This is a genomic window from Marivirga sp. (assembly GCF_051117495.1).
GTDB lineage: Bacteria > Bacteroidota > Bacteroidia > Cytophagales > Cyclobacteriaceae > Marivirga.
The window spans coordinates 115,343-230,685 of record NZ_JBNPEF010000004.1; the positions used below are offsets into that span (position 1 = coordinate 115,343).

Genomic DNA, 115,343 nt, shown 5'->3' on the forward strand with positions numbered 1-115,343 from the left:
AAGGAGTGAATCACCATATTGAATGCATAAAATCAATCATAAATTATATCCCTGAAAATCAAAAGGTAATTTATGTAAGCGCTACTTCTGTTTATCCAAAAGTTGATCAACCGATAGATGAAGATCATCAACTGGATTATCAATCAGACAGGGCTAAAGCACTTATTCAGGCTGAAGACTTATTATTTAAAAACTTTAAAGAAAAATTGACTATTGTTCGTTTTGGCGGGCTTTTGGGCTATGACAGGATTCCAGGGAAATATTATGCAAACAAAAAATTGGCTCAACATCAACAAAAGGTAAATTACATTCACAGAGATGATGCAGTTGGTTTATTAACGGCAATATTAAAGCAAAATAAATGGGGATTCATTCTAAACGGAGTTGCCCCCAATCATCCTAGCAAAAAAGAAGTCTTCCACCAGAATGCCAAAGATTTTAACTTCCCTTACCCTATTTTTGAAAACGCAACTCAAGTTCTTACCAATAGAATTATTAAAAGTAGCAAAATTGAACATATTTTAGATTATTCATTCATTTACCCTGACCCAATACATTTTTTTTATACTAATTGAAGAAATGCCTTTTTAAAGATTTTAATATTTACTATCATTCGGAAGTTTTACAAAATTATGTGTACGCTAACATATTTACCGCTTTCTGAAGATCAATATATTTTGACCACCAACCGAGATGAAAGTCCGGACAGAGGTCTTTCACTTTTTCCATCATACCATCATGTGGAAGGAAAGAATATTGTATTCCCTAAAGACCCAAAAGCTGGTGGTACTTGGGTTGCTACTTCTGACAACGGAATAAGCGTGTGTTTGCTCAATGGCGCCAATAAACCGCATGAGTTCAAGCCTCCTTACAGAATGAGCAGAGGTTTGGTGGTGATGGAAGCAATTGAATGTATAAAACCTGATGAATTCTTTAAAAATTACGATTTTACTGATATAGAGCCATTTACAATGGTTGTCCTTTTTCATGATCCGCAATTAAGGATACTTGAATTCAAATGGGATGGTGAAAATACTTTTTTAGAAGAAAAAGATCCTAAAAGCCCTCATTTATGGGCATCGGCTCAGCTTTACACTAAAGAGGCTATAGAGAATAGAAATAAATGGTTTCAGAAATGGTTGAGAGAAAATAAAGATTTTTCCATTGAGGCGATCAGGGAATTTCACAGTAATGCCGGAAATGGGGACTTGCAAAACGATATGATAATGGATCGAGGTATAGTGAAAACGGTAAGCATTACCAGTATTTGTTCACTAAAAGGCATAATCAATATGGTAAATCATAATTTATTAGAAAACCACATCCAAGAAATTAGTTTGTCTCAGCATGTGAACCAGGAATTCTCACACCACATATTGTGATTTTTCATTTTACATCCAAGCCTTTTCTTCTGAAAACCATAAATTTAATCAAATAATAGTAACATTCATCTTCTTAAATTAGTTAAGAAATGATATGTTAGGATACAGGTTTACAAAATATTTAGCCCACAAAGATTTATCCGATACCACCTTTGACCAATTGTTCAATGTATTCAATGAACTATTGATTATAACAGGAGGAGATGTTAGCGAAGCACTCAATTGGTTAACCAATATTGATAAGCAATACAACATCACGGACGGAAATTATGGAATGGGCGATTTTATAGAAGATTTAAAAAATAAGGGATTTATTTCAGACAAAACCCCGGACGGCTCATTTGAAATTACTGCCAAAACTGAACAAAATATTAGAAAAAGTGCGCTAGAAGAAATCTTCGGTAAACTCAAAAAATCAGGAAAGGGAGAACACAAAACGAATTTTACAGGATTGGGTGAAGAACCCGGCACCGATAAAAGAAATTATGAATTTGGTGATTTACTCCACCAAATCTCCATGACTGATTCTTTACGTAATGCTCAAATCAACCATGGTCTAGGAGATTTCATGCTAACGGAAGATGATTTGGAAGTAGTAGAAAGCGAATACAAAACGCAAACTTCTACAGTCTTGATGATTGATATTTCCCACTCCATGATCTTATACGGTGAAGACAGAATAACACCAGCCAAAAAAGTGGCCATGGCCTTAGCTGAACTCATCACCAAAAAATATAAAAAAGACACACTGGACATTATTGTTTTTGGCAATGATGCATGGCAAATTCAAATTAAGGATTTGCCATACCTTCAAGTAGGGCCATATCACACCAATACCATAGCGGGATTGGAGCTAGCAATGGATTTATTGAGGAGAAGAAAAAATAAAAACAAACAGATTTTCATGATTACAGATGGGAAACCAACCTGCATGAAGCAAGGCATCAAATATTATAAAAACAGTTTTGGGCTTGATCCGAAAATATTAAACAAAACACTCAATTTAGGAGCTCAGTGCAGAAGATTGGGTATTCCGATTACCACATTTATGATTGCCTCTGATCCTTATTTACAAGAATTTGTAAAGGAATTCACAACCGTGAACAATGGAAATGCTTATTACAGCAGTTTACAGGGTCTCGGCAATTTAGTTTTTGAAGATTATAAAAGAAATAGAAAAAAAAGATACTGAAATAACCTTATGAGCTACGAAAAACTCACTACTCAAGATAAATTAAAAATTACTACACTTAAGGAATTAATGGAAAGTGGTTATCAACCAAAACCCGTTAAGGAAGAACTTAGACAAAATCTCATCAAAAAAATGAGAGCTGGAGAAAATGTTTTCGAAGGCATTTGGGGTTATGAAGATACCGTTATCCCTGATATACAAAGAGCTATCCTTTCCCGCCATAACATTAATTTGTTAGGACTTAGAGGGCAAGCCAAAACACGTATTGCCAGAATGATGACTTTGCTACTGGATGAATACATTCCGGTTTTAAGAGGATCCGAACTGAACGATGACCCAATGCAACCACTTTCCAGGCAGGCTCAAGACATTTTGAAAGAAAAAGGCAATGATGCTCCGGTGGTGTGGATGCACAGAGATGAACGCTATACTGAGAAGTTAGCCACTCCAGATGTATCGGTAGCTGATTTGATAGGAGATGTTGATCCAATTAAGGCCGCAACACTCAAACTTCCTTATTCTGATGAAAGGGTCATTCATTATGGATTGATTCCTAGGTCGCACAGAGGTATTTTTGTGATAAACGAGCTACCTGACTTACAAGCTAGAATTCAGGTTGCACTATTTAATATTTTACAAGAAGGCGACATTCAAATTAGAGGATTTAAATTAAGACTGCCGCTTGATCTTCAATTTGTTTTTACGGCCAATCCAGAAGATTATACTAATAGAGGAAGTATCATAACTCCTTTAAAAGATAGAATTGATGCACAGATAATAACCCATTATCCTGAATCCATTGAAATTGGCAGAAAGATTACAACACAAGAAGCCGCTATAAAGAATGAACAAAACGAGGCTGTTGAACTGAACGATTTATCTAAAAATCTCATTGAGCAAATTGCTGTAGAGGCAAGAAACAGTGAATATATAGATGAAAAAAGCGGAGTTTCAGCAAGATTAACTATCTCAGCTTATGAAAGCTTGATTAGTGCTGCGGAGCGAAGGTCATTGATTAATAATGAGAAAAAAGTTTATGTGCGGATGTCTGATTTCACTGGGGTTGTACCTGCCATAACAGGGAAAGTAGAGTTGGTATATGAGGGGGAGCAAGAAGGGCCTGGTATAGTAGCACAGACTTTAGTTGGAAAAGCCATAAGATCACAATTTGATCATTATTTCCCTAATCCTGAAGAGTTACGAAAAGATAGGGAAAAGAAAAATCCATATAGACCTATTAGCAAGTGGTTTAATGACGGAAAAAAAATAGACCTTTTTCATGATGACCAAGAGAAGGATTATCATAAAAAATTGGATAGCATCCCAGGTTTAAGAGATTTAGTGAAGAGCCACCACAAAAAATTAAGTGAAAAAGAAACTTACTTTATGATGGAATTTGCCTTACATGGAATGGCAGAATATAGTTTGCTTAGCAAACATGCATTGGCCAAAGGCCATAGTTTTAAAGACCTGTTAAGCAGTATGTTAAATTTTGAAGATTCATCTGAAAATGATGATGATTTTAATATATAATATTATATTTACCAATGAACCATTGAATTTGAATATAGTTGAAGATAACTGACAACCTTATAGGGGAGATTGAGGAATTACTTGCTGAGGCACATGCCATTTCAAGTGAAAGCTTACCAAATGCTATAAGTTTAACAGAAAAGGCTCTTTTCAAATCTCAAAAAATAAAAAATAAAAATGCAGTGCATGCTGATGCACTCAATCAGTTATCTATTCTCCAAAGGAAAAATAAGGAATTTGCTACTGCTAAATCCTTAGCTGAAAGGGCACAATCCATAGCCAATAAAATAAATTATGACAGAGGAAAAGGGGATTCCTGTTATAATTTAGGAACTATTTATAAAGAGCAAGGGAAATACAGTGAAGCTTTGCCACATTTATCAGATGCAGTACATTATTACGCAAAAATTAAGGATTATCGATTCCATGCCAAATCATTGTGCCTATTGGGAAATCTCTATGAAGAATTTCATGATTTTAAAAATGCATATTTAGCTTATGAGGAAGCTTTTGCAGAAGCAGAAGAGCATAAAAACAATAATTTAATAAGTGATATATATTTGAGCCTTGCAGGTATTAATCTGAAATCTGAGAAAATACCTAAAGCTTCTCATTTGATAGAAAAATGTATTAGCCTTAAAGAAGAACTTCACCAGAAAGAAAAGTTGGCAAGAGCATATTATTTGGCAGGGAAAATTAAAGTCAAAGCTGGTAAATTTAAAAAAGCCGAAGAAAATTTTGAAAAAGCTTTATCTCTTTTCACCAAATACAACCTACAGGTTGGAATGGTGGAGAGTATGGAGAAACTAGGCAGGGTTTATTTTCAGGAAGGAAAAATAAAAGAAGCCATAGATATTTTAGAGGAGGCTGCTCAAATTGCAGAAAAGGGTAATTTCAATCAAAGTTTATTTAAATGTCATCAATTGCTCTTTCAATGTTTTAAACCAGTGAATACCTCCAAAGCATTGTATCATTTGGAAGAATATGTGAAATTAAGGGAGGAAGAGAACAGTAAGTATATCCAAAATCTTGTGGATGGTTATGAGGTGATTTCACAAATGGAGGATATAGAAAAGGATGCTGAAATGGAACAAGAAAAAGCGTCCATCATAGAAAAGAAAAATACCGAACTAGATTCATTTTTCTATAGGGTTTCACATGATTTGAAGGGCCCTATTGCCTCACTGCTTGGTTTGAGTGATTTGGTGGATAAAGATATTAAAGATCCTGAAGCAAGGCATTTTTTTAAAATGTATGATCATCAAATCAGGCGATTGAACATGATCGTAATGGAATTAATCAATATCACTGAATTGAATTACAGAGATATTAAATTAACACCTATCAATTTTTACGAAATCGTAGATAATTGTATTTCAGCCTATGCCTATTTACCTAATTATAATAAAATAAACTTCACAATTGATATTGAAAGTAATCTTTACTTCAAGTCCGAGTGGTATATTGTCAACACCATTCTTCAGAACTTAATTGAAAACAGCATAAAATATGTAGATGAAGAAAAAGAAAACCCTGTAGTAGAGATAAAGATTTTCAAGAAAAAAGAGAAAATCCATATAAAAGTAAGCGATAATGGTGAAGGAATAGAAGAAGAACATCAAGTAAAAATATTTGATATGTTCTACAGGGCAAGTGAGAACGGAAGTGGAACCGGCTTAGGCCTATTCATCATGAAAAGAGCTATTGAAAGGCTTAAAGGAGAGGTTACCGTAAATAGCGAAATAAAAATAGGCACTACATTCGAAGTTAAAATCCCTATAGCTCAAGAGGAGGTGAAATAATTTCATCTTTCATAATAAGATAAGAGTATCTATATTTTAAATTATACATGCTTTCCTGTTCATTAAATTGTCCGCTACTGTCCTATCCATTTCAAATCTAATAAATTTAAATAGACACATATTTTACTCAGAAATCATTTTAATAAAAGTGTTTGGATAAACCCTTTTTCTTTTTGTCTGAATCTCCTAACTTGTTCCATCAATTATGGGGTGCCTCAAAATAACGGGCTGAGAACATACCCTGGACCTGATCCTGATAATGCAGGCGTAGGAAATAAGATATAGCAAATGGATATTTTAAATGAATTGTATGTAGGCCTTCTCAATATGGGTTGGCTGGAAGGACTTGGTGTATTTTTTGGAATATTATACATCTATTTTGCCGCTAAAGAAATGATCTGGTGCTGGTATGCTAGTTTGGTGAGTGTCAGCATTTATTTAGTCATCTGCTATCAAGTCCAGCTTTATGCGGAAATGGGACTGAATTTCTACTATTTAGGTACTACCATATACGGTTGGTGGCACTGGCGAAATCCCAATAGAAAAGAAAAAGAATTACCTATCTCGAAAATGAAACTGAAAGAGCATGGCTTATTTATCATTTCAGGCATCCTATTCACTTTTGGACTTGGTTACTTTTTAGTAGAAAACACAGATGCTCAACTCCCCTATTTAGACTCATTCACTACAGTATTTAGTGTATTGACCACTTTATTAGTGACTAGAAAAGTACTAGAAAACTGGCTGTATTGGATTGTGATTGATGCAGTGGCCGTTTATATTTATTTTCAAAGGGAATTATTCCTAACCTCGCTATTAATGGCTGCTTATGTAATCATAGCTGCTGTAGGATATTACAATTGGCGTAAACTATACTATACCAAATACGCATGAAGAAAATTGCCATCATAGGGCCTGAAAGTACTGGGAAAAGCACTTTATCTAAATCATTGGCTGCACATTTTAACGAACCATTCGTACCTGAATATGGAAGAAAATATTTAGAAGAAAATGGGCCTGATTATAATCAATCCGATCTATTGGCCATTAGCAAAGGTATGGTGATTTTGGAAGATAAAATGAGTAGTATAGCTAAAAAACTATTGTTTTGTGATACTGATTTAATTATGATGAAGGTATGGTATGAAGTTAAGTATGGGGAATGCCATTCTTGGGTTTTAAATCAGCTTAGATCCCATCCTTATGATTTCTACTTGCTATGTACCCCAGATTTACCATGGGAAGCAGACCCACTTAGGGAAAACCCCAATATGAGAAAGGATTTGTTTGAGCGCTACCACAAGGAATTGGTAGATTCGGATTTGGATTATGCTGTAATTTCTGGAACAAAAAACAGATTGGAAAAGGCAATTGAGGCTGTTGAGAAAATAAAATAAGGAGGGCTTTTCTTCTTCCCTCCTCATTAAATAAAGTAATCCCACTTTATCAAGTTTAAAATAGGATAAAAACCTGTCAGGTTTCTACTAGGTATTAATTGTCAAGAACAATTCTATTTTAGTTCTATAATTTCTTAAAACCTGACAGGTTTAGCATAATTCTTAATATGACCAAGCAGAGATCATCTTACCTTTTAATTAATTTCTGTTGAGCTCTAAAATGCTTGGTTTCAACGGTAATAAAATACACCCCTGAACTAATTTCATTTAATGGTATTTGAAGTTTACTTTCTCTTTGGAAGTCATGTAAGCCGTTATAAACCGTTTTTCCTCTCAAATCAGTTACCACTACACTACTCAAGCCTAAATATTCGTCTCCTGTATATTTCAGGTTCAGATCATTGCGGATTGGATTTGGATAAGCCCTAAATCCAACTGCCATCAAGCCTTTCTTATTTGAAGTCAGCGTAATTCCCTCTGATTGAATGGTGCAAAACTCAGTGGATACCTCAACAGAATAAACACCTGTCCTATCAATCGATATTGTTTGTGAAGTGGCTCCATTTATAGGCTCACCATTAAATAACCATTGGTTTCCATTCTCATAATTAGAACTTAGACCATTTTCGGTAAGCGTAACCACAGCAGGTTCCAAGTTTTCAATATAGACGATAGCTGTATCGGATTCTATACTATCTCCGTCAGTCTTTAATACAATTGAATAATAATCTGAAAGTAGATTATCAGGCAAAGCAAAACTGAAGAAATTATTATCTAAATTTATGGTATCCAATTCAAGCGATTGTTCATTACCAGAACCATCCATAAGCAAAGCATAATAATTAAATGAACTGCTAGGCTTGCCAAATGCATTTTCAAAGCTTATATCCAACAATTGATTGGTACAAGATTGAATGGTATCTTGGTTTAACGCAATTTCTGCTTTTACATAGATTTCATTGGAAGTGTATTCGCAGTTCGCTGAAAACTTTGTAGCGTAGTATTTACCTTCCTGGCTAATATCCAAGACAGAATCAAATTGTTGTTCAATAATTGCATCATTCCTGAACCAACTCAAGTTTTCAGAAGAGTTAGCAACTAATTGATTTTCATTTCTTGATATTTCCATTTCAGAAACAGAAACTATATTAAGAGAATCCACATAAGTGTTGAAATCTGACCCTAATTCAGGAATTAAGGAAAAATAATACTTTCCTGAATCCAATTCATCAGGAAGTTGTACTATCAAATAACCATTCTCCGAAGATATAACATCCAACGCCAAGCTATCTCTCATATCTGGGTTGTTTGAATAAACCGGGATAGGAAAGTTTTCACCTTGATTTACACCTAAATAACTATAGTCTATTTTAAATACTGCTCCTTGGCATAATTGATCGCCTTCCAAATTTTGATCTGGTAAAGCAAAATTATCAATTTTAAAGCTTCCATCTCTTGTAGAAAAGCTACCGGTTAAAGCATTTTCGTTAACAGTTCTACCAGTATTGTTTTCCCTGAAATTATATATAGCGTAGTAATATTTAGTAGATTCTTTTAATTGATTCAACTCATAAACCATTTCATGATATTGGTTTGCAAAATAAATTCTACTACCATCCTGTAAAGAATCTAATTGATCAAACAAAATTTCATGGTTTGGTCGATCTAAGTTTTTTATACTATCATTTACTAAACTTAGATCAACATTCTTCCCTTCATTAATTAAGATTAAAGCACCAGTGCCAGTAGAATCTTCAACAGTGAATTTAACGGTGGTTGCTTGTTTAGAAACAATACTGAAATTAATTGGGACAGATACAGGTGATCCGGGCAAAGTTGTAAAATAATTTCTACTAATATCCGACCACAAATAATTAGGGTCTTCCGAATCTGAAAAGTTAAATGTCAATACATGAACATAATATCTTGATTCCGGGTCCAAACCTTCAACAGTAAAACTAGAATCTTGACCTGCATACATAATATATTTGTTAGGTGTTCTTGTTCCTAAAATATCACCTTCCCCAAACTTCTCACTTTCATTTAATTTAAGTCCATCTACAAATGTTGTATTGTCATAAGAGTATCCTTCTTTAGACATAAAAACCAAAGTATTTGAACCATCCCCCCTTGTCCAAGAAATGTCTGCTGTAGTTTTAGTTGTATTAGAAATCACAATATTCTTGGCTTGCTGGGTAGGTTCATTGGCAAGTACACCCTCTGATTCATATACTAAAAATTCTGTAGATCTATCATAAATATACCCTCCAAAACTTCCATCAGGCTTTTTCAATTCTACTGTTAAAGCTCCTTCATCATTCGAAGCAGTAATAGAGTTGATAGTTATTGACTCAAGCAATTCATAATCCCTTAGATTTTCTGAAAAAATAAGAGGAGCAGTATTATCAGAACCATCATATACATTTATATCTAATGGCGAGTTTAAGCGTGATCCTGGTCTGACAGTAATATTCGCTTTTTTAGAAGGGGCAGTAGGAAGAAGAGTGATACTGTTTTCGTTCCACGGATAAGAAGACCCAGAACCATTTTCAGTATATAATACATTTTTTGTAACTTTTTCTTCTCTATTCACCGAATTCATCAAGATATCACCTTCATCTAAAGTAGAAAATTCGAAAATTTTCGGGATTGAGTAAAACAAACTATCTTCTCTTTCATAATAATCATAAATTTTTAATTCATAATCAGTAGATGGCTGAAGTCCTTTTACGTCAAATCTTTCAGTGCTTCCAACAAATACACCTTGTTCCTTCTTTAAATTTTCATAAAAGGTATTTGAAACAGTAGGAATATTTTTGACAGCTGGTGTAATAGTTGAATCCCCAGAAGTTTGAATGGTAACATAGTAATTCTGAAATCTAGGTTTGTTTTTACTGATTAATAACAATGACTCTTTAAGTACTTTTCTACCAAAAAGATCACCATTTCCTTCAAATTCAGGGACTGAATCCAAAGAAAAATTCCATCCCTTTACATTATCTAATTTAATAGAATTATTAGCCAAATAAAAGGCATTTCCAATTGTATGGTTATTACTTATAATAGCGTTTTCAAGAATTAAACTGTCCTTATCCGTTTTAATATATGATTTTGATGTCTCAGAATTAATAGTAAATGAAGTTGTAGGATATTGAAAGTGAGAAACATTTAATGTATCAGAGTTTGAAAATTTCATAGAGTTCCCCTTCAATATTAATGAATCTACATGAAGCGATGAAGAAATCCAAAATATATCGCTGGCCTCATTGGTGATGATTTTATCAAAATGTAAATCACTATTAATAGTTCTCACGTCATAAAAAGTAGGGAGGCTATCAACTTTAGTATTATTTATGAAAATTTGATTAACTGCTAATTCATCATCTTTCAAAGCGAAAATAACATGTGAATTAGATACATCAAAAGCAGAAGTCTTTGGAATGCCTTGTATTATAGTTTTATTACCACTATTTGCTCTAAATTTAATATTACCAACAGTTCTATTCACTGGTATTTTCACATAATTGGTATCAGCAAGTTGAATGAAGTTATAACTACCTGCTATTATTTTTGAATATTCATTACTATATATGCTACTACCAATGTTTAACTTTAGTGTAGTATAGTTTTCATTTATTAATGTTAAGTTTTCATTTACACCACCCAAATCTAGATTATAGACAGAAGCTTCACTATTTCTAAAGTAAATATAAGTATATTCTTCGTCTCCATAAATAAAAGAGTTCTCATCTATGATAACATTTGAGCTTGCATCCGGAATTGCATGATGTAATTCAGTACCCCCTGAACTTGTTACCCAATTTTCCTCATCTTCCCAAAAACCTGTTTTATTAATATAATAAAAATCTTTTACAGGCCCTGTCTGAAAACTATCTGTAACCTTATCCAATTCACTGTAGTTCACTGTTTTTTCATTTAAATTTACAGGATATACAGCTATTAGATAATCTGTGTTTGGCTTCAAAACATTTACCGTAATGCTATCAAGAGGTCTAATTAACACTATTTTCCCATCTATCACTCCTTGAAACTCTCTTCCAAAACGGATATCTTCTAAATCATCAGGGATCTTCCCTTCCTCGAAAGGCACATCTGCATTGTCTGAATCTGAAATTACTACAAGGCCATATTGACCCTCAGCATCCAGTTTAACCTCCGTAGCTGAAATATCAAATACCTCAAATGAATTGAACGAATAAGTTGGAGTACTAGGTGTAACCGCAAATTCATAGTCCTTTTTGGGGATCAAATAATCATAAAGGCCATCTAACTCGTTATACTCGACAACATTAAAATAATATATTTGGTCTTTTGATAAACCTGAAATCGTTACAGAATTTCCATCGCCATTATAACCTAAATAAGAGAATGGTGAATTTGAGAAACGATATCTTGGTAAATCGCTGTAAGTTCCTCCCTCAACAAGTGGGAATTCGTAGCTTTTCAAAAGGTCATTATCAAGATTATTGGCATAATTACCAGTGTTTATGAGTACAAGTCTTCTTTTTCCATTGCCGCTAGTCCAATTTAATGTGATTTCATCTTCACCTGTTATTTCAAATTGTACATTTGAAGCATCCAAATTCGGCTTAATGGTTTTTGTCTTAAATATAGTAGAAATACCGTCACCATACACCAGATCGCTTGAAGATCCATTGTATTCAAAAATTCGAACATGGTAGGTAGTACCTGGTTCTAATTCAGAGACCGAAAAATTATTTTCAGTTCCATTATAGACAGCATAATTATCCCTAGTTACCTCCTTTTTCAATTCCCGATCAGCTAAATAATTCAGACCATCAATTGGAGACAGTAGATTTCGATCATCACTAGAAAAAATAACCAATACTTTTTCACCGTCTCCCCTGTCCCAATTCACATCAGCAGATTGATATGAAATATTACTTATTTGAATATTTCTACCTGTCACTGATGGCTTTACTCCTTCACCAAACTGAAAAATACTAGCTCTAAAGCCTATTTTGTCTTGGACATTCGATTGACCTTCCTCACTTTTTACGAATTCAATGGTAATTGCACCAGTCTCATTTGTAGCTTCCAAAATTTCCTGATTATAAAATAACCCGGTTCTGTTATTTGTATAGTCTCTTAAAACTGGAGCATTCGTATCTGTTCCATCATAAATGATAAGCTTATCTACATTAAGTAAATAATTATATTCCATAATTAATTTAAGACTAGACTCACTTTCTGCTGGAATATAAGTTTCAACCAATGAAAAACTGTTTTCCAAATTACCAGAAAAACCACTTTGATCATATAAAGTCTTCTGAGAAGAAATAGTATTCTGACCATCACCAAGTCTAATACTCTCTTGTTGAAGAGTTGAAGTATTTACGATCTCTGTAAAAGTATTTAAACCATATCTAACTCCGCTTACATTTTCACGATACAAAACGGCAGCAAAATGATATTTTGTATCAGAATCAAGATTATTAACTTGAATTGCTGCATCAAATTTACTCTTGGATAAAGCAAAGACTCCAGGTAAAACCTCATCTCCTAGTTTAAAATCTTCATCAGCGTTTATACTGAAGTCATCTACCAAAACAGTGCTTAACTCATCTTCATTGATAGGGTTTTCACTCGCAAGCAATAAAACATTTAAAATATCTTTCTCTTCTACAGAAGGTAAATACAAATTAACCCCAGAGAGGGTCAAATCATTTACATTTCTCTGAATTACAGGTAACCTATCTGGATATATTCGATAGTTTGAAAAGTGATCACTGGGCGGTTGGTATGTATTTGAAATTTGACTAATATAATGGCCCGAAGAATAATTAATGCTTCCCGCTGCTTGATTATATTCAATGATCCTGATTTCGTATGTACTATTTGCTGTTAAACCGGTCAAAGTTAGTTGATCTATATCGCCATTACCGATTACAAAAACCCCAGGATAAACCTCCTCTCCACTACCAAAATTATTATTAGCAGTATATTCTATATCATCTTCAATGTTGTAAAAGAAATTCGTTTGTTCTTCAAATGCCAAAATCAATCTCCCTGAGCCATTTCCAGGCTCAAAAGTGAAGCTGATTTGATTATCTTGCACATCTGTTGTAGATAAATTACTAGGAATGAGACTTGGTTCTGTTAACAAAATTTCTACATCGGCCTGCCAACCATCTGAACTAAAATCAGAAGTCTCAAAATCCTCACTTTCGAATTTCACAGTTAAAGACTCTCCTGATGAGGTAACACTGAATGGTAATGTATGGCTAGAACCTGAAAAAGATTCCAATAGAGTAGCAGTGGTATCTGTTCCGTCAAATATCCGTAGTTTTTCGTAGGACCGTACTTCCAATTCATTGAATGTCAATTTTACTGATTTACCAGCTTCTGCAGAATTTAATGTTAAAACCTGAGATCTGTTTGGGAAATAATAACCAGCCCCACCATCATCGTAAAAACTATCTCCCGAATTAACCTCTACACTTCCATTTTCCATGTATATATTCCCACTCTCCAATGTGGTGGCAATCTTTGAAAAGCTCGTTGAAGTACTTTGGTATTTTATACTGGAATTATCAGAAGTAGAATTTACTTCCATACGAGTTATATAATATTCGGTATTAGGTTGAAGCCCTTCTATTTTTACCTGATTCTCTTTCCCCTGATAAACCACATAAGTGTCTGTACCTACTAAGTCTCCAGCTCCGAAAGTGGTATTAGCAGTATATTCGGTATCATCTGCGACTGTTACGTCTGGGAAATCTCCCGCTCGCATGAATACAATTCTTTCCATTCCATCACCTGCAGTCAAGCCTAAATAAACACTGTCACTAAATACTTTTGAATAATAAAACTGACCGCTCCCTGTTGGTGTAGGGACTGAATTTGTTTCCCAACCTTGGGAATCGTCTAAAATTAAGGAGTTTTCTAAACTAAAAGTGGCCGAACCTGTATAATCTACATCTGAAATATTCACATAGGTCCCATTTATATTTATTCCTGAACCAGTTAAAAAGGCTGTGGTTCCTTCGGTTGAAGAAATAAAATAAGCCAAGTCAGTTTCTGTACCATTTGCATCAATCGAAGAGGTTACCGTTTGAGTGCTTCCAGCATCTAGTTTAAGCTCTACACCTGCATTTATCTGTATAGTGGAAAAGGTATTATCACCAGTAACATAGACATCGTCAAAAAATTCAGGTTCAGAAGCAATTAAATTATCATACTGTTTTGACCCTCCGTGAAACTCATCATTGACGTTAATGGTGGAGTTGGTACTAATTACAGAAATGTCAGCATTATCATTTACGTCCCATCTTTCCACATTAATTGTGGCATCTGAAATATTTAAGGTTCTTGTAGAAGAATAAAGCGCATAAAAATACGTGAAATTGAAAGTATTGGCTCCGTAGTTTACTGTACCAGAATTATGATAAAACACATTGGCACCAAGTCCTGAATTCATATTCAATTCAGCGCTTCCATCAAGGGTAATGCTTACTGCATCAGGATTACTATTGAAGTTATTCTGAGCTACAAACACAGACTCCGCTTCATCAAAGTTGAAATATATGGCGGCATTCAGTGCAAGACCTACTTGATTTGATATGTATAATGAGCCGTAAATATTCCAGTTACCCGTACCAACAAAGTCAATAGCAAAGCCTAAATTATCTGCTGTAAGATCATGAAAGGAAATATTTTGATTAAAATTTACTTGCTGGTCATTAGCCGAAAATGAATTAGCATCAAAAAATAGATCATCATTTTCACTGGGCAGATTTGAATGCAGCGTTGATCCGCCACTAGTTGTTGCCCAATGATTTAAATCATTGACATCACCACTACCTCCTATCCAATAGTAGTCTGCGGCATTAACATTAAATGTAAATAAAATCAAAAATAAAGATAATAGGGATTTGAGGGGAGTGTAAAATTTTTCCATAAAGAATTTAAAGTAATTGAGAAATATTTTATCAGGAACAGATTTTTCCAAACTCCAAAACTAATGTATTCATAATCAGCAGCAAACTTCTTTAATACAAATGTTTGCAGAAACATTGTAAATCAATAAAATACTTAAAATAGTGATATAGAATTTGCAATCCCCATTTATCACCCCTATACTTGCAACATCAATTAGGGGTGCCTTAATATAACGGGCTGAGAATATACCCTGAACCTGATCTCGGTAATGCGAGCGTAGGAATTTTGAATATAAATCAAGAAATAAATATAAATTTAAAATAGGATTCAGGAACAAAAGTTCTGCATAATCCATTATGAAGACAAAGCGTTTCAACGCTGGGGTGCCTTAATACAACGGGCTGAGATCATACCCAATGAACCTGATGCCGATAATGCGGTCGCAGGGATTTTGGTTAAGGAAAATGAAGGAGGTACTTACCCCGCCTCCACAAGTTTCACTAACAAACAATTTAAACAATGTTACAATTTACAAAAAAGTGGTTATTAACTGCTTTAGCTGTGGTCATGAGTATGCAATTAATGGCACAAAGCAGCATTACCGGGAAAGTGATTTCTCAGGAAGACAATTCACCCTTAGTAGGTGCCAGTGTGGTCATAGAATCCATTCAAAAAGGAAGCGCTACTGATATTGATGGAAATTATCGTATCAATAAAGTCAAAGCAGGAGAATATGAGATTAAGGTTTCCTATATAGGCTATAAACAGGCGTCCAAGAAAGTGACGGTGCAAAGCAGTGATATTACGCTTAATTTTGAGCTTGAAAAAGATGTGCAATTAACCGATGAAGTAATGGTTTCTGCTACTAGGGCAGATGAAAAAACACCCACTACCTTTACAAACATTAAAAAAGCCGAACTTAACAGGCAAAACTTAGCACAAGATATGCCTATGCTACTAAATTACACGCCTTCTATGGTAACCACCTCCGATGCAGGCGCTGGAGTTGGTTATACTGGAATGCGAATTAGAGGTAGCGATGGAACAAGAATCAATGTAACTGTAAATGGGATTCCAATCAATGATTCAGAATCACACGGTACTTTTTGGGTTAATATGCCCGATTTAGCAAGTTCTGTGGATAATATCCAAATCCAAAGAGGTGTTGGAACTTCCACAAATGGGGCGGCCGCATTTGGAGCTTCGGTTAATATGCAAACTTCCACACCTTCGCAAGATGCATTCGGGGAAGTCAATAACTCCTATGGCTCTTTCAATACCAGAAGACATAATGTGATTTTCAATTCAGGAATTACGAATAGTGGTTGGTCATTTGAAGGTAGATTATCCTCAATTCATTCAGATGGTTATATCGACAGGGCGAGCTCTGATATGCAATCTTATTTTCTATCAGGAGCTTATTATGGTGACAAAACTATCGTGAAAGCCTTGGCTTTTGGCGGAAAAGAAAAAACTTATCAAAGCTGGTGGGGAACCCCAGAGGCGAGATTGGAAAATGATGTGGAAGGAATGCAGGAAGTCATCATCAATAATGGCTATACCGATGAGCAAGCTGAAAATCTTTTGAATTCAGGCAGAACATTTAACTACTATTTATATGATAATGAGACTGATAATTATCAGCAAGATCATTATCAATTACATCTTTCTCATCAATTCACTGAAAATTTGCAAGCTAATGCCGCTCTCCACTATACTTATGGAAGAGGCTATTATGAGCAATATAGAAATGAGGATGATTTTGCTGATTATCAATTAGATAATGTAGTCATTGGAGATAGTACAATTACTTCTACTGATTTGATTAGAAGAAGATGGTTAGACAATCATTTTTATGGTTTCACTTATAGCTTGAATTATCAGAAAGACAAATGGGATGTTACACTAGGTGGAGCCTATAATGAATATGATGGAGACCATTTTGGAGAAATCATATGGGCACAATTTGCTGGAGACTCTGAAATAAGAGATCGATATTACGATAATTACGGAAGAAAGTACGATTTTAATACTTACTTAAAAGCGGATTATCAATTGAATGAAAAGCTTAATCTTTTTGCAGATATGCAAGTAAGAAACATCAATTATCAAACAAAGGGTATTGATGCTGATCTGACCCAAATCAATACTGGTGGAGACTATACCTTTTTCAACCCTAAAGGAGGGTTAACCTACTTATTGGCAGATAACAGTCAAATCTATGCTTCCGTTGCAGTAGCCAACAGAGAGCCGGTTAGAAATGATTTTGTGGATGCTCCACAAGGTCAAACACCAAAACATGAAAATTTAATTGATTATGAGATCGGATATAAAAAGCAAGCTAGAAATTACAGCGCTGAAGCCATAGTTTATTATATGGATTATAATAATCAATTGGTGTTGACAGGGGAGCTCAATGATGTGGGTTCAAGTATCAGAACCAATGTAGATAAAAGTTATAGAACTGGAATTGAATTAATTGGAGCTTACCAATTGAATTCGAAATGGTCAATTGGTGGAAATGCTACTTTTAGCCAAAATAAAATAGCCAATTTCACGGAGGTAATTTATGATTATGGAGAAGCCTTTGATGAGTTTAATGTTATTGAAAATGAATATAGCAATACTGATATATCATTCTCGCCCAACATTATAGCAGCAGGAGAAATTAAATATCAACCTATTACAGGATTACAATTTTCTCTTTTAAATAAATATGTGGGTAAACAATATCTGGATAATACTTCCAATGATAATAGAGCAATAGACCCATATTTTGTAAGTGATTTTGTAGGAAGCTATCAATTTAGTTTACCGTTCTTGAAAACAGCTGAAATTAAATTAATGGTCAATAATGTTTTTAATGAGCTGTACTCATCTAATGGTTATACCTTTGGCTACAATGCTGGAACTTATGAGGTAAGAGAAAATTATTTATATCCTCAGGCAGGCACTAACTACTTGTTAGGCTTGAATTTGAAATTTTAGAAAGTATTGAAGTTAAAAAGTTAAATTACTTCATTAAGACCTGTCAGGTTTACTTAAATTATTAATTATGGTTTCCAGTAGGTGTGTCACCGACCGGGGTAGAATCCATGGTTGGTGGAGCACCAACCATAAAAACATAAATTAAAAATCTGACAGGTCTTTTATAATTTTTTTTTCACTCTGGAAATTCTATTTATGATCAATAAAACATTCATTCCTTTTTATGACATCAAAAAATATCCTCATGAAGTTTTGGTAGTAGATGCCCACCATCCTCAGGGGTTTGATTTATCGCATTGGAGAGGAGCTCCAGTTCCCAACAATTGTCATGCAGATACCAGCACAGAAATTGTATTAAAGGCAATTCAGAATCAACTTCCGGAGTTGAATAAAAAATATGTGACCAACAATCATTATGATATAGATGGATTTTTGGGTAATTGGGCTATTTTCAATCCAAAAAAAGCATTAGAACATTATAATTTATTGACTGAAATGGCTCAAATTGGGGATTTCAGAGAGATTAATTTCAAATATTCGGACTGGGAAAAAGCATTAAAAATAGTTTGTTGGTTGAATGAGGAAGAAGCTGAGCTATTTTATCCACCTTTTGGTGCTCCTGAAATAGCGGAAAAAGAAATGGAGGCTTGTGTACCGAAATACATTCACTTTTTGGATGCTTTCAGCAATGTAGTGGATTTACCTATTGAGGATGTCCCTGAAACAGAGGAATTCAAATTAGTATTGAAGCATCTTGAAAAAATTGATGGGCAAGAAACCATCAATGATATCAGAATGCACATAGTAGAAGCCCAAGAACCATTACATTACTATGCACTATACAGCAAAAGCCAATCTGCAGATATCGTGATGAGTATATATCCGGAAAATCGATATGAAATGGAATTTAAATACACTACTTGGATCAATACCACAAGAAAGCATTTTCCAAGAATCAGTATGGAAAAACTATGCGATCAATTAAATGAAATCGAGAAAAGCGGTAAAAAATGGGAAGCCGAGCATTTTACTGATACCGCTCCAATCCTTCGTTTGAAAGGAGCAAAACTTAATAAAAAAGAGCGGTACTTAAGCCCTTGTTTTCGACCTATCTATTCTTCAAGTATAGCTCCAGAAGAATTTCAGAATATTTGCATTAATTATTTTAGAGCGCATTATAAAACGCTTTCAAAAGGAGAAACTTTAGATTGGAAAGAGGTTAGGAAGTTGAATGAGGAGATTTTCGCTTAAACTATAATAAACCTTCTAAGTTTTGAAAACTTGGAAGGTTTAAAATGATGTTTCTAGCAAATAAAATTACTCCTTGTCCTCCTCTTTCTTTTCTTCGCTTTTAGCCGTCAAAACATCAGGAGCCTCTTTCAATAAAGTATTGTACCAGCTCACCAATTTTTTCACATCAGAAGGATAAACCTGATTTTCATCATAATTAGGCAAGATGTGCTTTAAAAAAGCCATGATCTCTTCTTTTGAGGATTTTGCATCAATTCCTAAATCATCTCCAAACTCCTCATGCATGGTATTGAAAATCTTTTGCAAAGGAACATTTCCTTCGGCATCGGTAGTATAAATGGATATTTCATCCAGAATGGAGACTCTATCATGAGCATGAGCTACCAGCTTTTGCTTCTTTTCATCCAATGACTCCAAAATTACGCCTGTTCTAGATGGTTTTACAACCTTAAACAAACCGCCTTTCCCAGTTACTGATGCTATATCTTTTAAATCCATGTTTTCTTATTTCTAAAATTGATGGACGAATTTACTGCAAACATTTTCGTTTTCACAAAATTAAGGTGTAGTTTTTTAGGTAAATTTGATTTACTCCTAAAAGAATTGCTTAATGAATTTTACTTCTGCCTATAACTAAAAAAAGCAGCCCCTTTCGAAGCTGCCTTTACACCTGTTTATTATGACTTGGAGGTTTAAAACTTTAATCTACGTTATCGTGCAAGAACTTATTATTGCCCAATATCTGATTATCATCGTTCAAATTAAACCTTGAGACATTTTGCTCTGAAGAATGCGGCACATCTCTTAATTTTACCTGCTTACGTTTATAAGCTGGCACCTCCATTTGCTTATAAGCTTCTGGAGTATTGGTATGGCCGCCATTTAAATTCTTCAATTTTTCAATTCTTTCTTTTGACCGTTGTCTCAACATTTCCTGCCGTTGAGCTTCTTTCTTTTCAATATCATCTTGACTTTCCGATTTATCTACAATCTCATAATCATTGGATAAACTTTCCGTGAAGTCATCGGCATAATTATTTTCCTCTTCTTCATATTGAGGTTCCTCATTCTTCTTAGAAGGAAAACCAAATGAATAGCCTCTTTCCTCATCTGCTTGCGGTCGTGATTCTTGTGTATTTCGCTTTTCAAAAGTGAACGTACTTGGTTCATTTTTAGGCGCAGGCTTAGGCTGTTCTTCTTCCTTCTCATTGCCAAAAAGTGTAATTTGTTTATTAGAATCCAAATCATAAACCTTTCTGGCTTCCTTGTGTGGAATCGCATTTTCTTTATAACCACTTTGGTCAAATCCAGTAGCAATTACCGTTACGGATAAGCTCTCACCTAATGATTCATCCATACCATGACCGAAAATCACTTCAGCCTCATCACCTGCTCTCTCCTGTATGTAATCTGTAATTTCAGTTAACTCATCCATCTGTAATTCAGCTTTTTCACCTGAAATAATGGACAATAATATTTTTTGCGCTCCTAAAATATCAGTATTGTTCAATAGCGGAGAAGACAATGCTTCTTCGGCCGCTCTTAAAGCCCTTCCATCCCCATCGGTTTTGGCAGAACCCATAACTGCGGCACCGGCATTTTTCATCACCGTTTTCACATCTTCAAAATCCACGTTAACCTGTCCCGGAACCGTGATGATTTCTGCTATACCCTTGGCACCGGTTGTCAATACATTATCCGCTTTTGCAAATGCATTTCCTATGGTCAGGTTACCATGGATTTCCCGCAACTTATCATTGAGGATTACCAAAACAGTATCACAATTCTCCTTAAGTTGACGAATACCTTCCTCTGCCTGTCGAACTTTTTTCTTTCCTTCAAAACTGAAAGGGGAAGTCACAATCCCAACAGTGAGGATATCCATTTCTTTGGCAATACGGGCAATTACCGGAGCGGCACCAGTACCGGTTCCTCCTCCCATACCTGCTGTTACAAACACCATCTTGGTATCATTACCCAACAAATCACGGATTTCTTCTTTGCTTTCCAGTGCAGCATCTTTTCCTTTTTCAGGATTAGCACCTGCACCTAATCCGCTCGTTAGATTGGTTCCGATTTGCAGCTTATTAGGCACAGGACTTGATTTAAGCGCTTGAGAATCTGTATTACAGACCACAAACTCAACATCCCTGATGCCTTGGTTAAACATGTGATTAACAGCATTACTGCCACCCCCACCAACACCTATCACCTTGATGATAGATTTATGGTGTTTTGGAATTTCGAATTTATAAGCTCCTTCCGTCATAATATCCGTGTTTTAAGTTCTTTCAGTATTATAGTGATATTAAATTATAATTACACAATCTTATGCAATTGCCGTTTAGGCTCTATTTAATAATCATCTTTGTCATCAAAATCATCTATCAAAAAACTCTTGGTTTTATTGATAATCTTTGAAAAGAAGTCTCCTTCTCTTTTCGCACCCTTCTGCTTATGGTTGATAAACATATTTTGATTATTCAACTTAGCTTCCAAGTACCTGTTTTCTCGCTCGTCAATTGAGCGATAACCTGCCAATACTAATCCTACAGATGTGGCATACATCGGGCTTTTCACAGCCTCTATTTTTGTTCTTCCTAAATGTTCGTTTGGATATCCTATTCTGGCATCCATTCCGGTTAAATATTCAACTAGCTGTCTGGCGCTGTGCATTTGAGAACCACCACCGGTGATCACAATTCCTCCTGCCAAACGACCCTCATAACCAGATGCTAATATTTCAGCATGCACCAAATCAATGATTTCTTCCATTCTGGCCTCCACAATATGGGCCAAGTTTTTAATGGAAATTTCTTTAGGTGCTCTATTTCTTAAACCCGGAATAGAAACAATCTCATTCTCACTGGCTTCAGTGGAAATCGCCCTACCGAATTTTGTTTTCAATAATTCTGCTTGCTGTTGCATGACCATACAGCCTTCCTTAATATCAGAAGTAATGATATTTCCGCCAAAAGGAATTACTCCAGTATGACGTATAATATTTTCGTGGAATATAGCAATATCGGTAGTACCACCCCCAATATCCACCAAGCAAACACCGGCTTCTTTTTCATCATCTGATAATACTGCCAAACTGGAAGCCAGTGGTTCCAATATCATATTTTCAATATCCAAGCCTGCTCTTTTTACACATTTTTGAATATTGTTGATAGAATTAATATCAGCAGTGATGACATGAAAATCTGCTTCCAATCGAATACCCGTCATTCCCACAGGATCCTTAATCCCATCATCATAATCCACCGTATAAACTTGTGGCATTACATGAATGATTTGATTACCTGCAGGAATTACCATTCGGTGCATATCGTTGGTTAAGCGATTTACATCCTCCACCGTAATTTCTTCATCTCTATCTTCACGAGTAATACTTCCTCTTTGGATAGAACTTCTGATATGGTGACCCGCAATGCCGACATTCACCACTTTTATGTCGATACCGGAATTATCTTCGGCTTCCTCAACCGCCTTTTTGATAGCCAAAATGGTTTTTTCAATATTGATGACTTTGCCTTTCACTACGCCATCAGATACGGCTTTACCCATACCCAAAACATCAAGCTTACCATAGTCATTTTTATGGCCCACTATCACACATATTTTGGTGGTTCCTATGTCTAATCCGACTACTATTTTATCATTTTGCATGTCCATGTATCAACTAAGGTTATTCTATTCACAAATGATTTGTTCTTTAAACTGTAAATTTACACGATCGTATCGATTCCACCCTCTGTCAGGCAGTATCTTATCGTAAAATATTTTAAGTTTCGACAATTTATCAGAATAATTATATACCGTCCCAAATTCGATCAACTGTTTGGTTACTTGAGGGTATATATTAATTATTCCTCTATCATCTACTTCCAACTGCGCAAATTGCGCACTCCAAAATTTATCTTGCTCTATAAACTTTATAAAATGAAATAAGTCTTTTCCTGCATCGTCCTTCATCATATCTTCTTCCAAATAAGGCTTGAAGAAATCACCGGATAAAACCATCACTCTGGCAGTAAAGCGTTCCGATACTGGTAAAATTTTGCCTTGGTCACTAATATAATGATCAGCTCCATTCGGATTAAAAATTCTTGCTATTGGCCTAGCCTGCACGGCATCTACCATCATATTGCCGGCTAAATCCCTATATACTTCTGCTGTTTGGATGAACTTATGAGCATTCACTCTTTCTTCCAAATCTTTTAATTTGAAATTTTCATAAGGAAGATTCATGACCATTTCATTGCCATTATTAGTCAATAAGCTATTGATATCAGCCTCATTAATGAAGAAATTTCCTTGTTGGTTTTTTATATTGATAATGATTTTCTTGCAAAGCACCTCATCCTGCTTTTTACTCACAAAGCCGATACTTACCACAAATACCAATAATGGTAAAATAAATTTTAAGACGATATTTAAACTCTTTTTAAGCTGCATTTTGCTTGTTAAACATATTTTTTAAAGGTTCCACTAATCGGTCTATATCTCCGGCTCCCATTGTAATGAACACTTCCAAAGGTCGATTACTCAAATATTCTATAATAGACTCCTTTTCAACTTTATATTTTTCATCTGCTTGGATGGAATCTAATAAAACATCACTGCTAACCCCCTCAATCGGTAACTCCCTAGCAGGATAGATATCCAACAACATTACTTCATCAGCCAAGCTTAAACTTTGAGAAAATTCCACTGCAAAATCCCTAGTTCTAGAATATAAATGAGGCTGAAACAATACGCTTACTTTCTTTCCAGGATATAATGCCCTCACAGAAGTCAACATTGCTTTTATTTCACTAGGATGGTGTGCGTAATCATCTATAAATACGAAGTCAGGTCTTTGAATTACATATTCAAATCTCCTTTTTACGCCTCTATATGTTTTGATTCCTTCTAAAATCTCTTTCTCACTTAATCCTAGTTGATTTGCAATGGCAATGGCCACTACGGCATTTTCTACATTATGGAAACCAGGAACAGACAATTGAAAACCCTTTATAACTTTATTATCTAGCGTAACATCAAAAACAAACTTAGCCTCTTTCACTTGTACATTTAATGCTCTAATATCACCAGCATTCAAACCATAAGAACTGGGCTTTGCTTTAATCTTTTTTGAAGTGAGTTCTTCCCATAATCCATCTTTAATATAGATTTGACCAGCAGGATTTACATTTTCCAGAAAAAGAGAAAATGATTTTTTTAATTCATCCAGTTTTCCATAAATATCCAGATGGTCTGCATCGGTTGAGGTTATCACCGCAATATTGGGTTTTAAAGTTAAAAATGAACGGTCAAATTCATCTGCTTCCACCACAATGATGGCTTTTTTATAGTTACCTTGATTCATGACCATATTGGTACTATAATTGGTGGTAATTCCACCTAAGAACCCTGCTATATCTTTTTTTCCACTTTTCAATAGATGTGCTACCATGGAACTTGTAGTAGTTTTACCATGAGTTCCTGCCACAGCCACAGTAAACATACCCTCAGTAAGTTTACCCAAGACCTCAGATCTTTTATATAGCTTAATTTCTTTTTCTTTCAGATAATTAAAACCTTTATGATCTTTAGGGATTGCAGGGGTATAAACCACCAAAACACCTTTATTATTTTCAAATACAAACTCAGGCATTTTCTCAATTTCATCCTCAAAATGAATTGAAATCCCTTCATTTTCAAGCTTTGTGGTCAGGTCGGTTGATGTTTTGTCATAGCCATAAACCTGCACACCATTATGGTGAAACCAACGAGCCAAAGCACTCATGCCGATGCCTCCAATTCCTATGAAATATGCGCTATGTATATTTTTTATCTTCATTCAATCATTTTAAAAATAATCGATACTATTTCTTCTGTGGCTTTAGGTTTAGCCATTTTTTTTATGTTTTCAGATAGCTCCTTTTGCTTATCCATATCTTTTAATAATTCAAAAGCCTGAGGCAACAAATCTTTTACTGCCTGAGCATCTGTTACCATTAATGCTGCATTTTCTTTGACCAATGCCTGTGCATTCTTGGTTTGATGATCTTCTGCAACATTGGGTGAAGGCACAAAAATCACCGGTTTACCCACCACTTGTAATTCCGAAACAGATAATGCTCCAGCTCTTGTAATGATAATATCGGCAGCAGCATAAGCTTCATCCATATTTTTGATGAACTCCAATACTTTCAATTGCTTTTTATTAGCATTTTCAGCTCGAGTCTGCATTTCATTATGGTAAAGCCTTCCAGTTTGCCAAAGCATCTGAAAATCTTCCTTTGCTAACAAATCCAAATTCTGCGCTATGCTCTCATTTATGGTTCTGGCTCCTAAACTTCCACCTAGAACCAAGATGATCTTTTTATCTGCATCTAAATCAAAGCTTTTTAGTGCTGTTGATCTAGCTGGCAAATCCAATAAGTTTTTCCTAACCGGGTTCCCGGTTAAATTCAATTTTGAAGAAGGAAAATATTTATCCATTCCTTCATAAGCAACGCAAATCTGCTTTACTTTCTTTTTAAGCCATTTGTTTGTTAAACCAGCATAAGAATTCTGTTCTTGCAAGAGACAAGGAATTCCCAAATTGGAGGCCGCTCTTAATGTGGGTCCACTTGCATAACCGCCCACGCCAATGACCGCATCCGGCTTAAAATTCTTCACTATCTTTTTAGCTTGCTTTAAGCTATTCAAAAGCTTAAAAGGGAAGCTCAAGTTCTTCAATGTCAAACTTCTTTGAATGCCCGCTATTGGTAATCCAAAAATCTTATAGCCTGCTTCTGGTACTTTTTGCATTTCCATTTTACCTTCTGCACCCACAAAAAGTATCTCTGCATTGACCATTTGCTTTTTAATTTCATCCGCAATAGCCAAAGCAGGGAAAATATGACCTCCAGTGCCTCCTCCACTTAAAATAAATCGATATGGTTTTTGCATATCCATTTAGGCTGCTTCTTTTTTAGGTAAATTAGAAAATTGCTTTTTACTTAATGCGTCTGGTGTTTCTTCTATTTCTCCTCTGCTGACACTCAAAATTATGCCCATAGCTATTCCCGTAAATAATAAAGAGGTTCCCCCCATACTTAACAGTGGAAGTGGCAAACCTGTAATCGGTCCAAGCCCAACGGCAACTGCCATATTGACCATGGCCTGAACGACTATGGCAAAACTCAGTCCTGCCGAGAGCAGTCCTCCATAGGCTCTGCCACTAGCGGCCGCTGCTTTCATTCCTCTATACAACAAAGTGAGATATAGCAAAATCACTATTCCCGCACCTATCATTCCATATTCCTCCACCACAATGGCGAAGATAAAATCTGAAAATGCTTCTGGTAAAAAATTTCGCTGACTGCTATTTCCAGGTCCTTTTCCGGTCACTCCGCCTGTGGCGACTGCTATATAAGACTGTTGCGCTTGAAAAGGAATATTTTCTTTACTGATAAAATTTTCAATCCTACTAATGGCAGTTTCGCCCCTTTGCCCCACTACCATAGCTATGCTGACCGCGAAAACACCTACAAAAGCTAACATCGCTAAATATTTTACTGGAATTCTTCCAATGAATAAAAGCAACATGCAGGTTAAGAATAAAAGTATAGCGGTAGATAAATTCGTCATCGCAATTAATCCACAAATTAGGCCACACCATAAAAGCATTGGAATCAATGACTTTTTAAAATCATGGATATTCTGCTGTCTTTTGGACAACATACCAGCCAAATTGATAATCAAGGCCAATTTTGCTAAATCCGATGGCTGAAATGACTGATTGATAAACGGAATAGTAATCCATCTTGAAGCGCTGTTTAGGTTCACCCCAAATTGCCATGCATAAATCAAGAGTGGAACTGAAAGCCAAAGTGCCAAACGCGATAATTTGGAAAAATATCTGTAATCCACTTTGTGAGCCACCCACATAGCAAAGAAACTTAGTAAAACTAAAAAGCTGTGGCGTAATAAATAGTATTCAGTATTGCCTCCGTATTTGAAATAAGCAATAGTTCCCGTTGCACTATAAACCACTAAAATACTGAGCATACCCAAAGCAAAAACCACCGACCAAATCACGGGGTCTCCTTTTAGGTGCTTGTCAGTCCAAGCTTTTATGTTTTGAATACTTAGCATGACTGCGATAATTTTTTCAATTCTATTTCTCTTTCCAATAATTGGAATGCCAAGCGAAATTGATTCCCTCGGTCTTCATAATTTTTAAATAAATCGAAGCTGGCACAAGCAGGGGAAAGCAAGACTACTTCTCTATCTTTAGATAATTTATAGCCCATTTCTACTGCTTCTTGCATTGATTGTGTTTCCTCGATTACTGCGCATCTGCTTTTAAAATGCTCCTTAATTTTCTCATTATCTTTTCCCAAACAAATAATGGCTTTTACATTGGTACTGACCACATCCAATTGACTGTAATCATTCCCTTTATCCACTCCCCCAACTATCCAAATAATAGGTCTTGTAAATGCATCCAATGCATAATAGACCGCATCCACATTTGTGGCTTTAGAATCATTTATGAATTCAATCCCGTGAATATTACCTACTGATTCCAGTCGGTGTTGAATGCTTTTGAATTTCGGAAGACTTTCCGCGATTTTTTCATTCTTAATTCTTGCGATTTTGGATGTTAAAATAGAGGCCATGGCGTTTGTCTGGTTATGTTTTCCTTTTATGGTCAGTAATTCTTGAGAAAAAGTATGTCGTTGCTCATTTAAATTGATAATGATACCCGATGGATTTGCATAAGCTCCTTCATAAGGTAAATCCTCAAATTTTATGGCTAATGTCTTTGAAGAAATCTGATGCTTTTCAAGATACTGACTAATCAAATCATCTTCTGTATATAAAATAGCAAAATCTTCTTTATTCTGATTTTTGAATAAAGAGAACTTTGATGCCACATAATTTTCAACTTTATAATCGTACCTGTCCAGATGGTCTGGCGTAATATTCAAGAGCACACCAATATGGGGTTTGAAATCAATAAAACCGTCAATTTGGAAACTACTACACTCCAGCACCCACCAGTCGAAATCTTGATCCACTAACTGTCCAGCCATGCTTTTACCAATATTACCACCCAGTCCCACCGATAAACCTGCTTCTTTAAAAAGATGGTAAGTCATCATGGTAGTAGTGGATTTGCCATTAGTTCCAGTTATGGCAATGATTTTTCCTTTAGTATATCCAAAAGCAAATTCCAATTCATCAATAACAGGGATATTTTTAGCAATGGCTTTTTGCACAATATCCACCTTTGGTGCAATGCCAGGACTCTTGATTATTTTATCAGCATTTAATATTAAATCTTCTGTGTGTTTTCCTTCCTCAAAAGGAATCTCGGCTTGATTTAATTTTTCTTTATTTTCATTTATTATACTTCCAAAATCAGACACAAAAACATCATATCCCTTTGCTTTTGCTAGCAAAGCAGCACCGGTTCCGCTTTCTCCTGCTCCCAATATGATGATTCTTTTATTCACTGTTTAATTTAAGTATTTCTCTATTTCTACTCTTTTATCTATCTATTTCAATTCTATCTATTTCAATTCTATCTATTTCAATTCTATCTAACTCCGGTCTGACCTTCGGTACTGACCTAATCTTGATTCTTGACTCTTGATTCTCTTTTATCTAAGTTTCAATGTTGCTACTGAAATAATGGCCAATAAAATGCCCATAATCCAGAAGCGGTTTACAATTTTAGATTCATGAATTCCTTTCTTTTGATAGTGATGATGCAAGGGAGACATTAAAAACACCCTTTTGCCTTCCCCATACTTCTTTTTAGTATATTTAAAATAGCTCACCTGAATAATCACGGATAGATTCTCAATCAGGAAAATCCCACATAAAACAGGAATCAATAATTCTTTTCTGACCACTAATGCCAATACTGCAATAATCCCTCCTATTGAAAGACTTCCGGTATCTCCCATAAAAACCTGAGCCGGATGGGTGTTATACCATAAGAATCCAACGCAGGCACCCACGAATGCGGCACAGAATATTACAATCTCCCCGCTATTTGGGATAAACATAATATTGAGATATTGTGAGAAAATGGCATTACCGGATACATAAGCAAAAATGGCTAATGCCAATCCAATGATGGCGGAAGTTCCAGCAGCAAGGCCGTCTATTCCATCCGTGATATTAGCTCCATTGCTAACAGCCGTCACTATAAAAATCACCCACAATACATAAATGATAACTGTATATCCATCAGGTAGAAAAGGTAGAATACTGCTATAATCAAATTCGTTATCCTTAAAAAATGGAATGGTAGTCACCATTGATTTAACATCTTCAAAGGATTTCTCGGAAACCATTTCAACACCCTCTGAAACACTAACTGGTGAAGCAAACTCCCTAATCGTAACATCAGGATGATAGAATAAAGTAAGCCCAACTATAAGACCTAAACCTATTTGCCCAAAAACTTTAAACTTCCCTTGAAGTCCTTCTTTATTCTTTTTGAATACTTTAATATAATCATCCACAAAACCAATTAAACCCATCCAAACCGTGGAAACTAGTAATAAGATGATATAAATATTATCAATTTTAGAGAAAAGCAACACTGGAATTACTATCGCCAAAATAATCATAATACCACCCATGGTAGGGGTTCCAGACTTCTCAATTTGACCATCCAATCCTAAATCACGAACAGTTTCTCCCACCTGTTTCCTTCGTAATTTATTAATCAGTTGCTTACCAAAAGTGATGGTAATTAGCAATGAGAAAAGCGTGGCCATTCCTGCTCTGAAAGAGATATACTGAAACACCCCTGCCCCAAGCAAGTCCATTTTTTTATTTAAGAAGTCGAATAAATAATATAACACCTTTCTCTATTTTTATTTATTATGTATTAAACTCAACATTTCATGTACTATTTCCTTATCATCAAAGTGGCTTCTTTCGCCTTTCACTTCTTGATAAGTCTCATGACCTTTACCAGCCACTAATATGATATCTCCTTTTTGTGCAAAACTGCAAGCCAATTTTATCGCTTCTTTTCGGTCAGGTAGATTCGTCACCTTTCTTACTTGAGAAACCGGCACCCCTTTTTGCATATCCGCAATAATGGCTTCAGGTTCTTCATATCTCGGATTATCAGAAGTCAAAATCACTCTGTCACTAAATCTACAAGCAATTTCGGCCATAAGAGGCCTTTTTGCAGTATCCCTATTTCCTCCACAGCCGACAACTGTCAGCACCTGCTCGTTTCCAGTTCGAATATTATCAATGGTTTGCAACACATTTTCTAATGCATCCGGAGTATGCGCATAATCCACTACAGCAGTAATTCCTGCATTATTCGGTACTTGCTCAAATCGTCCGTTCTTCAATTCGATTTGGGATAAGTTCATTAAAACCTCTTCACTTTCCTCATCCAAAAGATGAGCTGTGGCATAGGCTGCCAGAAGATTATAGGCATTGAAATACCCAATTTGCCTGAACCAAACATCCTTTTGTTCAATATTGAGTTCCAAGCCTTGAAGCGAATTACTTAGGACTTTGGCTTTATAAGTCGCCATCATTTTCAAGGAATAAGTATGTTTGGAGGCTTTGCAGTTTTGTAACATCACCATTCCTCTTTTATCATCCACATTCACCAAAGCAAATGCATCGGAAGGCAAATCATCAAATAATTTCTTTTTGGCTTTTATGTAATTATCAAATGTTTTATGATAGTCTAAATGCTCATGTGAAATATTGGTAAAAACAGCCCCTGCTAATTTCAAACCCGCCATTCTTTCTTGCTCAATAGCATGACTGCTTGCTTCCATGAAAACCACATTACAGCCCGATTCTACCATTTTCTTCAATAATGAGTTCAACTGTAAAGCATCTGGAGTAGTATGAGTAGCTGGAATTACTGCATTATTAATCTGATTTTGAACAGTGGAAATCATACCAGTATGATAGCCTAAGTTCATAAAAAGCTGATGCAATAAACTCACGGTTGTGGTTTTACCATTTGTGCCGGTGACTGCAACCAATTTCAGTTTTTCGGAAGGATGGCCAAAATAATTATCCGCCATAATGCCCAAGGCTTTAGCTGAATTATCCGTTTGCACATAGGTTACTTCCGGATGAATTTCGGTAGGTATATCTTCACATACCACTGCGACTGCTCCTTGCTCAACAGCCTTGGACATGAATTCATGACCATCCACTTGCGTTCCTTTGATGGCAATAAATACATCTCCGGCTCCCACAATCCTGGAATCGAACTGAAGTGCATCAATAGCAATGTCAGTGGCACCTGAAATGCTGATTAATTTAACTTTATATAATATGTCTTTTAAATTTGCCACTAACCTACTTCTAATTTAATTGTACTTCCTTTCAGTGCCCTTGAACCAGGATATTGCGATTGTTGGGAAACTCTTCCTGACTTACCTTTTACTTCCACTTTCAAGCCTGTATTTTCTAATAGATACAAGGCATCTCTTAATGTCATCCCTCTTACATCTGGAACCAGACCTTGCTGATGCTGATTATTCGGTTGCCACTTAATTGAATTATTGTGAATGGAAGCCCTCACCCACTCTATTTCTTGTCCATCTGTATGGTTTGAAACCCCTAAATAATTCAGCATGGCTGATAAATCTTGTTTATTTCCCGCTTGTACCACAGGAAAAATGCCTGTTTCAGGTTTTTCAGCCAACTCATACTCATCATGCATATTCAAATCCAATGCAAAGATTTTATCCGCTATTTCTTTAAATACAGGTGCCGCCACATCCGACCCATATTGCTGATATCCTTTCGGATTATCCATTACTACTATAGCCGAATACTTTGGATTGTCGGCTGGAAAATAACCTGCAAAAGAGGTGTAATATTGTCGAACATAACGGCCATCTTTCAAACTTTGCGCAGTACCGGTTTTACCAGCAATTTTATACTCTGCATTATTAATATTAGATGCTGTACCATTTTCCACAACACCTTCCAGCATGATTTTTAATTTGTCTAAGGTTTCTTTAGAGCAAATTTGATTACTTATTACACTTGTTTTGAAGGTATTAATTTCTTTATCTGTCTTTTTGATTGACTTCACCAAAAGTGGGCGAATCATTTTACCCTCATTTGCCACTGCATTAAAAAGCGTCAAAGTATGTAAAGGAGTCAACTCCAATCCATAGCCATAGGCCATCCAAGGCAAAGTAATACCACTCCATTGTTTGATAGGTGGAATATTTGGTTTGCCCTCCCCTATCATCTGAAAGCCCAAAGGCTGGGTTACTCCCATTGTTTTTAGGTAATCCAAAAAGCGTTGTGGATTCTCTCGGAAAGTTTCATCTATTAATTTGGCGATGGCAATGTTAGAGGATTTCTCAAAGGCATCTTGAATCGAGATGGTTCCATATCCACCCGGCTTATGATCTCTTACCTTATCTTTATAGAATTTAAATTCACCATCTCCCGTATCAATGGAATCAGAAAGCTGAATATTTCTCTCTTCCAAAAGCGCCATATATGAAGCCAATTTGAAGGTAGAACCCGGTTCTCTTAATCCATGACTTCCCACTGCATAGTTATAAACTTCGCCATATTTTCCATTTGAAAGTTTCTTCAAATTGGAGATAGCCTTAATTTCACCAGTTTTGACTTCCATAACGACCACGCAGCCCATATCAGCATCATGCTTGATTAGGTGACGTAGTAGAGCAGACTCTGAAACATCCTGTAAATTAATATCGATTGTGGTTTGGATATCAAATCCGTCCTTAGGTCTAATTTCAGAGCCATCATTTACAGGCCTCCAGCTACTTCCAGAAATCTTTTGAAATAATGCTTTACCATTAGTTCCTGCTAAATATTTATTAAAGCTGTATTCAAGTCCAGCACCGTAATCATTCTCATTCAAAAATCCGATAGTTCTAAACGCCAAATTAGAGAATGGCCTAAATCTCTTGTCCGTTTTAGTGAAAATCACTCCACCACCTAATCTTCCTTCACGGAAAATAGGCCATGTTTCCATTTCCTTTTTCTTTTGGTAACCGATTAAATCACTGGAAAGAAAAATATATTGTTTTCCTTTTTGTCTGGCTGAAGTGATTTTCTGTTTATAATAAGTGGAGTTACGGCCAAAGCTTTTTGACAACATCAAACTCAGGGAATCGATATTTTCCCTAAACAGTTGTTCATCTGCAATAGTCGGATCAAAAGCCACTTTATAAAAAGGCAAAGAAGTAGCCAACAAGCTTCCATTGTCAGAATAAATATTCCCACGGGTAGCTTTCACTTCCTGATAGCTCATATTGATTTCCTCAGCCATTTTTTGCCATTTATCTCCCTCCATCCATTGGATATGGAAAATCTGGTACATAATGGCTCCCGCAAAAATGACAATAGCCAAAAATGCCAATCGAACTCTGAGCAATATGGACTTCTTAATATTCACCTTTTTCTACAACTATTTTAAATGGTGGTTTTTCCGATTCCTTTAATCCTAATTTTTTTACTTTTTTCGCCACTTCCGATTGCTTGGAAGCAAACATATATTCTGATTTTAAAGTGGTATAATCCGCTCTTAAATCCTCCACTTCTTGATGAAGCTTGTCGATTTTTCGAGTAGTCTTATCCGCATAATGACTGTTACCAATGTAGAAAATACCAATCGCCACTAAGAATAAAACATAAGGCAGATAATGCACGGGCAATCCCCCTTCGCCATTGTTCCCTCCCAGCTTTTTGTCCAGCTTGGAAAATATGCTACCCGAAGCTGAATCTTTCGCTTGGTTTTTATCCTTCTTTTTAAATGTATTCTCACTCATAACCTTTCAGCTATTCTTAATTTTGCACTTCTGGCTCTATTATTACTTGTCAATTCATCTTCTTCTGCAGTAATAGGCTTTCTATTGATGGCTTTAAAAGGTTTCAATACGTTTCCGTAGAAATCCTTTTCTTCTACACCATCTAATTTCCCTTTATTGATAAAATTTTTCACTAATCTATCTTCCAGACTGTGATAGCTCATGACTACCAATCGACCACCCGGCTTGATTACTTCTTCCATTTGCAATAAAGCCTCTTCCAAAGCTTTCAGTTCTTCATTCACTTCAATTCTAAGAGCCTGAAAAACTTGAGCATAATATTTATTTTCTCTTCCACGCTTGGCGAATTTTTGTAATATCTCTTTCAATTCGCCAATTGTATTGATAGGAGCATTTGCTCGAGCAGAAACTATAGCCGAGGCTAAAGTCTTGGCATTTCGAACTTCACCATAAAGCCCGAAAATTTTGTGTAAATCTGATTCACTATATTCGTTTACTACTTCCTTAGCACTAACTGGAGCGTGTTGATCCATTCTCATATCCAATTCCGCATCAAAACGAGTAGAGAAACCTCGCTCTGCTTTATTGAACTGATGAGAAGAAACCCCTAAATCAGCTAAAACCCCATCAACTTGCTTGATGCGGTATAATTTCAAATATTTTTTAACGAAACGGAAATTCGCCTGAACAAACTCAAAACCCGGATGCTCAATTTCTTCAGCATTTGCTTCCGCATCTTGGTCCTGGTCAAAGCCCAATAATTTTCCGTCTGTAAGTTTTTCCAAAATAGCCTTTGAGTGTCCTCCTCCCCCAAAAGTTAAATCGACATAGATGCCATTGGGCTTAATAGCCAATCCATCCAGACATTGCTGTAACATAACCGGTTCGTGATATTCGCTCATAGGGATTAAGATTCAAAAAGGTGTTTCTCAGCTAAATCAGAAAATTCTTTCTGGTCTTTAATGAGGTAATCATCATATTTTGATGCATCCCATATTTCAACTCGATTCCCCATCCCCACAACTATCGACTCCCTTTCCAATCCGGCAAAGGCCATCATATTTTTAGGAATCAAAATTCTTCCGGCACTGTCGAGTTCCACGATTGCATTGCCCCTGAAGAAATTGCGCTGTAGATTTCTGTATTCTGCATTAAATTCGTTCAAGCCGGCAATCTTTGAAAAAATCTTTTTGTATTCGAGCATCGGGTATAGCACCAAACAAGGCTCGAAACCTCTGCGCACTACAATTTCATCACCGCTACCCTCGGGTAGAGCATTTTTGATCTTGGCAGGCAAGACCATACGCCCTTTGGCGTCTAGCTTACAGTCATATTCACCGGTGAAGAATGCCATGCTTACAGTTTACACAATTTCTTATATGCAAAGCTAAAACAATATGCGACATTTCATACCACTTTCCCCCACTTTTTTACACTTTTCTTCAAAAGATTACATTTTGGGCATCAAAAAGACAAGGAAAACAGGATCATATTTAATGCAAAAGGTGATTCTGGCATTTTAAAATTCTTATGAATTAAAAACATAAAAAATGCTCAAAACGCTCATAACCAACTGTTTAGGGCTATACGACAAAACAATACACAGATTTACAAGTACCTGATAATCAGAATAAAAAAGAAAATAAATTTATAATCTACAGTGTAATATTTTAGAGTTAGCTTTTGGTCGCATATGCAATACTAAAAGGCTCATCAATTAAATTAAAGCCAATATTTCAGCTCTATCTTGATCATATTCAGGTGGTGGGGCAAGGTGGGAGAATTTTCCCATAAAGGATAAATGGCTTGCAAAATTTCTTAATCCGAAGTTCATTTCGGCTGACTTCAAAACCATTTTTTCAGCATCGTTTCCTTGCAAAGCTTCGGAAACAGACTGCAATTTTCCTGCTGGAATTTGAGCTGTTTTCAATTTTTTAGTAAGTATTTCGTATTGAAACAATCTTGCTTTTTCCAATAATATTTGATTTAAAGTTTTTCTATTCTCCACTCGTAAAGTATTGGTTTTAAACCTATCATCTTCAGAAGTTTCAGGCATTTCCAAAACTTCACATAGCTTTTGAAATTGCGAATTTGTTCCTACTGCTAAAAGGATTTCTTTTTGATCAGCAGTTTTCAAAACTGATCCATAGGGTGAAATATTAGGATGCTCTGCTCCCATTTTTTGCGGATTATGTCTAGCTATCAAGTAATTGGTGGCTTGATTAGCCAGCGAGGAAATAGCGGCTTCAAATAAAGAAACCGATACTTTTGATCCTTCATTAGTTTTGAGCAAATGGATATAAGCCAATAAAACAGCTTCTTTCAGATGATGTGCTGCCAGAACATCCACCAAAGCAACTGGCATTTTCAGTGAATTTCCACCTGGCTCCCCATTCATATTCATGAATCCACTTTCCGCTTGAATGATGGCGTCATAACCAACCCTTTCATCTTCATCACCATAGCCTGTGATTTGACCATAAATGATCTTAGAATTAATGGACTTAAGGGACTGATAATCAACTTTCAGTTTCTCGGCATCACCTGCTTTATAGCTGGCGATCACGATATCGGATTTGGCAATTAATTTATATAAAACGGATAAATCTCCTTGTTCTCCAATATCTAAAGCAATTGATTTTTTACCGCTATTGGCAGCTGAGAAATAGGCAGAAATTGAGCTGTTAGAATCTTCACTTTTAAGTTTCCATGAACGAGTAACATCACCTTTGGTCTTGGGGTTTTCTATTTTGATTACTTCAGCGCCTAACTCTGCAAAAAATTGACCTACAGAAGGGCCTGCGAGGACGTTTGCTAATTCGATTACTCTTAGATTTTCGAAGATTGGGGGCATTTTGAGTAAAATTCAGTCTTACTAAATGTAAAATACATTATTTATTTCTAAATAAACACAATTATTCTGTAGTATAATTAACTGGGAAGTTTTCTGCTTATTCTTTTTGCTTGAACAAAAAGAATCAAAAATTCAAGACAAAACAAAGCTTCATCGCTTCGCCCAACGCTGGCCCGCTGTTTTGTCCTCCTGCCCGCACTCTTCGAGCAAATATTGTAGGTTTAGTTAAAAGTTGATTACCACAAAAGTTTCAGTACAAATTAATTTCCCTATTTTAATTGAATCTCACACAAGCTAAAATATCATCCTTGCTAATATGAGGATACATTTCAATAATTTCATCAAAGGAATATCCACCTGCAATCTTTTTCAAGATTAATTCTACAGTAATGCGAGTTCCTTTCACAACTGGCTTCCCTAGCATAACTTTGGGGTTAGACGTAATCTTATCTTGATAATTCATGTGTATATAATTGTTTTATAATGCCACATGGAATTCGCTATAAATATTCATCTGGCGATTGTTATAAATTCGCTCTCGAATATTTATGCTCATTTCATGTGTATATGTTTATTTTTTATTATCACATGGAATTCAATAAATTTTACTTATCCTCTGTTGATATGTTGAGGATTCTAAAATTTACATCATTTCATAGTACTTTTTCCTTAAAGTTCACGTTTTTTTCCTTCTTTGAAAAATAACATTTATCCAGTAAACTAAATTCATTTACAAAGCTTTAAACCTCAGTCAATTTCCACTTCCCTCTTTTAAACCAGATAATTGAAATCACAGCTAAAAGTGAAAAGGCAAAAACTATCCCTAGGTAAACCCCATCTGAGCCTAAGCCCAAATTATTGGCCATAAAATAAGCCAATGGAATTTGGAAAAGCCAAAAGCAAACAAAATTGATAATGGTAGGGGTTTTGGTGTCTCCAGCACCATTGAAAGCATGGCTCAACACCATTCCATAGGCAAAGAAAATGTAGCCGAAACAAATATAGCGCACAGCCTTAATGGCTTCTTTTTTTACAGCCTCCACATCTGTGAAAATCCCCACTATTTCATTTGAAAAAACATAGAAAATCAATGAGACTGTAAAAAGAAAAATCACATTATAGCGTGCTGCCAACCAAACTGATTTTTCGGCCCTTTCTGGTAATTTTGCTCCCAAATTTTGTCCTACTAGTGTTGCTCCTGCATTGCTAATTCCAAAGGATGGCAGAATGGTGAAAATGATGATTCTCAGCGCTATAGTGTATCCCGCTAAAACTTCACTACCAAAATTGGAAATAATCCTAACTAGAAATATCCAGCTTGCTGATTCAATTAAAAATTGTCCTACTCCACCAGAGGCAATTTTTATAATTCTTCCTATTACTGAAAAATCAGGCTTTATATGCTGAAATGAAACACTGATTACTCCTGTGCCTTTCAATAAATGATATAATTGGTATAAAACTCCTATGCTTCTGCCAATAGCTGTTGCCACTGCTGCACCCGTTACGCCCATAGCTGGGATTGGCCCCCAACCAAAAATAAAGATCGGGTCCAATATCATGTTGAGAATATTGCTTAACCATAATGCACGCTTGGCGATAGCCGCATTTCCTGCCCCGCGAAAAATACCATTAATTAAGAAAAGTAACATAATGGTACCATTACTGGCAAATAGTATCTTAGTGTACCATCTACCTTCTTTGATTAAGTCCTCTTCACCGCCCATTAGGCGTAGAACATCTTCACCATAAATAAAACCGGCAACACTTAAAGCCAATGAAACTGCTAAGGTTAAAATAATCGATTGGACAGCAGTATGAGAAGCTTCTTTTTTCTTTTTCTCCCCTATTCTTCTGGCGACCATAGCCGTGGCTGCCATACTGAGACCTATGCCCAAGGAGTAAACTATTGTGATTACAGACTCCGTTAAACCTACCGTAGCCACAGCATTTGTGCTGACTTGCGCCACAAAAAACACATCTACTACTGCAAATAAAGATTCCATTACCATCTCCAAAACCATGGGAATGGACAAAAGAATGATGGCCCGACTAATTTTTATATTGGTCAGATCTTCATTAGTGCCTTTAATGGCATACTGAATAAATAGGATATATTTTCTGATTCTTTGGAACATCAATTGTAATTGACGTCTGCAATATTAAGTTAATTTTTTGATGTTTCGAGAACATTATGTGTAACTGTAAGTTTTTCAAATAAAAATTTATGGAAAAGCACCTAAACAGTACTTCAAATAAAAAAGGCCAACTTACTATTGAAAGAAGGGAGTTTCTCAAAAAAGCAGGTGGTTTTGCGATAATGGGATTATTTGGTACTTCATTTTTCACTTCTTGCAGTGATGATACAGAAGACCCTATCAATGTTGATGCAAACTCCGAGGGCATTAATATTGATGGGGATACGATTACAATTGATTTAAATTTAATTGAAGAACTTAATTCATCAGGAGGCTGGTTGCTCATAACCCAAGCACAAACTTTAGTGGTCAATGATGGCGAAATAAAGGCATTAACTTCAGTTTGTACCCATAGCAATTGCGATAGAAATTGGTCATTAAATAATGGAAACTTCCGATGTTCTTGTCATGGATCAGTATTTACAACGGATGGTGAGGTAGTAACAGGCCCAGCTACTCGTCCTTTAACTCAGTTTGATGTGGCCCTTGATAATGATATTATTACCATCACAAAGTAGAGAACATCATTTTTATATTAAATAGAAAACCTGAGAACACCGGTTTGAAAAAGAGAAAATATTTTTAAGTAAAAGAATTAATGCATGAAATTGATCTATTCTTTTTCCCTTCTCAAAATTAAGTTAGTATTTTTATAACGTCTTTTTAATTTTAATAACGCTTGTGAGAAATTCCAATTTGAAATCAGTTCTTGCGGTTTTATTTCTTTTCTTGTTTGCTACTTGTCAAGACAAGACTATTTTATCAGAGAAAGAATCTGAACTTTACACCATAAAAAAATTTGGAATAGATGATTTCCAAAATGAGAAAACACTAAGTGGTAAGAAATTAAATATACCGCAATTGCTTTATCCAGATTTGGTATTAGCATTAGAAGATTATTTAGTGATATCAGAAACCGAAGATGATACGCTTTTTCACATAATTAATAAGTCTAATTATAAGCATATAAGAAAAACAGGTAAATCAGGGATAGCTCCAAACGAATTAAAAAGTGCATCCTCTTTATTTAAAACTGTTAGGAAAAACCAATTTTGGGGATATTCCTTATCTGGTAAAACCTTAGCGAAATACAATGCTATAGATACATTTGCTAATTCAATAGAAGTAATAAAACCCAAAAATGATGAAATGTATCTGGCAAGTACTCTGGTTCCAAGTGCAAAAAATTCATTTTTATCAACTCGCAATAATGGAGATGAAAAGTTTGTTGAGTTTAGATTTGATGGACAAATCCTGAACATCTTCGGTAATTGGCAAGACATGCTTAATATGAAGGATGTACCCTCGAATGTAATTTCTTCTTTACTACAAGGGAAGTTAGTCGTAAACGATGCAAAAACGCATTTCGCCTTTGCCTGTTTAGATGCAGACATTATTGAAATATTAGATAAAACAACAGGAAAAACCATATCGGTGAGAGGACCCGTACACCATGTACCCAAATTCACGGTGGACTATGGTGCTGGCTATGCAATGTGTGCATTAGATTTTGATGATGTAATCTATAAATATATCGATGCGACTATTTTTAACAATAAAATATACGCTGGATTCTCAGGACACTCCTTTGAAACTATTGACATCAATAAGGAGGATAAATTTGTGGAGCAAATATTTATTTTTGATTTAGATGGCAATCCTTTAATAAGGTACAATCTTAACTATTCTATAAAGCATTTTACTGTTGATGAAGACAGAATTTATGCCATAACCTATGATGAAAATCCAGGTTTGGTAGTTTTTGACCTTTAGAAGGTCATTAAAGTATAAAATTAACGTTCTCATAACTCAATATTAAAAGAAATTGTAGAAATTAGCTTTAAACTAATTTTATACAATGAGATACCTATTGATATTCCTATCGTCTATTTTGATGTTTATGAGTTGTACTGAAAGACCCAAAAATTATGAAAACATTGACTGGCAAGGCCATCGAGGAGCCAGAGGTATATATCCTGAAAATACCTGGGCAGCATTCCAATATGCGATTGACCAAAATATGACCACTTTGGAAATGGATGTGGTCATCACCAAAGACGAAAAAGTAGTAGTTTCTCACGAACCCTATTTAAACCACAAAATCTGTTTAGACACTGCAGGTCAACCCATCACTGAAAGAGCAGAAAAAGGATGGAATATATACAAAATGACTTACGAGGAACTGCAAAAATGTGATTGCGGAAGTGTGAAAAACCCTGATTTCCCAAATCAAAAACAAGTTAGCTCTCCAAAGCCCTTACTCTATGATATCATTAAAAAAACAATTGAATATTGTGAAAAAGAAGGAAAAGAACTTCCTTTTATGAATGTGGAAATTAAGTATGAAGAAGGCATGCAGAATGTCTATCACCCCAATATTAAGAAATTCAGTCGATTAGTATTTAAAGTACTATTTATGGAATATCCTCAAGAGAAATGGAACATCCAATCATTTGATTTTGATATATTGAAACACTTCCACAAAACCTTTCCAAAAGTTCCATTGGCCGCACTGGTTTACGAAAGTGGGGCTTGGGAAAAGCAATTTGAAGAATTGGGATTTACGCCTGCAATTTACAGTCCTTATCATCAACTGGTTGATAAAAATATGGTAACTGCACTTCATCAAAAAGGCGTGAAGGTCATTCCTTGGACGGTAAATGAAGAAAAAGATGCGACCAGATTACTGAAAATAGGGGTTGATGGCATTATTACAGATTATCCTGAATTAGCCGACAAATTCCGCAATAATCCTTAATTTTGCTGTAAGAATAAAGATAAAAAACCTGTCAGGTTTTATTTTTATAATGGAGAGTTTTTTTATCCGAACCCCACTTTTAGGTGTTTTCACCTAAAAGAATTGTAGTTATAGTTGTAAAAAAACAGCATCAATGAGTTTTGGTGAAAACAAACACCAAAACTGGGGAAAGTGTAAAAACCTGAAGGCTTTATATTAATATTGAATGAGAGGAATCTCAAATTTACTAATCCTTAATTATTAATTACTAATTAAAAATTTTATGTCCAACAAAAAATATGATATCTACGGAATAGGAAATGCCTTAGTGGATATTATCACAGAAGTTTCAGAAGAATTCGTACTTGAAAATAAAGTAGAAAAAGGAGTGATGACCTTAGTGGAAGAAGAGCGTCAAGCAGAATTACTCAACTCCATGAAAATCACAGAAGAACATATGCAAGGAGGGGGTTCAGCTGCCAACACCTTGGTTGCTGCCAGTCAATTTGGCGCCAAAGGATTTTATTCTTGCAAAGTAGCCAATGATTTAGAAGGCGTTTTCTTTTTAAATGATTTAAAGGCGAATGGTATTGATACTGTTTTGACTCCTGAAAGCGCACCTGTTGGCACAACTGGAAAAGTATTGGTGATGACCACACCTGATGCAGAGCGAACTATGAATACTTTCTTGGGTATTACTGCTGATTTTTCTGAAAAGGAAATTCATGAATATGCGTTGAAAGATTCAAAATATCTCTATTTGGAAGGCTACTTAGTGACTTCAGAAAGCGGATTGGCTGCCATGAAGAAAGCCAAAAAAATAGCAGAAGATAATGGCGTAAAAACTGCCCTAACATTTTCTGATCCTGCCATGGTTAAATATTTCAAAGAACAGATGGAGTCTGTAGTAGGCGCTAGTGTTGATTTATTATTCTGCAATGAAGAGGAAGCCGCATTATTCACTGGTGAAAATGACCCTGATAGCATTCGAGAAGAATTGAAGAAAGTAGCCAAAAGATTTGCCATTACTCAAGGTAAAAATGGAGCTATCATTTATGACGGAGATACTTTTATTGATATAGAGCCCTATCAAGTGAAAGCGGTGGATACCAATGGTGCAGGCGATATGTTTGCCGGTGCTTTTTTATATGCCATTACAAATGGACATAGTTATGCTGATGCAGGTAAATTGGCATCCTTAGCAAGTTCTAAAATTGTTACACAACTCGGCCCAAGATTGACCTGGCCTGATGCCAAAGAGATTTTAAATAAGTGGAAGAGCGTTTAATGAGTAATTAAAAATTAGTAATCATCCCTATTTTGTAATTTTAGTACTTTTACCCAAACCTGTCAGGCTTTATATGAAATGAATGATGAAAATACAATCATTTTAACTACCAAAACTCATAGAAACCTGGCAGATTTTATCTTTTTAATTAACTTAACAAGGTAGGATTAGCAATACTTCCTAAACATAGATTGAAAAGCCTTTGATAGAAATTTCAAAGGCTTTTTTGATAAAAAATTGGCTTATCCCATAATTATTAAGTTAAAAAATTCTGTTATAAGACAGAATTATATCAACGCACCCCCTTACCGTTACCCTTAAACAGAAATAGTATTTTACAAAGATTTATAAAAACAGAAAACATAAGCTATTTAAGAGATAGCCTATTATATATCTCAATCAGTATAGTTTATGATGTGATTTAAATACTTTAATGATGTAGTATTGATGTAGTTGAAAAATTGAAAATTGAACTTAAGGTAGATAAGTTGAAAAGTAAATTTTAAAAACAATACTATGACTATGGAACGTTTATTACAATTAATCACATTAAGTTGCTGCATTTTAATATGCAGTCATCAATTACAATCACAAAATCCCACTTTGGTGTGGTCAGATGAATTTGATGGGAGTTCACTTGATCTTAATAAGTGGGAGCCCCAAATCGGAGATGGCTGTGCTGAGGGAATTTGTGGATGGGGAAATGGAGAACTTCAGTATTACAAGGCCGAGAATGCAGAAGTCAATAATGGAATGCTCAATATCATTGCAAAAAAGGAAAGGGTAAAATCCAATGGCTATACTTCGGCTAGAATCAGAACGAAAAACCTTGCAGATTTTCAGTATGGAAGATTTGAAGCAAGAATTAAATTGCCCGCTGGAGCAGGTTTGTGGCCTGCATTTTGGATGTTATCAACTGATGAACCTAATGGCGGGTGGCCAATGGATGGTGAAATTGACATTATGGAATTTATTTCCGCTCAACCAGACCATGTATTTGGAACCATTCATTATGGCGACCCTTATCCAGACAATCAATTCCAAGGCAATAGCTTTTATTTATATGATGGGAGTTTATTTACAGATGATTTTCATGAGTTCACTATAGAATGGGAGCCAGGTGAAATTAGATGGTATGTAGATGACATCTTGTATTCAGTAAAAACTGCCGAGGATGTAGCTCCATATAACTGGCCTTTTGATGATGGAAATTTTCATTTTATCCTGAATACTGCTGTGGGCGGCACTCTAGGTGGTGAAGTGGATGACAGTATTTTTCCTTCTACAATGCAGGTGGATTATGTAAGGGTATATGATGGAAACAAACCAACCATCCGAGGAAAGCGTGTGGTATCCAATCAAGAAACCAATGTGCAATACAATATTGACAAATTAAGCTCTGGCGCCAATGTGCAATGGACAGTCCCCTCAGATGCCAACATAGTGTCCGGACAAGGCACAAGTCAACTGACTGTTGATTTTGGAAGTAATAGTGGAAATGTAACAGGCACTTTTGATGTAGGGAACGGTAATGAATCCATTGCCATTGATGTAATAGTGGAGCCAGCCTACAGTAAAGGTTTTTCTTTCGAGAATTTCGATGAGACAGGCTTAGCAACCTATTTCTCAAGTGATGGTACTTTAACGGAAGTCCAAAACCCTGATCCCAATACTGTAAATGGAAGCACGCTAAGCGGTCAGTATATAAGAGATTCGGAAACGCAGTATGATGTCTTATTTTACGAAACATCCGCTATTTCCAATGCAGACCAATATGCAGGAGTTGCTTCGGATAAAAAATTCTACATGGATGTTTATACTGATGCTCCAATTGGAACAGAAATTATTTTACAATTGGAAACCTCTACTGCTACTGCCACCAATTATCCGGAAGGACGCCACAGTCGATATGTAGGAACTATAACGGAAAACAACAATTGGCAAAGAATTGAATTCTCTCTTTTGGATCAACCGGATGGAGCTGCCAGTTCAACCATTGATAAAATGGCGATTTTATTTAACTCCAACACTTTTACTGGCGACACCTATTACTTCGACAATCTGGATAGTTACAATGCTGATTCAGGAGATAATAATGATGGGGGAAATAATGCACCAAGTGTAAGTATTACAAATCCAGCTGATGGATCTAGCTTTGATGCAGGTACAGCTATCACAATAGAAGCTGATGCAACAGATAGCGATGGAAGTATCTCTCAAGTGGAATTTTTTGTAGATGGTACATCTATTGGTATAGACGATGCAGAACCTTATGCGATAAATTGGACGGTTGTAGAAGGAACACAAATATTGACAGCTAGCGCTTCAGATAATGAAGGAGCAACTACTACCTCTTCCCAAATTTCCATCACCGGAACTTCTGACAGCGGAGAAGCCACAGCTATTTATGTGAGCAATATAGTTACCGGTACAGCAAACGCTGGTGCGGGACAAAAATATGGAACTGCTACCGTTAGTATTTCTGATAATTTAGATAATCCCGTATCTGGCGCTGTAGTTAGCGGTACATTTTCAGGAACATTCAGTGAGTCTGTAAGTGGCACCACCGGCTCGGACGGAACTGTAAGTTTTCAAACCTCTTCTTCAGCCCGAGGTGGTGTAACAGTAAATTTTTGTGTTGATAATGTGGAAGGTAATCTTACTTATGATCCTAGCCTTAATTCAGGTTCATTTGATTGTGGAAGTAGCTTGCGGTCAAATGATATGATTTTGTCAAATGAAGAGATAACTTCAAATGGATTATCATTCACAGTTTACCCCAATCCTGCAAAGGACCAAATATGGATCAATGCAGATGGATTTAAAAATGATGTTGAAATTAGAATTATGGATGTAAATGGTAGAATTTTAATTGAAACTAGAGATATTAAAAACCCAATCAATATTTCCAATTTAAATAAAGGACTATATTTTATTCAGATAAATGATCAGCATCATAAGCTTCAAAGGAAATTTTTGAAGTAAATGGCGAAACCTAGTTTATCAATTTTAAAATAGAATGAAAACCTGACAATTTTGAGCTTAGTTTTTGAAATGATAAAGCAGGGCTAATTAAAAAAGAAAAGACGAATAGTATTATAATTCGTCTTTTCTTTATCAATATTTTCCATTTAATATCAATATAAAAGAGTAGCTTTACTTTGACCCAATAAGTATAAAATCCTATGGATAGCCTAATCAAGACTTCGTTTCAAATATTTAGCATTCTCTTAATTTCCTTAACAGCATGTCAAACCGATTTTGAAAAAATCAATCCTGAGTTAACTTGGGAAAATCCTGATGATATTGGCGTGGGAATTCCCTTAAGTGAAACCCAGCTTAACGCAAGTGCTGATGTAGATGGGACTTTCATTTATACACCTGATATTGGAACTGTTCTTGAAGAAGGTGATAATCAAGAACTCAATGTTGCCTTTAGCCCTAAATATCCATCTGCTTTTAATGATGTTAGCCTTACTGTTTCAATTAATGTCGTCAACAAAGGCATTTCAGATGCTGTATTTAACGAAAATTTTTCTTACGGAATAATGGCGGATATTGATGGCAATGCATACAAAACCATTAAAATAGGAGAACAAACCTGGATGGCAGAAAACCTCCGAACCACTCATTATCGAAATGGAGATCCAATAAGCAATATAACCAGCAATTCCCAATGGGTAAACCTTCAGACAGAAGCATATTCAGCCTACAACAATACAGAGGATTTAGACGAACTGGCTACTTTTGGGCTTTTATATAATTGGTACGCAGTTTCAGATCCTCGCAATTTGGCTCCAGAAGGCTGGAGAGTTGCTACTCAAGCAGATTGGGATGCATTGATTTCTGAACTAGGTGGTGTAAATGTAGCCGGCTCAAAATTAAAAGAAGCTGGCAATACCCATTGGAACCCAGGAAGCTCCGGAAACAATAGCAGTGGATTTACTGCTTTACCATCTGGCAGAAGACAATACACTGACGGAACTTTTATCAATTTAAATTTCAATGGCTTTTGGTGGGCCAATACTGCCAATGGAGCAGATTTTTCATTCTATTATCAGCTCAACTTTGATTCAAACACTATTATTGCGGCCAATTTTTTAAGAAGTGCAGGTTATGCTGTGCGTTGCGTAAAAGAAGAATAAAAACAGTTGGACAAAATAGAATTTCTGATACATCATTAATTTCTAGATCCAATCCAAATCTGGTTTGGTCATTTCATTTTCAACATCACCCGTATTTAAAGTAGAAGCAGGTTCAAAAAGCATCACCCAAACCTCCTCTTCAGCAACAGGCTTGTGTTCCACCCCTTTCGGGACTATCACAAATTCATTTTCTTTCACTTCGATTGTTCTATCTCGGTATTCCATTTTCAGAATTCCTTTAACGACAAAAAACATCTCATCTTCTAGCTCATGTTTATGCCAAACAAATTCGCCTTTGAGTTTGGCAAGCTTAACATGTTGTCCATTCAACTCCCCCACAATTTTGGGTGACCAATGTTCTGAAAACAATGAGAATTTTTGATTAAGGTTCACTTTTTCCATTCTAGTGAATTGTCATTTCTAATTAAACTAGGTTACATAATTTGAATAGAAGAAAATATTTTTTCTCGGTCAGTATCAGACGGGGATTTGTTTTCTGTGAATTTAATCGTGTACATCTTTCGATCAATTATAAAAAAATAAATCTGAACTACTCTATCATCCTTATTTGATAATAGAACTTCCCTTGCCCTTAAATCCTTAATAAATACCTCATTATTAGATAAAAGTTCTACTTTCTTGCCAAACTGCATACCCGTTATATATCCTTTTGCATAGGGCTCTAAAGGATCCAAATTATATTCTTTATGATAGAGACTATCAGGTAAATCATAGCGATCTATCGATATATCCCCTTTAGCTGTTATGGCCGAAATCTTTATATTATTACCGGAAGCAGTTTTATTATGTTCTCCAGGAATCTTAATGCTTACTTTATCATCTATTTCAATTTCTTCCCAATTCTGGGACAATGCAGCATGGAAAGTAAAGACTAAAAGTAAAAGTAAAATAGTTCTCATGATAATTTATTTTAAGTTCTTGTTTTGCAGTGTCCATTAAAATTAGTAAAAAATGCTGATTCTAAGCTTCTGAATTAAATCTCTTATAAAACCAAAATCATTATTGTTCATATCGCTTCTGAAAAGTATAGGTCAGCCTGAAGTCAAAAAATGCTGCCACATGCCGGTGAGCCAGCAGATTAATTCCCGTACTGAATTGGCGATTTATCTGATACTTAATACCCCAACGATGAAATATTCGATCATAATAAGGTGTTTGATCAAAGATGTACACGCCCAATCGCTGGCTAAATTGAAACTTGCCCAGTAAAAACTCATGCCCAAATAATAAGCCAGATTTCAATGCACTTGCATTCACTCCATCCCTATCAAGTTTGTCTCGTAACTTTCCATCAAAATAAACTTCAGTGCCCACAGTAAGCATACTCAGTTTTCCCACCTGCTTACCTGCCTGAAATGCAAAGCCACCCCCAAAAAATCTTTTGCGATTACCGACCTCATTGTAGCCACGATTCATGGTACCCAATAAAGTGAAATCATATCTGGTGGAATAATTCCTCCAAAATTTTTCTGTGGTGCGTACTCCAGTGTAAAAGGATCTCGGATTAGGTTGATAAATCAATGAGATTCCAGCAGTAGGCCAATTAATGCCCTTATTGGGCTGTCGCATACCTCCATTGGAGATATGCTGATAGTTTATAGAAGGGTTTAGCCACCAATTTTTCGATAACTTTACCCATACCCCAACGCCCACCAATAAATAGACGCTTAGATGGGTGCTGTAAGATTGGTTCCCGGGATTAGAGATACTATCGTATGGATTGCTTAAATAAGAAAGTCCTGCGGCTCCTTTCAAAGAGAAAAGCACGCTTTTACTTATCCGGTAAGTAGGTTCCAAAAAATATGCGGCCGTAGCACTCTTACCTAATAAATCCACATCGTAATCATAATATGACATCATCAATCCTTGCCTAGGATAACAATGACATAGTGAAAAATTAGCAGAATCGTTGCTTTGCCAGCTAAGTATAGTTTCAATTCCAGTTGGTCTGGCACCACTGGTATTTTGCACATCTACAGAATGGGGGAAAATAAAACCATGTTGTAAACCTACACCTATTGAGAAAATCGGTTTCTGATGAGCTAAAGAATCGGTTTGGGCAATAGCAATGGTTGATAAAAAAGAGCTAAATATCAATAAAAGCCATAGCTGTGCAGAAGCCAGCTTCAATTTATAGTGATTAAGCTTATCTAAATACCCGTTTTTCATCCATAGCGCTAGCACCATATCTGAAAATTAAGATATAAATCGTAAAAGTCTTAATTCAACGCTTACCTCTTTCAAATTTTCATTTTTAGATTTCGGCTATATTTTGGTGACGGATTCATCAAAAAAGTAATTCTTAATTAAATATTCTTCTCCCCCAATCGCGCTACTTTCATTAACCATTTTGCTCTGAATTTGTCTTTTAATAGATTGATTGGGCCAATGGAAGTTATTTTCACAGACTTCACTCCTACAAACTGCATCGTCAACTTTTTCATGGCTTTATGGCTCGGTGAACTGTAGATCAGTGCATAATACCAAGGCGGTTGATCCATAGTACAAATCAATCTGGAAGTTTTACCAGTTAAAAATTTATCCCACCATACAGAGCCCTCTCTCTTTTGGAAGGCAAATCCTGGCAACAAAACCCGATCAAGAAAACCCTTCATAATGGCAGGAACCGACCCCCACCAAACAGGATAAATCCAAACTATATGATCCGCCCACTTTAAGCTCTCTTGAGCATCTAATAAATCCGGCTCAAGCTCTGTACGCTTTCTGTAGCCAAATTGTAGATTCGGATTAAAATCCAATTCCCTGATTTTGATTTCCCTTAACTCTGCGCCTGATTTTTCAACACCCTTTTTATAGGCTTCTGATAATCCATAATTAAAGCTAGCCTCATCGGGGTGTCCATTTATTAGAAGAATTTTTTTACTCATGAATTATAATTGGTTTAAAAGGAATTGATTTTTTCAAAAAAGATCAAAAAGGACGGAACAGGGTTTTCAAGACAGTTTTTGTTTCAAGCTAAATAAAGCATCTTCAAGTCATTAAAACATCATTTATACTGCTTGTTGCACAAAAAAACGCACCTCTTTATTTGCAATATCCTCCATTTCCATGATTTTCAAATGCCTTCTGTATTTTCCACTTCCTTCAAGAATACCATGAGGGTCTTTCATTAGAAACCCATTGCCAAACTCAAGTGTAATGTGATTCTTATTTAAGAATAACCCACTATACATTTCTTCATTTAAAAAGAATACGATCCCACCATACATTATTCTTTCCTCAGTTTTTGGAAAAAATTCAAAAATGATTTGACGTAACTCAATGAAGATATCAGATTTTTCAGGATCGATTATCTTTATTTCATCCAAAAATTTTTGTACCTCTGCTTTTCCTGATTTTTTCTTCTGATTCATAGCGAATTAGTGTTAACGCGAAGCTAGAATGCGTTGGCAATACTTCGCTGATGATATACTAAAGTAACGAAGCTAAACCATATCCACAATTATTGTAAGAAAAATGAAGAGAAACATGCTGAATGCTTATCTTAAATCTAAATAAAATCATCAGTTTGGCTTTTTATCAGTTTACTTCTTCACTTTGCTAGAAGCAGTAAGCAAATGCATTTTTAGCAAATGTTATGCACCTTTTAATGTTCGCATTTCGTCAGCTAAAACGGGAACATTCCTTTGAATTATTCCCCATAACATCTCTGGTTCAACCGAATCGTAAGCGTGTGAAATAATGTTTCTCAATCCAATGATGTTTTTAGAGGCTGTAATTTGAACGTCTGGGTTAATGTCAATGATTTTCCTAATGGCTTCGCCAATGATTTCTAAATCCCTCTCTATAGCCCGTTGCAAAATAATGTCATTAGAAAAATTGTTGAAGTCATTTTGAGTTTTCTGCTTAATAGATTCGATCTCCTCGATAACACTCTCAATATCTAAAATGTATTTGAGTAGTTTAGGCTGCATACAAATCTACTTTTGACCGATTTACCTCTTCTTTGAGAATTGGGTTCTTCAGTGATTTGGTAGATACGAGATCGACTTTTCTATCTAAAATTTCTTGAAGGTTATGTAATAAAGAGAAATAGTTATCAGCATAGTCCAAAACGTCAATTTCATTAGAAAATTCAACGAGAAAATCGATATCGCTGTCTTCCTTCATAGCATCTTTTGCAGCTGATCCAAACAAAGCAATAGCAATCACATGATGTTTTTTACATGCCTCCACAATCTCATCAAGTTTATTTTGAACCAAATCAACCATAATTCAAAGATACATGAAATTTCGAATAATTCTTAATCTATGCTTTATGGTACATAACGACCGTACAAAACCCGATTGTTACACTAGTCTATGAAATACTGAAAGTAGTAATTTATGCTTTCATCGCAAACTGATACACCTCATTAATTGCAAAAGCTTAGAATAATTAGACACCCTACTTGACCAAAGGCAATATCTTTGGTTGCCAGCTATGAAAAGCAAGCATAAATTACGGGCTAATTAGTAGTCAATTTGCTACAAGGTGGTGAGCAAATGGGTTTTATATCATGTTAGCGAGAAATGTTTTCTATGAGTTCAAAAGTTAAGTCCTCTGTAATTGTAAGCTTTTCCTTCCACAGTCCATCTGCTTTAAAGTTGGGTTCTTGTTCAGTGTTCAAGTTCATTATCTCAATTGTCACTGAGTTAGAGTTGTACCATGCTCTGCTAATAGTATCTTGCTTGTTGCCCTGTCCTCGAATATAATTTGGGTAAATCTGGAAATCTGTAATGCAATATTCAGAATTGAGAATTGCTATCACCAATGTTCCAGCATCAATATATTGAACTTTAAAAGTAATTAAATATCCGTCCTTAACTTTGTTTAAGTAGTCTAATGAAATTGATTCTATCTTTTGGTTTTTGAATTTTAGTATTTCAATTGGAATATTATTTTCAGAAAGTGTTCCCCCGTCCATCTCGATTGATGAATAGAATCCATTAAACTTTTCTAAATCTGATTGAAGACAGTCTCCTCCCACATTTGATAAAACAGTTAACCACAAAGTTAGAATTCCAGTTATTATTATTTTCATGCAGTCTTAATTCTCGCTAACGCCTGCATAAAACCTGTTTGCTACACTAGGCTATGAAAAACTGAAAGTAGCAATTTATGCTCACTCAAACAACCTTCACTTTTGATATCAGCCAAAAAGTGGAAGCCATGACTAAATACTAGCCACAAAATGCCAGCATAAATTGTGGGCTATTTTGCAGGTGTTTTGCTACAGTGTGATTAGCAAATTGGTTTTATGCGATGTTATGTATATTTTTCTATTTAACAGTTAGTATAAAATAATCCTCAAATGATTTTTCTTCTCCATTGACCATCTGAGTTGTTCTAACTCTAATCTTATGCTGTCCAGTTTCTAATCCCTTAATTTTGACTATTCCATTATAGTTACTACTTGCATTGGCTGGTATCTCTATAAAACCTTCATCAGTCTGAGAGTCGTCAATTTCATATTTAAAACTAACAGCGACCATTTGTGCTTCTGAAATTGCTGTTCCTCTGAATATTTCGCCCTTTTTGATTTCAAATTTATCGCTTATTACACGTGGATTCAGAAGGTCAACATAAGGAAAAAAACTATTGAAATGTTCTCTTATGTTATTAACTGTTGATAGATTAAATTGTAAAAGTATGTTCGTAAATGCAATGCTATTAGTTTGTTCATATTGGCTAAAGCCTTCAAATAGAAAAGTTGAATCTATATCTATTTTGTCTCTTGTATTCCCCGCAATTTCTATTAGGTCTTGAATGTCTTTCCTTTCAATTTGCTCTCCTTTAGAGATTTTATTTGTTAGCTCAATATTGGTTTTAGTGAGTTTTTTACATACTTTATGTAGGTCTTTTCCAACAGGCGAATTTCCCGTTTCCTCTACACGGAACTTAAGTTTATTGTTTGACTCTTCTATCTCCTCTAATAAAAATTGATTTTGGACTTCGTAAATCTTGTCTCGATTGTCTGAGCAAGCAGTTACAAGAAAAATTAGCAAAAGGAATGAGGTGAATCTAGTCATATTAATTATACATAACATTATAGCGTTTTATTCATCGTTCTCTAAAAGTAAATAAAAAAAGGTAAAATCCCCATTTCTGTTAATGTGATTTAAAGGCAGTAAGAATGATGAATAAAACGTTGTTGGACTGAGCCGATGGGACTATGGGCATTGTATGTGCGCTCTAGCTACCGAAGCCTCACCTTTTATTAATGATATGATTACAGTCATCCCTAGCCTGTTTAAGGTTGGACAAGGACATAAAGCCAAAATACCTGATTTTGCAAAACCCCTCAGGTAGGACATGCTGCATGAACCTTCTTATAAATTCGCCCGCCTCCAGGCTCATCACTTTTCTCTAGCCACCACAACGGTAGTCTTTATAATAAAAGTTCACCTTTCCGTTTTGATGGCTGATGATCCGTTGGTTACTTATGGCCACCCTGTGGGTATAATTGCCCAAGTAATTGATGAGATTTTCCGAGCATTTAAAAGGCTTTTCGCTGTAAACCACCCATTTGGTCTTGTAGCATTGCTGTTTTAGTTGTTCAAAGTGGGTGCCTGCAGGTATTTTGAACCGGTCATTCTTGAAGGATGCTTCCAGCAGCTTGAGTAAAAGACCCCTAAACACAGCACTTAGCACCTTCACGGGCAAGAAATAGTTGGGGTTGGAAGGAATCCATTCCATTCCGTCTTCGGTCAATCCTCCCGCAGGCACTATCATATGGATATGCGGGTGGTAATCCAGGTTTTGTCCCCAGGTATGCAATATCGCTACCGCACCTGCCTTTGCCCCCAGATACTTAGGGTTTTTGGCGCACTGCATCAAGGATTGGCCAGCTGCTTTAAAAAGTGCGCCATAAGCCGGTTTTTGATTAATATAAAACAGCTTGTTCAAGCAGTGGGGCACGGTAAAGACCAAATGAAAATATTTGGTGGCAGGCAGGTTTGAAGCCAGTTTATCGACCCATTTGGCCTTTCTTATAAACTGGCATTTTGGACAATGCCGGTTTCTGCACGAGTTGTAGGCCTGCTGATTGTACCCACAATTATCACAGCTGTTAATATGCCCTCCCATAGATGCACTCCTGCATTGGGTGATGGCCTGATAGGCTTTCTTTTGTACGGGGCAAAGTTTTGTGGTATTCAAATAATCCCCTTCATGTTCAATGAAGATATCAGCCAGTTCTGTTTTCTGTCTTTTGTTTTCCATCGCACCATTTTTAAACTTTCATATTGTCTAGAGGGGAACAAACACTAGCTGGGTCTAGCTTAGTAAGATGCAGATAGGCCGTAGTGGTCTTTAGCGAGGTATGCCCCATAAATTGCTGTATCAGCCGTAAGTTCACGCCTTGCTCCAACAGGTGCGTGGCAAAAGTGTGGCGTAGGGTATGGAAGGACACCGCTTTTTTAATACTGGCAAGTTCGAGCTTGTTCTTTACGATTTTAGCCAGAGTGGTTTCTGACAGAGGCTTCCCCTTGCTGTTTTGGGGTTCAAACAGGTACTTCTCGGGACGCGCAAATTTATAATAAATACGCAGTACCTCAAGTGTCTTGCGTGAGAGCAATGTGTAACGGTCTTTCTTGCCTTTACCCTGCATGACTCGCACTTGCATTCTTTGAGAGTCGATATGATTAGGCAGCAAGTTTAAAAGCTCATTTCTCCGCAAGCCTGATGAATAGGCCAACATAATGATAGCCTTATGTTTTAAGTTGCGGTTCACGTTGATCAGCCTTTCCATTTCCTCAATGGAGAGGACGATCGGAAGCCTTTTAGATTTTCTAGGACGTCTAATCTTAAAATCTTCCCACTCCCTTCCCATAACATCGGTCTGCACTATTTTAAATGCACTGATGTACTGGTTCACAGTAGAGGCTGATAGACCTTTTTCTATCACTACCTTGTGAAGATAATCTTTAAACTGCGAAAGGCTGAGGGTCTCGAGCGGCAAACTGCTCACCTTAACCATGTGGGACATCAGTGAACAATAGGTGTTTACTGTACGAAAACTGTAATTGCGGAATTCCAGCTCTCTTTTTAGATGCTCTAAGGCATTGCTTTTTGTTTGAGTTTTCATAATGGTAACTTTTTTGTTTACCATTACAATTTAATCATACCTCATTTTACCGTTTCCAGTAAGAAACGGTTTAGTTCAACAATTGAATATAGTCACCCCCCGGTGACTATATATCTATTATATCCTTTGCAATCTACTGAATTAATAGTTAATAAAAAAGCCTTTCAAATCGATTTAAGGCGAGTTTGAAAGGCTATAACCGTAGAATTAAACGTTTATTAAACGTATAACGCTACGGATATTCTTAATCTAAAACCTCTTGAATAGGCTCTCCAGTAGCACCATTCGGCAAGTTAGTACCTAAAATATGGGCCAAGGTAACTGCTATATCATCAATATTTTGTCTTTTATAAGACCGCCCGCTTTTGATTCCGGAACCATACCAAATCAATGGCACATGGGTATCATAGGCATAACCTGTTCCATGGGTAGTAGCAGAACGAGTTTGGTAAAACCAACCCGGCTCCAAAATCAACAACACATCTCCAGAGCGCTTGAAATTATAGCCCATCTGCAAAGCCGAAGCTTTATGTTCTGTAAATTCAGTTGATTGCATATCTGTGGCGGAATAAGCCTCGGCCACGCCCTCCAAATTTAAGGATTCATTGACGATGAATTTTCTGATGACATCCAAGTCAACGTCCTTTTCTGTTATCAAATCATGGTTTAGGAAAAACTGCTCATTGGAAAAATCCTCTATCCATTCTCCTTGACCAAATTTTTCACTTAAGGCATTGCTGATATTTTGCACATAAGCTTTGCCATCATAATGGTCAGCTGGGATTTTATTGGCTTGTAAATATTCGGGAACTTCCGCACAGCCGTGATCAGAAGTCACAAAAATCAGGTAATTGCCTTTACCCACTTTTTGATCTAAGTGTTCAAATAATCTGGCAATCTCTTGATCCAATTTGATATAGGTATCCTGAACCTCCACTGAGCGAGGCCCAAATCCATGGCCAATATAATCGGTGGAAGAAAAACTTAAGGCCAGAAAATCAGTTATATTATCTTGCCCCATTTGCTCACCATCCATAGTGGCAGTGGCTAAATCTGCTAAAATGGTATTTCCAAAAGCAGTATTCGGTAACAATCCAAAATTGCCGTTTTCTGCTCTCAACTTTTTTAAATCATAAGGGAAAACAGATTTTTCCTTTCCTCTCACTTTCATCTCATAAGGCATGTCGTCCGCAGTCGATTGGGTGTATTCTTCCAATGACATGGATAAATCCCAAGTTTGGTTTAGGTACTCATCTGCCAAATTACGATTGTTGAATTCTTGCAACCATGTAGGCAATTCTTCATTTCCATAATAACTACTACTCACAAAATGCCCATTGCTTTTATCATACCAGAAAGAACCGGTCGGGTTATGACCTGCCGGCAAAATCGATCCTCTGTCCTTTATGGAAATCCCTACTACTTTTGATTTGAAATTGGTAGCTAAACCCAATTCATCCGTAATTGTTGTGCTCAACATACGGTGGGGAGACATCAAACCAGCATCCGAAGTAGAACCTATGGTATAAACAGAGGTATCTTCCGCACAATAGACAGATGTCTTAATGTTCTTATCGTACCAATTATTGGCAATAATTCCATGCGTTGCAGGGGTTGTGCCAGTGTAAACCGATGCGTGGCCTGGCCCAGTAAAGGTCGGAATGTAATTGTAATGTGTGTTATGGTTATAAAAGCCTTCAGAAATTAACCTTTTAAAACCATCTTCTCCAAAGTTATCGGAATAGCGTTCAAAATAGTCATGGCGTAATTGATCAATAACAATGCCCACTACCAACTTGGGCTTTTTCACCTTTTGTTCATGCTTTTGTACCGGTTGGCATGATAATAGGATCAATAGAGCCAATGCTCCGCTTATATATTTCTTCATTGATATAGAATTATAATTTTCTGCAAATTAAAAATTTGAACCGACTAATGATAGGAATTTTAGATTAAGCTTATGTAAAGAAAAAAAACTCCTCGGTCTGACGGTTCCATGAAACTGCTAGCTTGAAAGTGTATATAATAGCGATTAGACGGTTCTAACCGTCAAACCGCTGGGCAGGAGAATTAAATTATCCTCTATCAAGAATTATGTCGGATCCTAAATCATATTATAATCTTTAGCATTATCACTGCACTTTTCAAGTTAATAGCTTCAAACAACAGAATCCCTCGGCCTGACGGTTCCACACCGTCTGACCGATAAATGAAACTGCTAGCTTGAAAGTCTGTAGAATAGCGATTAGACGGTTCCAACCGTCAAACCGCTTGGCAAGGAAAGGGGGCTAGTCACAAGTAGTCTCTAAAAAATCATCAAAATTCAAACCTTCTTTAAAAAGTACCCTTCCCTTTTCATCAAAATAGGCGATCACTATATAATTAATTTCTGAAAGTCTGCGTTCAGCCAACCAATAGTATCTCCCTTTGCTTTCATAGGATTTCAGTTCATTGAAAATAAAAGGAATAACCTCTTCTCCTTTTTGATTGAGCACTCCATAACCACCTCTTTTTCGGATGATAAAATAAATGTCTTCACCAAGCTTTTCTTTTTTCCATGACTCTATCCCTTCATGTACATACTCATTTTGAAAAATGTTCAATATCCCCATCTCGCCTTCCTCCTCCACTATGGCGGTGGAATCATTAAAAAATTCAACAGTATTAAAATCGGCCTCTAACACTATTTGAGCAGACATATCACTTATTCCCATTAGATTATCTTCTTTGAAAATATAGAGAGAATCTTCTAAGAATACTTCCAGCTTACTTTGAGAATGTGCTGGAATAATTTTTAGGCTATCCACTATCAGCGCCCCAAATTTTTTCTTTTGTAAAATAGGAATCAATCCATTTTGATAAGCACCAAAGGCTTCCACATCTTTTATCTCAATTAAATTTCCGGAAGAATCAATCAATTGCTTCTTTTTGTTCTGATGAATTTGGATTAATTCTTGAGTCAAAATATTGATATCCAGCTTTTCACCTTCTTTAATTTTTTTTCCAAAACCATTATAGAGTTTAAAATATCCCTTTTCGTTTGATACTTCTACGAAGCGAATTTGATCGCTCACATTAGATAATGCCACATTATAATTTTTGAGAATCTTGAAAACCTCCCCTTCTTCTAATCTTATTTTATTACCTGATTTGAAAAGTAAATACTGAGAAGAATCTTTTATAGCAAAAGTCAACCAGCTATTGAATAACCTCACAGAATCATATTCAAATTTCGGAAATCCTTGGATGTCATTTTGATAAACTGTCCAAAGGCTATCTTTTTGAAGTGCCAAAACCCCTGATCTATATTTATAGTTATCAAATTTCTCATCGAAAATGCCAACTCTATTACTATCCAATAAACTGAATTTTTCATTTTCTGCTTTCAACCAAAAATCCTCAAAAAAATCATATTGGGCTTTTTCTAAAGGGAAAACCACTTGAGCATTTCGGTCCAAAATAGTTTCATAATCATTGGAATAAAGCCTCAAATATTCATCGCTAATCCATTCGTAATCACCATAAAGAAAACTCAAGGATTTCAAATCATCCTTTGCAGACTTTCTAAATTTTTGGCTGGAAGCCACTGCCACATCATTTCCTTTCTTAAAAAAGAATACGTTCTCTTCTTTCCAGATGCTATCCATTGCCTGTTTTAAAACAGGTTCGTTTAAAAGTGAAATCAGATACCAACCATCCCTCTCTTTCTTGGCTAAGTGGAATTCGTCAATTAGCCGAAAATCAAAAGCCCTTTGTTGTAGTACCGGATTCAAACTAAAATGCTCCAGTATTTGCTCTCGGCCAAAATCATTGATTTTGAAATATCCTGAACCTATGTAACCAATTGTATTGGTATTATAATCAGAAATTTTATCTCCTGATTTGAGGTAAGCTCGCTTCTCTCCATTCTCAACGCCTAAAATATATGGATCCTTGACAAAAAAACAGGAATCAGGTATGATGTTCTTTAGTTGGAATGAAAGCAATTGCTCCTGGGTCAAATCATAAAAATAAAAAAGGCTATCTCTTTTATGAGTTAATAGTACAGATGAATTTTCCTTGTAGTCCAATCCATCTAGTAGTGATTGAGCTATTTTAGAAGCCTCAAATTGCTCATACTGACTAATAAAATTTTGAAAATCGTTTTTCTCTGCCCCGGAACTAATGATATTTAAAAGAATTTGAGCAGCTTCCTCTGCAAATTCTGATTGTGGCCTTTCTTCAAGGTATTTCTTGTATTCTTCAACAGTCTGATTTTGGGTTTTCTTTTCATAATAAAGCGTTTCAAAAACATTTCTAGCTTTTTGGGCCTGTAGAGCGTTAGGATATTTTCTAAAAAATTCACTTACCGCTTGGGTGGTATTTTTGGCAATGGCATCATCATAAGCCACCTGATTTCTTAATTCCGTTGCTTTTTCCTCATAAATAAGATATTGATAATTATTCAAATACTCGTTGTAGGCTTCCTCTGTATTTTCTGAAAATGCTTTTTCAAAAGCCAAACTGTCAATTACAATTCCCTGATTGGCAATAGCGCTACTATCCAAACCTTTTTTCGACAGTTTTTTCGCAGTTTCCATATTCAGCTTTGGAAATGTATCGCTGACCATTTGAATATAAAGATGGGCTGAATCTACTGCATCATAAGACCAAACCGGATGGCTGAAGTATTTGGCCAACATAAATTGAGTAGCAGGGTCTTTTGGTTCTTTTTTCACTGCTTTATCGATGCGCTTTTTAGCTTTGGCCAGTTCGTTTTTTTCTAAAAATTTATCAGTATTTAATACTCTATAGGCACAAGAAGACCATATAGAACTTACAATAATGAAGGATAAAAAAATGAGAATTTGACGCATACACCTTTTGATAAACGCAAAAGCGTTAGAAAATAATGAACAAAGTTATAAATATTTATAAAGCACTTTCAAAATCAGCTTTTAATATTACCCCTATTTTAAGATTTCTTTAAGTTCATTACCGATGTTAAATTTTAACACCCCCCGTCTTTTTCAGCGCTCTAATTTTAGGATATAATAAATCACTAAAATTATAACCAATGAAACTAAAAATTACGAGAAAAATCATGTTTAATTGCCTTGCAATTTTATTGGCAACCTTTAGCATGCAAGCAGTAACTTATGCGCAATCTACTGATGCCTCCATAAGTGGAATTGTAAAAGATAGCGATGGCAAAGGACTTCCGGGAGCTAATGTCATCTTGAAAAATGAATCAACCGGTTTCGAAACCGGAACTATCACCTCCCTTGACGGAAAATTTTTACTTAAACAACTTCCATTGGGCGGGCCTTATAATTTGACCATCAGTTTTATAGGCTACCAAAATTATCAAGTTCAGGACATTCAGTTAAACCAAGGTGATAAATTAAATTTGGATGTAAACTTAACAGCTGATACAGAGGAGCTAAAAGAAGTGGTGGTAAGTGCTAACAGTTTTTCCAAAAGAGCCGACAGAGCAGGCTCGGGCATTGCCATTAATTCCGAAAAAATGAAAAACCTACCCAATGAAGGTAGAAATTTCACAAATCTGACGGCTCTTTCTCCCTTGCAAGGAGGTGGAAGCATAAACCTCGGAGGCCAAAGAAGAACCTCAACCAATGTGACGGTTGATGGTGTAAATGCCAGAAATCAATTAACTGCAGGTGAAATAGGGAGAGGTCCTTATACCATTTCTATGGAGGCTATAAGAGAGTTTGAGGTAGTAACGAATTCTTATGATGTAACCCAAGGTCGTCAAGCAGGCGGTGCATTGAATGCAGTGACTAAATCCGGTACCAACGAATTCGAAGGATCCGCCTTTATGTATCACAGAAATGACCAATTGGCAAGTCAATTGGATATCAGAGGAAATGAAAGAGACCAAGAATTTTCCAACTACCAATGGGGATTCAGTTTGGGTGGTCCAATTGTGAAAGACAAAGTTCATTTTTATATGGCATATGACAGACAAGATTCAGGTCAACCGGTTTTCATTGCTGATATCAATAATGAAGCAGATGAAAGAAGATTGGGGATCAGAAAAGATACTTTGGACAAAGCTATCCAAATTGCAAGGGATTTGTACGGAGTAAGCGATGAGCAACAAGTGGGAGAATTCCAAAGAAGCTCTGTGGCCAATACCTTATTCACTAGAGTGGATTGGCAATTGAACGAAAAAAATAGATTGACTTTAAGAAATAATTATACAGATTGGAATAATCCACTAAGTATAAATGATAATTCTAATATCAATCTTGCTGAAACTTGGGGTTCGTTTTCTTCAAGAGAAAACAGTCTTCTGCTTTCGCTAAGAAGTGCTATAAGTCCAAACATGACCAACGAATTGAAAGCACAATTTCAACATGCCGAAAGGGAATTTGGAACTAATCCACAGTTGCCAAGTCAAAATATCCCAAGAGCAATTGTTCAGGTGCAGAGTCCTTTCCCAACAGAAAGCAACCCAAATGCTACTCAATCTCGCTCATTGCAGTTTGGAGGACAAAGATTCACGCCTGAAACTAATTTAGAAAGACAACTTCATTTAGTCAATACTACTTATTTAACCCAAGGTAAATACAACTTCACTTTCGGGACAGACAATATGGTGACTTATTTGGAAACCCTTCTTTCCAATGAACAAAACGGAAGATTCTTCTTCAACAGTTTACAGGATTTGGAAAATATGACGCCTATTCGTTATGCAAGGGAAGTACCTACACAAGGATTACCCATAGTGGAACAAACGGTTTATGATGTCTCTTTATTTGGACAAGTGGATTTTGAAATGTTGCCAAACTTCAATACTACTTTTGGTTTAAGATATGATGCCACTATTTTCTCCACTCCTGCTCAATACAACCCTACAGTTGATCAGGAATTAGGGATTAGAACTGATCGTAAACCATCTGACTGGTTCAATCTTCAGCCAAGGTTCCAAGCCCTATGGAACGTAAAAGGTGAAAATAAAGACATCATCAAGTTTGGTGCAGGTCTATTCTCAGCTCAGCCACATTACTATGCACAGGTTAATAATATTCAGAACAGTGGACAGATGTTAGCTTCCATTGATGTTACCGATCCGGATTTAATTCCAAATCCAAATTTTGAAAGATATAGAGAAGATCCATCATCTGTTCCTGGAATACCTGAAGGAGCTACAGCTGGCATAGCCACCATTAATGCAGTAGGTGAAAATTTTAAGGTGCCTAATACCTTGAAAGCTAATGTGAATTACAATAATTTTTTTGGGGATAGATTAAGAGTTGGGGTTAATTTGTTATACAGCAAAACATTTAACAATTATGTTTACCAAGAGGCTAACTTAGTTGATGACCCTTATTTCAGATTGAGCACAGAAAATGACAGAGGTGTTTTTGTCCCAGCACCCGCTATCAATCCAGATAATGGCCAGTCAAGCTGGTTAGATTCAAGAAAATCTGAGGAAGTTGGCCGTGCATTAGTTTTACAATCTGATGGAGAATTAACTCAATATGCTGCTGTTATAGATGCTAGTTTGAGATTAGGAAAAGATGGAAGCTTAAATGTTAGCTACACCAGAAATCAGGCAAAAGATAACTCCTCTTACAATTGCTGTGTAGCCAATACTTCTACTTTCCTTCCTGTGGAAGATGACCCAAGGGAATTGAACTACGGATATTCTGATAATCATTTTTCGGACAAAGTAGTGGTTAATGGTGTCTCGCCCTCATTTGCTGGTTTTACATTTGGTGCAACCTTGAATGGAATTGGTGGAACACGTTATTCATTCCTAACCACAAACGGAAGTCTTAACGGAGATTTCAATTTGAGAAATGATCTGGCTTTCGTTTATGATCCAAATGACCCAAACACTCCTGCTAATATCCGTGAAGGCATCAATGGAATCTTAAATGATCCGGAAACCTCCCAAAGTGTTAAAGACTATATCAACAATAATTTAGGGCAGATAGCAGAACGAAATGGTGGTGTTAATCCATTCTTTTACACCATTGACTTAAGGATGATTAAAAACTTTTCCATAGTGAAGAAACATAATTTTGAGTTGTCTGCAGACCTTTTCAATTTAGCCAATATGCTTAATCCTGAATGGGGTGTCAACAACAATTTTAGGAATAGAAACTTATTGAGAATTGCTGGATTCGATCCTGACAGTCGTAATTACCAATATAATGTAGAGAGTAATGTGGGCGCGCTCCCGATTAACGGAACACCGTGGAGGGTACAAGTAGGCTTGCGTTATTCTTTCTAATTTTTAATTTTCTTCATTTTTTTAATTTAAAGTTAGGGGAACATAAGCATAATGTTCTCTTAACTTTTTTTGTATTATTTAAAACTAAATTCACAAACTCATAACAAACTAAGATATGGATTTCATCAATAAAATTACCATTTTATTTCTATCAATTTTCATCAGTTTTTCCGCTTTAGGACAAAAACAACAAGTGATTTTGATTTCGATTGATGGCTTAAGGCCTGATTTTTATTTAAATGAAAATTGGCCAGCTCCTGTAATACAATACATGGCTAAAAATGGCACTCATGCAAAAGCTGTGAAGGGGGTCTTTCCATCCGTCACTTATCCTTCTCACACTACCATCATCAGTGGAATGCCCCCTTCAGAACACGGGATTTACTATAATACTCCATTTGAACCTGATGGAGCGACTGGTAAATGGTATTGGGAATATGAAAATATCAAAACGCCTACTTTGTTTTCTCTCAGTAAAGAAGCCGGATTGACCACAGCCGCAATCTCTTGGCCGGTAACTGTAGGAGCGCCAATAGATTACAACATCCCGGAAGTTTGGTCCATAAAAGAAGGTGAAGATCGATTTGCTCCTATGAAAAAAAATGCCACTCCAAAAGGCTTTATGGATGAAATTGAAATCCACGCCACAGGCAAAATAACCAACAATAATTTCGGTAATCAAGGATACTTCGCTAGAGAAGGAAAGTTTGCTTCGGCCGCTTCCTATATTTATGAAAAATACAATCCTGATTTGTTGGCCGTTCACCTACTTTCAGCTGACCACTTCCAACATACTGATGGAAGGGAAGGCTACATGCCTAAAAGAGCAGTAAGCGCTGTGGATGCAGCCATTGGGCAAATTTTAGAAACAGTTGAAAGATTGGGGAAATTGGAAAATACTACCTTTATTATTACTGGTGACCACGGCTTTGTGGATATTCATTCTATTATGGCTCCCAATGTTTTATTAAGAGAAAACGGACTAATCAATGAAGACGGAACAGAATGGAAAGCAAAATTTCATAGTTCAGGCGCTTCTGCTTTTTTACATTTAAAAAATCCCAAGGACACAAAATCAATAGAAAAAGTAAAAGCACTTTTTAATGCATTGCCTGAAAGTCAGCAGAAGCTTTTCAGAATTGTAGAAAAAGAAGAACTAAAAAAAATTGGGGCTGACCCTCAGGCGGTTCTTGCCATTGCACCAAATGAGGGGATTAATATGACTTCCAAAATAGAGGGTGAATTGTTGAGAAAAGGTAGTGGAGGAACACACGGATTCTTTCCAGAATACGAAAATATTTATACGGGTTTTATTGCCTTTGGTGGAAAAGCAAATGAAAAAACGGTATTAAAAGAAATGTACCTGACAGATGTAGCTCCCGTAATAGCCAAAATTTTAGGCCTTCAATTGCAGAATACCAAAGGGATATTATACCCAGGAATCATAAAGAATTAATATAACTGTTTAAATTCTATTAAATATTTAAGATGGCCAAAACATTAGAATTATTTAACTATTTGAACCAGCATGATGAATATAAAAGCGGTGTCCAAAAGCAGATAAGTACCGCTGAATTCAAAAAAGGAGAATATATCTATAAACCATCAGAAGAGCCCCACATCATATTTGAAGTTGTGTCTGGAGCAGTAAAAGTGGGGAATTATGCTATTGATGGGACAGAACATTGCTATGACATTTTAAAACCAGGCGATTTTTTTGGGAATTACCGTTTATTGGACGGTAATTTTCAAGAATTCGCCAAAACGCTTACCAGTGTTAAGCTTCGTCAATATGAATTAATATTTATCAAAAAATTAATTTTTACAGATATTCAAATTTCCGAAATGTTCACTAAATACATTGTGAGAAGATGGTCGCGGGCAGAAACACGCTTTTTTACCGTAATATCAGAAGACACCTCCGTAAGAATCAAAAGGCTATACAGGGAATTCAATGTGAAGATTAAAGATGTTGATGGAAAATCAATCAATATCTTTAGTCTTTTCTCACAAAAAGACATCGCAGATTTAACAGGATCGAGCAGGCAAACTGTCGCCAACATTTTCAAAAAAGTAAATAATGATTACGAAACACTTCTTCTAGAACTGGATCCTGTCATGATCCCATAAATTTAGTAATAGATGTAATTCTAATTGCCAATTGCCCGCTAAATAGTATATTGCGCATTGTTTTTTAGGCAGGTATAAAACTATGGATAAAATAGCCATTATAGATTTAGGCACGAATACTTTTCACTTACTCATTGTAGAAGTTAAAGATGGTGAAGAGAAAATTCTTCATAAAGAGAAAATAGCCGTAAAGTTGGGTGAAGGCGGAATTAGTGAGGGTACTATTAGCAAAAGTGCGCAAGAAAGAGCACTTAAAACCATGCTATATTTCAAAGACAAAATCAATGAGGAGAAAGTAGAAAACATCTTTGCCAGTGCCACTTCCGCTATGCGAAATGCTGAAAATGGAAAAGAAGTCATGGACAGAATCTTTGATGCTACGGGTATTTCCATTCAATTGATCTCCGGTATGGATGAAGCGAAATACATCCACATGGGTGTTAAAAAAGCATTGGATATTGGACCTGAGCCCGCCTTGATTATGGACATAGGCGGTGGGAGCGTAGAATTCATTATCTGCAATCAGACCGAAGTATTCTGGATGCAAAGTTTTGAAATTGGAGCTCAAAGATTATTGGATAAATTCCACAAGCACGATCCCATCCTACCAAAAGACATCGAAAAATTGGATGATTTTTTAAGGAAAGAATTGGCAGAGCTTAAAGTGAAAATGGATATTTACCAACCTCATCATCTAATTGGTTCATCGGGTACTTTTGACACTTTAATAGACATCAATTACCAAGAAAAAGAAATTGAAAAACCAGATGAGGTTTCATTTTCTTTAAGCTTAGAGGATTTCGATAGGATTTTTAATGAAATCATCCATAAAACCAGAGAAGAAAGAATGGCCATACCCGGTATGATTGAAATGCGTGTGGATATGATAGTGGTAGCGGTCTGCCTAATTCAGTTCTTGATTGAAAACAATGATTTTATGGATATAAAAGTATCGACCTACGCACTTAAGGAAGGTTTGCTCGATGCCATATTAGCAAATGAAATTAAATTATCTTGATGAGTCAATATAATCATATAGCATTACAGCATTTTGTTAAGGAAGTTTTTATTCAAATTGGCTGCCCTGAGAATGAAGCGGAAGAAGCTTCAGAAGTCTTGGTGAATGCCGATTTAAGAGGAGTGGATTCACATGGAGTTGCGCGATTACATGGCTACATCAGATTGTGGGAAGAAGGCAGAATTAACGCTAAACCCAATATTAAAATAATTCATGAAACCCCCAGCACGGCCGTAATTGATGGCGACAAGGGTTTAGGCTTAGTAGTTGCCCCTTTTGCCATGAGAATAGCCATGGAAAAAGCCGAGAAAGTAGGTACAGGCTGGGTATCGGTCAAAAACTCCAATCATTATGGTATTGCCGGTCACCACAGTATGATGGCATTGGAAAAAGATATGATAGGCTGGTCCATGACCAATGCCAGTCCATTGGTATCCCCTACTTTTTCCAAAGAAAGATTATTGGGCACCAATCCCATATCAATTGCCATCCCCACCAAAAATCAACCACCTTATGTAGCAGATTTTGCTACCACTACAGTAGCCAATGGAAAATTGGAGGTCTTAAAAAGGAAAAACGAAAAAGCTCCTTTGGGCTGGGTGCAGGATAAAGATGGAAAAGGCACGACTGATGTGGATGCCTTAAAAAAAGGCGGCAGTATGTTGCCTTTGGGAGGTTCAAGAGAACACTCTGGCCATAAAGGATATATTCTGGGCTCTATAGTCGATATCTTCTCCGCAGTACTTTCAGGTGCCAACTACGGGCCTTGGGCTCCTCCTTTCGTAAGCTTTTTGCCACTGAAAGAAAATCCCGTTGGTGAAGGCTTGGGTCATTTCTTGGGGGCTATGCGAATTGATGCCTTCCGCCCGGCAGAAGATTTCAAATACCACATGGACAATTGGATTGAAACTTTTCGTGCATCAGAAACCACAGGAGAAAACGATCAAGTATTGATTCCCGGAGATCCGGAAAGGGAAATGAGTGCAGACAGAAAAGCCCATGGCATTCCTTTACTTCCTGCTGTGGTAAAAGATTTAAGTGATATTGGAGGTAAATTTGGATTGAAATTTGAAGATTATTTTAATGGAGTTTATTAGGGTTGTTTAAGGGCTGGTCTGATTTGACTAAAGGAGCTTCTGATTTATTTTAGAACTTACAAAAGTTATGAAATACCCCCAGTTTTGGAATAAAAGCACAAACTAAGAAGAACAAAAAAAGGACCGAAGCCCCTTTTAATTAGTTTATTAAGATAAAATTAATCTTGCGAACCCACTTTAGCTCCCAAATATTCTCTGTTCATTCTTGCGATATTTGATAAATCAATACCTTTTGGACATTCAGCTGAACAAGCTCCAGTGTTAGTACAAGCTCCAAAGCCTTCTTCATCCATTTGAGCCACCATTTTTTGTACTCTTTCTGCACTTTCTACTTTTCCTTGAGGCAACATTGATAATTGCGAAACTTTGGCACTTACAAAAAGCATAGCTGATGCATTTTTACATGCTGCCACACAAGCTCCACAACCAATACAGGTAGCTGCATCAAATGCTTCATCTGCAACTGATTTAGGAATAGGAATTTCGTTGGCATCTGGGGTTCCACCTGTATTCACGCTGACATAACCACCAGCCTGAATTACTCTATCAAATGCACTTCTATCAACCGCTAAATCCTTAACAATTGGAAATGCTTTTGCTCTCCATGGTTCAATGGTAATGGTTTCACCGTCTTGGAAACTTCTCATGTGAAGTTGGCAAGTAGTTACTCCTCTTAAAGGACCGTGTGGTTCTCCGTTTATATACATACTGCACATCCCACAAATGCCTTCTCGGCAATCGTGGTCAAAGTGCACAGGATCCTCGTCTTTATCAGTTAATTGTTCATTTAAGACATCAATCATTTCTAAAAATGACATATCGGAGGATACTCCATCCAATTCATACGTTTTAAATGCTCCTTTATCTTGATTGTTCTTCTGTCTCCAGATTTTTAATTTAAATTTCATAATTAAAATATTTTAGATGACTTAAGGATTATTTATAGCTCCTTTGTGTCAGTTTTACATTTTCGAATATCAATTGTTCTTTGTGAAGTGTTTCAGGTTGTTCAGGACCTGTGTATTCCCAAGCAGCCACATAAGCAAAGTCTTCATCATTTCGCTTTGCTTCACCTTCCGGAGTCTGATGCTCTTCTCTAAAGTGACCTCCACAAGATTCTTCTCTATGCAAAGCATCATCTATCATCAACTCACCTTGCTCTAAGAAATCAGAAACTCTCGATGCTTTTTCTAATGAACTATTAAATTCTTCATTTGTACCTAAAACTTTTACATTTTTCCAGAAATCAGCTCTCAGTTCTCGTACCATTTCTTTTGCTTTTTTCAAGCCTTCAGCTGTTCTAGACATCCCACAATAATCCCACATGATTTTACCTAATTCCTTGTGGTAATAGTCAACTGATTTTGTACCTTTAATAGAAAGTAATTTATCAATATTGTCTTTCACTGCTTTTTCAGCTTCTTTGAAAGCTTCATGGTCAATTCCTATCTTCTCATATTTCTCACCTGCTAAATAATTACCAATTGTATATGGAATAACGAAGTAACCATCCGCTAATCCTTGCATCAATGCACTGGCCCCTAATCGATTTGCTCCGTGATCTGAGAAATTCGATTCACCTGTTGCATATAAACCATCAATATTAGTTTTCAAATTATAATCTACCCAAAGGCCGCCCATCGTATAATGTACTGCTGGGTAAATCATCATTGGCTCTTTGTACGGATTGCTACCCGTGATCTGTTTGTACATATCAAACAAGTTTCCATATTTTCCAGCAATGGTGTCTTCGCCATCTCTGTTTATTGCATCTCTAAAGTCAAGGTAAACTGCCTTACCTGATTCATTTACACCTCTGCCTTCATCACAAACATATTTTGCATTTCTAGAGGCTACATCACGAGGAACCAAATTACCAAAAGCTGGATATTTGGTTTCTAAGTAGTAGTCTCTTTCATCTTCGCTCAAATCATTAGGGTGAATCTCCTTTTTCCTGATTTTTTCTGCTAATTCTTTGGTTGCAGGAACCCAAACACGACCATCATTTCTTAATGATTCAGACATCAAAGTCAATTTGGATTGATGGTCACCACTTACTGGAATACAGGTTGGGTGAATTTGAGTGTAACATGGATTTGCCATTAAAGCGCCTTTTTTGTGAGCTCTCCATGCAGCAGTTACATTTGAACCCATTGCGTTTGTTGACAAATAAAACACATTACCATATCCACCAGAAGCCAATACAACTGCATGGGCACTATGAGATTCAATTTTCCCAGTTACTAAATTACGGGTAACAATACCTCTGGCTTTTCCATCCACCATTACTAAATCTAACATCTCCGTTCTTGGGAAAAGCTCAACTTTACCATTAGCCACTTGACGGCTTAAAGCGCTATAAGCACCTAATAATAATTGCTGTCCTGTTTGACCTCGAGCGTAAAATGTCCTTGATACTTGCGCACCACCAAAAGAACGGTTGGCCAATAGACCACCATATTCTCTAGCAAAAGGAACACCTTGCGCCACACATTGGTCAATGATATTTACACTTACTTCAGCTAATCTGTAAACATTAGCTTCTCTTGAGCGATAATCACCACCTTTAATAGTATCGTAAAAAAGACGAAAAACACTATCACCGTCATTTTGATAGTTTTTAGCGGCATTAATACCACCCTGTGCAGCAATTGAGTGAGCTCTTCTTGGGCTATCCTGAAAGCAAAAAGCTTTTACATTATATCCAAGTTCAGCTAATGAGGCAGAGGCGGATGCTCCAGCTAGACCAGTTCCTACTACAATTACATCATATTTACGCTTATTAGCCGGATTCACCAGCTTCACATTAAATTTATGATTCGTCCATTTCTCTGCTAATGGACCTTCAGGTATTTTTGATTCTAAATTCATAGTACAGTAATTATCCTTAACTATTGAAAAACATGATTAATGGAATACTTGCAAATGCAGCCGGAATAAGGATTGCATAAACGATTCCTAATTTTTTAATGAATGGTGTATATTTTTTATGGTTGATTCCAAGTGTTTGGAAAGCACTTGAAAAGCCATGTGATAAGTGAAAAGCTAATCCCACCATACATACTACATAAATTGCAACATACCACCATTGACTGAATGCTGCATTAACAACTGCATATAGGTCTTTGTTTCCAGCTTCATCCATTGGAATGGAACCCCAATGCATTTCATACCAAAAATTCCTTAAATGGATTACTAAAAAGACAAAAATAATGAATCCCAAAATCCCCATATTCCTGGAAGAAAATGAGCTATTTGCGGATCCTTTTACTTGAGCATATCCTACTGGTCTGGCCGATCTGTTCTTTGCAGCCAAAACAATAGACATGATAATATGGATCAAGATAAATGCATATAATCCATAAGAAGTAAACTTAATCAGCGGATTTGAAGTCATAAACTTAGCATAAGCATTAAATGCCAAACCACCATCATCAGCTAACAACTGAAAGTTTCCTGCCAAATGGACCACCAAAAAAATGATTAAAAAAAGACCGGTAAGTGACATCACCAATTTCCTACCGATTGTACTTGTTAAAGTATCTGAAAGCCAACTCATATATTTTATTTTAATTAATAGGTTTATAATATATTGTTCGTCTCAAAGTTACATTTGGAACACTTAGAAAACAATTGTGTTTTCTATTTTAAACAATTCTAAATAATATTGCTTATTTTAGGTGTTCGGTTTAACTTTTTATTAAATCCGAATGTTTTGATGTTTTAAGAACAATATTTTTTAATTTAACGTTTTAGATACTCTTATCAATAACAGACTCGTGAAAAAAATCACCTTATTCATTATATTGATTTTCTGCACATTAGGTGAAACACTCGCCACTCACATAAGGGCTGGTGAAATCACAGCCAGAAGAATTGGATGTAGCGGAAGGGAATATGAATTTACTCTTACTGCCTACAGAGATACTGGCTCGGACATCCTATTTGGTAATGGAGAATTCAAATTTGGTGATGGTGAATCTATTATGTTAAACCCAGATGGATTTAGCCGAAAAGAGATAATTGATGATGAAATAGAGTTAGTTGAGTTTAAGATAAGGCATGACTATAATTCAAATGGAGATTATGTAGTTTCCTATGTAGAAGACTTTCGAAATGTAGGGATTATCAATATGAGTAATTCCGGATCGGTTTCTTTTTATGTGGAAACTCTCATAAGAATTGATCCTTTTTTCGGTTGTAATGACACTCCTGTATTTCTAATTCCACCGGTAGATAAAGGCGCTGTAGGGGTTTTATTTTATCATAACCCTGGAGCATTTGATATCAATGGTGATAGTATTGCTTTTAAAATGGTTACCCCTCAAAGCAGACAAGGTGTAAATGTACCTAATTTTAGATCCCCTGAAATTGCGGCAGGTGGACAAAACCTACAAGGTGGTCCTCCAACCCTCACATTAGATGAAGTTCTTGGAGATTTAATATGGGATACACCTGGACTAAAAGGTGAGTTCAATGTAGCCTTTATTGCGGAAGAGTGGCGAAAAATAGCAGGCGAATGGCGATTTTTAGGAAGTGTTACACGCGATATGCAAATTATAGTGGATGAAACAGAAAATGACCCACCTGAGCTACAAATACCGCTTGATACCTGTATAGAAGCAGGAACATTATTGGAAGCTGAAATAATTGCCACAGATCCAAACCCGGAATCTCTAGTTAGAATTGAAGGTTTTGGTGGACCCTTTGTCTTATCGCCTCCAGCGGTTTTAACACCTGAGAGTGATGAATTCTTTGAATCCCCCACTACTTCAAATTTCTCATGGCAAACTGATTGTTCCCACATCAGGGAAGACCCCTATTTAGTAAGATTTAAAGCCACCGATAGTGGCCCTGGCATCAGATTAACTGCTTTTGAAACTTGGAGTGTAACGGTTGTTCCACCATCTCCAAAAAATGTTGTGGCAGAAAGTAAACCGCAAAGATCGATTGAAGTAAGTTGGGATGAATATAATTGTGGGGACGCTGAAGTAATTCAAGTTTACAGAAGGGTGGACAGCTTCGAATTCGAGCCTCTTAATTGTGAAATAGGTATTCCTGAAAATGGAGGATATGAATTAATTGGAGCGGTACCGGTTGGCCAAAATACTTTCTTAGATGATAATGCAGGCCAGGGGCTGGATTTTGGAGCTACCTATTGTTATAGATTGGTAGCAATATTTGAATTGCCAAAAGGAGGTGTCAGCTATGCTTCCGAAGAAGTGTGTCAACAAGTTGCAGCCACTGGCCCAGTTATTACCAATGTTAGCATTGATGAAACAGATTCTGAGAATGGTGAAATCACTGTTAGTTGGTTACCTCCATTAGATATTGATACAGATATATATCCTGCTCCATATAAATATCAAATTTTAAGGAGTAATGGTGATGGCTTTGAACCTGTAGCTACCATTGAAGATGACACAACTTTTACTGATACAGCTTTAAACACTGCCTCAGAAGTTTACACCTATCAATTAGAACTTTATTTGTTGAATGATGAGGTGAATGAGGAAAATTTAATTGAAATTTCAGCAAGGGCTTCTTCGGTCAGACTTTCTTCAGTCGGATTATTTGAATCAGTTGAATTAAACTGGGAAGCAAATGTACCTTGGTCCAATACAAATCAAGATTTTCCTTATCATTATATCTACAGAAATAAAGCCGGGGGAGATCCCTATCAATTGGTATTAATTGATTCAGTGGATGTAACTCAATTTGGATTCCAATATTTAGACAGTGGTCAGTTTAACGATCAAAATTTATCCAATATGGAGGAATATTGTTATTTTGTTACTACATCGGGAGGATATGGAAACGAAGATATCTTTGAACCACTACTTAATGATTCTCAAATTCTTTGTGCCCGACCAGATGATCAAATAGACCCATGTCCACCATTTGATGTTGGTTTCCAGCTAGATTCGCCTGAAAAATGCTTGGAATTCTTGGCCGATAAGGATTGTGGGTTTAATCAATACCAAAACGAATTATTCTGGGAAGCAAACCTAACCGATAGTTGTGATAGTCAGATAAGCTATTATGAGATCTTCTTCCAAAGTGATCTTGAAAATGAATTTGAATTGATCGGAACTACCCGGGATACTTTTTTCATTCATGACAACCTTCCTGAATTTGCCGGTTGTTATAGAATAAGAGCGGTTGATCAATCTGAAAACAGAAGTCAGTTTTCCGAGATTTTCTGTAAGGAAAATTGTCCGAATATAGCATTTCCTAATGTATTTACTCCAAACGGGGATAATAAGAATGATACCTTTACTCCTTTTTTCAATAAAGATTTTACCCAAGCAGCCACAATTCCGTTGGAAAAATGCCCTCGTTTTGTTGAAAAAATAGTTTTTAAGGTATTCAATAGATATGGAAAGCAGGTTTACGCATATGAAAGTGGTGGCGAAAATAGCTTGTATATCGATTGGGACGGCACCAATTTCAACGGAGAACCTCTTCCTTCGGCAACTTATTTCTTTGAAGCTATAGTGACTTTTGATATGCTAAGGCCTGAAAATCGCCAGCAAAGGTATAAGGGATATGTACAAATTATAAGATAGTTTGAAACCAACACAACCTATCATATTCTTCGATGGAGTTTGTAACTTATGCAATGGCGCAATAAATTTCATTATAGACCATGACAAGAAAGGCTATTTTAAATTTGCACCTTTGCAATCTGAGATTGCAAAAGAATTCATTCCTCAATCGACATTGGAGAATACCGATAGTATCATATTATTAGATTCTGATAAAATCTATTCCAAAAGCACAGCCGCACTAAGAGTTGCAAAGAAATTGGATGGGATGTGGAAAATTCTTTATTCACTGATTATTTTCCCAAAATTCCTAAGAGATTTCGTTTATGACTTTATTGCTAAAAACCGCTACAAATGGTTTGGTAAAAGAGATACATGCAGAATGCCGACTATAGATATAAAAGATAGATTTTTGAAAATGGATTAAACTTCTTAATTTCTATCTTCAAAATTTCCTCTTTATTTTGATTTCAATTTCCCGAAAATTAGTTTCATATAAACTCTGTTTTTCGCATTTATAATAGTAAACAGACTTAGCAGGTTTCTTCTCCATTATCTACTTAACAAAGTAGAATAAGTTAATGAAAGTTATAGCGTTTCATTAAGTATTTATTTGTTCAAACTTTGGAAAAGTTTATAACTTGCCACAAAATTTAAGTTCTGAATTTAAATCATAAAAAATATCCTATGAAAGCTTATGTATTTCCAGGGCAAGGTGCCCAATATCCAGGAATGGGAAAAGAATTATATGAAAATAACCCCCAGGCTAAAAAGCTGTTTAATCAAGCCAATGAAATATTAGGTTTCGAAATCACTAAAACAATGTTCGAAGGTACCGCTGAGGAATTAAAAGAAACCAAGGTGACTCAACCAGCTGTATTCCTCCATTCTGTAATCAATGCTTTGGTTCATCCTGATTTTAAGCCTGAGATGGTGGCAGGACACTCATTAGGCGAATTTTCAGCTTTAGTAGCCAATGGCACTCTATCATTTGAAGATGGCCTTAAATTAGTCTATAAAAGAGCCTTGGCCATGCAAAAAGCTTGCGAGATTAACCCATCTACTATGGCCGCTGTTTTAGGATTAGAAGACGAAGTGGTGGAAAAAGTATGTAACGAAATTACAGATGAAGTGGTAGTTCCTGCCAATTATAACTGCCCGGGACAATTGGTAATCTCCGGCTCAAACAAAGGAATTGAAATTGCCTGTGAAAAAATGAAAGAAGCAGGAGCCAAAAGAGCAATGCCGTTACCAGTAGGGGGTGCTTTTCACTCTCCTTTAATGGAACCTGCCAGGGAAGAATTAGCACAAGCCATTAAAGAAACAAGCTTTAATCAGCCCAAATGCCCAGTTTACCAAAATGTAAATGCGCAAGGCTCAATCGATATTGAAGCCATAAAAGAAAATTTAATTGCTCAACTGACCGCACCTGTAAAGTGGACACAATCCGTTCATCAAATGGTGCAGGATGGTGCTTCTATTTTTATTGAAAGTGGCCCAGAAAAAGTATTACAAGGCTTAGTAAAGAAAATCAATAGAGAATCCGAAGTTGACCAATTATCGTAATATAATTTATAATTAAATAATTTGAAGATGATGGTATTTTAATAAAAAAGCCTGAAATTCAAATGTTTATTGATAAATTATAGAATGAAAAAGCCGGATATTCCACAAAATGAAAATGAAAGACTAAAGGAACTCCGAAGTTTAAATATCTTAGATTCCGAACAAGAGAAAGATTTTGATGAGTTGGTGGAGCTTGCCTCCATCATCTGCGGAGTTCCTATTTCTTTGGTAACCTTAATTGATGCTGATCGCCAATGGTTCAAATCCAATAAAGGCTTGTCAACTGACTCAACTCCCAGAGACGTTTCTTTTTGTGGTCATGCCATAAATGGTGAGGATGTCTTCATCATTGAAAATGCAGTAGCTGACAAAAGATTTTATGACAACCCATTGGTTACAGACGACCCCAATATCAGATTTTATGCTGGAATGCCTATTAAATCTGAAAACGGCTATAATCTTGGTACGCTCTGTGTAATCGATTCCAAACCTAAAAAACTGAGCGAAACTCAAATAAAGGCATTGAAAATTTTAGGGGGGCAGGCTTCGAAATTAATTGAATTAAGAGATAAAAAATTAAAACTAGAATCCATTAATGAAAAATTAGAATCTCTTAATCAACTGAACAGTCAGATTACCAGTATCATCTCACACGATTTAAAGGGTCCGATCAACAGCATGCGTGCTTATTTAAATTCTAATTATATTGATGCTAACAACCCTGAAGAACTAGCTCAATTATTCCCCTTAGTAAAAAATAACCTGAACAGTTTAAATGAATTGGTGGAAAATCTATTGGAGTGGTCAAGAAGTACTAATGAAGTTAACCTAACAGAAGTAAATGTTAAAGAAACGGTATTGGAAATTTGCAGTTTATTTGAAGGAAATGCATTAGACAAAGGTATTGAATTAAAATGTGGAATTGGCGATAACTTGAGGGTAAAGGCAGACTTAGCCATGATAAGATTTATCATGAGAAATCTTATCAATAATGCCATAAAATTTACAGAAAATGGAAAAGTAGAAGTGGATATTGAGAAGACTGAGGTTCATCAGGCTATCATTAAAGTAATTGACACCGGGGTAGGAATTCCAAATGATTTATTGGAAAGAATTAAATTAAAAGACAAGAAGGTTTCTACAAAGGGAACTAGAAATGAAAAAGGTACTGGATTAGGATTACAACTGGTTAGGGAGTTTTTATCCATCCATAAAACTGAATTAAACATTGAATCAGAAGAAGGAGAAGGAAGCACTTTTTCTTTTGCACTTCCTTTGGCTTGAGAGGATAAATTTGTCAAGTTTACATAAATTATTAACCATGGTTACCCGTCGGTGTGCCACCGACCGAGGTAGAAACCATGGTTGTTGGCACACCAACCATTTTAACCTCGATTGAAAACCTGGCAGGTCTTTTCAGATTACTAATAACCTAAAATTTTCAACATACTTTCGCTTGTTTGTTCTTCAGCAAATAGCTTGGTTGTGATATTTCCTTTCTCATCTTTATCAATCAAAACATGCTTAGGGGCTGGTATTAAACAATGTTGAATACCTCCATATCCACCCAATGATTCTTGATAAGCCCCTGTATGAAAGAAACCAACATACTGTTTCTCATTTCTTTTGACTTTAGGTAAAAAGACTTCGAAGGAATGCGCCTCAGAATTATAATAATCCATCGAATCGCAGGTTAAGCCTCCCATTTTTACTTTATGAAATGGCTCATCCCAATTATTAATGGCCATTAGAATAAATTTCTGATTCAAGCCCCAAACATCCGGCAAATGCGTTATGAAGGAGCCGTCAATCATATACCAAAGCTCTTTATCGTTTTGTAGTTTTTGATCTAAAATTGAATAAATAGTGGCTCCGCTCTCCCCTACCGTATAACTTCCAAATTCAGTCATAATATGTGGAGTTTCCACATTATTCTTTTCACAGATCCATTGAATATTTTCTACTATCTGATCGACCATATACTGATAATCATATTCGAACCCTAAAGAGGTTTTAATTGGAAATCCACCTCCAATATCAATAGTGTCCAGTTCCGGTGCTATTTTTTTCAGTTCACAATACTTATCAATAAATCGACCTAATTCACTCCAGTAATAAGCCGTATCCTTAATGCCTGTATTGATAAAGAAATGCAACATTTTCAGCTTTGCTTTTTCACTCTTAGCAATTTTATTTTGATATAAATCCACTACATCGTTGTAGCGAATTCCTAAACGACTAGTATAAAATTCAAAGGTAGGTTCTTCATCTGAAGCTATTCTAATCCCTACTTTATACGGCTTTTGAGCCTCAGCTTCATAGCTATCCAATTCATTCAAATCATCAAGCACAGGAACAACATTTTCAAAACCATCATTTATTAATTCATTGATATATTGTCTGTAAAGCGGTCTTTTAAAACCATTGCAAACTACATAATGTTGTTTGGTCAAAAATCCCTTTTCATGCATTTTCTTTACAATAGGAATATCAAATGAAGAAGATGTTTCCATATGAACACCTGCTTTCAGCGCTTCTTCCATTACAAAAGAAAAATGAGAAGATTTGGTACAATAACAGTATGTATAGTTTCCTTTATAATTATATTTCTTGAACGCCTTGGCAAAAAAATCTCTTGCCTGATTAATATTTTGACTAATCTTTGGCAGATAGGTCAATTTCAGAGGTGTGCCATACTTTTCAATGATATCCATCAATGGAACATCATGAAACTTTAAGGCATTATTCTCAACATTAAATTCTTTTTGTGGCCAATAAAAGGTTTGTTCTATTAAATCTATATAACTCTTCATTCATCCAAAGTTTAGTAGGGTGTTAAAATGCAATATTGAATTATATTTGCAATCTTTGCAAAACTAAAATTTTACCGCAGAAACATTCTGTTTTTTGTATTAAATAATTCAATATTTTTTATGATCAATGTATTTGTAAATGATGAAACTTCCCCATTGAGGGCTGTTATTTTGGGAACTGCTAAAGGAGTTGGGGATGTTCCCAAATTGGCTGATGCTTATGACCCTAAGTCGAAAGAACATATAGCGGCAGGTACTTACCCTAAAGAGGCCGATATGGTAAAAGAAATGGAAGCATTTGCAAAGGTTTTGGAAAAGCATGGAGTGAAAGTTTACCGCCCTGAAATTATTGAAGATTATAATCAAATTTTTTCAAGAGACATCGGGTTTGTGATTGAAGATAAATTCATCAAACCACGCATTCTAAAAGACAGAGACGAAGAAATTCAAGGCATACAATATGTCATTGATCAAATTAATCCTGCCAATATAGTGGAGGTGCCCGTAAATGTGAGAATAGAAGGAGGGGATGTGATGCCATGGAAAGATCATATTTTTGTGGGATACTCAGAAAAAGAGGACTTTGAAAAATATATAGTGGCCAGAACCAATGGAGCAGGTGTAGAATTTCTTACAAAGGAATTTCCAGACAAAACTGTAAAAGGTTTTCAGCTCAACAAATCGGATGAAGTAGCCAAAGATAATGCCTTACATTTGGATTGCTGTTTTCAGCCTGTAGGAGAAAATCAAGCCATTATTTATAAAGAAGGGTTCAAATTGGAAGAAGATTATCAATATTTGGTCAAATATTTTGGTGAAGAAAATTTAATCCACATCACAAGAGATGAGATGTATGAGATGAACTCTAATGTATTTTCCATCAGTCCTAAAGTGGTGGTACTAGAGGAGAATTTCACTCGCTTAGCCGAAATATTGGAAGCAAAAGGGTTTACAGTTGAAAAAGTGCCTTATGCTGAAATTTCTAAAATGGAAGGTTTGTTAAGATGTTCAACTTTACCGCTTGAAAGAGCGAAATAAAATAATTTTTATTCTTTTTGAAAATTTTTAGTCAGATGGAAAATAAGCAAAGCACCGATACATTAATGATGGTTCGCCCAGTTCAGTTCAGATTCAATGAACAAACTGCTGTAAACAACTATTACCAAAAAGCAATTGAAGGACTCAGTGCATCCGAAATACAGTTAAAAGCTGCTGAAGAATTTGACCATTTTGTTGAAAAACTCAGAAGCAAAAAAATTAATGTGATTGTGGTGGAAGATACACCTGATCCAAGCACACCTGATTCTATTTTCCCAAACAATTGGGTTTCCTTCCACGAAGATGGGAAAGTGGGGCTTTATCCTATGTATGCTCCCAATAGAAGATTGGAAAGAAGGCCCGATATTTTGGAAAAACTCCAAACTAAGGAAGGTTTAAAAATCAATGAAATTATAGACTTCTCAAAACATGAGGAGGAAAATCGCTTTTTGGAAGGTACTGGAAGTATGATTTTAGACCGTCCAAATAAGTTGGTATATATCGCTGTTTCATTGAGAACAGACGAACAGGTATTGAATGAGTTTTGTAATAAATTTGGCTATAAAGCCGTAAAATTCACGGCCAATCAAAATGTGGATGGCAAAAGATTGCCTATTTATCATACCAATGTGATGATGTGTATTGCCAATGATTTCGCTATTCTTTGTGCAAAATCAATTGATGATAAAGATGAAAGAAAAGCTGTGATTGAAAGTTTACACAATAGCGGCAAAGAAGTAATTGAAATCAGCGAAGAGCAAAAACACCATTTTGCAGGTAATATGTTGCAGGTAAATGGGTCAGACGGAAAACCCTATTTGGTGATGTCTGCAGCTGCCCATCAATCCTTAAGTGAGGAACAAATTAAAAGAATAGAAAAATATTGTGAAATTATAAGCAGTTCATTGAACACTATTGAAGCTTTAGGTGGTGGAAGTGCCAGGTGTATGATGTCGGAAGTATTCTTACCCAAAGCTTAATCATTCAATTCACTATTTATTAAATAATTCTCTATCATGTTAAACTTAACAGAAGAACTTAAAACATTATCTCTAAAGGCATTCAAAACTTTATTTGAACATGATTTGGATGAGAATCATATCCAAATTCAACCTACCCGAAAAGAATTTGAAGGAAGCCATACTTTGGTTTGCTTTCCACTAGGACGTTTTTCAAAATTAAGTCCAGAGCAAACAGCTAATGCAATAGGTGAATTCATGCAGGAAAATTCTGAATTAGTCAGTGGATTTAATGTGGTAAAAGGATTTTTGAATATTGTATTTGCCGATAAGGTGTGGCTACAACTCGCTTCTGATATATTAAACACTCCGAATTACGGATATAAGTCGGAAACTGGTAGAGAAGTAATGGTGGAATATTCGTCCCCCAATACCAACAAACCCCTGCACTTAGGCCATTTAAGAAATAATTTCCTGGGCTATTCCGTTGCGCAAATCTTAAAAGCTAATGGTAACAAAGTCCACAAAGTGCAAATCATAAACGATAGAGGGATTCACATCTGTAAATCGATGGTGGCATGGCAAAAATTTGGTGAAGGAGAAACGCCTGAATCAAGCGGAATGAAAGGCGATAAATTAGTAGGAAAATATTATGTGATTTTCGATCAAAAATATAAAGCTCAGATAGCTGAGCTAGTTGAAGCTGGGAAGACTAAAGAAGAAGCGGAGAAAGAAGCTCCTATCATCAAAGAAGCTCAGGATATGTTGCTGAAATGGGAGCAAAAAGAGCCTGAAACTTACGCCCTTTGGGAAAAAATGAATGGATGGGTTTATAAAGGCTTTGAAAACACCTACAAAACCATGGGAGTGGATTTTGATAAGCTGTATTATGAATCTCAGACCTTCTCATTAGGTAAAGAGGAAGTGCTACGCGCAGTAGAAGAAGGCTTAGCTTATAAAAAGGAAGATGGTTCTGTTTGGATTGACTTGACAGAAGATGGATTGGATGAGAAATTATTACTAAGAAAAGACGGAACTTCTGTTTATATGACTCAAGATATTGGAACTGCCATTTTACGATATAGAGATTTTCCGAAAATCGAACAACAAATTTATACGGTAGGCAACGAGCAGGAATACCATTTCAAAGTGCTTTTCATCATCTTAGCTAAACTTGGTTACGAATGGGCAAAAAACTGCTATCATTTATCTTACGGCATGGTAGATTTACCAACAGGTAAAATGAAATCCAGGGAAGGTACTGTTGTTGATGCCGATGATTTGATGGAAGATATGTTTTCGACTGCCAAAAGCAGAACAGATGAATTAGGCAAAATTGATGGATTCAATGAGGAAGAAGCTCAAGAACTATACCGACAATTAGGTTTAGGAGCTTTGAAATATTATCTATTAAAAGTTGACCCAGTAAAAAGAATGATGTTCAATCCTGAAGAATCCATTGATTTTCAAGGAAATACCGGTCCTTTTATTCAATATGTACATGCCAGAATTTGTGCAATTTTAAGAAAGGGAGAACAATTAGGTATTGAACCAAAGGTAAGCGAAAAGTTAAATTCATTGGAGCCTACTGAAAACAATGTTTTACAGTTGATAATAGATTTACCTAATAAAATAGAGGAGGCTGCAGCAGGATATGCTCCATCAATTATAGCTAATTATGTTTATGAAGTAGCCAAAGCTTATAACAAATTCTATTCGGAGGTTTCCATTTTCAATGAATCTGATCAAGAAGCATTAGCTTTCAGAATCGGTTTCTCGAAAATCGTAGCTGAAACGATCGAAAAATCTATGAATTTATTGGGCGCGGATGTTCCTGAAAAAATGTAGGAAAACAGACAGTTGACAATATGCAATTGACAAAATGAAATTAGTGCTAATTAGGTCAGTACCGCAGGTCAGACCGGACATAGAAAAAAAAATAGACAGTAGACAATATGCAGTTTACAATAAGAAAAGGTAAACAAATCAGTCCATTAAAATAGGAAATGGGATTAGAACTTTTGTCTATTGAATAAGCTACAAGCTTATTTTTGTCAACTGTCAATTTGTTAATTAAAAGCAAGTAGTAAGAATAACCAGTATCGAATCCAAAATCGCAATCCATGAACATTCACCTCCAAATTCTGTTTCTTTTGTTGAATTTATCTATTTTCACAACTTCAAATAAAACGAAACAAAACATGAGTATATACGATTTTCAAATACAATCATTAGAAGGAGAAATGATTGATTTTGCTGATTATAAGGGTAAGAAATTACTGATTGTCAATACGGCAAGTGAGTGTGGCTATACTCCCCAGTATGCTGATTTACAGAAATTACATCAAGAATTTGGAGAAAAAATTACCGTTTTGGGATTTCCAGCTAATAATTTTGGTGGACAAGAACCTGGTTCGGATCAGCAAATAGCTAGCTTTTGCGAAAAGAATTATGGCGTTACATTTCCTATGTTTACCAAAATGGAAGTAGTGGGTAAAAATCAACATCCGCTTTTCAAATTTTTAAAAGAACAAACTGGAAAAGAGCCCACTTGGAATTTTTGTAAATATTTAGTTTCCGAAAATGGTGAGGAAATAAGTTTTTATGCTTCCTCCGTAAATCCTGGTGAAATAGCTGAAAAACTATAAATATGTTAAAAAATTGGTTGGAAGCCTTTAGGCTAAGGACTTTACCTTTGGCTTTATCATGTATAGGAATGGGTAGTTTTTTGGCTGCATACTATGGTAATTTCAGTTTGTCAGTCTGCATTTTAAGCTTAACCACTACCCTATTTCTTCAAATTCTTTCCAACCTAGCTAACGATTACGGGGACAGCGTTCACGGTGCAGACAGCATTGATAGAGAAGGCCCTCAAAGAAGTGTGCAAAGAGGCAGTATTTCTCCTAAAGCAATGTTCAATTCTATCGTAGTTTTTGCAGCATTTTCTTTCATCAGTGGATTATTATTACTGCATTATTCAGTCGGTATTGGAAGTACCACATTTTATGTTTTCCTAGGGTTGGGCTTAGCGGCCATCGCAGCAGCTATTGCCTATACCAATGGAAAAAGACCTTATGGCTATAGTGGACTTGGAGATATTTCCGTTTTCCTATTCTTTGGTTTATTAGGTGTTTGTGGTACCTACTTCCTCCATGCTGAAAGTTTTGAGCCTTTAATTTTATTACCGGCTGCTAGCTGCGGATTATTTGCCACAGGGGTTCTGAATATAAACAATATCAGAGATATTAAATCAGATAAGTCTGCTGGTAAAAACAGTATTCCCGTAAGAATTGGAGAAAGTAAAGCGATCTTTTATCATACCATTCTGATAGTTTCGGGATGTTTGGCTTCCATCATATTTTTACTCATACATGAAGAAATAAAAAGTATTTTTATTCTAATTATTGCTTTTGTTTTATTTATTATCCATCTTAATAAAGTTTATAAAGCAAAGACTTCAATTGAATATGATCCACAACTTAAATTCTTGGCACTTTCAACTTTATTGTTTGTGTTAATTTTTGGACTGTCCATTCTTGAATTATAGTTCATATTTTATAGTATTTTCCCATCATTTTAGGATAAGATTCGTATATTTAATTGAACAATAAACGAAAACTATATCACTATGAAAAAAATATTAGTTCCAACCGACTTTTCAGATCAAGCTAAATATGCATTAAAATTAGCTGTGGAAATTTCCAAAAAGACTGATGCTGAATTAATCCTTTTGCATGTAGTGGAAATTCCTGGACAAACATCTTTCAACACAATGGGAGAAGCCACAAATGTAGATGGAATGGAAGGAGTCTTTGTAATGAAAATGATTGAACTTGGAAAAAAGAAATTAGCAAAGCTTAAAGAAGATGATTTACTGGAAGGAGTAAATTTGAAAACTGAATTAAAAGCGGGAAATACTTATTATAATATTTCTTCCATTGTAAATGAGTACGAACCTGATATGGTTATCATGGGTACGAGCGGAAGCAGTGGAGTAGATGAAATTTTAATTGGTTCTAATGCTGAAAAAGTAGTGAGAAATGCAAAATGCCCAGTTTTGACCTTAAAAGAAGAAATCAGCTTAGCCAATATTGATAATATTGTTTTTGCTAGTGCTCTCAAGAACGATGACAAAGAACTAGCGGCCAAACTAAAAGAAATAGCTCATCTTTCTTATGCTAAAATACATTTATTAAAGATAAATACTCCCAACAATTTTGAATCATCCACCACTACTAATAAGCGTATGGATGAATACATGAAAAACAATGGCTTGGAGGCAGAAAAACATATTCACAATGGCATTAATGAAGAAGAAGGTATATTAGAATTTGCTAAAGAAAATAATATAGATTTAATCGCTATGGGAACTCACGGAAGAAAAGGATTAATGCATCTTTTAAGTGGAAGTATAGCAGAAGATGTGGTAAACCACTCTAAAAGACCTGTCTTAACAATGAAATTGGCTGATTAAGGATATAAAAATTTAGTCATTAAAAAGGCTTGCATTTTGAAATGCAAGCCTTTTTAATTTTACATAAATTGAAAATTAAGGACTCACAAAACTGATAGAAAAATTAAAGTAAGGGGCAGGTCCTAATGAATTTCTCATAGAAAAAGGTGCATCACCCAAAATTCCAAAAACTCTTAAGGTCTCATCACCATTGTCTAAGAAATCCGCATCATAAGAATAGTCTATTCTGACTCCAGCTTGAACCGACCACCAGAAAAACCCCACTAATCTTCTTTGGTATTCTACCCTAGCTTTGATTTCGCCTCTTCTAATTTCAAAACTACTTATTTCACCAGCTTTTGGATTTGATAAACCTCCAATTCTATAACTAGCCCCCTCTAGTTCAAATCCTGCCAATATTAGGTTAGTTTGATTTATACTGTACCGATAAAATGCTCTGGCAGGCAAAAGTGCTTCAATCCCCCACTTACGATTTTGAGAAGTATAATTATACAACAAAATGGGAACATAATTTGGGGCTCCAACCCTATAGGTTCGACTCAAACCAATAGCCCATTGTAATCGATCGTGAGGTCGTTTACCAAATAAAGCGGCTGCTGAATATCGCAGATATTGGCTCCCTAAATTGCTAAGATTATAATCTCCACTCATATCTGCTTGGGCCTGCAACAACATAAAAGCGGTTTCATTGAATGGCTTATAAAGCGTTGTAAAAAGGCCTGCTGTGTGCAAACTTCTTCCATCTAACTGTTGCTTCAATCCTCCTTCCAATAAGTCATCCTGGCTAAACCGATAAGCTGATTGCATATAATTTGCTCCCATTTGCCAAATGAATGAATTGGTGGATATGACTGGAATATTAGCGTTTATTCTTAATCCTCCGGTATATCCAATCCTACCTTCTTCTGCTAAATTATTGTCAATTGCTTCCTGTCTATCTTGATCAAAGGCATAAGCATCCTTATCAATTTCTGAGTAGCGGTAATTATAGGGTAATTGTTGCTCATACCCTACTGTGATAAATTTAGCAGGACTTAAGCCCACAATTTTTGCATTTGCGTAAGATTTAGTCTGACCACCAGCATACTCTACTTCTCCATAAGCATCCCAATCAATTTCATCATCTTCTCCTTCTTCTTGAGCGTTTACATTAGGAGTAAAAATCAATAAAAAAAATAGAGCTAAAATTGAAACTATGATGTTTTTCATACTTATCATTTTTTCAATTTTAGCCTTTTCCAAACGTCCGTGCGACCAAAAGTTTTTACGCCAATATATCCACGAATATCTAGTGTATTTTCATCTTTTAGTTCAATATCACAGCTATAAGTATTTCCATTTTCTGGATCATAAATAGTCCCTTCAGTCCATTTCCCATCATCTTGATATACAAAATCCTTAAGCATTCTATAACCTCTCAAAGGAGCAGAATGCATAGATTCATCGGGATTATTTTTATCTAATTTTGGCTCTCCTGTTTCTGGGTCATTAGGTTCTTTCAACCAGACAATTCTTCCATAATATTTATCGGCAATCTTATCTATCTTAATCCTGGCTTTTCCATGGCTGGGTTCCCAAACTCCAATTAATGCATCTCCATCTTTTGCATCTTGTGCTTGAATTGGTGAAGTGATGTAAATAGTAGCTATGGTCAGTAAAAATATAAGTAACTTTTTCATTTTGGTTTTCTTTATTGTTTAACTTCTAATTCAAATTCTATTTTGGATTTAATGGAAAGCCCTGAAGATGGCTCCTCTTTTAAATTTACATCTGCCACAAATGTTATTTCATCTTGCTTTAACAGATCAACTAAGTTTTCTTGCTTTTCAGCAATTGACATTTCAAATGTCTTACTATTTTCAGGCACGGGGTTCAAAACTCCTACCCTTTGCATGCTTGCACCAGAAGCTGCTAACTGCATAATGATTTCGGCTATAACACTTGACTCAGAAGGCTCTGTCATTTCTACCCTAATAGAAGTTACCTTTGCATTTTTTATTTTAGTAATATCCACACCGGCTAAATCCACCTTCCAAACACCCCTTACAGTATTAGAACCTTCCATTGGATATTCCTCTAGCATTTCGACATTAGCAGAAGAAATAGTTTTAGTCTCCGTTTCTCCACAAGAAAACAAAAGAAATAATACTAAAATTGAACTGAGATTTATGGACTTTTTCATATCTAATTTCATAACTCCTTTTTGGATATAAATTATTTTAATCAAATGGGAAATTATGAAATAATGTTTTACCGTAAGGGTTTTTACGGTATTAAATTTTGTTATGATAATCATAATAATATATTATAATAATACTAAAGAAGATTAAAGAGTATCATCAAATTGAGTGCAATTATTAATAGCGATTAGCTTAAATACATAAGTAAAAAAATGTGCGTTTGATATATGAAATATTCACATAACAATTTACATTTACCTAAAGTACTTTGACTGAACTAATTAAATTATGTCTTCATCTAGCAAACGAACCCAAAAGGCCCTCCAAACGCTGAATATGCTTCATGATATTCCAGATCTGATAAAAAAGGTTAAGAATAAATCAGTTAAAGTGGAAGACCATCAATTTTTCCCGAATGAATTTCCTGTCAGTGAGGAAGGCACTTCTGAAAGAAAAACATTTATCAAAAAGTATATTCAACAAAATCCTCAATATTTATTTAACCAAAGCAGTAAACTTAGTGCTGAAGATTTTCGGGGAAATATTGAGAATTTTATCGGCTGTGTTCAGGTCCCAACCGGAATGATTGGGCCATTGAGAGTAGTAGGTTCTGTAGCTCAAGGAGATTTCTATGTCCCACTGGCTACAACAGAAGGTGCCTTAGTAGCCTCATATCAAAGAGGGGCAAAAGCCTGCACTTTATCTGGCGGTGCTACTTCTATATGTTTAATAGAATCTGTCAAAAGATCGCCTGTTTTTAAATTTGATAATCTGGGAGATTTAGGCGGTTTTTTGGTTTGGTTTTATGAACAAACTCGCCATATCCATGAATTGGTCCAAAAAAGTAGTCGTTTTGCTCAATTGCAGGATATCAGCTCCAATATAGAAGGCAATCATCTTATTTTGACATTTGAATTTGAAACCGGTGATGCTTCAGGACAGAATATGGTGACAATTTGCACAGATCAAATTTGTCAATTTATCATAACCAACAGCCCTATAAAGCCCATAAAATGGTATGTGGAAGGAAATTATTCAGGAGATAAAAAGGCTACATCTTTATCCTTCACCAGCGTTCGTGGTAAAAAAGTAACAACGGAAATCACAATACCTGTGTCCATTGTAAAAGATGTATTGAAAAGCAGTCCAAAAGAGATGGAAGAATATTGGAAAACCTCCACATTGGGGACTATTCAAAGTGGTGCCATTGGCGCACAAGGTCATTATGCAAATGGTCTAACAGCTTTATTTCTAGCTACTGGTCAAGATGTAGCTTGTATTGCAGAAGCCGCAGTTGGCGTAACCCGAATGGAGGTCAATGACAATGGCGATTTGTATGCCAGTGTTACTTTGCCTAATTTAATTGTAGGTACAATTGGAGGCGGAACCGGACTGCCTACCCAAAAAGAATGCTTGGAATTAATGGATTGCTATGGAAAAGGTAGAGCTAGGAAATTTGCAGAAATATGCGGAGCAGTTGTTTTAGCAGGTGAGTTATCCATTGCTGCCGCATTATCAGTTGGTCATTTTACGGCTGCACATCAAAAACTAGGAAGAAAAAATGAGTGATTATACTATCAATCAGTATAGCAAAGAGGATGAAAATAAAGCCTCATTTTTAAAAAGACTATACATCTATCAAAAAGAACGTTTCCCGATTTTAGGACATGGATTTTTAGTTGCTGTTTTCAGTTTTTCAGCAATATCCTATTCAAGAATTAGCCGTGGAGCAGAAGGATTTGTAAGCACAGAAAAATTTCTTCTGGGAATTTTTACTACCATTACACTTTTTCTATTAGTCCGAATATTGGATGAATTCAAGGATGCTAAAGATGACGCAAAATTCAGGCAAGAACTACCGGTTCCAAGAGGCCTAATTTCCCTGAAAGAATTAGCCGTTATCGGATGGGTTGTTTTTATAGCCCAAATCATCATCAATACTGTTTTCTTTCCAAAGATGTTGCTGCTATATGCCGGAGTGATCATTTACCTGCTATTGATGACCAAAGAATTTTTCATTGCCGAATGGCTAAAAAAGCATCAATTTTGGTATGTCACTTCACATATGTTCATCATACCATTCATAGATGTCTATGCAAGCGGATTGGATTGGTTTTTGGCTGATGTCCAGGCTCCTGTCGGATTGCTTTTTTTCTTTGCCGTATCTTATATGAATGGCATTGTGTTAGAAGTCGGCAGAAAAATAAGAACGCCTCAACAAGAATCAGAAGGTGTTTTGACTTATACTTCTATGTTGGGGATTCCAAAAGCTGTTTACCTCTGGATTGTAGTATTATTTGCAACTCTCCTGCTGAGCATTGCAGCTTCCTATTTTGCAGATTACAGCATGGAAATTTATTTGATTTTACTGTTCGTATTCATGATTTGCCTGTTCCCTGCCTTTCTCTTTTTGGGAAAAAAAGATGCCAAAACAGCAAAATTCATTGAACATGCTTCCGCCATTTGGACCATTGCCATGTACCTGATCTTAGGTGCTGGCCCGATGATTTCACGTTTGATCGGCTCGATATGAAAATCATTTCAGGAAACGATATTGATACTATTGACCTTAAAAATGCTGGTGGAAAAGGAGCAAATTTGATCCATCTAAAGAATCAAGGTTTTCAAGTTCCTAAATTCATTATTATTCCTGCAAATGAGTTGACTGATCTGATTTCTCAAAATGTAAATGACGATAATGCTATTATCAATTTCATTGAAAATTATCGATTCCCTGATAAATTTATTCAAGACATCGAAGGGTTGTTTGGCAATCAGGCACTGCTAGCGGTTCGCTCCTCAGCCAGTATGGAAGACAGCCAAGAATCCTCTTTTGCCGGTTTATTTGAAAGCATAATGTATGTTCCGATTTTAGATATCCAATCTGCCATTCGAAAAGTTTGGTTATCGGTATATGCTGATCGAGTAAAAAAATACATGCATTCCAAAAAATTAGACAGTACACATCTTTCTATTGCCATTATTCTACAGGAAATGGTAGAGGCAGATGTTTCGGGAGTGGCTTTTGGGGCTAATCCGGCAGATGGAAATGAAGATGAGCAAATTATTAATGCTGTATTTGGCGCAGGTGAAGGCTTGGTTTCTGGACAATTAGATGCAGATATGTACTTGATCAATGCTGCAGGAACAAAAGAAGAAATTGCAGACAAAAAGCATCAACTGATCTTTGATAATCAAGCTGGTTGTGGTTTAAAAAAAGTTACTCTTACTAAAGAGAAGCAAAAGCAATCCACCCTAAACTCAACTCAAATTGCAGAATTAAAAACCCTTCTGTCCCAACTGAAAAATCATTTTAAAGCTCCACAAGATATTGAGTTTGCCTATCGAAATAAGGAATTATATCTTTTGCAAAGCCGACCGATCACCACTGGAAATAAAAAAAATAATACTGAAAATTATATCCTGTGGGATAACAGCAACATCATAGAATCTTATCCGGGCGTTACCACTCCACTTACATTTTCATTTATAAGTCAATCTTATCAGCAGGCCTATCAGCTTTTCAGTGCTTATATGGGTGTTGATCCCAAAGTGATAGCCAAAAACCAGCAAGTTTTTAAAAACACCTTAGGGTTAATAAAAGGCAGAGTATATTATAATCTAAAAACCTGGTATTTGATGTTAGCCATGTTGCCGGGCTATAGCCTCAATGCCCGCTATATGGAAACCATGATGGGCGTTAAGGAACGCTTTGACATTCCACAAGATTATATTATTTCAAAAGGACAAGCCTATTGGTCAATCGCCAAAACTGCTTTTAAGATGCTGAAGCGGATGTTTTCTTTGCCCAAAAAACGCAAGGAATTCATGCAATTATTGGAGGAAACCATCAGCCAGTACAAGGCCATTGATTTCAATTCAAAATCTGCTCCTGAACTCTTGAAACTATACCTAGACTTCGAACAAAAGCTGCTCAATGAATGGAAAGCGCCCTTATTGAATGATTTTTTTGCCATGATTTGGTTTGGCATGTTGCAAAAAAGTACGCTCAAATATTTGAAAAGCGAAAATCCCAATATTCACAATGACTTGCTATGCGGAAGTTCTGATATAATTTCAACACAACCCATACACCGAAGTATTGCCATAGCCACTTTTATAAATCAAGATGAGGATATAAAAGCATTTTTCGAGGGTTCTCCTGAGATCGTCTGGAAGAATTTACAATCAGAAAAAACAGATCCTGATATCCTAGCTCTTAAAAAACAAATTGAAGATTATATCCATGATTTTGGTGAAAGATGTGTAGGCGAATTAAAGCTCGAAACGCTATCGTATGAACAAGCTCCGGAGCAACTGATCCGCGTTTTGCAATCTTATGTGCAGCAAAATATAACGGTAAAATCTACCTCAGGCAATTTAGAACAGGAGCTGCGAGCAAATGCGGAAAAAGAAATTCAAGAAAAATTAAGATTTAAATTGATCAAAAAATGGTGGCTGCGCTATATTCTTAAAATCACCAGACAGTTGGTGAGTGGACGGGAAAACTTGAGATACGAAAGAACTAGAGCTTTTGGAATAGTCAGAATGCTATTTTCCCATATCGGAAAAAGGTTTTATGAAGAAGACCTCATCGAAAACAGTCGGGATATATTCTATTTGACTAAATCTGAAATAGAAGGCTATATAGAAGGACGCGCAGTTTTTACCGATTTAAAATCTAACATAGCCATTCGAAAAGCTGAATATGAGCGCTTTGAAACAGAGGAGCCTCCTCCAGAAAGATTTTCAACTAATGGCATTGTGTATAGTAGTGAAATTTCTGGAAGAGAAGAAACCAGTTCAAATGATGGAGAACTGAAAGGAATTGGTTGTTGCCCTGGAAAAGTAAGAGCCAAAGTCCGGCTAGTTAAACATCCAAATGAGGTGGACAGCCTAAACGGAGATATTTTAGTTACTTCTAGCACGGATCCAGGTTGGGTCACCTTATTTCCCTCAGCTTCAGGCATCATAGTAGAAAGGGGCAGTCTGCTAAGCCATTCTGCAATTGTTTCCAGAGAAATGGGGATTCCCTGTATCGTAAGTGTTACAGGCTTATTGAAACAATTAAAATCGGGAGATGAAGTGCTAATGGACGGAAGCTCAGGTATTATCAAAATCCTTGAATCAAAATGAGCAGTTCAATTGATAAAGTTAGCTTCGATAAAATCCGCTATGCAAACTGCTGGGAGGATGCAGACATTTTATTGGAGGGACTAAAGCCAGCTTCAGGAAGTAAAATTTTATCCATTGCTTCTGCTGGAGATAATAGCTTTGCACTACTTTCTAGCAATCCTGAAATAGTAGTTGCTGTAGATATTAGCAAAACACAATTGCACTTATGCGAATTAAAGAAAGTAGCCATCCGAAATTTGGAGCGAGAAGAGTGCTTACAATTTCTTGGCTTTTGGCCAGATAAAAATCGACTGAAAACCTTTGAGAATTTAAAATCGCAATTAGGGCGGGAAGCAAAAGCCTTCTTTGATCAACAGAAGAGCGAAATTCAAAATGGAATCATCCATCAGGGGAAATTTGAAAAATATTTCCAATTGTTTAGTCAGAAAATATTGCCATTCATACACTCTAGAAAAACAATCAAAAAGCTATTTCAAGAAAAGTCTGAATTGGCACAGATAGACTTTTATAGAAACAAATGGAATACCTGGCGTTGGCGAATGCTATTCAAATTATTCTTTAGTAAAGCCATAATGGGAAAATTCGGAAGAGATCCTGAATTCTTAAAGCAAGTTGAAATTCCTGTAGCAGAATATATTTTCCGTAAGGCAGAAGCGCATTTACAATCAAAAAGCGCTCAACAGAATTTCATTCTAAACTACAACTTAACAGGAGAATTCGGTGTCCATTTACCGTATTATCTTAGAGAAGAAAATTATGGCAACATCAAAGGAAATTTGAAAGCCCTACAACTTTTTGAAGGATATGCACAAGATGTAATAGATCAATATGATGCATTTGACTACATGAATTTATCCAACATATTTGAATATATGGATGTAGAAACATTTCAAAATACGGGAAAAGAATTAATTAATGGATTGAACAGAGACGGTAAAATGGCTTACTGGAATTTGATGGTAACCCGACAGTTATCTAAAGAATTTCCACGGGATTTAGCCTTTCAAGCTTCATTGTCAGATACTTTAACAGAAAAAGACAAAGGCTTTTTCTATCACCAAATACTCATAGAGCAACGGAAATGAAAGTAGATTTGATTGCGATTTCTTTACTGGCATTATCATTTCTTTTCCTATTTGGAATGACTGAATTACTGTATCATCGCTTCAAATGGAAAGTCGAACTCACCCGAAAAATCGCACATATCGGTACCGGCATCATCACCCTACTATTTCCAATTCTACTGACTAGTCATTGGTCTGTTTTACTGCTTAGCAGCAGCTTCTTATTACTCCTGAGTTTAAGCATGCGGTTTAATTTTCTGCAATCGATTAATGCTATTGATCGCACCTCCTATGGAAGTCTGTTATATCCGATATCAGTTTACGGTTGTTTCTATGCTTATGGCAGCTTCAATCAAGAAATACTTTTTTTCTACCTGCCTATTCTAACTTTAGCTATTTGTGATCCTATAGCGGCATTAGCAGGAAAAAGAAAGCCTTTTGGCAAATATAAAAGAGGGAGCAAATCGCTTTCAGGTACACTTGGTTTTATGGGATCTTGCCTGATCTTGTCATGTATTTTGATGTGGATGCTGACGGATCTCAATACATTCAATATAATTCTATACAGCGCTGTAGTGGCTGTCTTATCTAGTTTGACTGAAACCATTAGCGGAAAAGGATTTGACAACCTCAGCATCCCCTTAATAGTCATCATTATCTTAAAATTCATTTTATGAGTCTTAAAATCAAAAAAATATCTCCCGAATCGGCTGACTTCAACAGATTCTATAATTTCCCAAAAGGAATTTATCCTGAAGATAGTCCCAAATGGAAGGTGCCGGAGGACATTGATTTTAAGAATTTGATTGCCATTTATGGAGTAGAAGATGAAAACAATCTTCTAGCAAGAGCCGCTTTATACCAAAACCATAATTTGAATTTTCAAAACCAACCAACCTGCTGCATCGGAAATTATGAAGCTGAAAATCACCCGAAAGCAGCACAAATTTTAATTGATCAAGTTTCTGAAGACGCCAAAAAGTTAGGAGCAAAATTCCTTTTAGGGCCTATGAACGGAAGTACATGGGGCACATACCGTTTTGCGGAAAGCACCAATTCCCCATTCTTTTTGGAACCTCATCACCTGAATTATTATCAAAAGCACTTTTTAAATGCAGGTTTTCAGCCTATTAGGAATTACAATAGTAAGCTGGTGGAAGAAATCCCGACAGATTCTTTAGAACCTGAAAATGAGCTGATTGAATTACAAAAATCATTAAAAGTGAATGTTCGCCCCATCAATATGACTGATTTTGCTGGCGATCTTAAAAAATTGCATGAACTAGTTCACCAAGCCTTTGCTCATAATTTTTTATTTACGCCTCTGGAAAAAGAAGAATTTGTACAAAAATATATGAGCACTGAAAAAATTCTTAATCAAGAATATACGCGCATTGCTGAAGATGAAGACGGGAATTTCCTAGCTTTTTTCTTTTGTCTGGATGATCACCTGAATCCTGCGGAAAAAAGATTAATTATTAAAACCATAGCTCGTCATCCTGACCCAAAATGGAGAGGACTAGGGCAATTAATGGGCAGTTTGCTGTACCGAAAAGCTAAAAAAGATGGATATCAATCCATAATCCACGCCTTAATGGATGAAGATGCGAATTCTTCCAGTATCTCTACAAAATTTGCTGGAAAACCTATAAATCGCTATTTTCTGTATTCAAAAGAACTCTGATGGAAGCTGGCCAATTCAATATCGTTTCACTTTTTACGGAATCAGCAAAGCATTTTCCTGACCGAATCGCGATTATTGAGAAAGAAACTCAAATCACTTACAGTCAATTAGCGAAAGAAATTGATATTACGGCTGCCTATTTTCAGCAAAAAGGAATTTCAAAAAATGATAAAGTGCTGGTTTTTGTCCCAATGGGAATTAATCTTTACCGAATCGTTTTGGCTTTATTTAAAATTGGTGCCACAGCAGTTTTTCTGGATGAATGGGTAAGTTTTAAAAGGTTAAATCTATGTTGCAAAATTGCAGAATGCACAGCCTTTATCGGAATAAGAAAAGCCAGAATATTGACCTTCTTTTCTTCTGAAATACGGAAAATTCCTATTAAGCTAGGGGTAACATACAAAGACTACGATATTCCTGCAAAAAATATCTCAACTGATATGAATGATACCGCTCTCATCACATTCACTACTGGGAGTAGCGGCACTCCAAAAGCCGCTAAACGAACACATGGCTTTCTAAAAGCGCAATTTTCAGTATTGGAAAAGAAAATTGATCCTGAAATCTCCAAAGTCGATATGCCGGTTTTACCCATCGTTTTAATGATAAATCTAGGCAAAGGGATCACTTCTGTAATTGCTGATTTTAAAGCTTCAAAACCTGAAAGCTTGAAAGCTGAAAAGGTAATTGCACAGATAGAAAAACATCAAGTGGAAAGTATTGCTTCTTCTCCCTATTTCATTTTTAAACTAGCTCAGTATGCGAGTGAGCGCAATAGACCTATCAAAAATATTAAACGGATATTCACTGGAGGAGCGGCAGTATTTCCTGAAGAAGCAAAAACTTATATTCAGGCATTCCCAAATTCTACTTCAAAAATTCTATATGGCTCAACCGAAGCAGAACCCATAAGCAGTGTAAATACTCAAGATTTGGCACAGCGAGATTTAGCAAAGGACAAGGGGTTATATGTTGGCTCAATCGATGCAGCAGCAGAAGTTTTGATTATTCCGATAAAGGAAGGAAATATCAAAATACAAACATCAAATGAGCTCAAAACGCTCAGTCTGAAGGACGAGAAAATTGGAGAAATCATAGTCTCAGGCTCCCATGTTTTAAAAGAATATGTAAATAATCCGGAGGCTATGGAAAGGCAGAAAATCTGGGTTGAAGATGTATGTTGGCATCGAACTGGAGATAGCGGCTTTAAAATTGGCAATGATCTGTATCTGACAGGTCCCTGTGATGCTATGATTGAAAGGGCTTCAGGCTATTTTTCACCCTTCCTTTATGAACAGATCCTGAATTCAATAGAAGGCGTAAATGCTGGAACCATTCTTAGCATAAAGGATAAGAATTATGCAGTCATAGAAGCTCAATCTAAGGGAGATATTGAAAAAATAACAACTGAAATAATGGCAATTGAAGGTATTGATGAGGTGTATTTTGTAAAGAAAATCCCTAGAGACCCTCGCCATTTTTCAAAAATAGAATACAAAAAACTGAAAAATATGTTGGCTAGTAAACTCCACTGATAAAATGCATTGGCTAATTAAATACCGTTGGATTTCCCTCTTAATTGCTTTTGCAATCATTCCCTTGTTATGGTCAGGTATTGAAAAGGCAGTGCAAGTGGATAATCGTTTGAGCATATGGTTTCTAGAAGATGACAAACAGTTAGCTGAGTATTATGAATTTCAAGACAAGTTTGGTAATGATGAACTACTATTTATCCTATTTAAAAATGAAAAAAGTGTATTAGATCAGGAATTTCTAAATAATCTTGAAAAGCTTACTGATTCCATTGAAAAACTAGACAGAGTAGAAAAGGTATTTAGTCCCACAAATCTAAAACTACCCGATGGCAATACTTTTGGGATTAGCCAATTCACAAAATTTCAAAACCCAAAATTTACGATTGACAAAAGAAAGGAGATTCTACAAATGAATCCGGCTTTGAGTGATATTCTATTTAATCAAGACCAGACAGCAGCAGCCATTTTAATACAGCCAAAAAAATATGAAAATTACGAAGCCGAAAGAGCTGATTTTATTGCCAAAATTAAAGGCTTAAGCTTCCAATATTTTGATAATGACAAGCTGCATTTCGCAGGAATTGGAGTGATCTATAATGCCTTGAATCAACTTTCCGAAAAAGAATTTGCACTATTTTTAGGCATCGCTTACGCTATTATATTCTTATTAACCATTATCATTTACAGACAGTTTTCAGTTCTATTTTATGTATTATTAGTGATCATTCTAGCCAATTGTTTTACGCTCGGTCTATACGGATTGGCGGATTTACAACTCAATTTGATGAGTAGCCTAATCCCCATTATTATTAGCTTACTAGGTGTGATGGATATCGTGCATATTGTCAACCAGCATCAAAAATACATGGCTTCAGACAAAAGCGGGCTATCTGCTATGAGATCAGCCATAAAACCATGTCTTTTTACCAGTTTGACCACCATGGCAGGCTTTTTAGCACTTTATGTAAGTCCAATGTCCATTTTAGAAGATTTTGGATTGTATGCCGCCATTGGAATATTCTTTTCATTGCTATTTAGTTTCTTGCTTGCTCCCATTTTTTTACCCTACATCAAAATTCATAGAAGATATTTTCCATTTGAAAAGCTCATCCCAAGAAGTCAGTTCTTTACATCCAAAAATCAAAAGGCCATCTTAATTATTGCTTCTCTATTTGTCCTAGCATCACTTTTGGGATTAATTCAAATCAAAACTAACTCAGATACCCTAGGCTACTTTTCTCAAAATCACGAGGTATATGAGGATAGTGAAATGATAGAAGATATTTATGGAGCCTATCTCCCAATTGAATATCTCATCACTGCCACGGGTAAGAATCAAAATAAGCTAATTCAAAACACGATAGACTGGACAAATGAAGTCAATAACACCATACCTGGCATTGCAAGGACTTTAGGTTTTCACACATTATATGAAACCGCATTTAAAAGAGAATACAAAGAAAAATGGCAGCAAGCTATTGGAAGTAAGGGTTTACTAAACAAAGCTCAATTACAATTGAAAAAGCACTACACAGGCCTGTTTCAAAGTTTTAATCACGAAGAGTCAAATACCAACAGGGTCACATTCTTTACTAAAATGCTATCCGCCAATGAAATGACTGCAAAAATTAATCAGATAAATGATTTAGCAAATCAGTATTTTGATAAAAGCACCCAAGTTTCAGTAGCAGGCTATCAACCTATGTACTCCTCCATTATCACTTTTGTCATCAAAACACAAGTTTACAGTTTGCTACTTGCTTTCGTGATGGTCTTCTTACTCCTTTGGTGGATTGTCAAAAGGATCCGATTAGCGCTGTTAGCCACATCCATAAATCTTCTTCCCGTGCTGGCGGTATTTGGTGTAATGGGTTGGTTTGATATTAATTTGGATACGGCTACCGCAAGTTTAGCAGCAATTATCCTATGTATTTGCATAGATGACACTATACATTTCGTACACCACTTTTTGAAAAATAAAGAAGGAAAAAACCAATCAATTGAAGTAGCTATTGACAGCACCTTAAAATGGGTAGGCAAAGCCATTATAATCAGTAGTTTGCTACTATTCCTTGGATTCGGCTCCATGATCTTTGCCTCCCTAAACACTGTATTCTATTTTGGCTTACTGATTTCTATCGCGGTATTAGTGGCAGTTATAAGCCAGCTTTTTCTCTTTCCTGTTTTGTTGTTAAAATTTTGCACAAAAAAATACCATGAAGATCGAAAAAGATGATTTCGATCTTCATGGTAATAATCAGTTCTTCAAAAAATCAGAAAAATCCTATTAAAGCACGAATAAATGATTTTCAATGCTTCAAGAAGCTATTCTATTGAAAAGTTAATATTTCCTGCTGGCTTTAATTGATATTTCCTGTCATCAGAAAAAATTAATAATTGATGATCCCCTTGAGGCATTCTATCTTTCTGTATCTTATAACCATAATTAACACCTGATGAAGTCTCGTATTCATTTGTTTCCCTGTAATCATACCAAACGGTATCACTCTCCGGTGAAACAATAGCATAGGATATAAATTGACCTCTGTAATACACATTTGTTTCAAAAAATATGTTGTTCTCATCTTCATCTACCACTCTATATTTCCCATGCACTAACTCAACATTGTTATGAGAATTATCAAAATTTAAATACCCCTCTTCTTTTGGAAGCACCATCTCAAACTTATCTCCCTCAGTAAATGGAATTGTTGTCGGCATTACCATCCCAATTTCTCCTGGCCAATAATAGCCGTATTTGGCAGGATAACCTCCTACTTCTGCCTCATCGAAATTTGCCAGTATATCAGTGTGATCTCCAGTGATCAACATGAATGATCCAGGGGCGTAAACTTGATCAGTTGGAAGGTCGTAACTGTAATACATTTTTAGACTATCAGTTTCTAAGGTAAAATCAGCTCCCGCATCTCTAGGATCTTCTATAACTCTATCATTATCATGTAGTTTCCAATTAAAGTATATAAAAATTGGAGCCTCCCTTCGTACCGAGTAAATACTGATTGAATCATCACTTAGAATTTCAGCTGAAGCAGAATTATAGCTAATATGATCTGGATCGCCATTGTATTCTTGTTTATAAAATTGAATGTAACTGATCAAAGAACCATAATCTTTTTTAAAATTTTCTAAGATTATATATGCGGGATCTTGATCATTAAAATCCCGTCTTGAAATTGATTTAATTGACGGTTCCAAAATTTCTAAAAATATACCGCTTTCCTCTTCCTTATATTGTGTCCCATCAGAGTTATTATATCTAATCTCTGTTAATATCTCAAACTCTTTACCCAACAATTCAGCATTCATTGGTATATATAAAAGCAATTCATCCTCCTTCAAATCTGGAGAATTATTTAAGTTGACCTGCAAATTTCTGTGACTTGCCTCTATCTTATTGCCTGAAAAGACAAGATAGATACGAGTAACCCTATGTAAATTTTTGCCTTTTAACAAAACTGAATCTCCCAAAAGAAAACTCTGCTTATCATCAGTAAGTTCTTCGATATTTATTGCTATTTCGTCCTCTTTACATCCTATAAATAATAGGATCAAAATAGAAAGTACTAAATAAAATAATTTTTTCATTAAGCTTAAATATTTATTTTAAAGGGACAAAAGTATAAAATTAAATCTTAGCCAACGCTCATTTCTTTAATTATCTTTCGGCTATTCTCTTTCCTTTAATGAACTCTTAAGTCTCCATTATAAATTTTAAATACTTATCAAAAATGATTTGGTTCAGATAAATAACTCAATCTAATACCTAAACCACCAAATCCAATAAATACTGTTTGTCATTCAAATAATCCCCATAAAAACCTAAGCGCTTCATATTTTCCAACAACTGCGAGAAGTCAGTAGAGTTTTTTAATTCAATCCCAACCACAGCCGAACCCGTTTCTCTGGAATTCTTTTTGGTGTATTCAAAATGACTGATATCATCATCGGGACCCAAAACCTCCACTACAAATTGCTTTAATGCTCCAGCTCTTTGCGGAAATTGCACCACAAAATAGTGCTTTAAACCTTTGTAGAGAAGCGCTCTTTCTTTAATCTCTTCGGTTCTGGTGATGTCATTATTGCTTCCGCTCAGCACACAAACCACATTTTTGCCTTCTATTTCCTCTGCATATTGTTCCAAAGCCGCAATGGATAATGCCCCAGCTGGCTCAGCTACTATGGCGTCTTTATTATACAATTGCAAAATCACATCGCAGACTTTGCCTTCCTCTACGGTGATGACTTCAGTCAAATTTTGTCGGCAGATTTCGAAATTCAAATCTCCCACTTTTTTAACAGCCGCTCCATCAACAAATTTTTCTATATGCTTCAAAGCCGTATTCTCTCCTTTTTCAATGGACGTTTTCATGGCGGGTGCTCCTGCAGGTTCAACTCCTATGATTTTGGTTTGGGGTGAAAGTGCCTTAAAAACACTGCTCACCCCAGCTGATAATCCACCCCCTCCAACAGGCAAAAAGAGATAATCAATTGGGCTTTCTGCTTGTTGCAAGATTTCCAATCCGACCGTTCCCTGTCCTTCGATCACTTTAGGGTCATCAAAAGGATGAATAAATACTGCTCCTGATTTTTCCTGATATTCCTGTGCGGCATGAAAAGCGTCATCAAAAGTATCGCCCACCAATTCTATCTCCACGAAATCCTCCCCGAACATTTCTACCTGAGCAATTTTCTGCTTTGGAGTTGGTGCGGGCATGAATATTCTGCCTTTCACTTCCAATTTTTTGCAAGAAAAAGCCACTCCTTGTGCATGATTCCCAGCACTGGCGCATACAATTCCTTTATCCAATTCTTCACGACTAAGACTACTAATTTTATTGTAGGAACCTCTAATTTTGTAGGAGCGGACTGGTTGCAAATCCTCTCGTTTGAATTGAATATTAGCACTAAACTCTTTCGATAAACCCAAATTGGGCGTTAAAGGAGTTAAAAGTGCCACGCCTTTTAATTTTTGCGCGGCACTTTGTATGGCTTCTATTTTTGGATAGTATGCTTTTAGGGTTTCAGACATCTTTCAGATATAAATTGCTAAATGAAATAATATTTACTTTTTTTAATTAATACTTCAGCCCTCTGACCGGGTAGATTCTACTTTATCATGAATAAAAAATCAATAAGGTCATAAGGATCCCGAATGCTACTAAGTTATGCTTGAAGCATATCATTCACTGTCAGCCTAAAAAATAACCAAGGTTATTTTCCTTTGTGTTCTATTGCCTCTTTTGTGGTAGGAATTTGCTGACATTAGTAGACACTAACGAGATTTATTTTTAACCACAAAAGAAGCAAAAGAAAACAATAGGTTTTTCGCTTAAGCGAAAAAAATCGACAAATAAATTCCCGAGACTTAATAGCATTTTAGGCATCCCGATAGGGACATCCAGGTTCATATTTATTCTTTAAGGCAATGTTAACTAAAATAATTAATGCCCCTGATAGCCAACGACCTAAAATAAATCATTAAATATTTTATGCATTTTCCGGTCTTAGCTTTCTGACAGCAGCACCTGCCTGCCACATTTCAGAATTTTTCAATTCATCCAATTCTTTTTCTAATTCCACTCTGTAATCAGCTTTTTCATTGGCAGTTATGGTCAGCTTAGCTTCATTTCCAGTCTCCACTGAATCATATAATTCTTCAAAAACTGGTTTTACGGCATCTCTGAATTTTTTCCACCAATCCAATGCGCCACGTTGGGCAGTTGTGGAGCAATTGGCATACATCCAGTCCATTCCGTTTTCTGCAACCAATGGATATAGAGATTGTGTAGCTTCCTCCACTGTTTCATTAAAAGCTTCTGAGGGAGAATGTCCTTTCTTGCGTAATAAATCATATTGAGCGGCAAATAATCCTTGGATTGCGCCCATCAAACTGCCTCTTTCTCCCGTTAGGTCACTATAAACTTCTTTTCGGAAATCGGTTTGAAATAAGTAACCTGAACCTACTCCTATTCCTAATGCCACACATCTTTCCCATGCTTTTCCAGTTGCATCTTGATGGATCGCAAAGCTGGAATTCAATCCTCTACCTTCTACAAATAATCTTCTCAAACTAGTGCCCGATCCTTTTGGAGCCACTAAGATTACATCCACATCTTTAGGTGGGACAATGCCGGTTTGGTCTTTATAGGTCACTCCAAATCCATGAGAAAAATACAATGCTTTGCCAGGACTAAGGTGTTTTTTTACCATCTCCCACTGCGCAATTTGCCCTGCATCTGATAATAAATATTGTAGAATTGTGCCTTTTTCAGCGGCTTCCTCCAGTTCAAAAAGCGTTTTGCCTGGTTCCCAGCCATCTACTACTGCTTTATCCCAGCTTTTAGAACCTTTCCTTTGTCCGACAATCACATTAAAGCCATTGTCTTTCAGGTTTAATGCCTGTCCTGGACCTTGAACTCCATAGCCCAAAACTGCTATGGTTTCATCTTTTAATACTTCCTGCGCTTTTGCTAAAGGAAATTCCTGTCGTGTTACGACTTCTTCTTCTACCGTTCCAAATTTTAGTTTTGCCATTGTTTTAGAATTATGATTAAGATTTTTATTTAATAGTGTATTTAATACTGATATTAATTTTGTACTTTCTTTGAATCAAGTTGACAGTTGACAATAATAGGCCAGAGGCCTATTCAGTTGACAAAAGGTCTTAACCAACCTCTCCAGTTTACTTTCACTTTTTGTCTACTGTTTATTGTCAATTGTCTACTTACAGGCGAGACGCCTGCTCCACTTCTGTGAAATATTCCTGAAATTCTTTCATCGGTTTAGAAATTGAAATCCTACCTGAGCGTACAAATTCCAGAATACCATGAGGTTTCAGCTGTTCGAAAAGCTCTTGTGTTTCTTCCTTGAAGCCAGTTTTTTCTATGATGGTGAAATCAGGCTCCACTGCCAGCAGTCTAGCATGATGCTTTCTAACAATATATTCAACCTCCTTAGTCTGGGATAGTAATTTGGTCGGCATTTTATATAAAGCCATTTCTTGATATACTATCCCATCATTTTTATGATAAAAAGCTTTGAAAACATCCACTTGCTTTTCAATCTGCTTTACAATTTTCTTGATTTTTTCTTCCGTTGAACTTACCACAATAGTGTAGCGGTGAATATCTTTCACCTCGCTTTCAGAAGCGGTTATACTCTCAATATTGATATGCCTACGGGTGAAAATGGTAGTCACTCGGTGCAGAATTCCTATAAGGTTTTCTGTATAGATTGATAATGTGAATTGCTCATTCATATTCTTTATTTTTTACTTTACTGCTCATTTGCGAAAAACGAATCATTCTATTAAGCGAGTTGACAGTTGACAATAAATAGCCTTTCGCTATTTCAGTTGACAAAATTTTCTCAACATGCTTTTTAAGTCTATAAACTTCACAGTTTGCTATCCCCTTTTGTCAACTGTTTCTTGTCAATTGTCTACTGCGTGAATATCTTCGGTACTGACCTAAGTGCCACTCAAAGGCTTACTCCAGTCTAATTTCTGACACGGAAGCTCCTGTAGGAATCATGGGGAAAATATTATTCTCCTTCCCTACCATTACTTCTAATAGATAACTTCCTTCATGAGATAAAAAGCGATGAATGCTATCTTCCAATTTGTCTCTTTCTGATACTTTCTCTGACTCAATCCCGTATCCTTTTGCAATCATCTGAAAATCGGGATTGACCATATCCACTGAGGAATAGCGCTTTTCAAAAAACATATCCTGCCATTGTCTTACCATTCCTAGATATTCATTATTTAAAAGCAGAATTTTCACATCTACTTTGGTTTCGAAAATCACCCCCAGTTCCTGAATAGTCATTTGAAAACCGCCATCTCCAATCACGGCAATTACTTGCCTGTGAGGAGCTGCGAATTTTGCCCCAATGGCTGCTGGTAGGGCGAATCCCATAGTGCCCAAACCACCCGAAGTCACATTACTTTTCCAATTAGCATATTCATAATATCTTTGAGCTACCATCTGATGCTGTCCTACATCGGTCACAATAATCGCATTACCCCTTGAAATATTGGAAATATGCTTAATCACCTCTCCCATACTCATCGGCTCATCTGCTTGCGGATTTAATTCATCTTTAATTACTTTCTCTTCCTCCTGAGCATTTAATTCAGTAAACTGAGCCAACCATTTTTCATGCTGGTTTTCATTAACTTTACCCAAAAGTGCCTTTAATGACTCTTTACAGTTTCCCAAAACAGGTACATCCGCCTCCACATTTTTATTGATTTCTGCTGGATCAATCTCTAAATGGATGACTTTGGCCTGCTTTGCATAGCGACTAACATCACCTGTCACCCTATCATCGAAGCGCATTCCTATGGCTATCAAAACATCACATTCATTGGTCAAAATATTGGGTGCATAGTTTCCATGCATGCCCAACATGCCTACATTCAAAGGATGAGAAGTGGGCAATGCAGATAATCCCATGATAGTCCAGGCTGCAGGTATTCCAGTTTTTTCTACAAAATCTTGAAACTCTTTTTTAGCTTCCGATAAAAGCACTCCGTGTCCAAAAAGAATCAATGGCTTTTTAGCTTGATTGATTAATTCTGCTGCTTGATCTAATGCTTTCTCACTTAATTTAGGATTCGGTACATAGCTTCTGATTTGATCACAAGTTTCGTATTCCTCAAATTCTGCCATTTCAAATTGAGCATCTTTGGTAATATCCACCAAAACAGGTCCAGGTTTTCCGCTTTTCGCTATATAAAATGCTTTTGCCACTGCTGCAGGGATATCTTTAGCTTTTGTAACTTGAATATTCCATTTCGTTACCGCCATGGAAATACTGACAATATCGGTTTCCTGAAAGGCATCCGATCCAATCATTTTTCCTGATACTTGCCCAGTTATGCAAACCAAAGGGGTGGAATCCAATTGAGCATCAGCCAAACCAGTTATCAGATTTGTGGCTCCCGGACCAGAAGTAGCTAAACAAACACCCACTTTACCTGAAACTCTGGCATAACCTTGAGCCGCATGAGTAGCACCTTGCTCATGTCGGGTCATGATATGCCTGAATTTTTCTTTTTGATCAAATAAAGCATCATAAACCGGCATAATTGCCCCACCGGGATAACCGAAAAGTGTTTCCACACCTTCACGGATAAGGCAATTTACCAAGGCGGCAGCACCATTCATGGTAGTTTTCGCTTTCGTTTTCTGTGATTTGGTGGCTACTTCTTCCATATTATAAATCCGTTATGCATCCTAATGATGCTGATGAAACCAATTTGCTGTACTTCTTTAAGCTACCGCTTACATTTCTTGCTGGCTTTGTTGGGGTTTTTGCTTTACGCTTTTCCCATTCTTCTTCATCCATTAATACACTAATGGAGTTTTCGACTGCATCAATTCTGATGCGGTCGCCATCCTCCACATAAGCTAATGGGCCATTATCAAATGCCTCAGGTGAAATATGGCCTACTACAAAACCGTGAGTTCCTCCCGAGAATCTTCCATCTGTGATGAGTGCTACCTTCTTGCCTAAACCTGCTCCCATGATGGCAGCAGTAGGCTTTAACATTTCTGGCATTCCAGGTCCGCCTTTGGGGCCTTCGTAACGAATAACCACAACATCTCCTTCCTTTATTTCACCTCTTGCGATGCCATCATTTGCCAAAAATTCCCCGTCATAAACCCTGGCAGTTCCTTCGAAAATTTCTCCCTCTTTGCCTGTGATCTTAGCAACTGCTCCTTCTGGTGCTAAATTTCCTTTTAGGATTCTCAAATGTCCCGAGCTCTTAATCGGCTTTTTTACTGAATGAATGATATCCTGCTTTTCGTCCAAACCTTTGACATCCGCGTAATTTTCGGCTAAAGTTTTTCCCGTAATGGTCATACAATCGCCATGAAGCAATCCTTCTTCTAGCATCATTTTCATAACTGCAGGAATCCCACCATTCTTATGAAGATCTTCCATCAGGTATTTGCCAGAAGGTTTTAAGTCGGCTAGATAAGGAGTTTCGGCACTGATTCGAGCGAAATCTTCCAATGTTAAATCGATTTCAAAAGCATTGGCAACAGCTAATAAATGTAAAACCGCATTGGTCGATCCGCCCAAAACTGTAATCAACCGTATGGCGTTTTCAAATGATTTTTTAGTGACAATATCCCGTGGCTTCAAATCATTTTCAATCAAATTCTTAATGGCTAAACCAGCATCTGCACATTCATTTCTCTTTTCCGCACTTTGCGCAGGATTAGATGCCCCATATGGCAAGCATAATCCTAAAGCTTCAATAGCAGAAGCCATTGTGTTAGCTGTGTACATTCCTCCACAGGCTCCAGGTCCAGGGCAGGCATTTGCCACTACTCCTTTAAAATCTTCTTCTGAAATAGAGTTGGCTTGCTTCTTACCTAAAGCTTCAAAAGCAGAAACCACATCTAATTTTTCTCCATTATGGCAACCCGGGGCAATAGTGCCTCCATAGATTATCAGCGAAGGACGATTCAATCTGCCCATTGCCAGTAATGCACCGGGCATATTTTTATCGCATCCTGTGATGGCAATCATGGCATCATAAGCTTGTGCATTCACTACCGTTTCCATGGAATCGGCTATAATATCGCGGGAGGGTAATGAATAGCGCATTCCGTTGGTACCCATAGAAATGCCATCGCTAACCCCAATGGTATTGAAAATCAAACCCACCCAGTCATAAGATTTAATGCTTTTCTTGACCTCTACAGCCAAATCATTCAAATGCATATTGCATGGATTGCCTTCAAAACCAGTGCTAGCAATACCTATTTGTGGTTTCTTCAAATCTTCATCAGACAAACCAATAGCGTGCAGCATTGCTTGAGCGGCAGGTTGTGTAGGATCTTGCGTAACTGCTTTACTATATGGATTTAATTCCTTCGCCATTATATGATGGTTTGATTTTGTAAATCGTTGAATAATACTTTCTGTCTGTAGATATGGTAAATGCTCTGCCCTATGGAATCTTCCCAACTGAGTGGAAAAACCGTATCATTTACTTGCGCAATAGGGGCGATTTCAGCAGCAGTTCCGGTAAAGAAAGCGGCATCAGCTTCCAATAATTGAGCTTTAGAAATTGGCTTCTCTGTTACCTTGATTCCATGCTCTTTGCAAATCTCCAAAACAGTTTGACGAGTAATTCCCGGCAAAATAGTCCCTCTTGAAGGCGTAAAAAGTTCTCCATTTTTTTCTATGAAAATATTGGCGCCAGACCCTTCAGCCACATGCTGAGTGTAGTCTAATAGAATAGCTTCATCATAGCCTAATTTTTTGGCTTCAGTAGTAGCGAGAATTGAGTTTGTATAATGCCCTACTACTTTAGCTTCAACATGTTGAGATGCTGGATGGATACGCTGATAAGAGGAAATTTTAGCCTTGATAGGATCATGCCCCAAGTATTTCTCCCATTTCCATGCGCAGATAAATACATTTACTTCCTCGGTGGGCTGCAATGCCATATTGGCTCCTAAATAAACCAATGGACGGATATAGGCATCCGTTAAATTATTCCTATCCAATAATTCATAGCTAATGCTTACCAGTTCTTCCACTGAATAAGGGATTTCAATATGCATTAAATCAGCTGATTTGTGCAAACGCTCAAAGTGATCATGAGCTTTGAAAATGTTAAAGCCAACATCATTCTTATAGGCTCTAATGCCTTCAAACACACCATTTCCGTAGTGCAAAGTTTGACTGTACAAACTAGTGTTAGCGTCTTCGGCATATTGCCAATCGCCATTGAGGAATACTAGGGTTTTATTATTGTAATACATAAGCGTTTGGGTTTATTGTTATGTTAATGCTACTTTCTACTTTAAAATTATTTTTTCTGCCTAAGCCTGTGTCTTCACAGGCTTATTCCGGTTTGTGAAGACACAAACCGAGGCGGGTAAATGAAAAAGCCATCCTGTTTTAGCAAGATGGCTTTGTATCATTTTATTTTTGATAAAAGCTCATCCTGCCATTTTGAAAAAAATGACTATAGTGTTGATAATGACAATATTGTTAAATTCGAATTTTCTCATCATGCACTGACTGTTACCATCTTTTTTATTTGTTCCACTACAAAATCACCTACTTCTTTGATATTTTTTGGATTTTCCTTTTGGATGTCTTCAGTAGCAAAGCCTGCTTCTAATGATTTCGCTACTGCATCTTTTATAATTTGACTTTCTTCTTTTAAATCAAAAGCATATTCCAACAGCATGGCAGCTGATAATATTGCTCCTAAAGGATTTGCAATTCCTTTGCCTGCTGCTTGAGGGTAGGAACCATGAATTGGCTCGAACAAACTGCTTTTGGTTCCTAGAGATGCAGAAGGCAATAAGCCTAAGGATCCAGAAATAACAGAAGCTTCATCTGTGATGATGTCTCCGAACATATTTTCAGTCAGCACCACATCAAAATCTTTCGGATTCTGGATGATTTTCATGGCGGCATTGTCCACAAACATAAAATCAAGTTCTACATCCGGATATTGACTTGATAATTCCTTGACTGTTTCCCTCCATAATCGGGAAGTAGCCAAAACATTCGCTTTATCCACCAAAGTGAGTTTCTTTCTTCTATTTTCTGCTGCTTTAAAAGCCAAATGTGCTATTCTTTCAATTTCAGATTTGGAATATACACAGCTATCGAAAGCAGTATTTCCATCTTCTGATCTACCTCTTGGTTCACCAAAATAAATTCCACCAGTTAATTCTCTGAAAACCACAAAATCAGTTCCTTTGATGATGTGTTCCTTCAATGGAGATATAGGCAAAAGGGCATCATAGCTACTCACCGGACGCACGTTAGCAAAAAGCCCCAGATTTTTGCGCATCTTCAATAATCCCTGCTCCGGGCGAACCTTTGCGTTGGGGTCATTATCATATTTTGGATCGCCAATGGCTCCAAATAAAATAGCGTCTGCAGATTTACAGATTTCTTCTGTTGCTTCCGGAAAAGGACTTCCTGTTGCATCAATTGCAGCTGCTCCAATTAGTGCTTCATTGTATTGAAATTGATGCCCTAAAGTTTCAGCTATGGCATCCAAGGTTTTTACTGCCTCGGCTGTTACTTCAGGGCCGATTCCGTCTCCAGCTAATATTGCTATGTTTTTGTTCATATTTTGTTCTTTTAAGCTAGTGCAAAATCTATCAAAACGGTCAGACGCCTCTGTTAAAATCTTAATTCTCAAAACGAGCTTTTATAGTTGTAAAATTCTTTCTCAGCTATAATCAAGCTATGCGTCAGACCGTGTTCAGACTGCTAGAGATTGCTCGTAAGCTTCAATTTCATTCTTTTTATTCAATAGAAAATCTATATCATCAAAGCCATTTTGAAGGCAATATTTTTTATAAGAATTGATTTCAAAGCTTTCAGTTAAAGCTGAACCAACCAAGCTGATTTCTTGCACATTTAAATCAATTTGCAATTTGGCTTCAGGTCTTCTCTTTAAAATTTCGAACACCTGTGCCAAGAAATCATCTGTTACCTGAACTGGCAGTAAGCCGTTGTTCAAAGCGTTATTTTTGAAGATATCTGCAAAAAAGCTTGAAACCACTGCTTTAAAACCATAATCGATCAAAGCCCAAGCGGCATGTTCACGACTGGATCCGCAGCCGAAATTTCTTCCTGCTACTAATATCTCTCCCTGACTTCCTTCCTGATTCAATACAAATTCAGGATTGGGTGATCCATCTTCTAAATACCGCCAGTCACGGAAGAGGTTCTCACCAAACCCCTCCCGGCTGACGGATTTCAGGAAACGAGCCGGTATAATCTGGTCGGTATCTACATCCTCGAAAGGAAGCAGTACAGCCTGACTATTTAATGTGTTAAACTTTTCCATAATATCTTATGCTTCTACTTTCATTAATTCTCTCACATCCGAAATTTTACCAGAAAGTGCTGCCGCTGCTGCGGTCAACGGACTGGCCAATAAGGTTCTAGCGCCTTGCCCTTGTCTTCCTTCAAAATTTCTATTAGATGTGCTCACACAATATTTTCCTTTAGGCACTTTATCTTCGTTCATGCCTAAGCATGCCGAGCAGCCCGGTTGTCTTAATTCGAAACCAGCTGCTTCCAATATTTTATCTAAGCCTTCAGCTCTGGCTTGTTTTTCTACTTGTCTTGAGCCCGGCACAATCATAGCTTGCACGTGATCAGCCTTCTTTTTACCCTTTACCAATTCAGCTACTAAGCGCAAATCTTCAATTCGGCTGTTGGTGCAGCTTCCTATGAAAACGTAATCTACATGATGCCCTAACAATTGTTTTCCGCCTTCTAAATCCATGTATTTTAATGATTTTTCAAGACCGGAAGCGGTTTTTCCATTCGGCAGTGGAATATCTTTAGTGATACCAATTCCCATTCCAGGGTTAGTGCCATAAGTAATCATCGGCTCAATTTCTTCGGCATTGAAATAATATTCCAAATCAAATTGAGCATCATCATCAGTTTTTAAAGTTTTCCATTCCTCCACTTTTCTTTTCCATTTTTCACCTTTAGGAACAAAAGGTTTTGATTTAAGATATTCAAAAGTGGTTTCATCAGGAGCAATTAATCCTCCTCTAGCTCCCATTTCAATGCTCATATTGCAAATCGTCATGCGCGCTTCCATCGACAAAGCCTCAATTGTAGAACCACAGAATTCTATAAAATGACCTGTTCCGCCCGCTGCTGTCAGTTTCGAAATGATATGCAAAACGATATCCTTAGAAACTACCCCGGGATTTAAAGCTCCGTCAACTTGAATTTTTAATGTTTTAGGTTTTTTCTGTAAAACACATTGGGTCGCCATTACTTGCTCCACTTCACTGGTTCCAATTCCGAAAGCAATATTTCCGAAAGCCCCATGAGTAGAAGTGTGACTATCTCCACAAACAATGGTCATGCCTGGTTGCGTGATGCCCAATTCAGGGCCTATCACATGCACTATCCCTTGGTAAGGATGACCTAAGCCGTATAATTCCACCCCAAATTCATCGCAATTTTTAATTAATGTTTCTACCTGATGGCGGGATAGTGCATCTTTGATAGGTAAATGCTGATTTTCTGTCGGGACATTGTGGTCGGCAGTAGCAATGGTTTGTTCAGGTCTGAAAACAGGAATTCCCCTAGCCTTCAAACCTGAAAAAGCCTGCGGACTAGTCACTTCATGGATAAAATGCCTGTCGATATACAAAACCTGCGGGCCGTCCTCCACTGAATGAACCACATGTTTATCCCAAATTTTATCAAATAATGTTTTTGCTGACATTGCTTTAGCTGAAATTTACTTAACTACTACTTCATGGTTTTTTACCAAATACTTTAAATCTTTATCTTCCACCACATTAATGCGGTCTGCTAATTCACAAAAATGCTGATAAGTCTCTTCCAACTCCTCTTTACCTAAATGGACTCCAAGTTCTATTAATCTGAAGTTTAATGCAGCCCTACCACTCCTGGCAGTTAAAATGATACTGGATTTATTGACCCCTACTTCATAAGGATCAATGATTTCATAATTATCTCTATTTTTAATCACACCATCCTGATGGATACCAGAAGAATGAGAAAAGGCATTGGAACCTACTACTGCTTTATTAGGCTGAACAGGCATGCACATTGTTTGTGAAACCATTTGACTTATCGGGAAAAGTAGTTGTGTATTGATCCCTGTTTCTAATCCTAATTCGGGATGTTTTTTCAACACCATGACGACTTCCTCCAAAGAAGTATTTCCAGCTCTCTCGCCAATTCCATTTATGGTACATTCAATCTGCCCAGCACCATTTTTAATGGCAGCAATGCTATTGGCTGTTGCCAATCCCAAATCATTATGACAATGTGCTGAAATGGTAGCGTTTTCTATTCCTTTTACATTATCTACTAGATATTTGATTTTTGCTCCATATTCTTCTGGCAAGCAAAAACCAGTGGTATCTGGAATATTAACCACTTTTGCTCCCGCTGCGATGGCAACTTCAATCACCTGAGCTAAAAATTCATTGGAAGTTCTTCCAGCATCTTCGGCATAAAATTCTACTTCATCTACAAAAGAGCGGGCATGAGTAACGCATTCATGCGCTTTTTCCAATACTTGCTCTCTTGTAAAATTTAATTTTGTAAAAACATGCTGATCAGAAGTTCCTAATCCGGTATGGATTCTTGGTCTTGCTGCACCTTCCAAAGCTCTGGCAGCAGTCTCTATGTCATTTTTCACAGCACGAGATAAGGCACATATTGATGAATTTTTGATTTCTTTTGATAAAAGACGAACCGATTCAAAATCCCCTGGAGATGAAATGGGAAAACCAGATTCAATTACATCTACCCCTAAGGCTTCAAGCTCCTTAGCAATCTTAAGCTTTTCATTCTTGCTCAAGCCGCATCCGGGCACTTGCTCTCCGTCTCTTAAAGTGGTGTCAAAAATTGCTATCCTACGTGCCATACATCAATTTTTTTATGGTTTAAATGTTTTGAAGGAACTAATGTAGGAGGATGAAAAAGCAGATGTAATGCCAAATATTTTTGTAATTACGATTTCTATTTTACACATTTATATCGTAATTGATCTAATACCATATATAAACACATAATTAATTACGATGTCTAAACAATCATCTGACCATTTATTTGATTTAATAAAGTCGCTGACTAAAAGTGAAAAGCGCTATTTCCGCTTGCTTTCACAGCAGCAGAATGAAAGTAAAGCCAAATACATGCAGCTTTTTGATTTTCTGGAACAAAAAGAAAATTATTCGGCAGCTGATTTGGAGGGAATTACTTTTATAAAAGACAGTCAGATATCCAATATGAAAGCACATTTAATGCAAAAGATTCTACAAGCATTAAGACAATTTGAAAGTGCGAAAAATAGTGAAATACACATTCGTGAGATGATTGATTATGTACAAATATTATACAACAGAGGGCTTTTCCGACAAGCTTTTGACATCCTAAAAAAAGCCTATAAAAAAGTAGCGAAAACGGGAAATCTGGAATTAAAGTTGGAACTGTTGAAATGGGAAAAGAACCTTTTGAACCAAAGTGTAGGAAGTCAATATAGCCAAAATGTTCAACGAGTTATTTCAGAGGTAGAAGACGCCAATAGTAAGATTAATTTGATCAATCAGTTTACTAATTTAGCAGTAAAATTGAATGCTATTTATGTCAAAACAGGCTATATAAGGAATGATGAGCATTTAAAAGAAGTTCAAAATTTATTCTATGAAGGATTACCTCAGCACGAAGAAGATGAGTTATCAATACATGAAAAACTCAGCCTGTACAGACTGTATGTGAATTACTACTATTTCTTAGAAGATATGGAAGTGGGCTACCAATATGCCCTAAAGTGGCTAAAATTATATGATAAGCATCCTGATTTAAAAAATAGTCAATTGAATGATTATTTAAGTGCCGTCAATCAGGTGATGATAGCTGAATATAAGTTATTTTATTACCATAATTTTCTCAAATCACGTCAGCGACTACATAATTTGAATGAGCAGATGCAAAATTCTGTCAATGAAAATATCCGTAACAGGCTGATCAAGTATGTGTATGTGCATGAATTCAATAGGATATTCATGTTGGGAAAATTTAATCTGGGAGTAAAGCTATTAAAAAGACTAAGCCCTGATTTAGAAGCTTTTATTCAGCGTTCCGATGAGCATTCTCGTATTATTTTATTCTATAAAATTGCCTGTTTGTATTTTGGAGACAGTCAGTACCATAAAGCCTTGGAATGGCTCAATCGAGTGCAACAAGATGAAAAGGCGGATTTACGGGAAGACATTCATTCCTTTGCCAGAATTTTGAGTTTGATTGCTCATTATGAATTGGGCAATATGGAAGTGATAGATTACTATATCCGTTCCACTTATCGTTTTCTTTTAAAGAAAGGGGAATTGCATCTTTTTCAGAAATACATCATGCGGTTTTTAAGAAAATTAGCTGGGGAATTTAGGGAAGAAGAATTGATTCCTGAATTCAAAAAGTTGTTAAATAATCTTGAACCTTTGCAGGACATCAGGTACGAAAAGCGCTCATTTATTTACTTTGATATTATCGCTTGGTTGGAAAGTAAAATAATGGGAAAAAGTGTTCAGGAAAGGATACAGGAACGGGCTAGGGAGAAGATGAGGTGAAATTATTTTAATAATTAATTTTAGTAATTCTAACATTTTCTTCTCAAACTATTTCTCGAATCTTTTTTCTACTTTAAACAA

General features: G+C 36.2%; 87 protein-coding genes, 1 pseudogene and 3 riboswitches (1 of these 91 cut by a window edge). Of the genes and pseudogenes, 39 read left to right on the forward strand and 49 right to left on the reverse strand.

Annotation, left to right across the window (positions count from 1 at the left end; genetic code table 11):
* The 7 genes from ACFE0M_RS01620 to ACFE0M_RS01650 all read left to right on the forward strand — a co-directional run.
* Positions 1-575: the 3' portion of an SDR family NAD(P)-dependent oxidoreductase gene (locus ACFE0M_RS01620; protein WP_434543996.1), read on the forward strand. 232 nt of this gene lie to the left of the window's left edge; only the last 575 of its 807 coding nucleotides appear in the window; the start codon falls outside the window, past its left edge; it ends in the stop codon at positions 573-575.
* 57 nt (positions 576-632) lie between these two features.
* On the forward strand, positions 633-1,382 hold the full coding sequence (locus tag ACFE0M_RS01625; RefSeq protein ID WP_434543997.1) for an NRDE family protein: 750 nt from the start codon (positions 633-635) through the stop codon (positions 1,380-1,382).
* A gap of 94 nt (positions 1,383-1,476) precedes the next feature.
* Complete coding sequence (locus ACFE0M_RS01630; protein WP_434543998.1) at positions 1,477-2,574, forward strand: vWA domain-containing protein; 1,098 nt, start codon at positions 1,477-1,479, stop codon at positions 2,572-2,574.
* A 9-nt stretch (positions 2,575-2,583) separates the two neighbouring features.
* Entirely contained in the window at positions 2,584-4,107 is a 1,524-nt protein-coding gene (locus ACFE0M_RS01635; RefSeq protein ID WP_434544000.1) for a magnesium chelatase, read from the forward strand.
* Between the two features lie 38 nt (positions 4,108-4,145).
* A complete protein-coding gene (locus ACFE0M_RS01640) occupies positions 4,146-5,909 on the forward strand; it encodes a tetratricopeptide repeat-containing sensor histidine kinase (RefSeq protein WP_434544001.1) in 1,764 nt (587 codons plus the stop codon).
* Positions 5,910-6,106: 197 nt separating this feature from the next.
* Positions 6,107-6,200, forward strand: a riboswitch (TPP riboswitch).
* Positions 6,198-6,803, forward strand: a complete 606-nt coding sequence (gene pnuC, locus ACFE0M_RS01645) for a nicotinamide riboside transporter PnuC (protein ID WP_434544002.1) — start codon at positions 6,198-6,200, stop codon at positions 6,801-6,803. Its footprint overlaps the riboswitch before it by 3 nt.
* A complete protein-coding gene (locus ACFE0M_RS01650) occupies positions 6,800-7,306 on the forward strand; it encodes an AAA family ATPase (protein WP_434544004.1) in 507 nt (168 codons plus the stop codon). Before pnuC ends, ACFE0M_RS01650 begins: the two co-directional genes overlap by 4 nt.
* Positions 7,307-7,493: 187 nt before the next feature.
* Here ACFE0M_RS01650 and ACFE0M_RS01655 read toward each other — a convergent pair whose 3' ends face one another.
* On the reverse strand, positions 7,494-15,248 hold the full coding sequence (locus ACFE0M_RS01655; protein ID WP_434544005.1) for a T9SS type A sorting domain-containing protein: 7,755 nt from the start codon (positions 15,246-15,248) through the stop codon (positions 7,494-7,496).
* 186 nt (positions 15,249-15,434) lie between these two features.
* A riboswitch (TPP riboswitch) is annotated at positions 15,435-15,529 on the forward strand.
* Between the two features lie 69 nt (positions 15,530-15,598).
* Positions 15,599-15,695, forward strand: a riboswitch (TPP riboswitch).
* Positions 15,696-15,748: 53 nt separating this feature from the next.
* On the opposite strand from ACFE0M_RS01655, the gene ACFE0M_RS01660 reads away from it, so the two are divergent.
* Together ACFE0M_RS01660 and ACFE0M_RS01665 are read left to right on the forward strand one after the other, a co-directional pair.
* Entirely contained in the window at positions 15,749-18,217 is a 2,469-nt protein-coding gene (locus tag ACFE0M_RS01660; RefSeq protein WP_434544006.1) for a TonB-dependent receptor, read from the forward strand.
* 195 nt (positions 18,218-18,412) lie between these two features.
* Positions 18,413-19,468: a DUF6687 family protein gene (locus ACFE0M_RS01665; RefSeq protein ID WP_434544007.1), complete on the forward strand. Its 1,056-nt coding sequence runs from the start codon at positions 18,413-18,415 to the stop codon at positions 19,466-19,468.
* Positions 19,469-19,534: 66 nt separating this feature from the next.
* Here ACFE0M_RS01665 and ACFE0M_RS01670 read toward each other — a convergent pair whose 3' ends face one another.
* The 17 genes from ACFE0M_RS01670 to ACFE0M_RS01750 form a co-directional block, all read right to left on the reverse strand.
* Positions 19,535-19,966 (reverse strand): DUF5606 family protein, encoded by a 432-nt coding sequence (locus ACFE0M_RS01670; RefSeq protein WP_434544008.1) that lies wholly within the window; start codon positions 19,964-19,966, stop codon positions 19,535-19,537.
* A 202-nt stretch (positions 19,967-20,168) separates the two neighbouring features.
* On the reverse strand, positions 20,169-21,737 hold the full coding sequence (gene ftsZ / locus ACFE0M_RS01675) for a cell division protein FtsZ (protein WP_434544009.1): 1,569 nt from the start codon (positions 21,735-21,737) through the stop codon (positions 20,169-20,171).
* 86 nt (positions 21,738-21,823) lie between these two features.
* Positions 21,824-23,140 (reverse strand): cell division protein FtsA, encoded by a 1,317-nt coding sequence (ftsA, locus tag ACFE0M_RS01680; RefSeq protein WP_434544010.1) that lies wholly within the window; start codon positions 23,138-23,140, stop codon positions 21,824-21,826.
* A 24-nt stretch (positions 23,141-23,164) separates the two neighbouring features.
* The gene (locus ACFE0M_RS01685; RefSeq protein ID WP_434544011.1) at positions 23,165-23,929 is read right to left on the reverse strand and encodes a cell division protein FtsQ/DivIB; all 765 of its coding nucleotides are present in this window, start codon (positions 23,927-23,929) and stop codon (positions 23,165-23,167) included.
* On the reverse strand, positions 23,919-25,316 hold the full coding sequence (gene murC / locus ACFE0M_RS01690; RefSeq protein WP_434544012.1) for a UDP-N-acetylmuramate--L-alanine ligase: 1,398 nt from the start codon (positions 25,314-25,316) through the stop codon (positions 23,919-23,921). Before murC ends, ACFE0M_RS01685 begins: the two co-directional genes overlap by 11 nt.
* A complete protein-coding gene (gene murG, locus ACFE0M_RS01695) occupies positions 25,313-26,419 on the reverse strand; it encodes an undecaprenyldiphospho-muramoylpentapeptide beta-N-acetylglucosaminyltransferase (RefSeq protein ID WP_434544013.1) in 1,107 nt (368 codons plus the stop codon). Before murG ends, murC begins: the two co-directional genes overlap by 4 nt.
* Positions 26,420-27,601, reverse strand: a complete 1,182-nt coding sequence (locus ACFE0M_RS01700; RefSeq protein WP_434544014.1) for an FtsW/RodA/SpoVE family cell cycle protein — start codon at positions 27,599-27,601, stop codon at positions 26,420-26,422.
* Complete coding sequence (gene murD, locus ACFE0M_RS01705; protein ID WP_434544015.1) at positions 27,595-28,968, reverse strand: UDP-N-acetylmuramoyl-L-alanine--D-glutamate ligase; 1,374 nt, start codon at positions 28,966-28,968, stop codon at positions 27,595-27,597. The genes ACFE0M_RS01700 and murD overlap by 7 nt, the downstream gene beginning before the upstream one ends.
* A gap of 147 nt (positions 28,969-29,115) precedes the next feature.
* Positions 29,116-30,333 carry a phospho-N-acetylmuramoyl-pentapeptide-transferase gene (gene mraY / locus ACFE0M_RS01710; RefSeq protein ID WP_434544016.1) on the reverse strand — a complete coding sequence of 406 codons (1,218 nt, stop codon included), beginning with the start codon at positions 30,331-30,333 and terminating at the stop codon, positions 29,116-29,118.
* 12 nt (positions 30,334-30,345) lie between these two features.
* Positions 30,346-31,812: a UDP-N-acetylmuramoyl-L-alanyl-D-glutamate--2,6-diaminopimelate ligase gene (locus tag ACFE0M_RS01715; RefSeq protein ID WP_434544017.1), complete on the reverse strand. Its 1,467-nt coding sequence runs from the start codon at positions 31,810-31,812 to the stop codon at positions 30,346-30,348.
* Positions 31,812-33,908 (reverse strand): penicillin-binding protein, encoded by a 2,097-nt coding sequence (locus ACFE0M_RS01720; RefSeq protein ID WP_434544018.1) that lies wholly within the window; start codon positions 33,906-33,908, stop codon positions 31,812-31,814. Before ACFE0M_RS01720 ends, ACFE0M_RS01715 begins: the two co-directional genes overlap by 1 nt.
* Positions 33,898-34,281 (reverse strand): FtsL-like putative cell division protein, encoded by a 384-nt coding sequence (locus tag ACFE0M_RS01725; RefSeq protein WP_434544019.1) that lies wholly within the window; start codon positions 34,279-34,281, stop codon positions 33,898-33,900. The genes ACFE0M_RS01720 and ACFE0M_RS01725 overlap by 11 nt, the downstream gene beginning before the upstream one ends.
* Complete coding sequence (gene rsmH, locus ACFE0M_RS01730) at positions 34,278-35,183, reverse strand: 16S rRNA (cytosine(1402)-N(4))-methyltransferase RsmH (RefSeq protein ID WP_434544020.1); 906 nt, start codon at positions 35,181-35,183, stop codon at positions 34,278-34,280. The genes ACFE0M_RS01725 and rsmH overlap by 4 nt, the downstream gene beginning before the upstream one ends.
* Positions 35,184-35,188: 5 nt before the next feature.
* Positions 35,189-35,635 carry a division/cell wall cluster transcriptional repressor MraZ gene (gene mraZ, locus ACFE0M_RS01735; RefSeq protein WP_303272067.1) on the reverse strand — a complete coding sequence of 149 codons (447 nt, stop codon included), beginning with the start codon at positions 35,633-35,635 and terminating at the stop codon, positions 35,189-35,191.
* A gap of 363 nt (positions 35,636-35,998) precedes the next feature.
* Positions 35,999-37,135, reverse strand: coding sequence for a CaiB/BaiF CoA transferase family protein (locus ACFE0M_RS01740; protein ID WP_434544021.1), 1,137 nt, complete (start codon positions 37,133-37,135; stop codon positions 35,999-36,001).
* Between the two features lie 274 nt (positions 37,136-37,409).
* On the reverse strand, positions 37,410-37,598 hold the full coding sequence (locus tag ACFE0M_RS01745; RefSeq protein ID WP_434544022.1) for a DUF433 domain-containing protein: 189 nt from the start codon (positions 37,596-37,598) through the stop codon (positions 37,410-37,412).
* A 277-nt stretch (positions 37,599-37,875) separates the two neighbouring features.
* The gene (locus tag ACFE0M_RS01750; RefSeq protein ID WP_434544023.1) at positions 37,876-39,273 is read right to left on the reverse strand and encodes an MATE family efflux transporter; all 1,398 of its coding nucleotides are present in this window, start codon (positions 39,271-39,273) and stop codon (positions 37,876-37,878) included.
* An 89-nt stretch (positions 39,274-39,362) separates the two neighbouring features.
* On the opposite strand from ACFE0M_RS01750, the gene ACFE0M_RS01755 reads away from it, so the two are divergent.
* The 6 genes from ACFE0M_RS01755 (at position 39,363) to ACFE0M_RS01780 (ending at position 47,503) form a co-directional block, all read left to right on the forward strand.
* Entirely contained in the window at positions 39,363-39,851 is a 489-nt protein-coding gene (locus ACFE0M_RS01755; protein ID WP_434544025.1) for a ubiquinol-cytochrome c reductase iron-sulfur subunit, read from the forward strand.
* A 163-nt stretch (positions 39,852-40,014) separates the two neighbouring features.
* Positions 40,015-41,106, forward strand: a complete 1,092-nt coding sequence (locus tag ACFE0M_RS01760) for a BF3164 family lipoprotein (RefSeq protein WP_434544026.1) — start codon at positions 40,015-40,017, stop codon at positions 41,104-41,106.
* A gap of 85 nt (positions 41,107-41,191) precedes the next feature.
* Positions 41,192-42,091, forward strand: coding sequence for a glycerophosphodiester phosphodiesterase family protein (locus tag ACFE0M_RS01765; RefSeq protein WP_434544027.1), 900 nt, complete (start codon positions 41,192-41,194; stop codon positions 42,089-42,091).
* A 262-nt stretch (positions 42,092-42,353) separates the two neighbouring features.
* Positions 42,354-43,358 (forward strand): adenosine kinase, encoded by a 1,005-nt coding sequence (locus ACFE0M_RS01770; protein ID WP_434544028.1) that lies wholly within the window; start codon positions 42,354-42,356, stop codon positions 43,356-43,358.
* Positions 43,359-43,880: 522 nt separating this feature from the next.
* The gene (locus tag ACFE0M_RS01775; protein WP_434544029.1) at positions 43,881-46,343 is read left to right on the forward strand and encodes a family 16 glycosylhydrolase; all 2,463 of its coding nucleotides are present in this window, start codon (positions 43,881-43,883) and stop codon (positions 46,341-46,343) included.
* 200 nt (positions 46,344-46,543) lie between these two features.
* Positions 46,544-47,503 carry a fibrobacter succinogenes major paralogous domain-containing protein gene (locus ACFE0M_RS01780; RefSeq protein WP_434544030.1) on the forward strand — a complete coding sequence of 320 codons (960 nt, stop codon included), beginning with the start codon at positions 46,544-46,546 and terminating at the stop codon, positions 47,501-47,503.
* Positions 47,504-47,545: 42 nt separating this feature from the next.
* Here ACFE0M_RS01780 and ACFE0M_RS01785 read toward each other — a convergent pair whose 3' ends face one another.
* From ACFE0M_RS01785 to ACFE0M_RS01845, 13 genes and pseudogenes are all read right to left on the reverse strand, one after another.
* Positions 47,546-47,905 (reverse strand): cupin domain-containing protein, encoded by a 360-nt coding sequence (locus ACFE0M_RS01785; protein ID WP_434544031.1) that lies wholly within the window; start codon positions 47,903-47,905, stop codon positions 47,546-47,548.
* A gap of 32 nt (positions 47,906-47,937) precedes the next feature.
* A complete protein-coding gene (locus tag ACFE0M_RS01790) occupies positions 47,938-48,423 on the reverse strand; it encodes a hypothetical protein (RefSeq protein WP_434544032.1) in 486 nt (161 codons plus the stop codon).
* 100 nt (positions 48,424-48,523) lie between these two features.
* Positions 48,524-49,711, reverse strand: coding sequence for an acyloxyacyl hydrolase (locus ACFE0M_RS01795; RefSeq protein ID WP_434544033.1), 1,188 nt, complete (start codon positions 49,709-49,711; stop codon positions 48,524-48,526).
* Positions 49,712-49,830: 119 nt separating this feature from the next.
* Entirely contained in the window at positions 49,831-50,412 is a 582-nt protein-coding gene (locus ACFE0M_RS01800; RefSeq protein ID WP_434544034.1) for an NAD(P)H-dependent oxidoreductase, read from the reverse strand.
* Between the two features lie 123 nt (positions 50,413-50,535).
* Complete coding sequence (locus ACFE0M_RS01805; protein ID WP_434544035.1) at positions 50,536-50,898, reverse strand: DUF1801 domain-containing protein; 363 nt, start codon at positions 50,896-50,898, stop codon at positions 50,536-50,538.
* A 222-nt stretch (positions 50,899-51,120) separates the two neighbouring features.
* Positions 51,121-51,459 carry a HepT-like ribonuclease domain-containing protein gene (locus ACFE0M_RS01810; RefSeq protein ID WP_434544036.1) on the reverse strand — a complete coding sequence of 113 codons (339 nt, stop codon included), beginning with the start codon at positions 51,457-51,459 and terminating at the stop codon, positions 51,121-51,123.
* Positions 51,449-51,757 (reverse strand): nucleotidyltransferase family protein, encoded by a 309-nt coding sequence (locus ACFE0M_RS01815; protein WP_434544037.1) that lies wholly within the window; start codon positions 51,755-51,757, stop codon positions 51,449-51,451. The genes ACFE0M_RS01810 and ACFE0M_RS01815 overlap by 11 nt, the downstream gene beginning before the upstream one ends.
* A 290-nt stretch (positions 51,758-52,047) precedes the next feature.
* On the reverse strand, positions 52,048-52,569 hold the full coding sequence (locus ACFE0M_RS01820) for a hypothetical protein (RefSeq protein ID WP_434544038.1): 522 nt from the start codon (positions 52,567-52,569) through the stop codon (positions 52,048-52,050).
* A gap of 238 nt (positions 52,570-52,807) precedes the next feature.
* Positions 52,808-53,557 (reverse strand): hypothetical protein, encoded by a 750-nt coding sequence (locus ACFE0M_RS01825; protein ID WP_434544039.1) that lies wholly within the window; start codon positions 53,555-53,557, stop codon positions 52,808-52,810.
* Positions 53,558-53,741: 184 nt separating this feature from the next.
* Positions 53,742-54,749 (reverse strand): annotated as a pseudogene (locus ACFE0M_RS01830) (IS91 family transposase); the annotation flags it as partial.
* Between the two features lie 10 nt (positions 54,750-54,759).
* On the reverse strand, positions 54,760-55,614 hold the full coding sequence (locus ACFE0M_RS01835) for a tyrosine-type recombinase/integrase (RefSeq protein ID WP_434544040.1): 855 nt from the start codon (positions 55,612-55,614) through the stop codon (positions 54,760-54,762).
* Positions 55,615-55,858: 244 nt separating this feature from the next.
* Entirely contained in the window at positions 55,859-57,502 is a 1,644-nt protein-coding gene (pafA, locus tag ACFE0M_RS01840; RefSeq protein WP_434544041.1) for an alkaline phosphatase PafA, read from the reverse strand.
* Positions 57,503-57,902: 400 nt separating this feature from the next.
* On the reverse strand, positions 57,903-60,470 hold the full coding sequence (locus tag ACFE0M_RS01845) for a tetratricopeptide repeat protein (RefSeq protein ID WP_434544042.1): 2,568 nt from the start codon (positions 60,468-60,470) through the stop codon (positions 57,903-57,905).
* 200 nt (positions 60,471-60,670) lie between these two features.
* Here ACFE0M_RS01845 and ACFE0M_RS01850 point away from each other — a divergent pair, with 200 nt between their 5' ends.
* The 5 genes from ACFE0M_RS01850 to ACFE0M_RS01870 all read left to right on the forward strand — a co-directional run bounded on the left by ACFE0M_RS01850 (position 60,671) and on the right by ACFE0M_RS01870 (position 68,104).
* Positions 60,671-63,859, forward strand: coding sequence for a TonB-dependent receptor (locus ACFE0M_RS01850; protein ID WP_434544043.1), 3,189 nt, complete (start codon positions 60,671-60,673; stop codon positions 63,857-63,859).
* Between the two features lie 115 nt (positions 63,860-63,974).
* The gene (locus tag ACFE0M_RS01855) at positions 63,975-65,315 is read left to right on the forward strand and encodes an alkaline phosphatase family protein (RefSeq protein ID WP_434544044.1); all 1,341 of its coding nucleotides are present in this window, start codon (positions 63,975-63,977) and stop codon (positions 65,313-65,315) included.
* Positions 65,316-65,347: 32 nt separating this feature from the next.
* Positions 65,348-65,989, forward strand: coding sequence for a Crp/Fnr family transcriptional regulator (locus tag ACFE0M_RS01860; RefSeq protein ID WP_434544045.1), 642 nt, complete (start codon positions 65,348-65,350; stop codon positions 65,987-65,989).
* 82 nt (positions 65,990-66,071) lie between these two features.
* Positions 66,072-67,007 carry a Ppx/GppA phosphatase family protein gene (locus tag ACFE0M_RS01865; RefSeq protein ID WP_434544046.1) on the forward strand — a complete coding sequence of 312 codons (936 nt, stop codon included), beginning with the start codon at positions 66,072-66,074 and terminating at the stop codon, positions 67,005-67,007.
* A complete protein-coding gene (locus ACFE0M_RS01870; RefSeq protein ID WP_434544047.1) occupies positions 67,007-68,104 on the forward strand; it encodes an Ldh family oxidoreductase in 1,098 nt (365 codons plus the stop codon). The genes ACFE0M_RS01865 and ACFE0M_RS01870 overlap by 1 nt, the downstream gene beginning before the upstream one ends.
* Before the next feature lie 158 nt (positions 68,105-68,262).
* Here the strand turns inward: ACFE0M_RS01870 and ACFE0M_RS01875 are convergent, their stop codons facing one another.
* The 3 genes from ACFE0M_RS01875 to ACFE0M_RS01885 are packed head-to-tail and all read right to left on the reverse strand — an operon-like array spanning position 68,263 to position 71,663.
* The gene (locus ACFE0M_RS01875) at positions 68,263-69,012 is read right to left on the reverse strand and encodes a succinate dehydrogenase/fumarate reductase iron-sulfur subunit (RefSeq protein WP_434544048.1); all 750 of its coding nucleotides are present in this window, start codon (positions 69,010-69,012) and stop codon (positions 68,263-68,265) included.
* A 28-nt stretch (positions 69,013-69,040) separates the two neighbouring features.
* Positions 69,041-70,975: a fumarate reductase/succinate dehydrogenase flavoprotein subunit gene (locus tag ACFE0M_RS01880; protein ID WP_434544049.1), complete on the reverse strand. Its 1,935-nt coding sequence runs from the start codon at positions 70,973-70,975 to the stop codon at positions 69,041-69,043.
* A 16-nt stretch (positions 70,976-70,991) separates the two neighbouring features.
* Positions 70,992-71,663, reverse strand: coding sequence for a succinate dehydrogenase cytochrome b subunit (locus ACFE0M_RS01885; protein ID WP_434544050.1), 672 nt, complete (start codon positions 71,661-71,663; stop codon positions 70,992-70,994).
* 220 nt (positions 71,664-71,883) lie between these two features.
* On the opposite strand from ACFE0M_RS01885, the gene ACFE0M_RS01890 reads away from it, so the two are divergent.
* The 4 genes from ACFE0M_RS01890 (at position 71,884) to ACFE0M_RS01905 (ending at position 77,502) form a co-directional block, all read left to right on the forward strand.
* The gene (locus ACFE0M_RS01890; protein ID WP_434544051.1) at positions 71,884-74,673 is read left to right on the forward strand and encodes a gliding motility-associated C-terminal domain-containing protein; all 2,790 of its coding nucleotides are present in this window, start codon (positions 71,884-71,886) and stop codon (positions 74,671-74,673) included.
* A 1-nt stretch (position 74,674) separates the two neighbouring features.
* Positions 74,675-75,079, forward strand: a complete 405-nt coding sequence (locus tag ACFE0M_RS01895; protein WP_434544052.1) for a thiol-disulfide oxidoreductase DCC family protein — start codon at positions 74,675-74,677, stop codon at positions 75,077-75,079.
* Positions 75,080-75,339: 260 nt separating this feature from the next.
* A complete protein-coding gene (fabD, locus tag ACFE0M_RS01900) occupies positions 75,340-76,218 on the forward strand; it encodes an ACP S-malonyltransferase (protein ID WP_434544053.1) in 879 nt (292 codons plus the stop codon).
* Between the two features lie 84 nt (positions 76,219-76,302).
* Positions 76,303-77,502 (forward strand): GAF domain-containing sensor histidine kinase, encoded by a 1,200-nt coding sequence (locus ACFE0M_RS01905; RefSeq protein WP_434544054.1) that lies wholly within the window; start codon positions 76,303-76,305, stop codon positions 77,500-77,502.
* A 140-nt stretch (positions 77,503-77,642) separates the two neighbouring features.
* Here the strand turns inward: ACFE0M_RS01905 and ACFE0M_RS01910 are convergent, their stop codons facing one another.
* Positions 77,643-79,031, reverse strand: coding sequence for an arginine decarboxylase (locus tag ACFE0M_RS01910; protein ID WP_434544055.1), 1,389 nt, complete (start codon positions 79,029-79,031; stop codon positions 77,643-77,645).
* Positions 79,032-79,151: 120 nt separating this feature from the next.
* On the opposite strand from ACFE0M_RS01910, the gene ACFE0M_RS01915 reads away from it, so the two are divergent.
* The 6 genes from ACFE0M_RS01915 to ACFE0M_RS01940 all read left to right on the forward strand — a co-directional run bounded on the left by ACFE0M_RS01915 (position 79,152) and on the right by ACFE0M_RS01940 (position 85,502).
* Entirely contained in the window at positions 79,152-80,069 is a 918-nt protein-coding gene (locus ACFE0M_RS01915; protein ID WP_434544057.1) for a dimethylarginine dimethylaminohydrolase family protein, read from the forward strand.
* A 35-nt stretch (positions 80,070-80,104) separates the two neighbouring features.
* Positions 80,105-81,049 carry a citrulline utilization hydrolase CtlX gene (ctlX, locus tag ACFE0M_RS01920; protein WP_434544058.1) on the forward strand — a complete coding sequence of 315 codons (945 nt, stop codon included), beginning with the start codon at positions 80,105-80,107 and terminating at the stop codon, positions 81,047-81,049.
* Positions 81,050-81,085: 36 nt separating this feature from the next.
* Positions 81,086-82,876, forward strand: coding sequence for an arginine--tRNA ligase (gene argS / locus ACFE0M_RS01925; protein WP_434544059.1), 1,791 nt, complete (start codon positions 81,086-81,088; stop codon positions 82,874-82,876).
* Positions 82,877-83,229: 353 nt separating this feature from the next.
* The gene (locus ACFE0M_RS01930) at positions 83,230-83,676 is read left to right on the forward strand and encodes a glutathione peroxidase (RefSeq protein ID WP_434544060.1); all 447 of its coding nucleotides are present in this window, start codon (positions 83,230-83,232) and stop codon (positions 83,674-83,676) included.
* A gap of 2 nt (positions 83,677-83,678) precedes the next feature.
* On the forward strand, positions 83,679-84,575 hold the full coding sequence (locus ACFE0M_RS01935) for a 1,4-dihydroxy-2-naphthoate polyprenyltransferase (protein ID WP_434544061.1): 897 nt from the start codon (positions 83,679-83,681) through the stop codon (positions 84,573-84,575).
* 81 nt (positions 84,576-84,656) lie between these two features.
* The gene (locus tag ACFE0M_RS01940; RefSeq protein WP_434544062.1) at positions 84,657-85,502 is read left to right on the forward strand and encodes a universal stress protein; all 846 of its coding nucleotides are present in this window, start codon (positions 84,657-84,659) and stop codon (positions 85,500-85,502) included.
* A gap of 75 nt (positions 85,503-85,577) precedes the next feature.
* Here ACFE0M_RS01940 and ACFE0M_RS01945 read toward each other — a convergent pair whose 3' ends face one another.
* The 3 genes from ACFE0M_RS01945 to ACFE0M_RS01955 are packed head-to-tail and all read right to left on the reverse strand — an operon-like array spanning position 85,578 to position 87,684.
* Positions 85,578-86,711: a DUF6268 family outer membrane beta-barrel protein gene (locus tag ACFE0M_RS01945; RefSeq protein ID WP_434544063.1), complete on the reverse strand. Its 1,134-nt coding sequence runs from the start codon at positions 86,709-86,711 to the stop codon at positions 85,578-85,580.
* A 5-nt stretch (positions 86,712-86,716) separates the two neighbouring features.
* Positions 86,717-87,181: a DUF2147 domain-containing protein gene (locus ACFE0M_RS01950; RefSeq protein WP_434544064.1), complete on the reverse strand. Its 465-nt coding sequence runs from the start codon at positions 87,179-87,181 to the stop codon at positions 86,717-86,719.
* 11 nt (positions 87,182-87,192) lie between these two features.
* Positions 87,193-87,684, reverse strand: coding sequence for a hypothetical protein (locus ACFE0M_RS01955; protein ID WP_434544065.1), 492 nt, complete (start codon positions 87,682-87,684; stop codon positions 87,193-87,195).
* 286 nt (positions 87,685-87,970) lie between these two features.
* Between ACFE0M_RS01955 and ACFE0M_RS01960 the strand changes: the two genes are divergently transcribed.
* Genes ACFE0M_RS01960 through ACFE0M_RS01995 form a run of 8 tightly spaced genes read left to right on the forward strand, consistent with a single transcriptional unit; the run spans position 87,971 to position 99,337 of the window.
* Positions 87,971-89,251 (forward strand): hydroxymethylglutaryl-CoA reductase, encoded by a 1,281-nt coding sequence (locus ACFE0M_RS01960; protein ID WP_434544066.1) that lies wholly within the window; start codon positions 87,971-87,973, stop codon positions 89,249-89,251.
* On the forward strand, positions 89,244-90,215 hold the full coding sequence (locus ACFE0M_RS01965; RefSeq protein WP_434544067.1) for a UbiA family prenyltransferase: 972 nt from the start codon (positions 89,244-89,246) through the stop codon (positions 90,213-90,215). Before ACFE0M_RS01960 ends, ACFE0M_RS01965 begins: the two co-directional genes overlap by 8 nt.
* Positions 90,212-92,818 (forward strand): PEP/pyruvate-binding domain-containing protein, encoded by a 2,607-nt coding sequence (locus ACFE0M_RS01970; protein ID WP_434544068.1) that lies wholly within the window; start codon positions 90,212-90,214, stop codon positions 92,816-92,818. The genes ACFE0M_RS01965 and ACFE0M_RS01970 overlap by 4 nt, the downstream gene beginning before the upstream one ends.
* Positions 92,815-93,903 carry a DUF3419 family protein gene (locus ACFE0M_RS01975; protein ID WP_434544069.1) on the forward strand — a complete coding sequence of 363 codons (1,089 nt, stop codon included), beginning with the start codon at positions 92,815-92,817 and terminating at the stop codon, positions 93,901-93,903. Before ACFE0M_RS01970 ends, ACFE0M_RS01975 begins: the two co-directional genes overlap by 4 nt.
* Entirely contained in the window at positions 93,900-94,559 is a 660-nt protein-coding gene (locus tag ACFE0M_RS01980) for a hypothetical protein (protein WP_434544070.1), read from the forward strand. The genes ACFE0M_RS01975 and ACFE0M_RS01980 overlap by 4 nt, the downstream gene beginning before the upstream one ends.
* On the forward strand, positions 94,556-95,566 hold the full coding sequence (locus ACFE0M_RS01985) for a hypothetical protein (protein ID WP_434544071.1): 1,011 nt from the start codon (positions 94,556-94,558) through the stop codon (positions 95,564-95,566). Before ACFE0M_RS01980 ends, ACFE0M_RS01985 begins: the two co-directional genes overlap by 4 nt.
* Complete coding sequence (locus ACFE0M_RS01990) at positions 95,566-97,101, forward strand: AMP-binding protein (RefSeq protein WP_434544072.1); 1,536 nt, start codon at positions 95,566-95,568, stop codon at positions 97,099-97,101. The genes ACFE0M_RS01985 and ACFE0M_RS01990 overlap by 1 nt, the downstream gene beginning before the upstream one ends.
* Positions 97,102-97,105: 4 nt before the next feature.
* Entirely contained in the window at positions 97,106-99,337 is a 2,232-nt protein-coding gene (locus ACFE0M_RS01995) for an efflux RND transporter permease subunit (protein ID WP_434544073.1), read from the forward strand.
* Positions 99,338-99,426: 89 nt separating this feature from the next.
* On the opposite strand, the gene ACFE0M_RS02000 is transcribed toward ACFE0M_RS01995, so the two are convergent.
* From ACFE0M_RS02000 to ACFE0M_RS02050, 11 genes are all read right to left on the reverse strand, one after another.
* On the reverse strand, positions 99,427-100,707 hold the full coding sequence (locus tag ACFE0M_RS02000; RefSeq protein ID WP_434544074.1) for a hypothetical protein: 1,281 nt from the start codon (positions 100,705-100,707) through the stop codon (positions 99,427-99,429).
* A 178-nt stretch (positions 100,708-100,885) separates the two neighbouring features.
* Positions 100,886-102,151: a threonine ammonia-lyase IlvA gene (gene ilvA, locus ACFE0M_RS02005; protein ID WP_434544075.1), complete on the reverse strand. Its 1,266-nt coding sequence runs from the start codon at positions 102,149-102,151 to the stop codon at positions 100,886-100,888.
* 458 nt (positions 102,152-102,609) lie between these two features.
* Entirely contained in the window at positions 102,610-103,656 is a 1,047-nt protein-coding gene (gene ilvC, locus ACFE0M_RS02010; protein ID WP_434544076.1) for a ketol-acid reductoisomerase, read from the reverse strand.
* A gap of 190 nt (positions 103,657-103,846) precedes the next feature.
* Entirely contained in the window at positions 103,847-104,380 is a 534-nt protein-coding gene (gene ilvN / locus ACFE0M_RS02015; protein WP_434544077.1) for an acetolactate synthase small subunit, read from the reverse strand.
* A 229-nt stretch (positions 104,381-104,609) separates the two neighbouring features.
* Positions 104,610-106,343, reverse strand: coding sequence for a biosynthetic-type acetolactate synthase large subunit (gene ilvB / locus ACFE0M_RS02020; RefSeq protein ID WP_434544078.1), 1,734 nt, complete (start codon positions 106,341-106,343; stop codon positions 104,610-104,612).
* Position 106,344: 1 nt separating this feature from the next.
* Positions 106,345-108,024 carry a dihydroxy-acid dehydratase gene (gene ilvD, locus ACFE0M_RS02025; protein ID WP_434544079.1) on the reverse strand — a complete coding sequence of 560 codons (1,680 nt, stop codon included), beginning with the start codon at positions 108,022-108,024 and terminating at the stop codon, positions 106,345-106,347.
* Entirely contained in the window at positions 108,024-108,914 is an 891-nt protein-coding gene (locus tag ACFE0M_RS02030; RefSeq protein ID WP_434544080.1) for a branched-chain amino acid transaminase, read from the reverse strand. The genes ilvD and ACFE0M_RS02030 overlap by 1 nt, the downstream gene beginning before the upstream one ends.
* A gap of 251 nt (positions 108,915-109,165) precedes the next feature.
* Positions 109,166-110,248 (reverse strand): 3-isopropylmalate dehydrogenase, encoded by a 1,083-nt coding sequence (gene leuB / locus ACFE0M_RS02035; protein WP_434544081.1) that lies wholly within the window; start codon positions 110,246-110,248, stop codon positions 109,166-109,168.
* Between the two features lie 135 nt (positions 110,249-110,383).
* Positions 110,384-110,974, reverse strand: coding sequence for a 3-isopropylmalate dehydratase small subunit (gene leuD, locus ACFE0M_RS02040; RefSeq protein ID WP_434544082.1), 591 nt, complete (start codon positions 110,972-110,974; stop codon positions 110,384-110,386).
* Between the two features lie 6 nt (positions 110,975-110,980).
* Entirely contained in the window at positions 110,981-112,384 is a 1,404-nt protein-coding gene (gene leuC, locus ACFE0M_RS02045; RefSeq protein WP_434544083.1) for a 3-isopropylmalate dehydratase large subunit, read from the reverse strand.
* 15 nt (positions 112,385-112,399) lie between these two features.
* Entirely contained in the window at positions 112,400-113,560 is a 1,161-nt protein-coding gene (locus ACFE0M_RS02050; protein WP_434544084.1) for a 2-isopropylmalate synthase, read from the reverse strand.
* A 157-nt stretch (positions 113,561-113,717) separates the two neighbouring features.
* Here ACFE0M_RS02050 and ACFE0M_RS02055 point away from each other — a divergent pair, with 157 nt between their 5' ends.
* Positions 113,718-115,262 (forward strand): hypothetical protein, encoded by a 1,545-nt coding sequence (locus ACFE0M_RS02055; RefSeq protein WP_434544085.1) that lies wholly within the window; start codon positions 113,718-113,720, stop codon positions 115,260-115,262.
* The last annotated feature ends 81 nt before the right edge of the window (positions 115,263-115,343 follow it).

Coding starts and splice junctions, on each gene's coding strand:
- ACFE0M_RS01995 (WP_434544073.1), top strand. CDS start 97,106: ATGCATTGGCTAATTAAATACCGTTGGATTTCCCTCTTAATTGCTTTT.
- ACFE0M_RS01845 (WP_434544042.1), bottom strand. CDS start 60,470: ATGCGTCAAATTCTCATTTTTTTATCCTTCATTATTGTAAGTTCTATA.
- ACFE0M_RS01860 (WP_434544045.1), top strand. CDS start 65,348: ATGGCCAAAACATTAGAATTATTTAACTATTTGAACCAGCATGATGAA.
- ACFE0M_RS01935 (WP_434544061.1), top strand. CDS start 83,679: ATGTTAAAAAATTGGTTGGAAGCCTTTAGGCTAAGGACTTTACCTTTG.
- ilvB (WP_434544078.1), bottom strand. CDS start 106,343: ATGGAAGAAGTAGCCACCAAATCACAGAAAACGAAAGCGAAAACTACC.
- ACFE0M_RS01970 (WP_434544068.1), top strand. CDS start 90,212: ATGAAAATCATTTCAGGAAACGATATTGATACTATTGACCTTAAAAAT.
- pnuC (WP_434544002.1), top strand. CDS start 6,198: ATGGATATTTTAAATGAATTGTATGTAGGCCTTCTCAATATGGGTTGG.
- ACFE0M_RS01820 (WP_434544038.1), bottom strand. CDS start 52,569: ATGAAAATAATAATAACTGGAATTCTAACTTTGTGGTTAACTGTTTTA.
- ACFE0M_RS02030 (WP_434544080.1), bottom strand. CDS start 108,914: ATGTATTACAATAATAAAACCCTAGTATTCCTCAATGGCGATTGGCAA.
- ilvN (WP_434544077.1), bottom strand. CDS start 104,380: ATGAATGAGCAATTCACATTATCAATCTATACAGAAAACCTTATAGGA.
- murC (WP_434544012.1), bottom strand. CDS start 25,316: ATGAAGATAAAAAATATACATAGCGCATATTTCATAGGAATTGGAGGC.
- ACFE0M_RS01800 (WP_434544034.1), bottom strand. CDS start 50,412: ATGAGTAAAAAAATTCTTCTAATAAATGGACACCCCGATGAGGCTAGC.
- ACFE0M_RS01725 (WP_434544019.1), bottom strand. CDS start 34,281: ATGAGTGAGAATACATTTAAAAAGAAGGATAAAAACCAAGCGAAAGAT.
- ACFE0M_RS01880 (WP_434544049.1), bottom strand. CDS start 70,975: ATGAATTTAGAATCAAAAATACCTGAAGGTCCATTAGCAGAGAAATGG.
- ACFE0M_RS01905 (WP_434544054.1), top strand. CDS start 76,303: ATGAAAAAGCCGGATATTCCACAAAATGAAAATGAAAGACTAAAGGAA.
- ACFE0M_RS01625 (WP_434543997.1), top strand. CDS start 633: ATGTGTACGCTAACATATTTACCGCTTTCTGAAGATCAATATATTTTG.
- murG (WP_434544013.1), bottom strand. CDS start 26,419: ATGGATATGCAAAAACCATATCGATTTATTTTAAGTGGAGGAGGCACT.
- ACFE0M_RS01955 (WP_434544065.1), bottom strand. CDS start 87,684: ATGAAAAAGTCCATAAATCTCAGTTCAATTTTAGTATTATTTCTTTTG.
- ACFE0M_RS01750 (WP_434544023.1), bottom strand. CDS start 39,273: ATGTTCCAAAGAATCAGAAAATATATCCTATTTATTCAGTATGCCATT.
- ACFE0M_RS01635 (WP_434544000.1), top strand. CDS start 2,584: ATGAGCTACGAAAAACTCACTACTCAAGATAAATTAAAAATTACTACA.
- ACFE0M_RS01965 (WP_434544067.1), top strand. CDS start 89,244: ATGAGTGATTATACTATCAATCAGTATAGCAAAGAGGATGAAAATAAA.
- mraZ (WP_303272067.1), bottom strand. CDS start 35,635: ATGGCATTCTTCACCGGTGAATATGACTGTAAGCTAGACGCCAAAGGG.
- ACFE0M_RS01745 (WP_434544022.1), bottom strand. CDS start 37,598: ATGAATTATCAAGATAAGATTACGTCTAACCCCAAAGTTATGCTAGGG.
- ACFE0M_RS01755 (WP_434544025.1), top strand. CDS start 39,363: ATGGAAAAGCACCTAAACAGTACTTCAAATAAAAAAGGCCAACTTACT.
- ACFE0M_RS01805 (WP_434544035.1), bottom strand. CDS start 50,898: ATGAATCAGAAGAAAAAATCAGGAAAAGCAGAGGTACAAAAATTTTTG.
- ACFE0M_RS01740 (WP_434544021.1), bottom strand. CDS start 37,135: ATGCCCCCAATCTTCGAAAATCTAAGAGTAATCGAATTAGCAAACGTC.
- ACFE0M_RS01980 (WP_434544070.1), top strand. CDS start 93,900: ATGAAAGTAGATTTGATTGCGATTTCTTTACTGGCATTATCATTTCTT.
- ACFE0M_RS01790 (WP_434544032.1), bottom strand. CDS start 48,423: ATGAGAACTATTTTACTTTTACTTTTAGTCTTTACTTTCCATGCTGCA.
- ACFE0M_RS01670 (WP_434544008.1), bottom strand. CDS start 19,966: ATGGATTTAAAAGATATAGCATCAGTAACTGGGAAAGGCGGTTTGTTT.
- leuB (WP_434544081.1), bottom strand. CDS start 110,248: ATGAACAAAAACATAGCAATATTAGCTGGAGACGGAATCGGCCCTGAA.
- ftsZ (WP_434544009.1), bottom strand. CDS start 21,737: ATGACGGAAGGAGCTTATAAATTCGAAATTCCAAAACACCATAAATCT.
- ACFE0M_RS01825 (WP_434544039.1), bottom strand. CDS start 53,557: ATGACTAGATTCACCTCATTCCTTTTGCTAATTTTTCTTGTAACTGCT.
- ACFE0M_RS01855 (WP_434544044.1), top strand. CDS start 63,975: ATGGATTTCATCAATAAAATTACCATTTTATTTCTATCAATTTTCATC.
- ACFE0M_RS01665 (WP_434544007.1), top strand. CDS start 18,413: ATGATCAATAAAACATTCATTCCTTTTTATGACATCAAAAAATATCCT.
- ACFE0M_RS01655 (WP_434544005.1), bottom strand. CDS start 15,248: ATGGAAAAATTTTACACTCCCCTCAAATCCCTATTATCTTTATTTTTG.
- ACFE0M_RS01940 (WP_434544062.1), top strand. CDS start 84,657: ATGAAAAAAATATTAGTTCCAACCGACTTTTCAGATCAAGCTAAATAT.
- leuD (WP_434544082.1), bottom strand. CDS start 110,974: ATGGAAAAGTTTAACACATTAAATAGTCAGGCTGTACTGCTTCCTTTC.
- ACFE0M_RS01990 (WP_434544072.1), top strand. CDS start 95,566: ATGGAAGCTGGCCAATTCAATATCGTTTCACTTTTTACGGAATCAGCA.
- ACFE0M_RS01910 (WP_434544055.1), bottom strand. CDS start 79,031: ATGAAGAGTTATATAGATTTAATAGAACAAACCTTTTATTGGCCACAA.
- ACFE0M_RS01975 (WP_434544069.1), top strand. CDS start 92,815: ATGAGCAGTTCAATTGATAAAGTTAGCTTCGATAAAATCCGCTATGCA.
- ACFE0M_RS02000 (WP_434544074.1), bottom strand. CDS start 100,707: ATGAAAAAATTATTTTATTTAGTACTTTCTATTTTGATCCTATTATTT.
- ilvA (WP_434544075.1), bottom strand. CDS start 102,151: ATGTCTGAAACCCTAAAAGCATACTATCCAAAAATAGAAGCCATACAA.
- ilvC (WP_434544076.1), bottom strand. CDS start 103,656: ATGGCAAAACTAAAATTTGGAACGGTAGAAGAAGAAGTCGTAACACGA.
- ACFE0M_RS01885 (WP_434544050.1), bottom strand. CDS start 71,663: ATGAGTTGGCTTTCAGATACTTTAACAAGTACAATCGGTAGGAAATTG.
- ACFE0M_RS01810 (WP_434544036.1), bottom strand. CDS start 51,459: ATGCAGCCTAAACTACTCAAATACATTTTAGATATTGAGAGTGTTATC.
- ACFE0M_RS01650 (WP_434544004.1), top strand. CDS start 6,800: ATGAAGAAAATTGCCATCATAGGGCCTGAAAGTACTGGGAAAAGCACT.
- ACFE0M_RS01950 (WP_434544064.1), bottom strand. CDS start 87,181: ATGAAAAAGTTACTTATATTTTTACTGACCATAGCTACTATTTACATC.
- ACFE0M_RS01630 (WP_434543998.1), top strand. CDS start 1,477: ATGTTAGGATACAGGTTTACAAAATATTTAGCCCACAAAGATTTATCC.
- ACFE0M_RS01870 (WP_434544047.1), top strand. CDS start 67,007: ATGAGTCAATATAATCATATAGCATTACAGCATTTTGTTAAGGAAGTT.
- ACFE0M_RS01780 (WP_434544030.1), top strand. CDS start 46,544: ATGGATAGCCTAATCAAGACTTCGTTTCAAATATTTAGCATTCTCTTA.
- ACFE0M_RS01915 (WP_434544057.1), top strand. CDS start 79,152: ATGATCAATGTATTTGTAAATGATGAAACTTCCCCATTGAGGGCTGTT.
- rsmH (WP_434544020.1), bottom strand. CDS start 35,183: ATGAGCGAATATCACGAACCGGTTATGTTACAGCAATGTCTGGATGGA.
- ftsA (WP_434544010.1), bottom strand. CDS start 23,140: ATGCAAAATGATAAAATAGTAGTCGGATTAGACATAGGAACCACCAAA.
- pafA (WP_434544041.1), bottom strand. CDS start 57,502: ATGAAGAAATATATAAGCGGAGCATTGGCTCTATTGATCCTATTATCA.
- leuC (WP_434544083.1), bottom strand. CDS start 112,384: ATGTCAGCAAAAACATTATTTGATAAAATTTGGGATAAACATGTGGTT.
- ACFE0M_RS01775 (WP_434544029.1), top strand. CDS start 43,881: ATGGAACGTTTATTACAATTAATCACATTAAGTTGCTGCATTTTAATA.
- ACFE0M_RS01985 (WP_434544071.1), top strand. CDS start 94,556: ATGAGTCTTAAAATCAAAAAAATATCTCCCGAATCGGCTGACTTCAAC.
- ACFE0M_RS01815 (WP_434544037.1), bottom strand. CDS start 51,757: ATGGTTGATTTGGTTCAAAATAAACTTGATGAGATTGTGGAGGCATGT.
- ACFE0M_RS02055 (WP_434544085.1), top strand. CDS start 113,718: ATGTCTAAACAATCATCTGACCATTTATTTGATTTAATAAAGTCGCTG.
- ACFE0M_RS01660 (WP_434544006.1), top strand. CDS start 15,749: ATGTTACAATTTACAAAAAAGTGGTTATTAACTGCTTTAGCTGTGGTC.
- ACFE0M_RS02050 (WP_434544084.1), bottom strand. CDS start 113,560: ATGGCACGTAGGATAGCAATTTTTGACACCACTTTAAGAGACGGAGAG.
- ACFE0M_RS01770 (WP_434544028.1), top strand. CDS start 42,354: ATGTCCAACAAAAAATATGATATCTACGGAATAGGAAATGCCTTAGTG.
- ACFE0M_RS01785 (WP_434544031.1), bottom strand. CDS start 47,905: ATGGAAAAAGTGAACCTTAATCAAAAATTCTCATTGTTTTCAGAACAT.
- ACFE0M_RS01765 (WP_434544027.1), top strand. CDS start 41,192: ATGAGATACCTATTGATATTCCTATCGTCTATTTTGATGTTTATGAGT.
- argS (WP_434544059.1), top strand. CDS start 81,086: ATGTTAAACTTAACAGAAGAACTTAAAACATTATCTCTAAAGGCATTC.
- ACFE0M_RS01700 (WP_434544014.1), bottom strand. CDS start 27,601: ATGCTAAGTATTCAAAACATAAAAGCTTGGACTGACAAGCACCTAAAA.
- ACFE0M_RS01850 (WP_434544043.1), top strand. CDS start 60,671: ATGAAACTAAAAATTACGAGAAAAATCATGTTTAATTGCCTTGCAATT.
- ACFE0M_RS01865 (WP_434544046.1), top strand. CDS start 66,072: ATGGATAAAATAGCCATTATAGATTTAGGCACGAATACTTTTCACTTA.
- ACFE0M_RS01930 (WP_434544060.1), top strand. CDS start 83,230: ATGAGTATATACGATTTTCAAATACAATCATTAGAAGGAGAAATGATT.
- ACFE0M_RS01795 (WP_434544033.1), bottom strand. CDS start 49,711: ATGGTGCTAGCGCTATGGATGAAAAACGGGTATTTAGATAAGCTTAAT.
- ACFE0M_RS01945 (WP_434544063.1), bottom strand. CDS start 86,711: ATGAAAAACATCATAGTTTCAATTTTAGCTCTATTTTTTTTATTGATT.
- ctlX (WP_434544058.1), top strand. CDS start 80,105: ATGGAAAATAAGCAAAGCACCGATACATTAATGATGGTTCGCCCAGTT.
- ACFE0M_RS01835 (WP_434544040.1), bottom strand. CDS start 55,614: ATGAAAACTCAAACAAAAAGCAATGCCTTAGAGCATCTAAAAAGAGAG.
- ACFE0M_RS01685 (WP_434544011.1), bottom strand. CDS start 23,929: ATGCAGCTTAAAAAGAGTTTAAATATCGTCTTAAAATTTATTTTACCA.
- ACFE0M_RS01960 (WP_434544066.1), top strand. CDS start 87,971: ATGTCTTCATCTAGCAAACGAACCCAAAAGGCCCTCCAAACGCTGAAT.
- ACFE0M_RS01875 (WP_434544048.1), bottom strand. CDS start 69,012: ATGAAATTTAAATTAAAAATCTGGAGACAGAAGAACAATCAAGATAAA.
- ilvD (WP_434544079.1), bottom strand. CDS start 108,024: ATGGCGAAGGAATTAAATCCATATAGTAAAGCAGTTACGCAAGATCCT.
- fabD (WP_434544053.1), top strand. CDS start 75,340: ATGAAAGCTTATGTATTTCCAGGGCAAGGTGCCCAATATCCAGGAATG.